Annotated in this window: 89 protein-coding genes and 2 pseudogenes (1 of these 91 running past the window's edge); 49 read left to right on the forward strand and 42 right to left on the reverse strand. The window is 71.1% G+C overall.

Going from position 1 to position 115,343, the window contains the following annotated elements; all coding sequences use genetic code 11:
- On the reverse strand, positions 1-119 hold a 119-nt coding region (locus PUR53_RS35095; protein WP_329910948.1), incomplete at its 3' end, for a TetR family transcriptional regulator.
- Between the two features lie 246 nt (positions 120-365).
- Here PUR53_RS35095 and PUR53_RS35100 point away from each other — a divergent pair.
- From PUR53_RS35100 to PUR53_RS35110, 3 genes are all read left to right on the forward strand, one after another.
- On the forward strand, positions 366-1,352 hold the full coding sequence (locus PUR53_RS35100) for an NAD(P)/FAD-dependent oxidoreductase (RefSeq protein ID WP_329910949.1): 987 nt from the start codon (positions 366-368) through the stop codon (positions 1,350-1,352).
- Positions 1,353-1,585: 233 nt separating this feature from the next.
- The gene (locus PUR53_RS35105; RefSeq protein WP_329910886.1) at positions 1,586-2,593 is read left to right on the forward strand and encodes an NAD(P)H-binding protein; all 1,008 of its coding nucleotides are present in this window, start codon (positions 1,586-1,588) and stop codon (positions 2,591-2,593) included.
- Between the two features lie 86 nt (positions 2,594-2,679).
- Positions 2,680-4,311, forward strand: coding sequence for an MFS transporter (locus tag PUR53_RS35110; protein ID WP_329910888.1), 1,632 nt, complete (start codon positions 2,680-2,682; stop codon positions 4,309-4,311).
- Between the two features lie 453 nt (positions 4,312-4,764).
- On the opposite strand, the gene PUR53_RS35115 is transcribed toward PUR53_RS35110, so the two are convergent.
- Positions 4,765-6,942: a sulfatase gene (locus tag PUR53_RS35115; RefSeq protein ID WP_329910889.1), complete on the reverse strand. Its 2,178-nt coding sequence runs from the start codon at positions 6,940-6,942 to the stop codon at positions 4,765-4,767.
- Positions 6,943-7,343: 401 nt separating this feature from the next.
- Here PUR53_RS35115 and PUR53_RS35120 point away from each other — a divergent pair, with 401 nt between their 5' ends.
- Positions 7,344-8,414 (forward strand): RNA-guided endonuclease InsQ/TnpB family protein, encoded by a 1,071-nt coding sequence (locus tag PUR53_RS35120; RefSeq protein ID WP_329910890.1) that lies wholly within the window; start codon positions 7,344-7,346, stop codon positions 8,412-8,414.
- 100 nt (positions 8,415-8,514) lie between these two features.
- Here PUR53_RS35120 and PUR53_RS35125 read toward each other — a convergent pair whose 3' ends face one another.
- From PUR53_RS35125 to PUR53_RS35165, 9 genes are all read right to left on the reverse strand, one after another.
- Complete coding sequence (locus tag PUR53_RS35125) at positions 8,515-9,555, reverse strand: LacI family DNA-binding transcriptional regulator (RefSeq protein WP_329895866.1); 1,041 nt, start codon at positions 9,553-9,555, stop codon at positions 8,515-8,517.
- Positions 9,556-9,804: 249 nt separating this feature from the next.
- Complete coding sequence (locus tag PUR53_RS35130) at positions 9,805-10,071, reverse strand: DUF4839 domain-containing protein (protein WP_329910891.1); 267 nt, start codon at positions 10,069-10,071, stop codon at positions 9,805-9,807.
- Between the two features lie 136 nt (positions 10,072-10,207).
- Positions 10,208-14,095, reverse strand: a complete 3,888-nt coding sequence (fxsT, locus tag PUR53_RS35135) for an FxSxx-COOH system tetratricopeptide repeat protein (RefSeq protein WP_329910892.1) — start codon at positions 14,093-14,095, stop codon at positions 10,208-10,210.
- Positions 14,096-14,120: 25 nt separating this feature from the next.
- Positions 14,121-14,432: a trypco2 family protein gene (locus tag PUR53_RS35140; protein WP_329910893.1), complete on the reverse strand. Its 312-nt coding sequence runs from the start codon at positions 14,430-14,432 to the stop codon at positions 14,121-14,123.
- 208 nt (positions 14,433-14,640) lie between these two features.
- Positions 14,641-16,296, reverse strand: coding sequence for a family 43 glycosylhydrolase (locus PUR53_RS35145; protein ID WP_329910950.1), 1,656 nt, complete (start codon positions 16,294-16,296; stop codon positions 14,641-14,643).
- A gap of 86 nt (positions 16,297-16,382) precedes the next feature.
- Positions 16,383-17,261, reverse strand: coding sequence for a carbohydrate ABC transporter permease (locus tag PUR53_RS35150; protein ID WP_329910951.1), 879 nt, complete (start codon positions 17,259-17,261; stop codon positions 16,383-16,385).
- 65 nt (positions 17,262-17,326) lie between these two features.
- Positions 17,327-18,211, reverse strand: coding sequence for a carbohydrate ABC transporter permease (locus PUR53_RS35155; RefSeq protein ID WP_329910894.1), 885 nt, complete (start codon positions 18,209-18,211; stop codon positions 17,327-17,329).
- 11 nt (positions 18,212-18,222) lie between these two features.
- Positions 18,223-19,563 carry an ABC transporter substrate-binding protein gene (locus tag PUR53_RS35160; RefSeq protein ID WP_329910895.1) on the reverse strand — a complete coding sequence of 447 codons (1,341 nt, stop codon included), beginning with the start codon at positions 19,561-19,563 and terminating at the stop codon, positions 18,223-18,225.
- Between the two features lie 345 nt (positions 19,564-19,908).
- Positions 19,909-20,922 carry a hydroxyacid dehydrogenase gene (locus tag PUR53_RS35165; RefSeq protein ID WP_329895869.1) on the reverse strand — a complete coding sequence of 338 codons (1,014 nt, stop codon included), beginning with the start codon at positions 20,920-20,922 and terminating at the stop codon, positions 19,909-19,911.
- Positions 20,923-21,568: 646 nt separating this feature from the next.
- Here PUR53_RS35165 and PUR53_RS35170 point away from each other — a divergent pair.
- The 7 genes from PUR53_RS35170 (at position 21,569) to PUR53_RS35200 (ending at position 33,240) form a co-directional block, all read left to right on the forward strand.
- Positions 21,569-22,918: an extracellular solute-binding protein gene (locus tag PUR53_RS35170; RefSeq protein WP_329910896.1), complete on the forward strand. Its 1,350-nt coding sequence runs from the start codon at positions 21,569-21,571 to the stop codon at positions 22,916-22,918.
- A gap of 101 nt (positions 22,919-23,019) precedes the next feature.
- Positions 23,020-23,925, forward strand: coding sequence for a carbohydrate ABC transporter permease (locus PUR53_RS35175; protein WP_329910952.1), 906 nt, complete (start codon positions 23,020-23,022; stop codon positions 23,923-23,925).
- Between the two features lie 182 nt (positions 23,926-24,107).
- Positions 24,108-24,926: a carbohydrate ABC transporter permease gene (locus PUR53_RS35180; protein WP_329895949.1), complete on the forward strand. Its 819-nt coding sequence runs from the start codon at positions 24,108-24,110 to the stop codon at positions 24,924-24,926.
- 67 nt (positions 24,927-24,993) lie between these two features.
- Positions 24,994-26,808, forward strand: a complete 1,815-nt coding sequence (locus PUR53_RS35185; protein WP_329910897.1) for a putative Ig domain-containing protein — start codon at positions 24,994-24,996, stop codon at positions 26,806-26,808.
- 17 nt (positions 26,809-26,825) lie between these two features.
- On the forward strand, positions 26,826-30,218 hold the full coding sequence (locus tag PUR53_RS35190) for an alginate lyase family protein (RefSeq protein WP_329910899.1): 3,393 nt from the start codon (positions 26,826-26,828) through the stop codon (positions 30,216-30,218).
- 52 nt (positions 30,219-30,270) lie between these two features.
- Positions 30,271-31,524 carry an alginate lyase family protein gene (locus PUR53_RS35195; RefSeq protein ID WP_329910901.1) on the forward strand — a complete coding sequence of 418 codons (1,254 nt, stop codon included), beginning with the start codon at positions 30,271-30,273 and terminating at the stop codon, positions 31,522-31,524.
- Between the two features lie 132 nt (positions 31,525-31,656).
- Positions 31,657-33,240, forward strand: coding sequence for a carboxylesterase/lipase family protein (locus tag PUR53_RS35200; RefSeq protein WP_329895874.1), 1,584 nt, complete (start codon positions 31,657-31,659; stop codon positions 33,238-33,240).
- A 19-nt stretch (positions 33,241-33,259) separates the two neighbouring features.
- Here PUR53_RS35200 and PUR53_RS35205 read toward each other — a convergent pair whose 3' ends face one another.
- Positions 33,260-34,015, reverse strand: a complete 756-nt coding sequence (locus tag PUR53_RS35205; RefSeq protein WP_329910903.1) for a GbsR/MarR family transcriptional regulator — start codon at positions 34,013-34,015, stop codon at positions 33,260-33,262.
- A 236-nt stretch (positions 34,016-34,251) separates the two neighbouring features.
- Between PUR53_RS35205 and PUR53_RS35210 the strand changes: the two genes are divergently transcribed.
- From PUR53_RS35210 to PUR53_RS35220, 3 genes are all read left to right on the forward strand, one after another.
- A complete protein-coding gene (locus tag PUR53_RS35210; protein ID WP_329895876.1) occupies positions 34,252-34,923 on the forward strand; it encodes a DUF4097 family beta strand repeat-containing protein in 672 nt (223 codons plus the stop codon).
- Positions 34,924-34,997: 74 nt separating this feature from the next.
- Positions 34,998-35,966, forward strand: a complete 969-nt coding sequence (locus tag PUR53_RS35215; protein WP_329910905.1) for an ATP-binding cassette domain-containing protein — start codon at positions 34,998-35,000, stop codon at positions 35,964-35,966.
- The gene (locus tag PUR53_RS35220) at positions 35,963-36,775 is read left to right on the forward strand and encodes an ABC transporter permease (RefSeq protein WP_329895878.1); all 813 of its coding nucleotides are present in this window, start codon (positions 35,963-35,965) and stop codon (positions 36,773-36,775) included. The genes PUR53_RS35215 and PUR53_RS35220 overlap by 4 nt, the downstream gene beginning before the upstream one ends.
- Before the next feature lie 52 nt (positions 36,776-36,827).
- On the opposite strand, the gene PUR53_RS35225 is transcribed toward PUR53_RS35220, so the two are convergent.
- Together PUR53_RS35225 and mmuM are read right to left on the reverse strand one after the other, a co-directional pair.
- Positions 36,828-37,883 carry a LacI family DNA-binding transcriptional regulator gene (locus tag PUR53_RS35225; protein WP_329895879.1) on the reverse strand — a complete coding sequence of 352 codons (1,056 nt, stop codon included), beginning with the start codon at positions 37,881-37,883 and terminating at the stop codon, positions 36,828-36,830.
- Between the two features lie 93 nt (positions 37,884-37,976).
- Positions 37,977-38,930 carry a homocysteine S-methyltransferase gene (gene mmuM / locus PUR53_RS35230; protein WP_329910906.1) on the reverse strand — a complete coding sequence of 318 codons (954 nt, stop codon included), beginning with the start codon at positions 38,928-38,930 and terminating at the stop codon, positions 37,977-37,979.
- A gap of 135 nt (positions 38,931-39,065) precedes the next feature.
- Between mmuM and PUR53_RS35235 the strand changes: the two genes are divergently transcribed.
- A complete protein-coding gene (locus tag PUR53_RS35235; RefSeq protein ID WP_329910907.1) occupies positions 39,066-40,460 on the forward strand; it encodes an amino acid permease in 1,395 nt (464 codons plus the stop codon).
- A 134-nt stretch (positions 40,461-40,594) separates the two neighbouring features.
- Here the strand turns inward: PUR53_RS35235 and PUR53_RS35240 are convergent, their stop codons facing one another.
- Positions 40,595-42,652, reverse strand: coding sequence for an autotransporter (locus tag PUR53_RS35240; RefSeq protein ID WP_443080402.1), 2,058 nt, complete (start codon positions 42,650-42,652; stop codon positions 40,595-40,597).
- 306 nt (positions 42,653-42,958) lie between these two features.
- Here PUR53_RS35240 and PUR53_RS35245 point away from each other — a divergent pair, with 306 nt between their 5' ends.
- Positions 42,959-44,032, forward strand: coding sequence for a glycoside hydrolase family 43 protein (locus PUR53_RS35245; RefSeq protein WP_329895883.1), 1,074 nt, complete (start codon positions 42,959-42,961; stop codon positions 44,030-44,032).
- 11 nt (positions 44,033-44,043) lie between these two features.
- Positions 44,044-45,456 carry an RICIN domain-containing protein gene (locus PUR53_RS35250; RefSeq protein WP_329910909.1) on the forward strand — a complete coding sequence of 471 codons (1,413 nt, stop codon included), beginning with the start codon at positions 44,044-44,046 and terminating at the stop codon, positions 45,454-45,456.
- A 7-nt stretch (positions 45,457-45,463) separates the two neighbouring features.
- Here PUR53_RS35250 and PUR53_RS35255 read toward each other — a convergent pair whose 3' ends face one another.
- The gene (locus tag PUR53_RS35255; protein ID WP_329910911.1) at positions 45,464-47,176 is read right to left on the reverse strand and encodes a rhamnogalacturonan lyase B N-terminal domain-containing protein; all 1,713 of its coding nucleotides are present in this window, start codon (positions 47,174-47,176) and stop codon (positions 45,464-45,466) included.
- A 193-nt stretch (positions 47,177-47,369) separates the two neighbouring features.
- On the opposite strand from PUR53_RS35255, the gene PUR53_RS35260 reads away from it, so the two are divergent.
- Both PUR53_RS35260 and PUR53_RS35265 read left to right on the forward strand, forming a co-directional pair.
- Positions 47,370-48,416 (forward strand): rhamnogalacturonan acetylesterase, encoded by a 1,047-nt coding sequence (locus PUR53_RS35260; RefSeq protein WP_329910913.1) that lies wholly within the window; start codon positions 47,370-47,372, stop codon positions 48,414-48,416.
- Positions 48,417-48,707: 291 nt separating this feature from the next.
- A complete protein-coding gene (locus PUR53_RS35265; RefSeq protein ID WP_329910915.1) occupies positions 48,708-50,465 on the forward strand; it encodes a DUF2264 domain-containing protein in 1,758 nt (585 codons plus the stop codon).
- Here the strand turns inward: PUR53_RS35265 and PUR53_RS35270 are convergent.
- From PUR53_RS35270 to PUR53_RS35285, 4 genes are all read right to left on the reverse strand, one after another.
- Positions 50,410-51,810 carry a hypothetical protein gene (locus PUR53_RS35270; RefSeq protein ID WP_329910917.1) on the reverse strand — a complete coding sequence of 467 codons (1,401 nt, stop codon included), beginning with the start codon at positions 51,808-51,810 and terminating at the stop codon, positions 50,410-50,412. The genes PUR53_RS35265 and PUR53_RS35270 overlap by 56 nt on opposite strands.
- A gap of 67 nt (positions 51,811-51,877) precedes the next feature.
- Positions 51,878-52,777, reverse strand: coding sequence for a helix-turn-helix transcriptional regulator (locus PUR53_RS35275; protein WP_329910918.1), 900 nt, complete (start codon positions 52,775-52,777; stop codon positions 51,878-51,880).
- Between the two features lie 162 nt (positions 52,778-52,939).
- On the reverse strand, positions 52,940-53,524 hold the full coding sequence (locus PUR53_RS35280) for a TetR/AcrR family transcriptional regulator (protein WP_329895890.1): 585 nt from the start codon (positions 53,522-53,524) through the stop codon (positions 52,940-52,942).
- 92 nt (positions 53,525-53,616) lie between these two features.
- Positions 53,617-54,936, reverse strand: a complete 1,320-nt coding sequence (locus PUR53_RS35285) for a jacalin-like lectin (RefSeq protein ID WP_329895950.1) — start codon at positions 54,934-54,936, stop codon at positions 53,617-53,619.
- Positions 54,937-55,203: 267 nt separating this feature from the next.
- Here PUR53_RS35285 and PUR53_RS35290 point away from each other — a divergent pair, with 267 nt between their 5' ends.
- Positions 55,204-56,937, forward strand: a complete 1,734-nt coding sequence (locus PUR53_RS35290) for a PHP domain-containing protein (RefSeq protein ID WP_329910919.1) — start codon at positions 55,204-55,206, stop codon at positions 56,935-56,937.
- 2 nt (positions 56,938-56,939) lie between these two features.
- Positions 56,940-57,452, forward strand: a complete 513-nt coding sequence (locus PUR53_RS35295) for a hypothetical protein (RefSeq protein ID WP_329895892.1) — start codon at positions 56,940-56,942, stop codon at positions 57,450-57,452.
- 70 nt (positions 57,453-57,522) lie between these two features.
- On the opposite strand, the gene PUR53_RS35300 is transcribed toward PUR53_RS35295, so the two are convergent.
- The 6 genes from PUR53_RS35300 to PUR53_RS35325 all read right to left on the reverse strand — a co-directional run bounded on the left by PUR53_RS35300 (position 57,523) and on the right by PUR53_RS35325 (position 66,504).
- The gene (locus PUR53_RS35300; RefSeq protein WP_329910920.1) at positions 57,523-60,423 is read right to left on the reverse strand and encodes a glycoside hydrolase family 2 TIM barrel-domain containing protein; all 2,901 of its coding nucleotides are present in this window, start codon (positions 60,421-60,423) and stop codon (positions 57,523-57,525) included.
- A 19-nt stretch (positions 60,424-60,442) separates the two neighbouring features.
- Positions 60,443-61,345 carry a carbohydrate ABC transporter permease gene (locus PUR53_RS35305; protein ID WP_329895894.1) on the reverse strand — a complete coding sequence of 301 codons (903 nt, stop codon included), beginning with the start codon at positions 61,343-61,345 and terminating at the stop codon, positions 60,443-60,445.
- Complete coding sequence (locus PUR53_RS35310; RefSeq protein ID WP_329895895.1) at positions 61,342-62,307, reverse strand: carbohydrate ABC transporter permease; 966 nt, start codon at positions 62,305-62,307, stop codon at positions 61,342-61,344. The genes PUR53_RS35305 and PUR53_RS35310 overlap by 4 nt, the downstream gene beginning before the upstream one ends.
- 23 nt (positions 62,308-62,330) lie before the next feature.
- Positions 62,331-63,590 carry an ABC transporter substrate-binding protein gene (locus PUR53_RS35315; RefSeq protein WP_329895896.1) on the reverse strand — a complete coding sequence of 420 codons (1,260 nt, stop codon included), beginning with the start codon at positions 63,588-63,590 and terminating at the stop codon, positions 62,331-62,333.
- Between the two features lie 248 nt (positions 63,591-63,838).
- Positions 63,839-65,134: an ROK family transcriptional regulator gene (locus PUR53_RS35320; protein ID WP_329895897.1), complete on the reverse strand. Its 1,296-nt coding sequence runs from the start codon at positions 65,132-65,134 to the stop codon at positions 63,839-63,841.
- A 122-nt stretch (positions 65,135-65,256) separates the two neighbouring features.
- Complete coding sequence (locus PUR53_RS35325; RefSeq protein ID WP_329895898.1) at positions 65,257-66,504, reverse strand: D-arabinono-1,4-lactone oxidase; 1,248 nt, start codon at positions 66,502-66,504, stop codon at positions 65,257-65,259.
- Positions 66,505-66,672: 168 nt separating this feature from the next.
- Between PUR53_RS35325 and PUR53_RS35330 the strand changes: the two genes are divergently transcribed.
- From PUR53_RS35330 to PUR53_RS35365, 8 genes are all read left to right on the forward strand, one after another.
- Positions 66,673-67,680, forward strand: a complete 1,008-nt coding sequence (locus tag PUR53_RS35330; RefSeq protein ID WP_329910921.1) for a hydroxyacid dehydrogenase — start codon at positions 66,673-66,675, stop codon at positions 67,678-67,680.
- Between the two features lie 183 nt (positions 67,681-67,863).
- Positions 67,864-68,235 (forward strand): hypothetical protein, encoded by a 372-nt coding sequence (locus tag PUR53_RS35335; RefSeq protein ID WP_319235017.1) that lies wholly within the window; start codon positions 67,864-67,866, stop codon positions 68,233-68,235.
- 200 nt (positions 68,236-68,435) lie between these two features.
- Positions 68,436-72,905, forward strand: coding sequence for a discoidin domain-containing protein (locus PUR53_RS35340; protein WP_329910923.1), 4,470 nt, complete (start codon positions 68,436-68,438; stop codon positions 72,903-72,905).
- A gap of 305 nt (positions 72,906-73,210) precedes the next feature.
- A complete protein-coding gene (locus tag PUR53_RS35345) occupies positions 73,211-74,536 on the forward strand; it encodes a radical SAM protein (RefSeq protein ID WP_329895901.1) in 1,326 nt (441 codons plus the stop codon).
- A gap of 215 nt (positions 74,537-74,751) precedes the next feature.
- Positions 74,752-76,290 carry a cellulose-binding domain-containing protein gene (locus PUR53_RS35350; RefSeq protein WP_329895902.1) on the forward strand — a complete coding sequence of 513 codons (1,539 nt, stop codon included), beginning with the start codon at positions 74,752-74,754 and terminating at the stop codon, positions 76,288-76,290.
- A 272-nt stretch (positions 76,291-76,562) separates the two neighbouring features.
- Positions 76,563-77,693: a ribosome small subunit-dependent GTPase A gene (rsgA, locus tag PUR53_RS35355; RefSeq protein ID WP_443080399.1), complete on the forward strand. Its 1,131-nt coding sequence runs from the start codon at positions 76,563-76,565 to the stop codon at positions 77,691-77,693.
- A 182-nt stretch (positions 77,694-77,875) separates the two neighbouring features.
- Positions 77,876-79,252, forward strand: a complete 1,377-nt coding sequence (locus PUR53_RS35360) for a DNA-3-methyladenine glycosylase 2 family protein (RefSeq protein ID WP_329910953.1) — start codon at positions 77,876-77,878, stop codon at positions 79,250-79,252.
- Positions 79,249-79,764 carry a methylated-DNA--[protein]-cysteine S-methyltransferase gene (locus PUR53_RS35365; protein ID WP_329895913.1) on the forward strand — a complete coding sequence of 172 codons (516 nt, stop codon included), beginning with the start codon at positions 79,249-79,251 and terminating at the stop codon, positions 79,762-79,764. The genes PUR53_RS35360 and PUR53_RS35365 overlap by 4 nt, the downstream gene beginning before the upstream one ends.
- A gap of 12 nt (positions 79,765-79,776) precedes the next feature.
- Here the strand turns inward: PUR53_RS35365 and PUR53_RS35370 are convergent, their stop codons facing one another.
- The gene (locus PUR53_RS35370) at positions 79,777-80,931 is read right to left on the reverse strand and encodes an FAD-dependent monooxygenase (RefSeq protein ID WP_329910925.1); all 1,155 of its coding nucleotides are present in this window, start codon (positions 80,929-80,931) and stop codon (positions 79,777-79,779) included.
- 124 nt (positions 80,932-81,055) lie between these two features.
- Between PUR53_RS35370 and PUR53_RS35375 the strand changes: the two genes are divergently transcribed.
- Positions 81,056-81,964, forward strand: a complete 909-nt coding sequence (locus tag PUR53_RS35375) for a TetR/AcrR family transcriptional regulator C-terminal domain-containing protein (RefSeq protein ID WP_329910926.1) — start codon at positions 81,056-81,058, stop codon at positions 81,962-81,964.
- A gap of 78 nt (positions 81,965-82,042) precedes the next feature.
- On the opposite strand, the gene PUR53_RS35380 is transcribed toward PUR53_RS35375, so the two are convergent.
- The 3 genes from PUR53_RS35380 to PUR53_RS48395 form a co-directional block, all read right to left on the reverse strand.
- Positions 82,043-82,525, reverse strand: coding sequence for a DUF456 domain-containing protein (locus PUR53_RS35380; RefSeq protein ID WP_329895916.1), 483 nt, complete (start codon positions 82,523-82,525; stop codon positions 82,043-82,045).
- A gap of 45 nt (positions 82,526-82,570) precedes the next feature.
- Positions 82,571-83,554: a helix-turn-helix domain-containing protein gene (locus PUR53_RS35385; protein WP_329895917.1), complete on the reverse strand. Its 984-nt coding sequence runs from the start codon at positions 83,552-83,554 to the stop codon at positions 82,571-82,573.
- Between the two features lie 481 nt (positions 83,555-84,035).
- Positions 84,036-84,209, reverse strand: coding sequence for a hypothetical protein (locus PUR53_RS48395; protein ID WP_443080400.1), 174 nt, complete (start codon positions 84,207-84,209; stop codon positions 84,036-84,038).
- A 763-nt stretch (positions 84,210-84,972) separates the two neighbouring features.
- On the opposite strand from PUR53_RS48395, the gene PUR53_RS48400 reads away from it, so the two are divergent.
- Entirely contained in the window at positions 84,973-86,163 is a 1,191-nt protein-coding gene (locus PUR53_RS48400; protein ID WP_443078067.1) for a protein phosphatase 2C domain-containing protein, read from the forward strand.
- 446 nt (positions 86,164-86,609) lie between these two features.
- Positions 86,610-87,089 (forward strand): ATP-binding protein, encoded by a 480-nt coding sequence (locus PUR53_RS35395; protein ID WP_329910954.1) that lies wholly within the window; start codon positions 86,610-86,612, stop codon positions 87,087-87,089.
- A gap of 89 nt (positions 87,090-87,178) precedes the next feature.
- Here PUR53_RS35395 and PUR53_RS35400 read toward each other — a convergent pair whose 3' ends face one another.
- Entirely contained in the window at positions 87,179-88,237 is a 1,059-nt protein-coding gene (locus tag PUR53_RS35400) for a DUF2637 domain-containing protein (protein WP_329895919.1), read from the reverse strand.
- Positions 88,238-88,575: 338 nt separating this feature from the next.
- A complete protein-coding gene (locus PUR53_RS35405) occupies positions 88,576-89,442 on the reverse strand; it encodes a (2Fe-2S)-binding protein (RefSeq protein ID WP_329895920.1) in 867 nt (288 codons plus the stop codon).
- Between the two features lie 198 nt (positions 89,443-89,640).
- On the opposite strand from PUR53_RS35405, the gene PUR53_RS35410 reads away from it, so the two are divergent.
- Positions 89,641-90,537, forward strand: coding sequence for a GntR family transcriptional regulator (locus PUR53_RS35410; RefSeq protein WP_443080401.1), 897 nt, complete (start codon positions 89,641-89,643; stop codon positions 90,535-90,537).
- Positions 90,538-90,750: 213 nt separating this feature from the next.
- On the opposite strand, the gene PUR53_RS35415 is transcribed toward PUR53_RS35410, so the two are convergent.
- Together PUR53_RS35415 and PUR53_RS35420 are read right to left on the reverse strand one after the other, a co-directional pair.
- Positions 90,751-91,527, reverse strand: coding sequence for a hypothetical protein (locus PUR53_RS35415; RefSeq protein ID WP_329910928.1), 777 nt, complete (start codon positions 91,525-91,527; stop codon positions 90,751-90,753).
- Between the two features lie 149 nt (positions 91,528-91,676).
- The gene (locus tag PUR53_RS35420; RefSeq protein WP_329895922.1) at positions 91,677-93,359 is read right to left on the reverse strand and encodes a PucR family transcriptional regulator; all 1,683 of its coding nucleotides are present in this window, start codon (positions 93,357-93,359) and stop codon (positions 91,677-91,679) included.
- 263 nt (positions 93,360-93,622) lie between these two features.
- Here PUR53_RS35420 and PUR53_RS35425 point away from each other — a divergent pair, with 263 nt between their 5' ends.
- From PUR53_RS35425 to PUR53_RS35450, 6 genes are all read left to right on the forward strand, one after another.
- Positions 93,623-94,513, forward strand: a complete 891-nt coding sequence (locus PUR53_RS35425; RefSeq protein WP_329895923.1) for an FAD binding domain-containing protein — start codon at positions 93,623-93,625, stop codon at positions 94,511-94,513.
- Positions 94,513-95,115 (forward strand): (2Fe-2S)-binding protein, encoded by a 603-nt coding sequence (locus PUR53_RS35430; RefSeq protein ID WP_329895924.1) that lies wholly within the window; start codon positions 94,513-94,515, stop codon positions 95,113-95,115. The genes PUR53_RS35425 and PUR53_RS35430 overlap by 1 nt, the downstream gene beginning before the upstream one ends.
- Positions 95,116-95,118: 3 nt before the next feature.
- The gene (locus PUR53_RS35435; RefSeq protein ID WP_329895925.1) at positions 95,119-97,506 is read left to right on the forward strand and encodes a xanthine dehydrogenase family protein molybdopterin-binding subunit; all 2,388 of its coding nucleotides are present in this window, start codon (positions 95,119-95,121) and stop codon (positions 97,504-97,506) included.
- Positions 97,507-97,822: 316 nt separating this feature from the next.
- Positions 97,823-99,268 carry an NCS2 family permease gene (locus PUR53_RS35440; protein WP_329910929.1) on the forward strand — a complete coding sequence of 482 codons (1,446 nt, stop codon included), beginning with the start codon at positions 97,823-97,825 and terminating at the stop codon, positions 99,266-99,268.
- A 51-nt stretch (positions 99,269-99,319) separates the two neighbouring features.
- The gene (locus tag PUR53_RS35445; RefSeq protein WP_329895927.1) at positions 99,320-100,474 is read left to right on the forward strand and encodes an XdhC/CoxI family protein; all 1,155 of its coding nucleotides are present in this window, start codon (positions 99,320-99,322) and stop codon (positions 100,472-100,474) included.
- A gap of 91 nt (positions 100,475-100,565) precedes the next feature.
- Positions 100,566-101,615 (forward strand): hypothetical protein, encoded by a 1,050-nt coding sequence (locus PUR53_RS35450; RefSeq protein WP_329910931.1) that lies wholly within the window; start codon positions 100,566-100,568, stop codon positions 101,613-101,615.
- A 10-nt stretch (positions 101,616-101,625) separates the two neighbouring features.
- On the opposite strand, the gene PUR53_RS35455 is transcribed toward PUR53_RS35450, so the two are convergent.
- From PUR53_RS35455 to PUR53_RS35470, 3 genes and pseudogenes are all read right to left on the reverse strand, one after another.
- Positions 101,626-102,276 carry a class I SAM-dependent DNA methyltransferase gene (locus PUR53_RS35455; RefSeq protein ID WP_329910933.1) on the reverse strand — a complete coding sequence of 217 codons (651 nt, stop codon included), beginning with the start codon at positions 102,274-102,276 and terminating at the stop codon, positions 101,626-101,628.
- A gap of 75 nt (positions 102,277-102,351) precedes the next feature.
- A complete protein-coding gene (locus PUR53_RS35460; protein ID WP_329910934.1) occupies positions 102,352-102,807 on the reverse strand; it encodes an SRPBCC family protein in 456 nt (151 codons plus the stop codon).
- Positions 102,808-103,639: 832 nt separating this feature from the next.
- A pseudogene (locus PUR53_RS35470) lies at positions 103,640-103,741 on the reverse strand (LLM class flavin-dependent oxidoreductase); the annotation flags it as partial.
- On the opposite strand from PUR53_RS35470, the gene PUR53_RS35475 reads away from it, so the two are divergent.
- A complete protein-coding gene (locus tag PUR53_RS35475) occupies positions 103,701-103,961 on the forward strand; it encodes a hypothetical protein (RefSeq protein WP_329910956.1) in 261 nt (86 codons plus the stop codon). The pseudogene PUR53_RS35470 and the gene PUR53_RS35475 sit on opposite strands and share 41 nt — an antisense overlap.
- A 2-nt stretch (positions 103,962-103,963) precedes the next feature.
- Here the strand turns inward: PUR53_RS35475 and PUR53_RS35480 are convergent, their stop codons facing one another.
- Positions 103,964-104,653, reverse strand: a complete 690-nt coding sequence (locus PUR53_RS35480; protein ID WP_329910935.1) for an alpha/beta fold hydrolase — start codon at positions 104,651-104,653, stop codon at positions 103,964-103,966.
- A 63-nt stretch (positions 104,654-104,716) separates the two neighbouring features.
- On the opposite strand from PUR53_RS35480, the gene PUR53_RS35485 reads away from it, so the two are divergent.
- Positions 104,717-105,091 carry a MerR family transcriptional regulator gene (locus tag PUR53_RS35485; RefSeq protein ID WP_329895932.1) on the forward strand — a complete coding sequence of 125 codons (375 nt, stop codon included), beginning with the start codon at positions 104,717-104,719 and terminating at the stop codon, positions 105,089-105,091.
- A gap of 6 nt (positions 105,092-105,097) precedes the next feature.
- Positions 105,098-106,010, forward strand: a pseudogene (locus PUR53_RS35490) (cytochrome P450); the annotation flags it as partial.
- Between the two features lie 46 nt (positions 106,011-106,056).
- Here the strand turns inward: PUR53_RS35490 and PUR53_RS35495 are convergent.
- The gene (locus tag PUR53_RS35495; RefSeq protein WP_329910937.1) at positions 106,057-107,406 is read right to left on the reverse strand and encodes a Gfo/Idh/MocA family protein; all 1,350 of its coding nucleotides are present in this window, start codon (positions 107,404-107,406) and stop codon (positions 106,057-106,059) included.
- A gap of 65 nt (positions 107,407-107,471) precedes the next feature.
- Between PUR53_RS35495 and PUR53_RS35500 the strand changes: the two genes are divergently transcribed.
- From PUR53_RS35500 to PUR53_RS35520, 5 genes are all read left to right on the forward strand, one after another.
- Complete coding sequence (locus PUR53_RS35500; protein ID WP_329895934.1) at positions 107,472-108,764, forward strand: ABC transporter substrate-binding protein; 1,293 nt, start codon at positions 107,472-107,474, stop codon at positions 108,762-108,764.
- Positions 108,761-109,702 (forward strand): carbohydrate ABC transporter permease, encoded by a 942-nt coding sequence (locus PUR53_RS35505; protein WP_329910938.1) that lies wholly within the window; start codon positions 108,761-108,763, stop codon positions 109,700-109,702. The genes PUR53_RS35500 and PUR53_RS35505 overlap by 4 nt, the downstream gene beginning before the upstream one ends.
- Complete coding sequence (locus PUR53_RS35510) at positions 109,699-110,571, forward strand: carbohydrate ABC transporter permease (protein ID WP_329910939.1); 873 nt, start codon at positions 109,699-109,701, stop codon at positions 110,569-110,571. Before PUR53_RS35505 ends, PUR53_RS35510 begins: the two co-directional genes overlap by 4 nt.
- 5 nt (positions 110,572-110,576) lie before the next feature.
- Positions 110,577-111,179, forward strand: a complete 603-nt coding sequence (locus PUR53_RS35515) for a hypothetical protein (protein WP_329910940.1) — start codon at positions 110,577-110,579, stop codon at positions 111,177-111,179.
- Positions 111,180-111,257: 78 nt separating this feature from the next.
- On the forward strand, positions 111,258-111,686 hold the full coding sequence (locus PUR53_RS35520; protein ID WP_329895938.1) for an ankyrin repeat domain-containing protein: 429 nt from the start codon (positions 111,258-111,260) through the stop codon (positions 111,684-111,686).
- Positions 111,687-111,689: 3 nt separating this feature from the next.
- Here PUR53_RS35520 and PUR53_RS35525 read toward each other — a convergent pair whose 3' ends face one another.
- Positions 111,690-112,064, reverse strand: coding sequence for a DoxX family protein (locus tag PUR53_RS35525; protein WP_329895939.1), 375 nt, complete (start codon positions 112,062-112,064; stop codon positions 111,690-111,692).
- Positions 112,065-112,202: 138 nt separating this feature from the next.
- On the opposite strand from PUR53_RS35525, the gene PUR53_RS35530 reads away from it, so the two are divergent.
- Positions 112,203-112,691, forward strand: coding sequence for a MarR family winged helix-turn-helix transcriptional regulator (locus tag PUR53_RS35530; RefSeq protein WP_329910941.1), 489 nt, complete (start codon positions 112,203-112,205; stop codon positions 112,689-112,691).
- Between the two features lie 15 nt (positions 112,692-112,706).
- On the opposite strand, the gene PUR53_RS35535 is transcribed toward PUR53_RS35530, so the two are convergent.
- A complete protein-coding gene (locus tag PUR53_RS35535) occupies positions 112,707-113,723 on the reverse strand; it encodes a LacI family DNA-binding transcriptional regulator (protein ID WP_329910943.1) in 1,017 nt (338 codons plus the stop codon).
- A gap of 111 nt (positions 113,724-113,834) precedes the next feature.
- On the opposite strand from PUR53_RS35535, the gene PUR53_RS35540 reads away from it, so the two are divergent.
- Positions 113,835-114,986: a Gfo/Idh/MocA family protein gene (locus tag PUR53_RS35540; RefSeq protein ID WP_329910944.1), complete on the forward strand. Its 1,152-nt coding sequence runs from the start codon at positions 113,835-113,837 to the stop codon at positions 114,984-114,986.
- A 43-nt stretch (positions 114,987-115,029) separates the two neighbouring features.
- Here the strand turns inward: PUR53_RS35540 and PUR53_RS35545 are convergent, their stop codons facing one another.
- On the reverse strand, positions 115,030-115,343 hold the 3' portion of the coding sequence (locus PUR53_RS35545) for a GntR family transcriptional regulator (RefSeq protein WP_329895943.1). It continues 457 nt past the right edge of the window; only the last 314 of its 771 coding nucleotides appear in the window; its start codon lies off the right edge, out of view — the gene reads right to left on this strand; the stop codon is at positions 115,030-115,032.

Raw genomic sequence — 115,343 nt, forward strand, 5'->3', positions numbered from 1 at the left:
CCCAGGCCGGTGGCGGCGCTGATGTCGTCGACGCTCGTGCCGTTGTAGCCCGAAGCGCGGAACTGCCGCTCCGCGGCATGCAGGACGTGGTCGCGGTCGAAGCTTCGTGGTCTCGCCATGCATCGAAGGTAAAGCCGACCCGCCGTAATTGACAACCCAGTACAGAACCATTTAGGTTTCGGACTGTTCAGTAAACAACGGTGCTGTACATCACGAACGTCCCAAGCAAATCGGGGCCGGACCCTCCACAACAGCCCAAGACGGCCGCCGACCACATCCTCGGCTTCCTGAGCGACTGCCCCCTCCCGCCACCCAGAACTCGAAGGGTCGACCGAACCATGACTGACAAGGAAAGGCAGGAGGCCATGACTGCGACGGCTCCTGCGTACGAGAGCGACGCGCTGGCCGAGGGGACCGTCGACGCGGTGGTGATCGGTGGGGGCGCCGCGGGGCTGAACGGTGCACTGATCCTCGCCCGCTCCCGCCGCTCGGTCGTCGTGATCGACAGCGGCTCCCCGCGCAACGCGCCCGCGGAGGCCGTGCATGGGCTGCTCGCCCTGGACGGCACCCCGCCGACCGAGATCCTTCGACGCGGCCGGGAGCAGGTGCGCCAGTACGGCGGACGCGTCATCCACGGCGAGGTGGTCTCGGCCGAGTCCGCCGCCCCGTCGGCGGACGGGGACCTGCGGTTCACCGTCACCCTGGCCGACGGCCGCAGCATCACCGCCCGCCGCATCCTGGTGGCCACCGGCCTGAAGGATGTGCTGCCACAGGTGCCCGGGCTCGCCGAGCACTGGGGACACAGTGTGGTGCACTGCCCGTACTGCCACGGCTGGGAGGTGCGCGACGAGCCCATCGGCATCCTCGCCACCGGCCCGGCCTCCATCAACCACGCGTATCTGTTCCGTCAACTGACCGAGGACCTGACCTACTTCACCCACGGCACCGACCTGGACGAGGACAGCCGCGCCCGCTTCGCCGCCCGCGGCATCCGCGTCATCGACACCCCGGTCGTCGAGGTCGTCAACGACGAGGACGGTGCCCTCACCGGCGTACGCCTGGCCGACGGCCAGATCGTGGCCCGCCGCGTCGTCGCGGTCGCCTCGCCGATGCAGGCCCGCACCCGGGGCCTGGAAGGTCTGGGCCTGCCGGTGCAGGACCTGCCGACGGGCCGCGGTTTCGCCTCCGGCATCGCCGGCGCCACCGAGGTGCCGGGTGTGTGGGTGGCCGGCAACGCCACCGATCTGGTCGCCCAGGTCGGGGCCTCCGCAGCGGCCGGCGCACTGGCCGGCGCCGACATCAACAGGATGCTGGCCACCGCGGACACCGACGCGGCCCTCCAGAGGCCCTGAGACCTCAGCCCGCCACCCACCCGCCTCACCTTCATCGGTGAGGAAACCGATCTGATTTCCCGTCTGGAAACTGATCAGTTTCCAGACGGTTCTCAGTCATGCCCGCAAGCAGGCAGCAGGAGCGTCGCGCCGAGGTCAACGCCACCCTTCGACTTCCTCACCCGCCTCGACGACTCCACATCCTCGGCTTCCTGAACGGCCGACCCACCCCCCACCAGACGGAGGACACACCAATGACGGAACGCAATCCCATTCTGATCACCGGCGCCGGCGGCCAAGTCGGTGGCGTGAGCAGCGTGATGGTCGACATGCTGCTCGAACAGGGCCACCCGGTGCGCGCGTTCGTGCGACGGGACGACGAACGCGCGCAGTCGCTGCGCGAGGCCGGGGCCGAGGTCTTCGTCGGCGATCTGCTCAAACTCGCGGACGTGGCCGCCGCGCTGAAGGGTGTCCGGCGCATCTACTTCAGCATGAGCGCGCAGCCGTACTACGCCGATGCCCTCACCGTGATGGCGGCGGCGGCGCGAGCCCAGGGCGACACCGAGGCCTTCGTGCACCTGTCCAACTACGAGCAGTCGTACATGACGCTCGAGAAGATGACCGCATCGGACGAGGAGCGGCGTTCCTGGCTCGGCGGACTGGTCACGGACTGGTCACCGCAGCAGCGGGCGCACTGGGTCTGCGAGAAGGTGCTGGACTGGTCCGGCATCCCGACCGTCAACGTGCGCGCGACCCTGTTCGCCGAGTCTCCCCACCTGACCTGGATGCAACTGGGCCCGCTGAGCAACGGTGTACTGCGCCTGCCCTACGGCGACCAGCGGCTCGCGCCCATCGCCGTTCACGACCTGGCAGAGGTGTGCGTGAAGATGCTGGTCGACCCCGCACCGCACATCTCGAAGTCCTACGCGCTCACCGGCCCGGAGCTGAAGGACATGTACGGGTTCGCTGAGGACTACGCCGCCGCGCTGGGACGCCAGGTCGTCTACGTCCCTGAGGAAGTGGAGGCCTGGAACGAGGCCTTCGTGGACGAGACCCTCCTGCAGGAGGCCCTGGGCGATCCGGGTGCGGCCCGGCACGTGGCGGCGCACCTGAGGATCCAGGCCAGGCTGATCGCCGGCGGGCGGTACGACGTCCTCTCCGACCAACTGGAAACCCTCCTCGGGCGCCCGCCGCGGACCATGCGGTGGTCGCTGCAGAACAACGCACGCCTGCGCGAACTGGCGGTTTCCCCGAGCCACTGAGCGCTCCGGAGCAATACATGACGCCATCCGATGGCCACCTTGAGTGATTCCGCTCGTCCGATCCGTCCCCCTCTCAGGAGCTACTGATGTCCTTCCTTGCACATACCCCCGTGGAGAAGATGACCGGGCCGTACGCGCGGCGCTGGTGGGCGCTGCTCGTGCTGTGCCTGAGCCTGCTGATCACGGTGATGGCGAACACGTCGCTGATCGTCGCCGCCCCCGACATGACCACCGACCTGGGCCTGAGCAGCAGTGATCTGCAGTGGGTCGTCGACAGCTACACCGTTCCGTACGCGGCGCTGATGCTGGTGCTGGGCGCGATCGGCGACAAGTACAGCCGGCGCGGCGCGCTGGTACTGGGCCTGCTGATCTTCGCCGCCGGTTCGGTGATGGGGAGCCTGGTCGACGAGACCTCGCTGGTCATCGCTGCCCGCGCGATCATGGGTATCGGTGCCGCGGTCGTGATGCCGGCCACGCTGTCCCTGGTGGTCGCGACCTTCCCCCGGAGCGAGCGGGCCAAGGCCATCACCGCCTGGGCCGCGACCTCCGGCGTGGCGGTAGCCGTCGGCCCGCTCGTCTCCGGCTGGCTGCTCGAGGACCACGCCTGGGGCTCGACCTTCCTGATCAACGTGCCGATCGCCCTCCTCGCCGTGCTCGGCGCGCTCACCCTGGTACCGCCGTCCAAGGCGCAGGGCATGGGCCGGATCGACTACGTCGGCGGTCTGCTGTCGATCGTCACCGTCGGCTCCCTGATCTACGCCGCCATCGAGGGCCCGCACTCCGGATGGGGCACCGGCCCCGTCACCGCCGCCGTGGTCGCCGGTGCCGGTCTGGCCGCCTTCGTCGCCTGGGAACTGCGGCACCCGCACCCGATGCTGGACGTCCGCAAGTTCGCGCTGCGACCCTTCAGCGGCTCGATGCTCGCGGTGATGTTCTTCTTCTTCGGTATGTTCGCCGTGATCTACTACGCGACGCAGTTCCTGCAGTTCGTCCTCGGCTACGGCGCCCTGGACACGGGTGTACGGCTGCTGCCGCTGGGCGGTGCGGTGTTCCTCGGGTCCGCGCTGACCGGGATACTCACCCCGAAGCTGGGGGTGAAGCCGATGGTCGTGACCGGCCTGGCCATCGGCACGGCGGGCATGTTCCTGCTCACCCAGATCGACAAGGGCTCTACGTACGGGGACTTCCTGGTGCCGATGATGATGCTGGGCCTCGCGCTCGGACTGGCCATCTCCCCGGCGACCGACACGATCATGGGCTCCTTCCCCGAGTCCGAGCTGGGCGTCGGCGGCGGTGTCAACGACACCGCGCTGGAGCTGGGCGGGGCGCTGGGCATCGCGGTGCTGGGCTCGCTGCTGGGCACGGCCTACCGGGACGAGCTGACCGACCTCGTGGGCAACCGGCTCCCGGGCGAGGCGATGGAGATCGCCAAGGACTCGGTCGGTGGTGGCCTGGCCGTCGCGGAGCGGGTCGCGCAGGATCCCTCCGTCGGTCCGCAGCAGGCCCAGGCTCTCGTGGACGCCGTCCACCAGGCCTTCGCCCACGGTGTCGCCCAGACCAGCCTCATCGGCGGCATCATCATGGCCGCCGGAACCCTGATCGTCCTCGCGGTCCTGCCGGGCCGGCGCGGGTTCGCCGAGAAGAACGCCGAGCCTGGGGCCGGGACGTCTGCGAGCGAGGCGGCGACTGTGCGGGAGCACACCGGGGCCACCCGCTAGATCGCCGACGGGGCGTCCACGGGATCGCCGGGGACGTGTCCGCCGGGTCGCCGGGCACCGCCTCCGCCGGATCGCCCGCCGGGTGCGTCGGGCAGGAGCCCGGCGGCGCGACGCGCAGGACGCGGGCGTGGTCCACGCTCCACGGCCACGCGGATCCTCTGCCGGAACACCTCACCGTCCTCGGCCTCCGGGCCGCCCCGGAGGAGAACCCCGGGGCGGCCCGGAGGCCAAGGGCCGTGAGGTGACAGCTGCGGTCGCCGCAGACGCCGCCCTGCGACCACGGTCATGCTCGAATCAGCACAGGAAAGCAGGGCATCTCCAGGGTGGTGGACACGCCGTCACTGCGCGCCCGGCCCTTCGAGAAGCAGCTGGGCCGGCAGGAGATGTTGGTCCCGGAGCTCGCACGGCGTTACACCGGGAAGTCGGCTTGCATGCGGTGCCTTTCCCGGGCGCTCAGGACGTACCGCCGGGCTGCTGCGGCCCGAACGCCGTCATGAAGCGGTCGCGGAACTTGTCCATCCGCCAGGTCGGCGTCGAGTCGGCGGGCTTGAGCCCGTCCGTCCAGCCCCAGTCGGAGATCTTCTCCAGCACCTCGGGGTCCTGCGCGACGATCGACACCGGAACGTCGTGGCTGGGGTTGTCGCCGGTGACCGTCTTGTTCGGCTGGTGGTCGCCGAGGAAGACCAGCACCGTGTCCTTCGAACCGTACTTCGCGACGAAGTCGACGATGCTGGTCACCGAGTACTGGATGGACTTGCGGTATTCGTCCCGGACGGCCAGCGGATCCTTCCAGACCTCCGTCGGGTCCTTGCCCTCGGCCTTCTGGAGGGAGTGGTAGACCGAGCCGTCACCGATCTCCTCCTCGGGGATCGTGCTCGGGATGGGCGCCCACGGGTTGTGGCTGGAGGTCAGGATGATCTCCGCCATCATCGGCTCCCGGTCCTTCCTGCCATGCTCCAGCTCCCGGAAGGCCTTCAGCGTGTACTGGTCGGGCATGGTGGACCAGCTGAACTTCGGCCCCTGGTAACCCAGCTGGTCGGAGTCGTAGATGTGGTCCAGCCCGAAGTACTTGCCCTCGGGCCAGGTCTTCTGGGTGCCCGGCACGATACCGACGGTGCGCCAGGCGCCGGTGCGGCGGAACGCCTCGGTGAGGGTGAGCCGGTCACTCGCGACGAGGTTGTTGTACCGCGACTGGTTCTTGATCCACAGGCCGGACAGGAACGTGGAGTGCCCGAGCCAGCTGCCGGCGCCCGTGATGGGGGAGCGCAGCCAGCCGCTCCGCGAGGCGAAGCCGGCGTCCTTCAGCTCCTGGGTCTTCTGCGTGAGGGTCTCACCGAGCGGTTCGCCCATCCGCGGGTCGTCGATCGCGGAACGGCCGTAGCTCTCGATGAACGTGATCAGTACGTCCTTGCCGCGCAGCCCCGTCAGGAGCTGGTCCGGCGGTACGTCGGCGAAGGCGTCCACCGCGGCCTGCTTGCGGAACGCCTCGCCGTCCTTCAGCCCCTCGCTGACCGCCTCGATCCGGTTCTCCACGAGGGTGGCCGCGCTGTGCGAGGCCACGGGTACGTCGGATATCTCCAGCGTCAGCGTCGAGCAGGTGATCCACGCGGTCCCCAGGACGAGGAGGGTCCGGCTCGCGGTGTGCCGGTTGCGCACCATCAGCCTGCTCAGCCGTACGACCGCGAGCGTCATCAGCACGGGCAGCGCCAGCGCGAGCGCGATCACACCGACGGTCGCGGCCTGGGCGGCCGCCCCACCGAGCGAGTCCTTCATGAACGACTGCGCGTCGTCCAGCAGGATCCAGTCCAGCACCAGGTCGAACGGGCGGTCCAGGGTCCAGTACGACCCCATGTCCAGTGCCTTGACGATCACCAGGAGACCGAGCACCACGCCGACCACCACGACCGCCACGCGGCGCGCCTTCGCGGGCAGCACCAGCAGCAGGCCCGCCACGAGGATGCCCTCCGCCGGAATCCGCAGGAACCGGCCGGGGTCCAGCTCCGTGATGTCGTTCGGCACGACGAGAGCGAACAGCACGAGCACGAGCGCCAGCCCGGTCCCGGCCCAGGCGACACCGCGAGCGGCCCGCGGGTGCCGCGAACGCCAGCCGGGGGAGGGGGAAGGGGAGGGGGATGCGGTGAGCTGCGGTTCGGGGTCGGGCCCGGACTCCGGCTTGGGGGCGGGCTCGGCCTGCGGCTCCCGCTCGGCCTTGGCTTCGGCCTGCGGCTCCGGCTCGGGATCGGGTGCGGGCTCGGAAGGGGGATCAGCATCGGGCTCCCTGCCCGACGGAGGTTCGGGAGCGGGCGCTTTGGCCCCCGGCTGCTCCTCGGACTTCTCCGGCTCCGGCTCGGTCTCGGCCGTTTCCGCCTCGGCCGTTCGTGCCTCGCGCGTTCCCTCGCCCGCTTTCTCCCGCTCGGTCTCCACGACCTGCTCGGTCTCCACGACCTGCTCGGTCTCCACGACCTGCTCGGTCTCCACGACCTGCTCGGTCTCCACGACCTGCTCGGTCTCCACGACCTGCTCGGTCTCTGCGGCCGCGTCCCGTTTCGGAGGGGCGGAGTCCTCCGGGGCCTTGTCGTCGTCCGGTGCCGGAGTCGGTCCCGGAAGCTGCGGAGAGCGTATGTGCGACAACCCGAAGGTCCTTCCGTGTGGAGCATGTGGAGCTCAGTGCTGGTGGTGCGGAGTGGGCCCAGGGCCGCGGGACCGCCGGGACACCCGGTAGGCCATCCCTATGCGTACGATCCCACGACGCCAACCGTTCACCTGTTTCTTGCGAGGAGGCCCCGGCGTTCACGCCGGGGGAGGAATCGCATCCGGCTGTCGTGACGCGGAGTGTCGCCGCATCCGGTTCAGGTGCGGAGCGCCCGTACCGCTGTCGGTATCGCTGAGGTGATGCGAAGGCGTGTGCCTGTCGTCGCTGGTCGGGGTGGTGGCTGCGGGATCGTGGGGTGCTTGTGCGGCTGTCGTACATATGGTCCTTTGCAGGGTTCGGGACGGCACGGTGTCCCGGCCGGGGAGCGTGAGGGGGCGAGATGGCGCAGGTGACGGCCGCTGCGGAGTCCGGGCATGCCCGGTACACGTACCGGCTGCGTGTGTCGTCCACTGCCCGTACCGCGCTGGCGGCGGAGTGGGACCGATGCCGTTGGGTGTGGAACGAATGCGTCGCCAAGTCCAGGGCCGTACACCTGCACAACAAGGCCACCGGCGAGAAGGCCACGTGCGGCCCGGCTCAGCTCGACAGGATGCTGACCGAGGCCCGCGCCCGTACGCCGTGGCTGCGCGAGGGCTCGTCGGTCGTCCAGCAGCAGAAGGACGGCCGGCTGCATCTGGCGGGCGGCATCGTCGTGACAGTGGTGTGGTCGCGGGACCTGCCCACCGAGCCGTCCTCGGTGCGCGTGTACCAGGACAGCCTCGGGCACTGGTATGCCTCGTTCGTCGTCCCCGCCCAGGTCCAGCCGTTGCCCCAGACCGGCCGTGTACTCGGCGTCGACTGGGGCGTGAAGGAGACCGCGACCACCACCTCCGACGCGCACGACCTGCCCCACGCCGGGCACGGCGGGAAGGCCCGGCCGAAGCTGACCCGGTACGACCGGATGATGGCCCGCCGCAGGCCGGAGAAGGGGAAGCCCGGGTCGAAGGGTTACCGCGAGGCGAAGGAACTGCGGGCGAAGGCGCACAAGAAGGTCGCCAGGCAGCGAGAGGACACCGCTCGCAAGTGGGCCAAGAAGGTGGTCCGCGACCACGACGCCATCGCCGTCGAGGACTTCCGCCCCAAGTTCCTGGCCAGGACGACCATGGCCCGCAAGGCCGCCGACGCCGCCATCGGCGCCACCAAGACCGCTCTGATCGAGATGGGCCGCAAGCACGGGCGGGACATCCGCCTCGTCCACCCCGCGTACACCACGATGGACTGCGCGCACTGCGATGCGAGAGCCAAGCACGCAATGCCGCTGGGTGAGCGCACCTACACCTGCACCGCGTGCGGAAACGTGTCCCCACGGGACAAGAACTCCGCCCGCGTCATGCTCGTCCGGGCAGGTCTCAACCCGGCTGGTGCTGATGGCGCAAGACCTCCTGGAGCGCTGCTCCAGGAGGCGGCCTGAGCCAGGAATCCCCTTCCCCTCAGGGAGGGGAGGGTTCAACCGAACTCAGGTCCTCCGCACACCCACTTCGCCGAACCCCGGCGCACCCGGCCCCACCGGCTCAGGCCGAGCGCAGCGCCCCCGTGCTGGCCCGCTCCACCAGCCGCGTCGACAACTCGGTGCGCGTGCCCTCCGGTTGGTCGCCCTCCATCATCCGCACCAGCAGCCGTAGCGCGGTCTGGGCCATCTCCGAGAGCGGCTGGCGGACGGTGGTCAGGCCGGGAGTCGCCCAGCGGGCCTCGGGCAGGTCGTCGAAACCGACCACACTGATGTCGTCAGGCACCCGCAGCCCCCGCTCGGCCAGCGCCTCGTAGACACCGAGGGCCATCTTGTCCGAGCAGACGAACACGGCGGTCGGCGGCTCGGGGAGGTCGAGCAGCTGGAGCATGCGGTGCCGGGCGGTGGCCTCCATGAAGTTGCCGTACCGGACGTACTCCGGCCGGTACGGGAGGCCCGCGGCCGTCAGCGCCGAGCGGTAGCCCGCGACCCGGGCGCTGCTGCACATCTTGCGCCGGTACCCGGCGATCACGGCGATCCGCTCGTGCCCCAGGGACACCAGATGGTCGGTGGCGGTCGTGCCGCCCTGCCAGTTGGCCGCACCCACGGAGACCACGCCGGGCGGCGGCTCCAGCACCGGGTCGATCAGCACGAAGGGGATGCGGTGCTGGGTGAGCCAGGAGTACTGGGCGGGGGACAGTTCGGCGAGGTTGAAGAGGACGCCCGCCGAGCCGCGGGCGGTCAGCTTGTCGAACCAGCCGCGTTCGGGCCGGGCGCCCCGGGTCCGGGTCAGGCCGGCCGAGACGACGACCTCCAGGCCGGCGTCGTGGGCGGCCTGTTCGACGCCGTGCAGTACGGCGCCGGACCAGGAGCTCTCCAGGGAGTGCACCACCAGGTCGACCATGCGCGGCGGCTTCGACGCCTCGAACCGGGGTCTGCGGACATAGCCGAGCCGGTCCAACGCCTCGGTGACCCGGCGCCTGGTCTCGGGGGCCACGTCCTCCCGGCCGTTGACCACCTTCGAGGCCGTGGGCACGGACACCCCGGCCTCGCGCGCCACCACCGCCAGCGTCGGCCCGGCCGTCGCGCTCCCGCCACGCACCATCGCGACTCCACCTCTCAGGGCCCGTCCCGAGGGCCGGTGAAATTTTCGAACAGCGCTCCGCACACGACCGGGTCCCGAGCCGCGTAGCAAGCGCTTCCTACGTTAAGCCCAACTCAACACGGCGGGAAGAAGCAGGGATTCAGAGGACCCCTTCAGCCAAAACTTTCGAAACCTCGAACAAGCGGGAAACCGGCCGAGGCCCCGCGTGCTCGTGCTGGGGGAGCGAGGCGACGCTGCTGCCCGTACCGCCTACCGGGTTTCCGTCGAGACCGGGGCGAGGTAGAAGAGGCACTGGGCCACGTTGAACTCGCCCACGTCGGCGACGAAGCGGAGCCTGTCGCCTGCGCCGACGGTGGCGGGGACCTCCTTGCCGGTCAGTCCCAGGTCGAGGACGCTGACGTCCTCGTACGTGAAGGCCGGGCCGACCGAATTGAAGGGCTGGACGAGCCGCCCGCGAGGGTGAGCCGACAGCGCACTTCGGACAGGGCATTTGCGGCACGTCCACAACCGCAGCACGCCGACGGCCGACGGACTGTGGCGGTCCGCGGCCCGCCCCGGGCTGGTCGGCTGGCGCCGGGGCAGGGCTCAAGTGTCCGCCGACGGCATCGGTCCTGGTCACTCGCTAGAGGAAGTATCCCTGAGCGAGCTGTCGTCAGGGCATCGGCCAAAGGGGGGCCCGCTCGAGGTAGGCACCGATCAGATTGCCTCGAACGGCCCGCGTCAGAGGGGCATTGACACCGTGGACCCGCTCACACCCCGCGTAGGCCGCCTCGTACATCGAAATGGCCTGGGGTAGGTTTCCTGTGATTTGGTACGCGCCGGCGAGATTGTTGAGGGTACACAGGGTGCTGGGGTGGTCGGTGCCCAGCTTGTCCACCTGACCGGCTAGCGCTGCTTCGTACTGGGGGATGGCCCTCACCGGATCCTTCGCGGCGTGGTAAGCGCAGGCGAGGTGGCTACGCGCGGTGAGTGTGTTGAGATGGTCGACACCCAGCACCCGCTCGTGATCAGCAAGCGTCGACTCGAAGCACCGAATCGCCCACGCAAGGTACCCCGCCGCCTGGTAGGCGCGGGCCGCATCGATGCGGGTGGAAAGCGTGCCGGGGTGGTCGACCCCGAGCACCCGCTTGCGATCGGCCAGCGTCTCCTCGAACAGAGGAATCGCCCGACCGAGATCCCCCGCCGTCAAGTAGGCACCGGCCAGGCTGCTGCGACTATTGAACGTGCGAGGGTGGTCGGCCCCCAGCACTCGCTTGCTGTCGGCCAGTGTCTCCTCGAACAACGGAATCGCCCGAGTCAGACTCCCAGCCGCCTGGTAGGCGTGAGCCAGGTTGTTGCGGGTGGAAAGCGTGTCGGGGTGGTCGAATCCCAGCACCCGCTCGCAGTCGGCGAGCGTGGCCACGTAGAGGGAGATCGAGCGGCCCCGATCCCCCGCAGAACCGCAGGCCTTGGCCAGATTGGCAACAGACGACAGCGTGGCAGGATGGTCGGCTCCCAGCACCCGCTTACGATCGGCCAGATTCGCCTCATGCAGGGGGACAGCCCGCCTCAGATCCCCCATCGAAGCGTAAGCGCAGGCGAGGAGCTCGCGGGAGTCCAAAGTGTGGGGGTGGTCGGTCCCCAGCACTCGCTCCCTGTCGGCCAGCGTCGTCTCCAACAAGGAAACCGCGTGGTCCAGATCGCCCAGGTCTTCGTACAAGCAGGCCAGGTTGTTGCGGGAAGACAGCGTGGCAGGGTGGTCGGCTCCCAGCACCCGCTCTTGATCAGCCAGCGTCGACTCGTGCAGCGGGACAGCACGCGCCAGATCCCCTGCCGCCCCATAGGCATAGGCCAGGTTGTTGCGGCTGGTGAGTGTGTCGGGGTGATCGGCGCCCAGCACACGGAGGCGTACGCCGAGTAGTTCCTCGTAGAGGGGGATCGCTTGGCCTAGGTCGCCTGCCGACTCGTACGCGCCCGCGAGACCGTCCCGAGCCGCAAGGGTGTCCGGGTGGTCGGCTCCCAGCACCCGCTCGGAATCGTCCGTCGTTGTCGCGTACAGCGAGATCGCCCGGCTGAGGTCTCCGCTCAACTCGCACGCGAAAGCGAACCTGCTGCGGACGCTCAGGGTTGCGGGGTGGTCCGTGCCAAGCGTCCGCTCCAGTTCTGCGAGAGTGGTCTCGTAGAGCGCAATTGCCTTCTCCAGATCCCCCGCGTCGCGAAGAGAGCCGGCAAGGTTGCTTCGAGCGATCAGGATGCGCTGCTGGTCGGCCCCCGGCACGCGCTCCTCCTCGGCGAGAGCCGCCTCAAACAGAGCAGTCGACCGGCCCAGTTTCCCTGCCCTCTGGCAGGCGGTCGCAAGGTTGTTGCGCGCTGCCATGGCTTCGGGACAGTGGGGGCCCAACACCCGCTGGATGTCGGCCAGAACCGCTTCCCCCAATTCTATCGCCCGGTCCAGGTCCCCGGTGTGCTCGTGCAAGCTGGCCTGGAGCAGGCGGGAGGCGAAGGTTTGGGGCTGGTCAGCTCCGCGAATGCGGGTCCCGGATTCCACCGAGCGTTCGGCGTGAATTCTCGCTGGGTCGATCAAGCCCTGGTTCAGCATGAACACGGCGGATTCATAGAGCATCCACTCTATGGCTGCGGTGTCCTGGGTGGGCTCGGTGGCGTCGGCGAGCGCCTGGATGTGCGGGAGGAGCGCACGCCAGCGCGGCCACCCCGCGATGTTGGCCTGGGGATCTTCAGGTAGGGCGTCAGTGAGGAGGACCGCGGCATCACGGCGGGCGGTCTCGATGGCGTCCGGTGCGCGGTGTGGATCGGGGTCGAGGTGGGCAAGTGTCCCGAACGCGGGATCCGGGGTGCGCGCAATGGTCTGCACCAGGCGATGGACTGCAAGGGTGTCGGACTCGAGGGTGATCATGCTGTAGGCGCCAAGGAGACCAAGGGCTCGTGTCAGACGGGCTGGATTGTCGGCGAGTCGGCTGAGCAGATCGCGGGGCAGCGGTCTGGGGGCGAACCATGCGACAACGCGCAGGATGCGTACTGTCAGAGGGTCCAGTTCGGCCAACGCGTCGAGGGTGACACGCCAAATGCGGGCCATGGTTCGTTCGGGCCGGGTGTGGTCCGCGGGGATGTCGACGGTGTAAGCAGTGCGCTCGTGCAGCAGGTCGCGGTACGCCTTGACAGACTGCTTGCTCTGCCGAATGAAGGCCCCTGCTTGCTCGAGGGCAAGGGGCAGGTGACCCAGTTCCTCGGCCAACAGACGGGCTTGGCCCTGGTTAGCCGGATCAGTCAGCCCGGTGAACCGGGTCAGAAGCTCGAGCGACGCGTCCTCAGCCAGGACAGGAAGGGCGAGCGGTTCAGTGGGCCAGTCTTCCGTGTAACGGCTGGTGATCAGGTGCCGCCCCGCGTGCCGGAGTTGTCCTGTCAGCGTGACGAGAGAGCTGGGGTGTTCCGCGTTGTCCAGGACCAGGAGCCACCCCGGGTGGGCCTGCAACCATCCCACCGCCCAGTCGGCCGCCTGTGGTGTGGTCAGGTCGCCGGTACGGCCACCACGCAGTCGGCCGGCCAGCGCGGCCAGGTCGGCGGTGATCAGGTCAGGGGTATCGGCGTGGATCCACCACACGAGCCGGTAGGTGTCCAGATGGGTGTGGGCGTAGTGCAGAGCGAGAGTGCTCTTGCCCACACCTCCCAGGCCGTGGACCGTCTGGGTGATCGCCTGGGAGTCACGGTTGAGGGCGGCTGCGAGCTCGTGCAGGGCCTCGGAGCGTCCCACGAAGAATCGGGAGGGCAGGTCGGGAAGATTGTTCAGCCCGGCCGGGGCTTCGACGGCGTAGGCGGACGCGGGAGCGTGCCCCACGAAGGACGTGACCTCCTGAAGAGTCAGAGCACCGCCCGTGGCCTTGATCGTCGTGGTGAAGCCCGGACGCGCGGCCAGTCCCGCCACGGGTACGGCTGTCAGCAGGGTGGCCGGGTAGTCCTGGGCCCGGTCTACGACAAGGATCCCCACCAGAGTGGCGCCGCAGAACAGAGCCGCACCCGAAGTTCCCGCCCACCGCGAGGCTGTGGAGCCACCGTGGGGGGTCGCGACCTGGTCCACATGCGCGTGGATCAAGCCGGACTTCAACCCGGTCAGAGCTTCGATGTGCCCGCGAATCTCCTTAGTGTCACGGCGGCCGTCTCTCGCCTCGGCCTGCGGAAAGCCCACTGCGACACAGTCCACCCGTCCACGGCCCTCACCGGGCGGCGCCAGGCGACCCCAGGTCACTGGCGGACAGTCGGGAGGCTGCCATCCCTCACCGGTGATCAGCAACAAGGCCGCGTCGCTTCCCGGATCTGCGGTCAGGTCGGGCGATTCGGCGGGCCACACGACCCTGGCCGCCACCCATGGCAGGTTTTCTGCCGAGCTCAGCCCCAGCCGGCGTATCTCCACCCGCGCATCGCCCCCGGCATCACTGCGCGACACGTTGTGGTGCGCCGTCAGCACCAGATGATCTGCAACCAGGTAACCCGTGCCGACCTTCTTCGAGGTCGGGTTCCACACCTCCACCACCCGCTGCAGGTGCATGCACTCTCCCAGGGGCCCAGGCCCGCTATTCGGGGCGCTCCTCGGAATCGGCGTTGATCTTCTGGTCGGCACCGTCCTGATCGACCGGCTGCAGAGTGATCTTCAACCGACTTGTCGTTCCGGCCACGTACCCGGCCTTCGCCTCCGCGCTCCATGGCAAGACCATCACCCTGGCGCGGGCCTCGCCGTCCTTCCGCACATCTACGGCGAACTCCATCTCCACCGGCCCAGTGCGGAAACCGACGCGATGACCCCGGCCATCGTCCATGGCTAGGTCTAACTCCGCACGTACGGCGCTGATCGCATCCGCCAGACCGGCCCACGGCTCCTGTGGCATGAGGAGTCCCCCCAACTACTCTGCAAAGGCGTGCGATCCGCCACTTCACCATACGAGAGAGCCACGCAAGACGCAGGGTGTTCGTCCATCACACGGGACTGACCCGACGAATCACAGGGAGAGCGCTCCAATTAGCTCTGCCTGCGTTCGGCAAAATCTTCGATGCGACACCCGCGGTGGAGTGCGGGGCGCGGCGCGCACCCCCGTATCAGCCGTCACCACTGCACTCCGCCCCGCACACCAACCGGAATCCGCTGAAGTCCGCCGTGAACTCCGCTGCGACCAGGTCCTGGACGTGGATGCCGGCCAGGGTGCCGGTGAAGCGGAGTTTGGAGCCGTAGTCGTCGGAGAGGTGGGTGAAGTCGAGGGGCGGGCCGATGGGGGTGCGCAGGCCCTCGCGGAGGTACCAGAAGCGGGCCTCCGCGTCGTCGATGCTCGCCCCCAGGGTGATCGGCCGGCCCGGCTCGACCTCGACGACGGCCACCTGCCGGGCACCGTCCTCGTCGCGCTCCAGCAGACTGAGCACCGTACGGCCCTCGCCCCGCCACTGCTGGCCGCGCTGCGGTTCCCCCTCGGGCTCGGCCCACGTCAGATCGAGGCTGAGGTACGACACGGTGTTGTACCGCAGGGTCAGCCCCGCGGCCTCGCCGAAGGTGCGCGGTTGGGCTTCCACGGTGACCTCCACCTCCGCCCGGTGCTCGGTGATCCGCTGCGCCAACAGGCTCTGGTCCCACAGCGACTCGGGACCGTGCCGACCCCGCAGCCGTATCCAGCCGGGGCGAGCGGCCGTGTCGACCCACGAGACATCCGCCTCGGCCCGCAGAGTGCTCCAGGGCCAGCCCGGCACACCGCCGGGAACGGCAGCGAAAGCCACAGCCGGAGCCGAAGCCGGAGCAGCAGTCTCACCCCCCGCCGGAGCAGCACCCCCACCCGCAGCCGGTACCTCCACCTCCACCTCCGGATGCCAACCCCCCTGCCGCAGTCGGGGCCAGCCCTCCGTGTCCCATGTCACCGCCTGGATCGCGGTCTCGCGGCCCAGGGGGCAGCGGATGCCGTGTTCGGTGTGGAGGGGGCGGGCGGTGAGGTGGCTGAGGAACCACTCGCCGGTCGGGGTCTGGACCAGTTCGGCGTGGCCGGCCTTCTGCAACGGCACCTTCGGGTCGTCCCGGGTCGTCAGCAGCGGCACGTCGTCGAGTTCGTACGGGCCGGTGAGGGCGCGGCTGCGCGCCACCCGCACGCCGTGCTCGACCCCGGTGCCGCCCTCGGCGAGGACCAGGTAGTGCCAGCCGTCGCGGATCAGGAGCTTGGGGCCCTCGATCAACCGGTCGTGCTGGAGCAGGAGATGGGTGTCGCCGACGGGGCGCAGGGTGGTGCGGTCCAGCTCCGTCAGGACGATCCCGGCGAACCGTTCGCCGCCGGGACGGTGGTCGCTCTGCATGTTGAGCAGCCAGAGCCGGCCCTCGTGATGGAACAGGGCGGGGTCGAAGCCATGGCTCGCGATCCGCCGCGGAGCGGTCCACTCGCCGTCCACCGCCGCGGCCGTGCTGACGTACGTGTCCAGGTCGAAGTAGCGCGTGCCGACCGACCGCACGATCGTGTAGACCACCCAGAAGCGGTCGCCGTCCCAGCTCAGTGAGGGCGCCCAGATGCCCGCCGAGTCGGGGACCCCGCGCAGCGAGTCGCCGGGCACCGCGCCGCGCACATGACCGGCGTACTCCCAGTGCGCCAGGTCCCTGGACCGGTGCAGGGGGATCGTCGGGAACCACTCGAACGAACTGGTCGCCACGTAGTACCACTCGCCGACCCTGATCAGGGAGGGGTCGGGCGCGAAGCCACGGATGACCGGATTGCGGGCCACGGTCACGCCCTCGGCCCGGTTCACGCCGGAGGTCACGGTCTCGGCCGGGTTCACGCCGGAGGTCACGGTCTCGGCCGGGTTCACGTCGGCGGTCACTTGAGCGCCCCCAGCGTGACGCCCGTGCGCCAGTAGCGGCGCATCGCGGTCATCATGATCGCCAGCGGGACGATGGACAGCAGCGCGCCCGTCAGGACGAGGCTGGTCACGTCGATGCCGGACTCGGCACGCTTGCCCGACCAGTTGTAGAGGCCGAGGTTGAGGGTCCAGTTCTCCTCGCCGCGCAGGACGGTGAGGGGCAGGAAGAAGGCGTTCCAGGTGTTGACGAAGGCCAGCAGGAAGACCGTCGCCCCGCCCGTGGTCATCATCCGCAGCACGATGCTGAAGAAGATCCGCAGCTCACCGGCGCCGTCGATCCGGGCCGCCTCCAGCAGTTCGAAGGGGATCGTCGCCTCGGTGTAGACCTTCGCCAGATACACGCTGAAGGGGTTGATGAGGCAGGGGATCAGCATCGCCCAGGGCGTGTCGACCAGGCCGATCTTCGAGAACATCAGATACAGCGGGAGCGTGAGCAGGGCGATGGGGATGAGGAAGGAGCCCACCACGGCCCCGAAGACCACGCCCCGGCCGGGGAAGTCGAAGCGGGCCAGGCCGTAACCGGTTGCCAGCGCGATGAACGTGCCGCCGAGGGAGCCGACACCCGCGTACAGGAACGAGTTGGCGGTCCAGCGCAGGAAGATGCCGCCCTCGTAGGTGAACAGCTGGTGCAGGTTGTCCCAGAGGTGCATGCCGGAGAACCACAGGCCGTTGCTCTGGTACAGCCCGACCTGGTCCTTCGTGGCGGCGACGATCAGCCACCACACGGGGAACAGGCTGTAGACGCTGGCCAGGATCAGGCCGAGCAGGATGAAGCGCTGGCCGCCGCGCCCGCGTGAGGCGGGGCCGGGGCCGGCGATCCGCCGTACGGGAGGCATGCCGGACTTCCCCGATTCGGCCGACTTCGCCGATGTGCTGGGGGAGTCGGTGGTGGTCGTGGCCATCAGTCGACCTCCTTCGAGGTCAGCCGGTAGAAGACGAGGGAGGCGGCGCCGAGGATCAGGGCGAGGAGCACCGACAGGGCGGCGGCGTACTGGTAGTTGCCCGAGTTGAACGCCTGGTTGTAGATGATCATGATGGGGGTGAAGCTGCCGTCGACGGTCTCGGGGGTGATGTTCCGGAACAGCGCCGGCTCGTTGAAGAGCTGCAGCATCTGGATGATCGACAGCAGACCGGTCAGGACCAACGCGGCCCGTACGAACGGGATCTTGATGCTCAGTGCGACCCGGATCTCGGAGGCGCCGTCGAGGCGGGCCGCCTCGAACAGCTCGCGGGGCACGCCCTGGAGCGCCGAGTAGATGATCACCATGTTGTAGCCGATGCCGTGCCAGGTGAGCAGATTGCCGATGGACGGCCACACCATCGAGGGCGCGAAGAAGTTCCAGTCGAACCCGAGGAAGTCGCCCATCGGGGTCAGCGGGCCCACGGCGGGGCTGTACAGATTGATCCACACGATCGCCGCGACCACGCCGGGGATCATGTACGGGACCAGCAGCACGATCCGGAACCGGTTCGCGGCCTTCGCGGTGAGCGCGTCCAGGAACAGCGCCAGGACCAGGCTGACCAGCAGCATGAACGGGATCTGCACGCAGGCGAACAGCACCACCCGCAGGATCGATCCCATGAACGCCGAGTCGGTCAGGCCCAGTTGGTAGTTGTCGAACCCGGTGAACTCCCGGGTCGCGCCACCGAGGCCCAGCCCGGACCGCTTCTCCTGGAACAGCGATTCGTAGACCGCGTACCCGATGGGCAGCAGATAGAGGAAGACGAATCCGAGCTGGAAGGGCACCGTGAACGCGGCACCCTTCCAGCGCTGGGAGCGAATCATCGAAAGATGCCTCAGCCCTTGACGTTGATGCCGCGTGACTTCAGGTCCTTGACCGTCCACTCCTGCATGTGGGCGAGCAGGTCGGTGACCTTCTGTTCCTTGCTGACGACCTTGCCCCACTCGCTCTGCAGCTCGGTGAACATGGCGGTCCAGTTGGGGCCGTAGACCCAGTCGGTGGTCACGGTGCCCAGGCTGTCCGTGACGATCTTCTCGGCCGGCGCGTAGTTGTCGCCGAGCAGCTTCTCGGAGATCGCCTCCGCGACGAACGAGTCGCTGTCGGCCAGACCCGGCATCACACCGCTACCGGTCTCCGGGCTCGCCATCGACTTCACCGCGCCGGGGTCCGTGGACAGCCAGAGCGCCGCCTCCGCAGCCTGCTTCTTGTGCTCGCACTGCTCGGTGACCAGGTTCATGCCACCGCTCTGGTTGGTGCCGGCCGGAGTCTTCGCGGCCTCCCCCTTGTACGTCGGCCACGGCGAGAGCGCCCACTTGCCGAAGGAGTCGGTGAAGTTCTGCACCATGCCGGCCATCTGCCAGGTGGAGATCTGCCGGGTGACCGTGCCGCCCTTGTCGTAGTTGCGCTGCACGGCCGCGTAGTCGGCGAAGGAGAGCTTGGAGTTGAGGTCGCCGTCGATGATCTGCTGGATCACGTCGGCCGCCTTCAGGCTGCCCTCGTCCTGGAAGTTCACCTTCCAGGAGTCGCCGTCGATGGCGTACCAGTGGGCGCCGGCCTGCATGGCCAGCACCTCCAGGGTGCTCGGGTCCTCACCCGCGTAGTTGGTGATGTGGATGCCGTGCTTCTTCAGGACCTTGCCGGCGGCTATGAAGTCGTCCCAGGTCGCGGGCGCCTTGAGGCCGTACTTCTCGAAGACGTCCGTGCGGTAGATCGTGAAGGCGGGCGCCGAGCTGGTGGGCACGCCGTAGACCTTGCCCTGCACCTGGACACCGGCCCACGCGCCGGGATTGAACTTGTCCGCGCTCGACCCGACGTACTCGGTGATGTCGGCGAGCGCGCCCTGCGACACCCAGGTCGTCACGTACTCGGCGGTGTTCTGCACCAGACAGGGGGCGTTGCCCGCCTTCACCGCGTTGCTGAGCTGCTTCTGCATGGTCAGCTGGTCGGTGACCTTGGTGTACTTGAGCTGGACGTCCTTGTGAGCGGCGTTGAACGACTTGACCAGGGTCTCCTGGCCGTTGGCCCAGCCCCAGAAGGGGAGGGTGACCGGGCCCGTGGCTCCGGAGGAACCGTCGTCGCCCGAGTCCGAACCGCCGCACGCGGCGAGCAGACCTGTCAGCGCCACGCTCGCGACGGCGATGCGGGCGAACCTTCTCCGGGGGCTGCTGGAGTTCATCGAACGGTCATCCTTCGAGACGTAGACGATCGCGGAAGGGGGAGCGAGGGGCGGCTCGGTGGGGCGACTGCGAGCGAGGCGGACCGTCAGCTCGGGTCTCGGACCCCTGCGGAACGTAGTAAACGGTTGCTGTGAAACGTAGGTCGCCTGATCGGCTCACGCAAGAGCGCGACGGCAAATTGTTACGCCGGATGGTCGCCGGGATTGCCGGGAACTGTCGGCCGGTGGTCGGCAGGTGACGGTGAGTACGCAGGTCAGAGGTGCGCCGACCGGTCTGCGGCCGCAGGGGAGGGGGCCATCGCGGGGCCTGTGAGGCGAAAACGTTTACGGACGCGAGGGCACGGGTCAGGCGACCCGGGCCAGATCCGTATGCCGTACCTCGTGGGCCGGCGGCAGGCCCGAAGCGAGGCGCTCCAACTCCTCGACGACCGTACGCCCGAGGCGCTCCAGCTCGTTGCCGAGGGAGCCCGCGATGTGCGGGGTGAGGAAGACATTGGGGAGGTGGTAGAGCGGGGAACCGACGGGCAGCGGCTCGGGTTCGGTCACGTCCAGGACCGCGCTGAGCCGACCGGAGAGCAACTCGTCGGTGAGCGCCTCGGGGTCGACCAGGGCGCCCCGGGAGGTGTTGATCAGGACACCGCCGTCCCGGATGAGCGCGAGTCTGCCGCGGTCGAGCATGCGGTACGTCTCGGGGATGTCGGGGGCGTGCAGGCTGACGATGTCGCTGGTCCGCAGCAGGTCGTCGAGGGCCATGGGCTGGGCGCCCAGCGCGGCGGCCCCGGCGGTGTCGACGTACGGGTCGTACAGCGAGACGGCGAAGTCGAACGGCCTCAGCAGTTCCAGGAGCCGGCGGCCGACGCGCGAGGCCCCGATGACCCCGACCCGGCGGCCGACGTTGCCGATGGCGGCGGTCTCGGCGGGGGAGGGGTAGGTGTGGGTCTGCCGGAAGCGTTCGCGCTGGTCGAAGGCGTCCTTTCCGGCCAGCAGGATCATCGCCAGGGTGTATTCGGCGACCGGCAGCGCGTTGCCGGCCACCGCGCTGGAGACGGTGACCCCGCGCTGCCAGAGGGCTTCGCCGACCAGCGCGCGGACCGAGCCGGCGGCATGCAGGACGGTACGCAGCCGGGGCGCCGCCGCCAGCACCTCCGCGTCGAGGTGCGGACAGCCCCAGCCCGTGATCAGCACCTCGGTGCCGGCCAGCGCGGAGGCGGCGACCGGATCCGTGAAGTCCCGCACCACGAACGCGGGATCGATCTCGACCACCTCCCGCAGCCGTGCCATGAGCGGGGGCGGGAAGAGCAGGGGCAGATGCACCGGATCCATGGCGAACACGGCTCGCGTCGACTGGGCGCTGGGCATGACTCTCCTGGAGAGCAGGGGGTGGACGCAGGGACGACCGCTGCGGGAACAGTTTCAGAAAACGTCTTCTACCGTAGATCCGGGTCCGAGGGACGGTCAATCGCCGCGATCGGGTGTCGTGTTTCGGCGCTCGCCCTAGGTCGTCTGCATACGCGCAGGTCGTGCGGCTGCGGCAGGGGGCGGGGGGTGGGCGGTTGGAAGATCTCCGCCGACTCCCAGGGGTGAGGGGCGTCTGCCGTGACGGAAGGGTGGGCTGATGTCCTGATCTGGCGTAATCGATTACCCCATAGGTCAGGTGGTCATGTGGCCGGCTGCCGTAACAGCCGAGGAGATACGGCTCCGGAAGTGGATCAGGATCTCGGCCGCACGACAACCGGTTCCAGCGGGGCGACGGAGTCCGAGCTCGTGACCCGACTCGCATGGTGACCGGAAACCGCAGCCGATTGGGCGCGTTCGCCCTGGTCGCACCGGGGTCTGCCTCCGCTCGGAGTGGTATCCGGCCATGTCCCGGGGGTTACGCGGAGTTTTCGAAAACTGGTCGAGCCTCTTGACGCGGTTTGCGGTCAGGAACAAGCTCTGCCCCGTCGGCCGGTAGAAACCGGTTGTTGTCCGAGGGGTGGTTACCGCTCGTGGAGGTGAGGTGCCCATGCATACCCAGGCCGGTGGTCCCCTGAGCCGCCGTCGATTCCTCGCCCTCTCGGCGGCCGGTGTCACGGTCGGCGGGGCGGCTCTGAACGGCTGTGCGCTCCCCGTGGCCGGTGGTGTCGGCGGCTCGGACGAGACCGTCACGCTGATGGTGAAGGCCGAGGACATCTCCCCGGAACTGATCAGGCAGGCCCGGCGTGACCTCGGCATCCGCATCGTCACGGTGAGGTACGACATCACCAAGCTGATCGCGATGCTGACCAGCGGGAACCCGCCCGATCTGGTGCGCGGCGTGGGCGCCGTGGACACGCCGTACTACGCGGCGCGTGACGTGGCCGAGGAACTGGACCCGTACTTCGCCGCGAGCACCGTGCTGAAGGCCGAGGACCTCGACCCCGTCAACGACCTGTGGCGCTACGACGGCCGCACCCAGGGCAAGGGGCCGCGCTACGGGATGGTGAAGGACTTCTCCCAGGACTCCATGTACTGGTACAACACCGCGCACTTCGACGAGGCGGGCATCGCGTACCCGCCCCCGTCCGAGCCGGTCACGTACGAGGAGTGGCTGGACCGGGCCGAGCGGCTCACCCGGCGGAGGAACGGTCAGACCATCGTCTTCGGCGGCAGCTACAACGGTCTCTACGAGGCCACCAACCTCTCGACCCTGACGGCGGCCGCCGGTGGCAGCCTCTTCGACGACGACCTTGCCCGGATCGACTTCACCACCCCGGAGGCCCGTAAGGCACTGGGCTGGTACATCGACTACTGCCGGACCAGAGTGGGCCCGAGCGCGATCCAGCCCGACCCCAACGCCTGGGACGGGCCCACCTACCAGGCGGGCCGCATGGCCATGAGCAACAGCGGCTACTGGCTCGGCGGGATGATCAACACCGACGAGAAGCTGGCGAAGGTCTCCCGGCTGGCCCCCGCCCCGGTCTTCGCGGGCGGCGCCCGGGTCAGCCCCTGCCAGGGCGGCACCGGTTTCTGGATGCCGAGGAAGGCACGGAACAAGGACGCCGCCTGGCGGGTCTTCGAGTGGTTCTTCGGCGAGGCACCGGCCAAGGCCCGCGCGGGCGGCGGCTGGGGCATCCCGAGCCTGAAGTCGCTGCGGCCGCTGATGCCGGCCGAACACGACCACCAGCGCCGGGTGCTGGCGGCACAGGAGGCTGAGCTGGAGCACTTCTCGGTGATCTCCTTCACCCCCTACATCACGGCGGAGGGCTTCAAGGCCCTCTTCAACCAGGTGGCACCGGCGGCGATGAAGGGCGAGATCTCCGTCGACACCCTCGCCGGGCGCCTCAACTCCACCATCAACGAACAGCTCGACCGCGGGAAGGAGCAGGTCGGATGAGGGCCGAGGGGACACCCTCCGCGGCGACGCGCGGGGCGACCGGTGTCCGGGTGGCACCGGCGGCGGCCGCCCGGCCGGTCGGAAAGCGGCCGCCCACCTCGATGTCCACCCGCAGGCACCGGGCGTTCTACATGTTCGCCTCGCCCTGGATCGTCGGCTTCGTGCTGCTCACGATCGTTCCGATGGCGTACGCGCTGTGGCTGAGCCTCACCACCTACGACGGGATCTCGCCGCACTGGCGGTTCATCGGGCTCGCCAACTACCGCGAGCTGTTCGCCGATCCGGTGACGTGGGACGCGCTCGGCCGTGCCGGGCTGTTCGCGCTGACCTCGGTGCCGCTGTCGATCGTCGCCGGACTCGGGCTCGCCGTCCTGATCAACCGGCCGCTCAGGGCACGGGCGCTGTTCCGCACCCTGCTCTATCTGCCGGCCGTCGTACCGCCGGTGGGCGCCGGCCTCGCCTTCAAGTCGCTGTTCGACCAGAACTCCGGCGCGGCCAACGGGGTGCTGAACATCTTCGGCATCGACGCCCTCGGCTGGCTCGCGGATCCGTACGCCCGCTACGTCCTGCTGATGACGGTGCTGTGGGCGGCGGGGAACGTCATGATCATCTCGCTGGCCGGGCTCCAGGACGTGCCCCGTGAACTCCACGAAGCGGCCCGGATCGACGGGGCGAGCGCCTGGCGGACCTTCCGCAGTGTCACCGTGCCGCTGCTGTCGCCGGTGCTGCTGTTCCAGACGGTGACCGGGGTGATCGCCTCGGTGCAGACCATCATGCCGCTGCTGCTGGCCGCCGAGCCCACCACGGGCGGCGTCACCGCGATCCCGCAGTCCAACTACATGTACATGATGCATGTGTTCGCCGAGTACTTCGCGCTCGGCCGCTACGGCTACGCCTCCGCGCTGCTGTGGGTGCTCTTCGTCCTGATCCTCGTCGTCACCGGTCTCATCTTCCGGTTCACGTCGGGCGTGGTGTTCTACAACGTCGATCCGGAGGCGAAGAAGTGACCGTCACCAGCGACACCGCCGGCACCTCCGACACTCCCGGCACTCCCGGCACTCCCGGTGCCCCCGGCGCCTCCGATTCCGCCCGCACCTCCGGTTCAGCCGTCGTGCGGGGTACCGCCGCCACCGGTCGGCCCCCTCGACCGTCCGGCTCCCCGGGCGGCTCCCCACCGGTCGCCGTACGGCTGCGTACCGGCCGGCTCGTTCTCTACACCGTGCTCGTCGTCGTCACCGGGCTGTTCCTCGGCCCCTTCGGCTGGCTGGTCCTCACCGGGCTGAAGACCTCCGCCGAGACGGCCGCGGCGCCGGTGCACTGGCTGCCCGCGGACTTCCAGTGGCACAACTTCGCCGACGCGTTCCACCTGATCGACTTCCTCGGCTACGCCCGCAACTCCCTGATCATCGCCTTCCTCTACGCCAGCCTGGTCACCCTGAGCTCGGCCTGGGTCGGCTACGGCTTCGCCCGTCTGGACGCACCCGGGAAGAAGACGCTGTTCGGCGTGCTGCTCGGCTCGATGATGCTGCCCCAGATGATCACGCTGCTGCCGACCTATCTGATCTTCGCCCGACTCGGCATGGTCGACACCTACTGGCCATGGGTGCTGTGGGGTCTCGCGGCGGCGCCGTATCTCGTCTTCCTCTTCCGGCAGTTCTTCGCCGGGCTGCCCCGGGAGCTGGAGGAGGCCGCGATCGTCGACGGCTGCGGCTACGCCACGATCTTCTGGCGGATCTTCCTGCCGCAGTCCTGGCCGGTGCTCTCCGCCAGCTTCGTGATCGCCTTCACCTGGACCTGGGGCGATTACATCGCCCCCCAGCTCCTGCTGTCCACGGACCGTTCCACCCTCGCGGTCGCCGTGATGTCCACCTACGTCACCTCCGCCGGCACGCCCGTCACTCACCTCCAGGCCGCCGCCTCGGTGATGTACGTCGTCCCCATCCTGCTGATCTTCCTCGTCGCCCAACGCGGCTTCATCGCCGGGACGTCCACCTCCGGACTGAAGTAGGTCCCGCCCCCGGCACCGCAGTCGCCCACCGAACCCCTCGACTCCCCTCGCACGCAAGGACGTTGTCATGAACGAAGCCCAGGGCCCGGGTCTGTCCCGACGCACCCTCCTCCAGACCGCCGGCGCCGCGGCCGCGGCGTACACCCTGCTCGGAACGGCCACCGGCACCGCGAGCGCGGACACAGGCACCGCGAGCGCGGCCGACGGAGCGAGAACCGACCGGCTGGTGGTGCACCCCGTCCCGACCGGGCTGCCCCTGAACACCAGCTTCTCCGTCAAGGCCCGCACACCGGGCGGCGAGTGGCAGCCGGTGCCCGTCATCCGGGCGCGCACCAAGACCATCAACGAGAAGACCGGCGCGGGCGTCGTCCGCAGTTCCTCGGTGGCGGGCCTCGACTTCCGCGGCACCGTGGAGGTCCAGGTCACCTCCTCCAAGGGCGCCATCCCCTCCGCACGGATCCGCCCCCTGTCGTACGACATCGCCCACGAGGTGAGCGGGGACACTGTCACCTTCAGCCTCACCGAGCCGCGCAACCTCTCCGTCGAACTCGGCGACGCCGACGGAGGCGCCTTCGACCTCTACGACAACCTCCAGCTCCACGCCAACCCGATCGAGAGGTGGCGGCCCGAGGAGGACGACCCGGACGTCATCTACTTCGGGCCCGGCATCCACACCGTCCCCGACAACGTGGTCAAGGTGCCCAGCGGCAAGACCGTGTACCTGGCGGGCGGCGCGGTCCTCAAGGCCCGCGTGGAGTTCAGCCATGTGGAGAACGCCCGGCTGCTCGGCCGGGGCATCATCTACGACTCGGACGCCGCCACGCTGGTCGCCTTCTCCAGGAACATCGAGATCGACGGCATCCTCGCCCTCAACCCGAAGACCGGCTACTCCTGCACCATCGGCCAGTCGCAGCAGGTCACCGTGCGCAACCTGCACTCCTACAGCTTCGGCCAGTGGGGCGACGGCATCGACGTCTTCAGCAGCGAGGACGTGCTCATCGAGGGCGTCTTCATGCGCAACAGCGACGACTGCATAGCCATCTACGCCCACCGCTGGGACTACTACGGCGACTGCCGCAACATCACCGTCCGGAACTCCACCCTCTGGGCCGATGTCGCCCACCCGGTCAACATCGGCACCCACGGCAACCCCGAGAAGCCCGAGACCATCGAGAACCTCGTCTTCAGCGACATCGACGTGCTCCAGCACCGCGAGCCGCAGGTCCTCTACCAGGGCTGTTTCGCCCTCAACCCCGGCGACAGCAACCTCATCCGGAACGTCCGCATCCAGGACGTCCGCGTGGAGGACTTCACCTGGGGCCAGTTGCTCAACATGCGGGTGATGGCCAACCGGTACAACGCCTCGCCGGGACGCGGCATCGAGGACGTGTACGTCCGCGATCTGACCTACGACGGCACCCACGCCTCCATGGCGATCCTGACCGGTTACGACGCGGACCGCCCGATCAAGAACCTGACCTTCCAGAACCTGTCGGTCAACGGGACGGTCGTCCACGACAAGATGAAGAAGCCCGGCTGGTATCTGACCACCGACATGGTGCCGATGTTCGCCAACGAGCACGTCCAGAACCTCCGCTTCCTGGACGCAGACACGGCGGCCGCCACGACCGCGCCGGAGATCACCAGCGCGGGCGAGGTCACGGCCACCGCCAAGCGGGTCCTCAACCACCTGGTCACGGCGAGCGGGCTGCCCACGTCCTTCGCCGCCGAGGGCCTGCCGAGGGGCCTGTCGTTCGACACCAGGACGGGTCTGATCTCCGGTGTCCCGTCCCGCCCCGGCTCCTGCACGGTCACCGTCTCGGCCACCAACAGCGCCGGTACGGCCACCCAGTCCATCGAGCTCACCGTGCGGCACCCGTAGGACCAGGAGAGACACTCGTGCTTCCCCTCAGCAGACGGTCGTTGCTCGGCGCGGCCGGCCTCACGGCCGCGGCCGGCACCGGAATCCTGTCCGCATCCGCATCCGCATCCGCATCCGCATCCGCATCCGCGTCCGCCACAGCCGCCTCCGCCTCCTCGGTCTCCGCCGCGGGCGCGCGCTCCGCCGGGGCGACCCGCACCTTCAGCCACCCGGGCCTCCTGCACAGCGCGGCCGATCTGGACCGGCTGCGGAGCGCGGTCGCCGCGAAGGAGTCACCGGTCCACGACGGCTACCTCGTCCTCGCGGCCCACGCCCGTTCCAAGGCGACGTACACCGCGCAGAACACGGGGCAGATCACCTCCTGGGGGCGCGGCCCCACCAACTTCATGAGCCAGGCCGTCGCCGACTCCGCCGCCGCCTACCAGAACGCGCTGATGTGGTGCGTGACGGGTGAGCGGGCCCACGCGGACAAGGCGCGGGACATCCTCGACGCCTGGTCGGCCTCCCTCACCATGATCACGGGTGCCGACGGTCCGCTCGGCGCCGGTCTGCAGGCGTTCAAGTTCGTCAACGCGGCCGAGCTGCTGCGGCACACCGGGTACGACGGCTGGGCGGAGGCGGACATCGCCCGCTGCGAGCGGTCGTTCCTCGATGTCTGGTACCCGGCGGTCTCCGGCTACATGCTCTACGCCAACGGCAACTGGGACCTGACGGCCATGCAGACCGTCCTGGCCATCGGCGTGTTCTGCGAGGAGCCCGTCCTGTTCGAGGACGCGCTGCGGTTCGCCGCGGCGGGCGCCGGCAACGGCAGTGTCCCCGGCCGGATCGTCACGGCCGCCGGGCAGGGCCAGGAGTCCGGCCGCGACCAGGGGCACGAGCAGCTCGCGGTCGGCCTGATGGGCGACGCGGCGCAGGTCGCCTGGAACCAGGGCGTGGACCTGTGGGGCTTCGACGGCAACCGGCTCCTGGCGAACGCCGAGTACGCCGCCCGCTACAACCTCGGCGGCGACGTCCCCTTCACCCCCGATCTGGACCGCACCGGCAAGTACATCAAGAAGACCGTCTCGGCCGTCGGCCGCGGCACCCTCCCCCCGATCCACGAGATGTACCTCGCCCACTACGCCGGGGTGCGCGGCCTCGACACCCCCGCGACGAAGGCGGCGGTCTTCCGGGGCACCGGGGGCGCCCGCGTCGTCGAAGGCAGCAACGACGATCTCCCGAGCTTCGGCACCTTCACCTACGCCGGAGCCACGGCGCCCGCGTCGACACCCGTGCCGGCGCCCCCGGCCGGGGTCACGGCGGTGGGCGGCCCCGGGGCCGTGACCGTGGCGTGGCTGCCGTCGGCCTGGGCCACCGGGTACACCGTCCGGCGCTCCACCCGCCCCGAGGGCCCGTACGAGGAGGTCGCCACCGGCCTCGACGAGCCGACGTACACCGACGGGGAGGTGCGCCGGGGACGGACGTACCACTACACCGTCGTCGCCTCCAACTCACGTGGTGACAGCGGAAGTTCGATGCCCGTAGCTGCTGCCGCCGGCCTGCCCGGTCCGTGGGACGACCGGGACCTGGGGGCGGTACGGGTCCCGGGTTCGGCCCTGTTCGACGGCGAGCGGTTCGTGCTCCGGGCGAGCGGTACGGCCGACACGTACCACCTGGCCCATCTGCCGCTGCGGGGCGACGGCACGGTCACCGCCCGGATCGTGTGGCCGCTCAGTTCCCAGTACTCCAAGATCGGCGTCACCCTCCGCGACGCCCTCGACGTGGACGCCGCGCACGCCTCGATGCTGATCCAGGGGCTGCCGTTGCACACCTGGAGCGGGGTGTGGACCGTCCGGAAGGCGGCGGGGGCCGATATTTCGGCGACCGGCAGCACGCCCGTGCCGCCCACCCAGCAGCAGGCGATCACCACGGCCGCCGCGTTCCCGATCTCCAGCCTGGGCGCGCTCCCGGAGTCGGCGACCCCCCTGGAGGCGCCGTACGTCGAGGGCGCCGGCGACGGTTACCGGCTGCGGGCGCCGTACTGGGTGCGGGTGATCCGCAAGGGCCGCCGCTGTACCGGGGCGATCTCCCCGGACGGCGTCCGGTGGACCGAAGTCGGCAGCGCCGAGGTCGACCTGGGGCGGACCGCGCACGCCGGACTGGTCCTCACGTCCTGTCTGGGCGTCGACGAGGAGTACGCCGACACCGGCACCGGCGCCTTCGACAACGTCACCGTCGTCTCCGCCACCGGGGGAGAGGTCTGGTCGGTGCCCCGCCCCGCCCGACAGGTCACCGACCTCAGGGCCGGCGCCGGCGCCGACGCGGTCGAGCTGACCTGGACCGACCCCGACCTCTCCGCCCGCTACCGGGTGCGGCGCGCCACCCGCCCCGACGGCACCTACCGGACGATCGCGACCGGCGTCGCCCCGGTCGGCTTCGGCGCCCGCCTCCGGTACACGGACGCCACCGGCACGCCCGGCACGACGTACCACTACGTCGTCACGAAGACCAACGAGGGCGGACCCGGCCCCCGCTCGGAGCCGGCCGCCGCGCGCATGCCGTCACCCGCCGTGCCACAACTCGCCGCCGCCGCCAAGGCGTTCGCCAACAGCGGCGCCTTCTTCCAGTACCTGATCCGTGCCTCGCACGCCCCCGCACGCTTCGGCGCGAGCGGACTCCCCGCGGGCCTGCGCGTCGACGAACGCACGGGTCTGATCTCCGGAACCCCCACCCGGACCGGCGAGTTCACCGTCACGACCACCGCGGGCAACGCGGCGGGCGAGGCGTCCGGCACCCTCACCCTGACCGTCGGCACACCGCCGCCCGCCCCCTGGACGTACGGCGATCTCGGCGACGTCGTCCTCGACGAGCGCGCCTTCGGGACCCTGGGCGTGGTCGCGGTCCGTACCCCCGGCAGTACGGCGTACGAGGAGGACGGGACCTTCGTCGTACGGGGCGCCGGTGTCGATCTGTCCGTCAACAACCAGGGGATGACCGGGCAGTTCGTGCGGCGACAGGTCACCGGCGACTGCGAGGTCACCGCCCGGCTGGACTCCCGCACCGGGGCCACCGCCGACCGGGTCGGGCTGGTGATGGCCAAGTCGCTGTCGCCGTTCGACCAGGCGGCCGGGGCGATCGTCAGCGGCGGCACGAGCGCCCAGCTGATGCTGCGGACGACCGTGGCCGGACGGTCGGCGTTCACGGGCGGAGCCACGGTCGCCGCCCCCTGCCTGCTGCGGCTGAGACGCGTCGGGACCGCGTTCTCCGCGGCGGTGTCCACAGACGGAGGTGTCACCTTCACCCCCCTCGCCGACGGAGAGATCCCCGGCTTCGGTGACGCCCCCTACCACGTGGGTCTGGTGGTCTGCTCCCGCGACCCCCTGGCCCACGTCACCGCGCGATTCAGCGAGGTGAGCATCACCCCCCTCTAGAGCCTGCGGGCCCTCGGGTCCGCGAGGCTCCTCCATGGAATGGAGACAAGGAATGAGCCGCACGTCCCCCCACACGAGCCCCGAAGGGCTCGCTCCCGAGCGCGAGTTGAGCCGCAGAGGTCTGCTGCGGACCGCCGGCGGTCTCACCGCCGCCCTCGCGCTGGGCGCCGCCTCCTCCGTCACGACGACGGCGGAGGCGGCCCCGGCCACCTTCACCCACCCCGGCATGCTGCACGCCTACGGCGAACTCAACCGCGCCAAGGTGCGGGTGGCCGCCGGCGACGACCCGTGGCTGTCCGGCTGGAACCGGCTGACCGCCAACGCCCACTCCGCCGCCACCTGGACGGCCCGGCCGCAGGCCACGATCATCCGCGGCGGCACCGGCGAGAACTACGGCATCCTCTACAACGACATCCACGCCGCCTACCAGAACGCGCTGCGCTGGAAGATCGCCGGCACCACCGCCCACGGCGACGCGGCCGTCCGCATCCTCAACGCCTGGTCGTCGACGCTCACCACCGTCACCGGCAACGCGGACCGGTTCCTGGCCGCCGGGATCTACGGCTACCAGTTCGCGAACGTCGCCGAGCTGATGCGCGGCTACGGCGGATTCGACCTGGAGCGGTTCAAGACGATGATGCTCAACGTCTTCTACCCGCTCAACAACCAGTTCCTGAACAACCACAACGACGCCTGCATCACCAACTACTGGGCCAACTGGGACCTGTGCACCATGAACTCGATCCTCGCGATCGGGATCCTGTGCGACGACGGCGCCAAGTACGACCAGGCCGTGAACTACTTCAAGAACGGCGCGGGCAACGGCGCGATCCGCAGGGCGGTGCCGTTCCTGTACGACAGCCAGGGCCTCGCCCAGTGGCAGGAGTCCGGCCGCGACCAGGGGCACACCATGATGGGCATGGGCCAGATGGGGGCCTTCTGCGAGATGGCCTGGTCCCAGGGCGAGGACCTCTACGGCTACGACAACAACCGGTTCATGAAGGCCGCCCAGTACGTCGCCAAGTACAACCTGGGCGAGGACGTGCCCTTCACCGCCTACACCTGGGGCACCGGGCAGAACTGCGCCCAGCAGACCCACACCGTGATCTCCTCCAGCGGCCGCGGCCAGGTCCGCCCCGTGTGGGACCTCCTCCACTACCACTACGCCAGGCGGCGGGGCCTGTCCGTCCCGTACATCACGCGAATGGCGGAGAGCGTGCGCCCGGAGGGCGGAGGCGGGGACTACGGCCCCAACAGCGGCGGCTACGACCAGCTGGGTTTCGGCACCCTGCTGTACGCCAGGTAGCCACCGCCCCCGAGCGGCCGCTGTCGCCCGAACGGCCGCTCGGGACCCGGCACGACCGGAATACCGCGAGGGGATGTGGTGCTCTGAGGTGGACGACGGTTCACGAGCGGGCGGCGTGAGGAGCTGGTGCGCATGACGGCAGACCGGCGGGACCCCGTGGTCAGGACCCCGTACGGGGACGTACGCGGCACGTACGAGGCCGTGGACGGCGGGGGTGCGCGGATCGCGGTGTTCCGGGGCGTCCCGTACGCGGCCCCTCCCTTCGGTCACCGACGGTTCCGCCCGCCCTCCCCGCCCGAGCCCTGGCCGGGGGTGCGTGACGCCGTCGCCTTCGGACCGACGCCTCCGAAACCGCCGTACTCGGAGGCGTTCGCCCGCTATCTGTCGGACCCCGTCGTCCCGGGCGACGACTGCCTCAACCTGAACGTGTGGACGCCGGAGCCGGGTCACGGGGCCCGGCTGCCGGTCCTGGTCTGGATCCACGGCGGCGCCCTCACCCGGGGCTCGTCGGCGGTCCCGGTCTACGACGGCGCCGCCTTCGCCCGTGACGGGGTGGTGCTGGTCTCCCTCAACTACCGCCTGGGCGTGGAGGGTTACGGCCTCTTCCCGGACGCCCCGCCCAACCTCGGGCTGCGTGACCAGCTGGCCGCGCTGGAGTGGGTGCGGGAGTCGATCGGGGCGTTCGGCGGTGATCCGGACCGGGTGACCCTGGCCGGCCAGTCGGCCGGCGCCATCAGCGTCGGCGCGCTGCTGGCCATGCCCCGCGCCCGGGGCCTGTTCCGCCGGGCCGTGCTGCAGAGCGGGCCGCCGGAGGCCCTGGACCGGGACAAGGTGCGCCGGATGGTCCGCCGGATGGCGAACCGGCTCAAGGTCCCGGCGACCGCCGAGGCCTTCGCCGCCGTCGACCGCTCCGCGCTCGCCGAGGCGCAGGCCGAGGTCGGCCGTCTCAGCAGCCCGGTGCTCGGCGGTCCCGCCTTCGGCATCGTCGTCGACGGCGACCTGCTGCCCACCGACCCGCTTCAGGCGCTGACCGAGCACGGCGCGGCCCCGGGGACCGACCTCCTCATGGGCTGGACCCGCGACGAGCACCGGCTCTGGCTCGTCCCCGGCGGCCTCCAGGAACGCGTCGACCGCCTCGGGACCGTCGCGCTGGCCGGCGCCCGCGCCCGCTGTCACTGCGGCCCCGAGGTCCCGCGCGCCTACCGGGAACTCCACCCGGACAAGGGCACCGCCGACCTGGTCGGCCAACTCGTCACCGACCACCTCCTGCGGGTCCCCCTGCACCGGGTGGCGGACGCCCGCGTCGACCAGGCCCGGTCCTGGGTCTACGAGTTCGCCTGGTCCTCGGGCGTTCCCGCCCTCGGCTCCTGCCACGCCCTCGAACTCGGCTTCGTCTTCGACACCGGCGACACGCCCGCCTCCGCCAAGCTCGCCGGCGAGCACGCGCCGCACGACCTCGCCACCGCCCTGCACAGCGCCTGGGTCGGCTTCGCCACGGAGGGCACACCCGGCTGGCCGGTCTGGGACCACACCCATCCGGTCCGCGTCTTCGACTCCCCGGACGCCGAGCCCGTCGTCCTCGGCCCCTACGACCCCGAACTCGCCCTCTGGGCCGCGGATGCGCGGCGACCGCGCAGGGTCCAGGGCGCCGGCACCTTCGTCACCTCGGGCGGAGGCCCCCTCCCGGCCCTGCGCCGCTTCCGCCGGAGCCCGTGAGGCCGGCCGCCGGGCCTGCCTACTCGCGGTCCGCGTCGGGTGCGGCGGTGCCGTCCGTGCGCGCCGGGGGTTTGGTGTGGAGGATCTCGCGGGCCTGCTCGGCGGCGCGGACGGTGTTCTCGCCGACGAAGTCGAGGAAGCGGGCGACGTTCTCCAGGCGGGCGGCGGCGGGAGTGCCGGTGCCGAGGACGCCGACGCCCTGGCGGGCGGTCTCGACGACCTGGGCGATGGCGCGGGCGCTGGCGATCATCGACTGGTACCAGACGTCGTCGTCGACGACATAGCGCTCCCGGCGGCGTTCGCCCTGCTCCCGGCGGACCATGCCCTGGCTGTCGAGGAACGCGATCGCCTTCGAGATGGACGCCGGGCTGACCTGGAGCCGGTGGGCCAGTTCGGAGGCGGTGAGGCTGCCGCTGTCGGTGAGGGTGAGGCAGGCCATCACCCGGGCCATCATCGTGGGCATGCCCGAGGCCATCATGACGTTGGTGAACGTCTCCTCGAACTCGCGTACCGCCTCGGCGTCGCGGCCGTGGGCCTGCTCGGGGGTCTGTGCCGCCCGGGGTGTGGTCCCGCGACGCCGGTGCGCGCGGCGCTCGGTGGCGCGATGGGCCAGGTCGGCGCGGTAGGCGGTGGGGCCGCCGTTGCGCAGCACCTCGCGCGTGATCGTCGAGGTCGGGCGTTCCAGGCGTCGGGCGATCTCCGCGTAGGCGAGGCCGTCGGCCAGCCCCAGCGCGATCTGCTGGCGTTCCTGCTGAGTGAGCCTGCCTCCCGGCATCGCTGTTCTCCTTCGTGCTCGGCGGAGCGCCCACTATAGCGTTCACGCCCCACCCATTGCAACGCAACACCCTCGGAATGTTGCGTTACTCTCCAGCCCGTTGCAATGATTTCTCGGCTTTCACCTGCATGTTTGTCGTTCCTTCGCAACGAGTATGTTGCTCGATCCTCGAACGCAACGTAGCTTTTCCGTTGTCGGAAACGAAACGCCGAACGCAGAGCCGAAGGAGACACACCATGCAGAAGTTCGACACCCCCGCCCCGATCTCCGCCGTCCTGAACATCCCCGCCGGGCGCGTGCGGTTCATCGCCGCCGACCGGGCCGACACCACCGTCGACGTCCGGCCCGCCGACGCCGCCAAGGGCCGGGACGTCCGGGCCGCCGAGCGGACCACGGTCGACTACAGCGACGGGGTCCTGCGGATCCAGGCCCCGGCGGCCAAGAGCGAGATCCTCGGCCAGTCCGGCAGCCTGGAGGTGACCGTCCAACTGCCCGCCGGCTCCCATGTCGAGGCCAAGGCGGCCGCCGCCGAGTTCCGCGGTGTCGGGCGGCTGGGTGATGTCGCCATCGACGGCGCGCACGGTCAGGTCAAGCTCGACGAGGTGGGCAGCGCCCGCCTGAACATCCTGGCCGGCGACGCACTGGTCGGCCGCCTGGACGGCCCCGCCGACATCACCAGCGGCAAGGGCGACCTGCGCATCACCGAGGCCGCCCGCGGCACGGTCACCCTGCACACCGGGTACGGCGAGATCTCCGTCGGCGCCGCCGCCGACGCCTCGGCCTCCCTGGACGCCGGCACCTCCCACGGCCGGATCCACAACTCCCTCAGGAACACCGGGGACGCCGACGCCCGGCTCGACATCCACGCGACCACCGGCTACGGCGACATCACCGCCCGCAGCCTCTGACCCCGCCCCGCCCCGCCTCTCACCCCCGCCCCCGCCCCTGACCTCTGACCTGCGGCTCTGAAGGAGCACCCATCATGACCACCCCGGCCATCGCGGCGAACGGGCTGCGCAAGTCCTACGGCGACAAGGTCGTGCTCGACGGAGTCGACCTGACCGTTCCCGAGGGAACGATCTTCTCCCTGCTCGGCCCGAACGGCGCCGGCAAGACCACCGTCGTCAAGATCCTCTCCACCCTCGTCCCGCCCGGCCCCGGCTCCGGCGGGATCCGGGTCGGCGGCCACGACCTCGCCGCCGACCCCCAGGCGGTCCGCGCCACGATCGGTGTCACCGGGCAGTTCTCCGCCGTCGACGGGCTCATCACCGGCGAGGAGAACATGCTCCTCATGGGGGACCTGCACCACCTGCCCCGGAGGGAGGGGCGGCGGGTCGCCGCCGAACTGCTGGAGCGCTTCGACCTCACCGAGGCCGCCGGGAAGCCCGCCTCCACCTACTCGGGCGGCATGAAGCGCCGACTCGACATCGCCATGACCCTGGTCGGCGGCCCGCGGATCATCTTCCTCGACGAGCCGACGACCGGCCTCGACCCGCGCAGCCGCCACAACATGTGGCAGATCATCCGGGAACTGGTCGCCGACGGCGTCACCGTCTTCCTCACCACCCAGTACCTGGAGGAGGCCGACGAACTCGCCGACCGCATCGCGGTGCTGAACGGCGGCCGGATCGCGGCCGAAGGCACCGCCGACGAGCTCAAGCGGCAGATTCCCGGCGGCCACGTCCGACTCCGCTTCACCGACCCGGCGGCCTACCGCTCGGCCGCCTCCGCGCTGCGCGAGGTCACCCGGGACGACGAGAGCCTCGCCCTGCACGTCCCCAGCGGCGGCACCCAGCGCGAACTGCGCGCCGTGCTCGACCAGTTGGACGCCGCCGGCATCGAGGCCGACGAACTCACCGTGCACACCCCCGACCTCGACGACGTGTTCTTCGCCCTGACCGGCACCGACGTCCCCGCCCAGCCGAACCAGTCCAAGGAGACCGTCCGATGAGCGCCCCCCTGGCCACCGCCCGCCCGAACCCCGTCGCCCTCGCGATCCGCGACTCGTCCACGATGCTGCGCCGCAACCTCCTGCACGCGCGCCGCTACCCCTCCCTCACGCTCAACCTGCTGCTGACCCCGATCATGCTGCTGTTGCTCTTCGTCTACATCTTCGGCGACGTGATGAGCACGGGCATCGGCGGCAGCGACCGCTCCGACTACATCGCCTACATCGTCCCCGGCATCCTGATGATGACCATCGGCGGCACCGTCGTCGGGACCGCGGTGTCGGTCGCCACCGACATGAACGAGGGCATCATCGCCCGCTTCCGCACGATGGCGATCCACCGCGGCTCCGTCCTCGTCGGGCACGTCGCCGGCAGCGTGCTGCAGTGCGTGGCCAGTGTGGTGCTCGTCGGCGCGGTGGGTGTCGCCATCGGCTTCCGGTCCGTCGACGCCTCGGTCCTGGAGTGGCTGGCGGCGTTCGGACTGCTCGCGCTGTTCTCGCTGGCGCTCACCTGGATCGCGGTCGGCATGGGTCTGTCCAGCCCGAACGCCGAGGCCGCCGCCAACAGCGCACAGCCGCTGGTCCTGCTGCCCCTCATCTCCAGCGCCTTCATCCCGGCCGACACGATGCCGGGCTGGTTCCAGCCGATCGCCGAGTACCAGCCCTTCACCCCCGCCATCGAGACCCTGCGCGGACTGCTCCTCGGCACCGAGATCGGCCACCAGGGCTGGCTCGCCGTCGCCTGGTCCCTGGCCCTCACGGTCCTCGGCTACTTCTGGTCGACCGCGAAGTACGACAACGAAGCGAAGTAGACAGCAAGTTCCCGCACCCCGCGCCCCTCCAGGGGCGCGGGGAACTGCGCGATCAGCCCCCACGCACCCCCACCGATGAGCGCACCACCACATGCGTCCCCAGCAACAAGTGCTCGCCCCCAGCGGAGCGCCCCCGCTCCAACGCCGTCCGCACCGCCAACCGCCCCAACTCCTCGTACGGCACCCGCACCGTCGTGAGCGGTGGACACAGATCACGCGCGAACGGGATGTCGTCGTAGCCCACGAGGGACACATCCCCCGGCACCGACACCCCCGCCTCGCGCAGCGCGGTCAGCGCCCCCGCCGCCACCATGTCGGTCGACGCCATCACCGCCGTGAAGTCGAGCCCCTCCGCCAGCGCCCGCCGCATCGACCGGTACCCGGAGTCCCGGGTGAAGTCGCCGGTGAGCCGCAGCGCGGGATCCGTCTCCACGCCCCGCGCCCGATGGGCCGCCAGATACCCCCGCTCACGCCCCTGCGCGGTCGTGTGCTCCGGCTTCCCGCCGAGGAACAGGATCCGCCGGTGCCCCTGGGACAGGACGTGCGCGCACAGGGCGTACGCGCCGCCCTCGTTGTCGTACTCGATGACGGTGACCGGCGCCCCGGGGTCCAGCGGCGGCCGCCCGCAGAGCACCAGCCGGGACCCGGCGGCCGCCAGCCCGTCGGCGATCCGCGCGGTGCGCGCCCGGTACTCGGGGGTGTCCGCGCCGCCGCCGACCAGGATGACGGCGGCGGCCCGCTGCGCCCGCATCGTCTCGATGAAGTCCGCCTCGTGCGCGGCGTCCCCGTCGGTGCTGCACACCAGGCAGAGGTGGCCGAGCCGGGTCGCCTCGCGCTCCACACCGTGCGCCATCAGCGCGAACGAGGGGCCGGTGATGTCGTCGAGGACGAAGCCGAGGGTGGGGGTGCCGGCCCCGGCGATCGCCTTGGCACGGGCGTCGGCGACGTAGTCCAGTTCGCGGACGGCCCGCAGCACCTGCGTGCGGGTCGTGGCGCTCACGGGGTAGACCCCGCCGAGGACCCGCGACACCGTGGCCGCCGAGACACCGGCCCGAGCGGCGACGTCCCGGATCGTGCTGCGGCCGCCGTCCGCGTTCTTCCTCGTCATGGCCCACCCCACCCAGCCTTTCGGCACCCTCTCGGTAACCGGTTTCCCCGGAGGGAGGCTAGCAGCGGGTGAACGGCGGACGCCCCGGGTCCGTCAGGCCAGGGACTTCGCGATGGCCGAGATCGCCTTGGGGCCCACCCGGCAGCACCCGCCGATCAGTCGGGCCCCGGCCGCCCGCCACCCCTCCACCTGCTCGGTGGTGAACGTCGACCGCCCGGTCCATGCCCGTGCCGACGCGTCCCAGGTCTCCCCGCTGTTGGGGTACACCACGACGGGCTTGCCGGTGACCCGCGCGGCCGTCTCGATCGCGCCGTCCACGTCGTCGGGCGAGCAGCAGTTCACGCCCACGGCCACGATCTCCTCGACGTCCGCGGCGAGCGCGAAGGCCTCCTCCAGCGGCTGCCCGGCACGAGTGCGGTCACCGGCGATCGTGTACGACAGCCAGGCGGGCACGTCCAGACCGCGGAGCGCCCGCAGCAGCGCCTCCGCCTCATCGGTGTCGGGGATCGTCTCCAGCGCGAGGACGTCGGGGTGGGTGGCGGCCAGGACCTCCAGCCGGGGCCGGTGGAACCGCTCCAACTCGGCCCCGCTCAGCCCGTACCGGCCCCGGTACTCGGAGCCGTCCGCCAGCATCGCCCCGTACGGGCCGACCGAGGCGGCCGTCAGCAGCGGGCGCGTGATGCCCCGCGCGGTGGCCTCGACCGCCGCGTCCACGGCCAACTCGACGCTCAGCGACATGAGTTCGGCCGCCCGCTCGCGCCCGATGCCGCGCTTCGCGAAGCCCTCGAAGGTGGCCTGGTAGCTGGAGGTGATCGCCACGCTCGCGCCCGCCTCGAAATAGGCGAGATGGGCCTCGGCGATCGCCTCCGGCCGCTCCGCGAGCAGCCGCGCCGACCACAGCTCGTCGCTCAGGTCGTGCCCGGCCGACTCCAACTGGTTGGACATACCGCCGTCGAGGACGAGGACATCGGCGGCGAGGGCCGCGGCGAAGGGGCCGACGCGAGGACCGGGGACGTGGGGGAAGCTGCCGGGTGCGTTGCTGGTCATGCCGACGACGGTAGTCCAGGTGCGGAGCCACACCCGAGTGTGTCCAGTACATGAACAGATTGACCACCATGTGGACCGCGGCGGTACGATCACGCCCTCCCCGTCCCCACCCCGCCCCATCCCCCGGGAACCGCGATGACCACGACCAGCACCCCCGAGACCACCGAGCCCGAACCGACCTCACCCGCCGGCGCGACCGCCTCGGGCCGCAAGTTCGGGCTCGCCGCCGCCACCGCCCTCGTCATGGGCAACATCATCGGCGGCGGCATCTTCACCCTCCCCGCCGCCGTCGCCCCCTACGGCACCGTCAGCCTGCTCGCGTTCGTCATCCTCTCCGTGGCCGCCGTCCTGCTGGCCCTGCTCTTCGGGAAACTGGCCCGGCGCAGCCCGGTCACCGGCGGCCTCTACGTCTACCCCCGCGACGCCTTCGGGCCCTTCGCGGGCTTCCTGTCGGCCTGGTCGTACTGGACGATGTGCTGGGTCAGCATCGCCGCGCTCGCCGTCGGTGTCGTCGGCTACGTCGACGTGCTGATACCCCTCGGCGACAGCAAGGTCGTCCTGGCGCTGGTGGCGCTGGCCGCCCTGTGGCTGCCCGCCGCCGCGAACTTCGCGGGCACCCGCTACGTGGGCGCCGTGCAGATCGTCTCCACCGTGCTGAAGTTCGTGCCGCTGCTGCTGGTCGCGACCGTCGGCCTGTTCTTCGTCGACACCGACAACTTCGGCCCGTTCAACGCCTCCGGTGAGAGCGCCCCGGGTGCGGTCGCCGCCGCGGCCGCGCTCCTGCTCTACAGCTTCCTGGGCGTGGAGTCGGCCGCCGTCAGCGCGGGCGAGGTCAAGGACCCCGAGCGCAACGTCGGCCGCGCCAGCGTCCTCGGCACCGTCGCCTCCGCCGTCGTCTACATCCTCGGCACGATCGCCGTGTTCGGCCTCGTCCCGCACGAGGAACTCGTCGAGTCCGGGGCGCCCTTCGCCGACGCCGTGAACTCGATGGCCGGCGGCAGCTGGGGCGGCACGGTGATCGCGCTGGTCGCCGTCGCCTCGATCGTGGGCTGTCTCAACGGCTGGGTCCTGCTCAGCGCCCAGATGCCGTACGCCGCCGCCCGCGACGGGCTCTTCCCGAAGCCGTTCGCCCGGATCGGCAAGGGCGGCGTCCCCGGCTTCGGTGTCCTCGCCACCGCCGTCCTCGGCACGCTGCTCATCGTCGTCAACTACGCGGACGACCCGGACACCGCGTTCCGTGTCCTCGTTCTCATCACCACGTTCACCGGCTGCGTCCCCTACCTGCTGTCCGCCGCCGCCCAGTTGTACTGGCTGGCCCGCGGCACCCGGGAGCGGGTCCGCCCCGCCGGTCTGGCCCGCGACCTGATCGTCGCCGCCCTCTCCTTCGCCTTCTCCTTCTGGCTGATCGCCGGCGCCGGCTACGCGGCCGTCTACCAGGGCGCCCTGTTCCTCTTCGCGGGCATCCCGGTGTACGTCTGGCTGCGGGGGCGGCAGGAGGGGGCCGAGGACGAGGCGGAGGCCACCGCCTAGGTTCGGCCTGCCGTTCCGCCGAAGGCAGCCGACGAGGGGGCGAGAGGCCCGGCGGACGGAGTCGGGCGGCCACCGACCCCCGTGCGGTGACCGCCCGACCCCTGGTGCGCCCCGGTGGGCGCGGTACCTCGCGCTCAGCCCGTGGCCGCGTGCCGCCCGCCCCCGCGCCGGTTGTTCCTGCGGCGCCTGGTGACCGGCACCAGCAGCCCGGAGAGGCAGCCGACGGCGAGTGCGTACGGCCACCAGCCGAAGCGGCCGTCGGCCGAGGCGCTCGCGTTCTGCGTACGGGGGTCCTGCGCGTCGGGGCCGGCGCCGGCGTCGGCGGCCTTCACGGACGGCGCCGGGTTCCCCTTCGTCTGGGTGAGGACGACGTCGTTGCCGTCGCCGCCCTTGTAGCCGATCCGGTACGTGGTGTCGGCCAGCTTCACCTTCGCGCCCTCCCGCAGCCCGGTGAACGTCCCGGTGGTGGCGCCCTTGCCGCGGTGGTCGATCACGGTGATCGTCTCGCCGGGCCCGCCGACGTCGGACAGGGCCGCGAAGTCCAGCCCACCGGCCAGCCGCACCGCCCCGCTCACCTTCAACGGCCGCTCCCGCAGCACCAGTTGCCCCTTGGCGGTCTGGGTGTAGCCGCCGGTCACGGTGAGGCCGGCGACGACCACACCCGCGTTGGTCACCGCCCCCTTCACCGTGCCCCTGCCGGACAGCGACCTGGTCACCTTCAGCCCGGAGCCGCCCACGTCGAGCGTCGCGCCGGGGGTGGTGAGCCGGACGGTCCTGCTGTGGGAGAGCGTCGCTCCCGAACGGAGTGCCAGGGTGCCCCGGGTGACGTTGGTCGCCCCCGTGTAGGTCACCGCCGTGCCCGTCAGGGTCGTGGTGGCCTTGCCCGACTGGGTGAGCGAGCCGCTGCCGCCGATCCGCGACAACGTCACCGGCTTCGCGACGTTGCGCACGATCAGCGAACCGTTGTTGACCACCTTGGACAGGTCGCCCTTGGTGTAGAGGCCGCCGTCGCCCCCGGCCCTGCCGCTGCCCAGCCGCAGCACCGCGCCCTTCTCGACCGTCGTCGAGCCGTTGTAGTACTGCACGGCGGCGAAGGTGACGTCGTTGCCCTTGGTCCCCGCGATGACGATGTCCCCGGCGCCGGGCGCGGAGAGCGTGTCGTGGAAGCGGCCGCCGCCGATGGGGGCGCCCAGGGTGACGGGCCCGTTGTAGTCGAACGTGAGCAGGGAACGGGACCGGGCCGCCAGCAGGTTGATGTAGACCGTCTCGGCCGTGCCCGGCATGAAGATCTTGTTCGTCGTCCCGTCGCCCCACTGGACGTTCGCGCCCTTGATGTTGGTGCCGCGCTTGTTGACGTTCTTGCGCGCGGGCGTCCAGTTCAGGGCGGGGTCGCTGAGCGAGGGGTCGGTGTCGCCGCCCCGGTCCGACCAGCTGTACTGCCCGGTGAGGATCACCTTGCTGCCGGGCCGCGACTGGACGTTGATGTCGCTGCCGTACTCGCGCTGGTAGAAGTCCATGCCCTGGGTGACGGTCTGTCCGAGCGGGGTGTCCACGGTCCAGGTGCCCTGGTTGAGGACCTTGCGCGCGTTCGGCAGCGCGGTCGCGAACTCCGGTCGTCCCGCGTTCACCTGGGTGCCGTTGTCGATGACCCCGGTGAAGGGGTGGGTGCCCGACAGGTCCCAGGTGGCCCAGAGGAACCTCGGCTGGGTGACCAGGCCGGAGCCGCTGATGGTGCCCAGGTTGTACGCGACGTCCTTCAGGGCGAGCCGCAGGGTGCCGTCGACGCGGATGTTGTTCTGGTTGAGCCGGAACGCCGGGGTGTCGTACGGGTAGTGGCCGATCACCCCGGTCGAGCCGCTGTTCCCGTACTGCAGGGTCGCGCCCTTCGCGACGGTCACGGCGGGCGGGTCCGGGCGGGTGACGGTGACGTACGGGTGGTTCCCGCCGAGGATCCGCACGCTCTGCCGTTGCCGGGACTTCGGCAGCGTGAAGTCGCTGTCCCTGGTGAGGACCAGCGTCCCGGTGCCCCGCACGGTGAGCGTGCCGGTGCCGCTGAACACACCGTCGTACGTGGTCGTGCCGGGCGGCACGGTCACCACCGTGTCCCCGGCGAGTGTGACGTTCCGCCCGGCCAGGACGTCGGCGGTCGCGTCGCGCGGGCCGGCGGCGGTCGCGGTCGGGGCGCCGAGCATCAGGGCGGTGACCGCCAGGGCTCCGGCGGCCGACGCTGTCTTGTGGATATGGGTGCGCACGTCATGGGGGACGGTCCGGGCGCCGCCGCGATAACAGAAATCTCCCGCGGGCCTCGGATCCGGACCTCGGACCGGGGCCTCGGACCCCGGTTCCGTTCCTGTGAGCCTGTGTTCATCTCGCGCGACCCGTTGACCTCCTCGTAACACGCCCTTACCTTTTCGGCGTTCGGAATGAAAGATCTTGTGCGATATGTCGAACATTTCTGTTTCCTTTTGTTCCCCCCTCCGAGAGGAAGCCACAGTCACATGGACCGCGACCACATCGTCCCCGAACCCCCGAACCGCCGTCTGCTCCTGAAGGGAGCCCTGGCCGCCGGCGCCCTCACGGCGATCCCCGCGACCGTCGCCCACGCGGCCGGTTCCCGGCCGCCGTACGTCAACCCGCTGGTCCGCAACCGCGCCGACCCGCACATCAACCGGCACACCGACGGCTTCTACTACTTCACGGCCACCGCGCCCGAGTACGACCGGATCATCCTGCGTAGGTCCCGCACGCTGCGCGGCCTGTCGACGGCCGCCGAGTCCGTGATCTGGCGCAAGCACGCCACGGGCGTGATGGGCGCGCACATCTGGGCGCCCGAGATCCACCGCATCGACGGCAAGTGGTACATCTACTTCGCCTCCGCGCCCGCCGAGGACATCTGGGCGATCCGTATCTGGGTCCTGGAGAACTCCCACCGCGACCCGTTCAAGGGCACCTGGGTCGAGCGCGGCCAGCTGAAGACGGCCTGGGAGACGTTCTCCCTGGACGCCACCACCTTCACCCACCGGGGCTCCCGCTATCTCGCGTGGGCACAGCACGAGCCCGGGATGAACAACAACACCGCGGTCTGGCTGTCGAGGATGGCCGACCCGCTGACCCTGACGGGTCCTCAAGTGCGGCTCACAACGCCTGAGTTGGACTGGGAGGTCATCGGCTTCAAGGTGAACGAGGGCCCGTCGGTCATCAAGCGCAACGGCCGCCTCTTCATGACGTACTCGGCGAGCGCGACCGACTTCAACTACTGCATGGGTCTGCTGACGATCGACGCGGACGCCGACCTCATGGACCCCGGCAACTGGTCGAAGTCCCCGACGCCGGTCTTCACCAGCAACGACACCACCAAGCAGTACGGGCCGGGCCACAACAGCTTCACCGTCGCCGAGGACGGCCGCACCGACGTCCTCGTCTACCACGCCCGCCAGTACAAGGACATCGTCGGAGACCCGCTCAACGACCCCAACCGGCACACGCGGATCCAGCGCCTCGGCTGGAAGCCCGACGGCACCCCCGACTTCGGCGTTCCCGTGGCCGACTCACCCACCCCGCACACTCGGTAAGGAGAGCTGAGATGAGACGTGCGTACGCGATGCTCCTCGCGCTCTGTCTGGCGCTGGCAGGCGCCCTCGTCACGGCCGGCCCCGCCGAGGCGGCGCCGCAGACCATCACCAACGGCACCCAGTTCACCGACAGCGGCGGCAACCCCCTGCACGCCCACGGCGGCGGCGTCCTCAAGGTCGGCACCTACTACTACTGGTTCGGCGAGAACCGCAACGCCGACAACACCTTCCGGTACGTCTCGGCCTACCGCTCCACGGACCTGAAGAACTGGGAGTTCCGCAACCACGTCCTGACCGAGGCCACCGACCCGGAACTGGCGACCGCCAACATCGAGCGCCCGAAGGTCATCTACAACGCGGCCACCGGCAAGTTCGTGATGTGGATGCACAAGGAGAACGGCGTCGACTACAGCGAGGCCCGCGCCGCCGTCGCCGTCTCCGACACCGTCGACGGGAACTACACCTGGCGGGGCAGCTTCCGCCCGCTGGGCCAGCACATGTCCCGTGACATCACCACGTTCGTGGACAGCGACGGCACCGGCTACATGATCTCGGCCGCCCGAGAGAACTACGACCTCCAGATCTACCGGCTCACCGCCGACTACACCGGCATCGCCGCCCTCGTCGCCGACCCCTGGCACGGCGGCCACCGCGAGGCCCCGGCCCTGTTCAAGCGGGGCAACGTCTACTTCATGCTGACCTCGGGCGCCACGGGCTGGAACCCCAACCAGCAGCAGTACGCCACCGCCACCAACATCGCGGGCCCCTGGACCGCCATGGCCAACGTCGGCGACTCCACGACCTTCGGCTCGCAGACCGCGTACGTCCTGCCGGTGCAGGGCACGTCGACCACCTCCTACCTCTACATGGGCGACCGCTGGGGCAACTCCCTCGGCGGCACGGTCAACGACTCCCGCTACGTCTGGCTGCCGCTGACCTTCCCGACCTCGACCACGATGTCCATGTCCTGGACCCCCGAGGTCACGATCGACACCGCCACGGGCACGATCAGCGGCGCCGGCGTCACGTACAACACGCTGATCGCCCGCCACTCCTCCAAGTGCGCCGACGTCACCAGCCAGTCGCAGTGGGCGGGCGCCCAGATCAAGCAGTACACCTGCAACAGCGGCAACAACCAGAAGTACTGGTTCAAGTCCGTCGGCGGCGGCTACTACCAGCTGATGACCCGGCACAGCTCCCTGTGCGTCCAGGAGAACGCCAACACGGTCACCCAGGAGAACTGCAACTCCTCCAACACCGCCCAGCAGTTCTCGCTCACCACCACCGGCTCCTACGTGAACGTCAAGTCCCGCGCGAGCGGCGAATGCCTGGACGTCAACGGCGCGTCCACCGCCGACGGTGCCGCGATCATCACGTACACGTGCAACAGCGGCACCAACCAGCAGTGGACGCGCGGGACATGACGGTAGATCAGCTCAGCAGGTCGATCGCGTCGATCGCCGTGCCCGCACTGAGGTAGGAGGTCGTCCCCGAACCGCTCACCACGTTGATCTTCAGCACGTTGTACTGACTCGTGTCCGTCAGCCAGGCGGACGCCGGGACGCTGTAGGTGAACGTGTGGTTGTTGCCCCGGTAGGACCCGTTGGTCAGGGACCGCGTGTTCGGCTGGGTGGGCGGCGAGGGGATGGCCGAGGTCCAGGTGTCGTTCACGACGACCTGCGGCCGGCCGTTGGCGTAGGCCGTCGTCACCCCGATGCGCAGGGTGTGGGCGGCGGCGGCCTGCGCGGCGGTCAGCCGGAAGTAGACGAGGAGACCGCTGTTCACGTCCTTCCAGAGGTAGCAGGGGAAGGCCGAGGTCTCGCTCCCGCTGCCGATCACCACGTTGCCGGTCCAGGCGGCGGCCCGCGTGTCCGACGGATGCGCGTACGTCATCAGGTCGGCGTTCTTGAACCCGCTCGGTGTGCCGTTCCAGTCGTTGATCCGCCAGATCGCGGACGCGTTCGACGGGTCGTTGGTGGACGGGATCGCGATCGAGTTCAGCGTCGTCGTCCCGCCCGCCGTGACGGTCACCGAGGTGGTGTACACCGCCAGCTCACCCTTGAAGACCGTGAGGGTGTACGTCCCCGGGAGCACCCCGCCGATCGAGAACCAGCCGTCCGATGCCCGTGCCGAACCCCAGTACTGCGCCGCAGAGTTGGCGATCCCCACCGTGTACGCGTACGCCGTGTTCCGCCCCGTGATGCCGACGCCCGCCACCCGGCCCCGGCCGCCCGCGGAGACGTATCCGGACAGGCCGAGCGAGTCCGCCCACGAGGTGGTCAGGGTGCCCGGGAACAGCGACGACGAGGGCGCCCCGCCGTCCGTGAACGCGATGACGTACGGGCCCTGGAGGCCGAACCGCTGCTCCTCGGTCTGGTTCTGGCCGTAGTACAGGATCTCGTAGAGGCCACCGCCGTCCGCGCTCTGGTGGCGCAGCAGGGAGCGGTAGAAGGGGCCGCCGGAGGCCTTCTCGTGGTTGCTGCGGACCACCCACAGGCCGACGCTCCCGCTCGTCCAGCCGACGTAGTTGTAGTCCATGACGCGGAGTCTGGAGAAGTGCTTCGAGCGGGTCTGGCCGTCGGACTTCCTGAACACGTCCGAGGCCTCGATGGTGGTGGGCGCGTAGGTGTAGGAGTCGGGCTCGTCGTTGAGGAACAGGCCCGCCTTCACCCGCAGGATGAAGCGGGTCGCGGAGACCGAGGTGTCGGCCTTGTTGGTCCACAGGTAGACGTTGTTCTCGCCGCTGCGGGCCGCGTAGTAGTGCCTCAGCGTGCCGTAGGTGACGGAGACGAGGATCGTCGAGCCGGACTGGCTGATGGTGACGGTGGAGGTGCCGAGGCCGGACTCGATGTGCGAGTTCATGCCGCCGTAGCCCTGGTACTCCACGCCCCGGTAGACCAGCGACGACAGGTCGCCGTTGCTCTTCCTGACCTTGAACACGAGGTTCGCGCCGGTGTCGATCACGTAGTTGGTGCCGTCGTCGGTGTAGCCGAACGTCGCGGCGCGGGCGGTGCCGGCCAGCGGACCGGCGAGCGCTGCGCCGGCGGCGGTGGCGGCGGTACCGACGACGAAGCCGCGTCGGCCGAGCGTTGTACGGCCCGGTGTCGTGCGGTCGGGCGTCGTGCGGTCGAGGGATCCGGACACGGGGGTGCCTCCTCGGAGGTGCGTGGGGGGAGTGCGGGTGATTCGGAAGGGTGACAGTTGAATCGTTTTCGCGAAAGGGCTTTCGCGATGGGGAAGTTGACAATCTTGTGAAAGTGCACCGACATCTAGAAAGCGCTTGCCAAACGATGTACCGTCCAGCCGCCGGGTCATGTCATCCCTCGGAGGAGCCGCAATGAGACGTTTCACCGTCGCCGCGCTGACGGCGGCCGCGACCCTGGGCACGGTCCTCGCGGCCGCACCGGCCGAGGCGCACCGGGGCCGCCCCGGCCTGGGCCTGGAGAACTGCGCCGCGAACGCCTGCCACTTCGACGTCCCGGCCGGCACGTACGACGTGACGGTCCGCCTCGGCGGTGCGGACCCGGCGAGCACGAAGATCACCGGCGAGGCGCGCCGCACGCTGCTCGCCGAAACGGCCACTGAGGCCGGGGACACCGTCTTCCGCAGCTTCACCGTGAACGTCCGCACCCCCGAGGGCGAGCCCACCGGCCCCGCCGGCACGCCCGGTCTCGACCTGGTCGTCGGCGGTTCGGCGCCCGCGCTGGCCGACATCCGGGTGACCCCCGCGAAGCGGGCCCGGCAGATCTTCCTCGTCGGCGACTCCACGGTCTGCGACCAGCCCGGCGATCCCTACTCCGGCTGGGGCCAGCAGCTGCCGCAGTACCTGCGGAAGGGCGTCTCGGTCGCCAACTACGCCGACTCCGGCGAGAGCACGGTGTCCTACCTGGCCGACTCCCGGCTGTGGGCCACCGTCCAGCCGCAGATCCGGCGGGGTGACCTGGTGCTGATCCAGCTGGCCCACAACGACAAGCAGACCGACGGGGCCACGTACCGGGCCAACCTGGAAACGCTGGTCGCGGGCGTCCGGGAGAAGGGCGGCAGGCCTGTGCTGGTCACCCCGATCGTCCGCCGCTGGTTCAACGCCGACGGCACGCTGAACAACGGCACGGCGCTGCTGGTGAACGGCCTGGGTGTCGACCATCCGGCGGTCACCCGTGAGGTCGCGGCGGCGGGGGGTGTGCCGCTGATCGACCTCACCGCCGGGACGAAGGCGCTGGTGGAGTCGTTGGGCACGGAGGGTTCGAAGGCGCTGTACCTCTACAACGAGAAGCGGGACAACACCCACACGTCCGTGCACGGAGCGACGGTCTACGCCGACCTCGTCCGTGACGCCCTCGTCGCCCAGGGGCTGGTGCCCGAGGGGCGGACGAGAGCGGAGTAGAACGCCTGGGGCGCCCCGACCGGAACCGGGGCGCCCCAGGTTTTCGCGGGGCGGGGGGGGTGCGTGTCGGGTGCGGCTCCGGTGAGGCTTCTCGCGCAGTTCCCCGCGCCCCTGAAAAGCAGGGGCTCCGCCCCATGCTTTTCCCCACCGCCCACCAACCCCTGTCCTTCCACCCCGCAGGGCCCGATCTTTTAGGGGCGCGGGGAACTGCGCGAGAAGCCCCACCGACCCGCACCCGACAACACACCCCAGCCGCCCCAGAAACTCACCCCGGTCAGAAAGCGCAGCGCCATGCACTCCCAGCCCCACGCCGACCACACCCTCAGCCCGTACACCGGCTACACCCGCGCCCACTGGGAGGCCGCGGCCGACACGTTGCTGGCCGCCGTGGAGCCGTACGCGACGGCCGACGGGGCCCTCTACCATCTGCCCGGCGACCGCCCCAGCTGGTCCGGCCGGCTCTCCGACGGCCTGGAGGGCTACGCCCGCACCCTCCTCCTCGCCGCCTTCCGCCGGGACGGCACCGCGCTGGCCCGCTACGCGGACGGCCTCGCCGCCGGCGTAGCGGGCGTCTGGCCGCGCATCGAGGACCGTAGCCAGCCCCTCGTCGAGGCCGCGTCGATCGCCTTCGCGCTGCGCGTGACAAGGAAGGAACTCTGGGACCGCCTCGACGACGGCGTCCGCCAGCGCGCAGCGGCCTGGCTCGGCGACGCGCTCACCGCCGAACCCTGGCCCTGCAACTGGGAGCTGTTCCCGGTGACCGTCGGCGGCTTCCTCGAAGAGATCGGGCACGAACCGGAGCTGTCCCGCCGCGTCGTCGAGCAGCGCCTCGACCGGATCGAGCAGTGGTACCTCGGCGACGGCTGGTACACCGACGGTGACGGCCGCAAGTTCGACTACTACAACGGCTGGGCCATGCACCTCTACCCGGTGCTGCACGCCTGGCTCGCCCAGGACGACCGCCTCCTCGCCCGTTACGGTGACCGCCTGGCGACCCATCTCGGCGACTACGCCCGCCTGTTCGGCGGCGACGGCGCCCCCCTCCACCAGGGCCGCTCCCTCACCTACCGCTTCGCAACGACCGTCCCGCTCTGGCTGGGCGCCCTCACCGGCCGTACACCGCTGTCGCCGGGGCAGACGCGGCGGCTGGCCTCGGGCGCGCTCAAGTACTTCCTCGACCGGGGCGCCGTCGACGACCGGGGCCTGCTGTCGCTGGGCTGGCACGGCCCGAACTCCGCCGTCCTGCAGGGCTATTCGGGGCCGGCCTCCCCGTACTGGGCCAGCAAGGGCTTCCTCGGCCTGCTCCTGCCGCCCGACCACGAGGTGTGGACGGCGACGGAGGAGCCGGGACCGGTGGAGCGCGAGGACGAGCTGCGCCCCGTCGGCCCGCCCAACTGGCTCCTGCAGTCCACCCGTTCGGACGGTCTGGTCCGCCTGCACAACCACGGCAGCGAGGACGTGCGCTACGACCCCTTCTACACCCGGCTCGCGTACTCCACCGTGACGGAGCCCGTGCCCCTGGCGGAGCCGACCGGGACGTACGACAACAGCGTGATCGTCGACGGCGACGCGAGCCGCGTCGACATCGAGCCGCTGGGTGTGGGGGAGGGGTGGGCCGCGTCCCGCCACGCGGTCGGCGACAGTGGTGTGCGGGTCACCAGCCTCGTCGTGGCCCGGGGCGCGGTCGAGGTCCGCGCCCACCTGGTGAGCGGCGCGGCGCCCGGCACCCCCGTGCGGATCACGGGGTGGGCGGCGGCGGAGGGCGTACGGGCCGAACTCGCGCCCGCGCACGGCCTGTCGGAGACGGACGGCCCCGGATGCGACGGCACGACGGCCGGGGACGCCACTCTCTTCGTCGCGCTCGCCCGTCTCACCGCCGACCCCGACCCCCTGCCGCTCACGGGACTGGTGTCCGTGGTGGTGGAGGGGGCGCACGACGTGGTCGTGACCTGGGCCGACGGGGAGCGGGCGGCGTTCCGGTTCGACCGCGGGGCTACGGCGTCAGACGGGCGATCCTCAGCGTCTTCGTGGTCGGTGACGCCCCGGTGAGGGCGGTCGTGTAGGACGGGGTGACGGGCGCGTACGCCCAGGTCAGCGTCCCGTCCTTGAGGACCGCGATGTCGCCGGAGATCCGGGCCTTCACGACCTTGTCGGCGCCCTGGAGCTTGCCGTTCCAGTCCACGAGCCGGAAGTGGGTGCCCGTGAAGGTGCCGGTGCAGGTGCCGCTCGCGCACTTGGCGTTCTTCAGCGTCTCGTAGGAGACGAGGAGCCGGTCCTTGCCGTACGGGGCGACACGCACGTTGACGTGCTCGGTGCCCTTGGCGGAGGTCAGGTAGACCGGCTTGCCCGAGGGGGTGTTCCGGTTCTTGAGGAAAGCGAGGGCGACCTGGTGCGTGCTCGTCCTCGGCTTGACCGTCCAGCCCCGCCCGCTCGCGTCGTCCGGGTTCTTCTTGGCGGAGGCCGCGCCGCGCGAGGCGAACGCGGTGGCGTACCGGCCGCTGGAGGACTTCACGAGGTCGCCGGTGCGGCCCGCGAAGGTGCCGCCGCAGTAACCGGCCCAGCACTGCTCGCGCTGGACGACGGGCGCGTTGTCGGGCGCGCCTATGCCGGTGGAGACGAAGAGCCCCGACCGCCAGTCGTCGAAGCAGAGGGAGGTGAAGTTCCCGCTGGTCTCGGCGCGCAGGGCTATGCCCTCGTTGTGGGAGCAGCCCCAACCCCAGCCGCCGCTCAGCTTCTTGCCGGTGGAGCCGACGTAGGCGAGCTTGTCGCCGAAGTGGCCGTCGGCGAAGCCGCCCGCGCCGTGCACGACGAAGTAGGCGCCGTACTTCTTGCCGTTCCAGGCGAGCTGGCCGTCGAGCAGCGGGGCCGTGTCGTCGGAGGACGCACCGGTGAGCTTGGTCCGCCAGGCCTGCTTGCCGTTCTTGTAGCGGACGAGCGCGGCTGCCGTCTCCTTCCACTTGTTGGTGTCGGCCACCCGGGTCAGCAGCGCGAACCCGTCGTTGTGCGCGACGAGCCCCCCGACCTCCTTCGTCCCCTTGACGACCGTGTCGGCACCGGAGCGCTTGCCGGCCGCCGTCAGCGGCGTGACATGGATGCCGTCCGAGGCGGGCCAGGCGACCCGCAGGGTGCCGTTCGGCGCGACCGCCGTCGCCGTCCGCGTCCACTCCCGGCTGTTGTTGTAGCCCGCCGAGAGGTAGGGGAACTTCGCCGACAGGCTCACGGTCGTGTTCGTGACGGTGAGATCACCGGCCGCCGAGGGCGCGGCCCCGGCGGTCGCGTACCAGGCCCCCGCCAGCACGGACGCGGCCACGAGCGACCCGATGACGGGCTTGCGCGCGAGGCGGCGGCGACGGTGTCTGGGCGGGGCGGAGGGGGAGGGTGTTGCAGGTGTCATGCCCTGAGGTCGCCGCCGAGGGACATGAGGTTGCCGTTCGAGAGCGAAATGCTTGAGACCTCAAGGGTCAGCGGGACTCCCCGTCGGACTCCGATGCCGTGGCGGGAACTTCCTGGCCGGCCGGGGCGGGTCGGTCGGCGACCCAGCTCAGCAGCATCTTGAGGGCCTCGGCGGTGGGTGAGCCGGGCTGTGGCAGGTAGGTGATCAGTGAGCGGTCGGGGCGGGCGGGCACGGTCAGCATGTGGTAGTCGAACTCGAGCGTGCCGACGACCGGGTGCACGACGCGGGTGACGCCCAGCCGCTTCTCCCGTACGTCGCCGGTCGCCCACAGCTGCCGAAACGGTTCGCTGCGGATGGCCAGCTCACCGACCAGCGCTGCCAGCTCGGCGTCGTCGGGCCGGCGCCCGGTCAGCAGCCGCAGCTGGGCGACCGTCTCCGCGGCCATCGCCTCCCAGTTCGCGTACCGGGCTCGGGCCTCGGGGTGCAGGAACAGCTGTCGTGCCGCGTTGCGGGGCTGCGACATGCCGCTCACGTCGAACACGGCCTCGGCCGCGGCGTTGGCCGCCACGATGTCGAGGCGGGCGCCGAGCAGCATGGCGGGCGCGTCCCCCATGGCGTCGAGCAGCCGGACCAGCGGCTCGTCGGGCACCGTTCGCGATGCCCGTCGCGTGGTTCTCGCCCCGGCGTCGGCTCGTCGCGGGCGGGCCAGGTTGCGCAGGTGCTCGGTCTCCACGTCGGAGAGGGCGAGCGCCTGTGCGACGGCGTCGAGGACCTGGTCGGAGACCTGCGCGGTACGCCCCTGCTCCAGGCGCTGGTAGTAGTCCGGGCTGACACCGGCGAGCAGGGCGACCTCCTCGCGTCGCAGCCCCGGCACCCGCCGCCGTGTGAGGCTGGGCGGCAGCCCCGCCTGTTCGGGCGTGATGCGCTCGCGCCGGGTCCGCAGGAACTCACCGATGGTCGTCTCCACCTCATCGACGGTACGCCGCCGTCGGCAGCCCTGCCTGGCCCTGCCGGACCCAGGTGACAGCGGACCTTCCTCGACGGCGAACCGGTCGTGACGCTCTAGCGTCGAACGGGCGGCCCAGGTCCGACAGAAGGAGAGGTGCGTCATGGCCGACCGAGCCTGGGACTACGCCCCCTCCGGGCTCTCCCCGGGCCAGTGCGTCAGTGCGACGTGCAGTGCCTCGACGGCCCTGGCCCACGACCGGTCCACGTCCCGTGCCGCGCCGAAGCCGCCGCCGGCCTCCAGGGCGCAGTAGCCGTGGAAGGTGCTGCGCAGCAGGCGTACGGCGTCGGTGAGGTCGGGTTCGTCGAGGCCGTAGGCGCGGAGCATGCCGTAGGTGATCTCGGCGGTGCGCCGGAAGGCGGGGGAGGCGGTGACGAGGTCCTGGTCGACGGGGAGCTGCGTGGCCGCGTACCGGCCGGGGTGATCGAGGGCGTACTCCCGGTAGGCCCCGGCGAAGGCGGCCAGCGCGTCCTTGCCCGCGCGCCCGGCCACGGCCTCGGCGATCTGGTCGATCATCTCGCCGCCCGCCAGCAGCGCGACCCGCGTCCGCAGGTCCTGGAGGTTCCTGACGTGGGAGTACAGACTCGCGTCCTTCACCCCGAAGTGCCGCGCCAGCGCGGACAGGGTGACCTTCTCGAACCCGATCTCGTCCGCGAGATCGGCCGCGGCCTCCACGACCCGGTCGACGGTGAGCCCGGCACGGGCCATGGAGACCACCTCTTCACCTCGGGGACCCAGAACGCCAAGGCTACCGCCCGGTGATCAAGGGCACGGAGGCCGTACGACCGCTGGAGCGCAGGTCAGCCGATCGGCGCGTACAGGACGCCCAGTTTGTCGATCTCGTCGCCCGAGCGGCCGGTGAAGCCCACGATCTGCCAGCCGGAGGGCGCCGTGAAGGTCTTCGTGTCCGAGGTGGCCGTACCGGAGGCGAGGGTGCGGCCCTTGTCCGTGCCGAAGGCGGCGGAGAAGATCCGGGTACGGCCGTCCTTCTGACCCTGCGTCAGCTTCACGGAGGTGAGGTGCTCGCCGGAGGCCAGGGTGAGCGAGGTCGCCGTGCCGCCGGTGCCGCCGTGGGCCAGCGTCGTACCGCCGTCGTGCGTGAGCGAGACCGCGTCGAGGCGGGAGCTGCCGCGCAGGGTCAGGGTGCGGGGCGAGACCGTCGAGGGCAGGTTGTCGGCGTCGGTGAACGCCGTGCCGTGCGGGCCGCCGAGGAAGTCGCTGGCCCGGAGGCGGGAGTTGAGGGTCCAGGAGAAGTCGACCGTGTGCGGGAAGTGGTCGGAGAGGTTGGCGCCCGCGGAGTCGAGGAACTTGGCCCAGTCGTTGTGGTAGCGGGTGGCGGTCAGGTTCACCACGTTGCTGTCGCGGAAGAAGACCTTGTCGACGACCTCGCAGTCGTTGGTCGGCGCGGTCGTCGGGCAGACCAGCGCGTCGGCGCCCAGGGCCGGGGCGACACCGCCCTTGATCAGCTGCACCCAGGGGTCCGTGAGCCCGTTGTCGGACACGAGCGAGCGGATGTTGTCGCCGGTGCGCGTGTAGCGGGTGTTGGTGTCCCCCATGACGATCACCGCGTTGCCCGCCGAGTTCGCCTGGATGAACTGCGAGAGCTGGGTGACGTTGGCCCGGCGGGCGGCGAGGGCCGCGTCGTCGGAGTCGGCGTTGGTGTGCACGTTGTAGAGGTCGACGTAGACGCCCTCGTCGAGCCGCACGCGGGCCAGCGAGAAGCCCTTCGGAGTGAGGCAGTTGGTGCCGGTGCAGTTGTTCCACTTCACCCGCTGGAAGTCCTCGAACGCGTAGTCCGACAGCGTGTTGAGGCCGTCACCGAAGGGCACTCCGCCACTCGTGGCGGTGCGGTAGGGGTGGTTGTCACCCGCGTACAGCGCCGCGTGGTAGTTGAAGTCCTCCTGCACGTTCACGATGTCGTACGCCCCGAGGCGCGGCGATATCAGCGGCGTGTTCTTCTCCGGGCTCCCGGAGCTCAGCCCCTCCGGGAGGCCGGCGACGTTGTACGTCAGCACGTTGAACGTGCCGCTCGTGGCGGCCGCGGCGGGCGTGGCACCGGTGGTGGCGAGGCCGGTGACGGCCAGCGCACCGGCGGCGAGGGCGCCGAGCAGTCGTCTCATGGGACGCGTCGGGCTCGTGGGACTCATGGGGCTCTCCGGGGGGCGGGGGGGGGTAGATGAGCGGTGCTCAGGTTCAACGCCAACCAGTGTGACGTGCAAGGTCAGTTGGGGAAACAGTGAGGGACGTGGCGATCCGCCGTATCCATGGCACCCGGTGGCCATGCCTTGATCGTTCGACGTTCATGTGCCGCCTCGATCCTCCACAGGCGGCGTGGTCGCGTCGCGAAGGCAGCCGCCGAAGGCAGCGGCATCCGGGAGGCGTTTCACATGGGGCACGGGCACGGGCACGCGCACGGTCATCACCATCACCATCACGACCACGACCACGACCACGGTCATGACCACGGAGACGCGGCGGCCCCGCTCCCCGCGGCCTTCGACGCCGCCGTGCCCGACGAGGAGCTGAGCCCCGAGCAGCGGTCGCGCCGCTCCCTGCTGCGCCGCGCGGGCCTGCTGGGCGCGGGTCTGACCGCCGCGAGCGTCCTGGGTCAGGCGGCGGCGACCGCCCCGGCGTACGCGTCCTCCGGCGGGCGGCGCAGCGGCGGTTTCCTGTGGCTGGCCGGTGACCACCACATCCACACGCAGTACAGCAGCGACGGCAAGTACCGGGTCGTCGACCAGGTCCGCCAGGGGGCCAAGCACGGCATGGACTGGCTGGTCATCACCGACCACGGCAGCGCGACACACGCCAGGATCGGTGTGGAGAAGGTCAACCCGGACATCAAGTCGGCCCGTGCCGCGCACGAGGACACGCTCGTCTTCCAGGGCCTGGAATGGAACATCCCGGGCGCCGAGCACGGCACGGTCTTCGTCCACCCGGGCCGCAACGAGGTCTCCGTCCTCAAGCAGTTCGAGACGGACTACGACGGCAGCGTGAAGGGCGCCTCCGACTCCACGCCCGCCAACGAGGCCCTCGCGGTCGCCGGTCTGGCCTTCCTCGGCGACCAGGTCCGCCGCCGCAAGGTCAAGGACGCCCTGATGCTCGCCAACCACCCGGCACGGCGCGGCGTCGACTCCCCGCACGAGATCCGCGGCTGGCGCGACGCGACCGGCACCGGCCGTCAGATAGCCGTCGGTTTCGAGGGCGCCCCCGGCCACCAGGCGGCCGGCCTCCCCGCACCGCTCGGCATGGCCCGGGCCCGGGGCATCTACGACAACAACCCCAGCGCCAACTCCTTCGCGGGCTACCCCCTGGAGAGCTACCGCACCTGGGGCGGCTTCGACTGGATGACCGCCACGGTCGGCGGCCTCTGGGACAGCCTCCTCGCCGAGGGCAAGCCCTGGTGGATCACCGCCAACTCGGACTCCCACCAGGTGTACGCGGACACCGCCGTACGGGGCGGCCCGGACAGCGACTTCACCGCCAACGGCAAGCACACCGACCCCGTCTACGGCGGAAAGATCGACATCACCCAGGGCGACTACTGGCCCGGCCAGTACAGCCGTACGCACGTCGGCGCCGACGGCTTCTCCTACGCCGCCGTCATGGACGGCATCCGCGCCGGCCGGATCTGGGTCGACCACGGGCAGCTCCTCAGCGGCCTCGACGTCCGGGTCTCCGGCGGCAGTCGCTGGGCCACCCTCGGCGGCGCCCTGCACGTCAAGAAGGGCACCAAGGTCACCCTGACCGTGGATGTGGCCCTGGCCGGCGGCCCCAACTGGGCGGGATTCGTCCCCAAGTTGGCCCGCGTGGACGTCATCCGGGGCGATGTGACCGGCACACCCGCCGACAAGGACACCTTCACCGCGCCGACCGCCAAGGTCGTGAAGTCGTACGAGGTGAACAAGTCCACCGGCACGGTCCGGCTCACCTACGAGCTCGGCAAGGTCGACCGCCCGCTCTACGTCCGGCTGCGGGGCAGCGACGGCAACCGCTCGGCCGTCGGCGGGCTGGGCGCGGCCGTCGACCCGGCGGGCCCCGCGATCGACGTCGTCGGTGACGCCGACCCGTGGCGCGACCTGTGGTTCTACTCCAACCCGGTCTGGGTCCTGCCCTCGTGACCGTGACGACGCATGCCCTCACCGTGGCCGCGGAGGTCAGGGATCTGCGCGCCGCCGATCATCTGCTCCACACGCTGGCGGCCGAACTCGACCTCCCCGAGGGCACGTTCGGCTGCACCCACCTGATACGGGGGGACCGGCCACGGGTCGCCCTGTCCCTCGCGGTGCCGTCCCGGCCGCTCCTGAGCACCGTCCAGGAGCGGCTGGCGGCCCGTGCCCACGAGGTGGCGCCCGGCACCCCGGACGCCATGGGCCGTGCCGTCATCTACCCCGGCGTCACGGCCCTGACCGGCACCCTGACGATCGCGGACGTCCTCGACCGCTCCGCGATCACCCGGGTGAACGTCCTCGGCTCACCGGCCCGGCCCGCCCCGGACACCCCCTTGATGACCCAGGACCACGTACGCCCGCACTGGCACGACGGCGAACTGGTCCTCACCACCATGCCCGCCGTCGGCGGCACCCTCGTCCCGTTCGAGGTCCCGGAACCGACACCGTGCTGCGCCGACCACTGACCGCGCCGGGCACACACCCGAGTACGTCCGGTACGAGGGTGTGTGCCCGGCACTTACGTCCACCGACGTGCTACGAGCCCGTCGTCGAGAACACGAACGAGAACTCCGTGGGCTTCGCCGTCAGGTGGTACTGGGGCAGGGGGCCCGGGCCGCAGGACTGGGAGCCGATGCCCATCTGGTCGTGGTCGAGGGTGACCCAGACCGTGTCGCCCGCCTGAAGGTCCGTCAGGTGGGCAGCGGCGTCCAGCTGTTCGGTGGTCCAGCGGCGGGCCGTGAACGAGAACTCCGGGTCGCCGTCGATGCGCAGTCCGCCCAGCTCCGCCCACCGCACGTCGGGACGGGTGCCGTTCTCCTGCGGGCGGAGGTACGGGGTCTGCAGGTCGTCGACCGTGGAGTGGTGACGGGTCACCATGGAGGCCGACTTGGTGTCGGGGTAGCCCTCGCCGGGGCCACCGCCGTACCAGGTCACCGCGTCCGCCGACGACAGGCCGAAGCGGATGCCCAGCCTCGGGAGCGGGACGGTCCAGTGTCCGTCCGGGGTGACCGACACGGTCAGCTTCAGCCGGGTGTCGTCGGCGGTCCACCGGTAGGTCGTGCGCAGACCGACCTCCCGGGCGGCAGGCGCCACCCGCGTCCGCACGGTCAGCGCGTCAGCGCCCAACTCCACCCCGTCCAGGCGGTGTTGGACCCGATGCAGGCCGAGGTCCCGCCACAGCCTGCTGTAGCAGGTGTTGCCGTTCCAGGCGCCCTCGTCGTTGTCGGTGGTCGCCCGCCACACGTCCAGGCGCAGCCCGGTCACGTCGACGCCGCCGATGGTCTTCAGCGCGCCCGTGCGGACGTCGAAGGAGGCCGGGCCGAGATAGATCAGCCTCTCGCTCGCCGTGGGGCCGTCACCGGCGCCCGCGGTCGGCAACGGCCGCTCCACCGCAGGGAGTTGGGCCCACGCCACCTGGTGGTCCTTCTTGCCCCACGCAGTGTCCTCGGCCAGCAGCGCCCGTACGGTCCACAGCGCCTCGCCCGCCGGTCCGCCGGTCGGCGGCTGCGGCAGCTTCACCTCGGCCGACTCGCCGGGCCGCAGGGCGGGCACGGAGAGGGCCCCGGCCTCGATCGTCTTCCCGTCCACCTCGTACGCCCACTCGAAGGCCAACGAGGACAGGTCCTGGAAGTCGTACGCGTTGCGCACCCGGACCGTCCCCGCCGAGCCGTCGCCGTCGATACGGACCGGCTCGATGACCTTCTTGAACTCGATCAGACCGGGCGACGGCGTCCGGTCCGGGAAGACGAGGCCGTCGCAGACGAAGTTGCCGTCGTGCAGCTCCTCGCCGAAGTCGCCGCCGTAGGCGTAGCCCAGCGTCGGGTGCTTGACGCCGTGGTCGATCCACTCCCAGATGAATCCGCCCTGAAGGCGCTCGTGCGCCTCGAAGATCCGCTGGTAGTCGGCGATCCCGCCGGGGCCGTTGCCCATGGCGTGCCCGTACTCGCACTGGATGAAGGGCAGTTGACGCCGTTTGTGGGTGCCGCCGTCCAGGCGCTCGCCGATCCGCTCGACCTCGGCGTGGTCGGCGTACATCCGGGAGTAGACGTCGGTGTCCCGGCAGTCCCAGTCGCCCTCGTAGTGCACCAGGCGCGAGCTGTCGCGGCCGTGGATCCACTCGGCCATGGCGGTCAGGCCCCGGCCGGTGCCGGCCTCGTTGCCGAGGGACCACATGACCACCGAGGGGTGGTTCTTGTCGCGCTCGACCATCCGTGCCGCGCGGTCCAGGAGGGCAGGCGTCCAGCGGTCGTCGTCGACGGGGTTGTCCCGCCAGTTCTGCTCGGTGAAGCCATGGGTCTCCAGGTCGCACTCGTCGATCACCCAGAGGCCGTACTCGTCGCAGAGATCGAGGAAGGCGGGGTGCGGCGGATAGTGCGAGGTGCGCACGGCGTTGAGGTTGTGCCGCTTCATCAGCAGCACGTCCTCGCGCATGGTCTCCAGGTCGAGGGAGCGGCCCTTCTCGGGGTGCCACTCGTGCCGGTTGACGCCCTTGAAGAGGATCGCCTTCCCGTTGACCTTGAGCAGACCGTCCTCCAGGACGACCGTACGGAAACCGATCCGCAGCGGGACGCGCTCGCCCGCCGTGACCAGCTCACCGTCGTACAACCGGGGCGTCTCGGCGGTCCACGGCTCCACCGGGACGGTCACCGGCTCACCGGTCGCGACATCGATGTCGAGGGCGGGCACCAGGACCCGGCCGTCGACGTCGGAGTCGACACGCAGGGTTCCGATGCCGCCCACGTGGTCGTAGGAGGCGTGCACGAAGAAGTCGGCGGCGCTGCCCGCCGGGCGGTGCAGCAGGGTGACGTCCCGGAAGATACCGGGCAGCCACCACTGGTCCTGGTCCTCCAGATAGGAGCCCGCGGACCACTGGTGGACCCGGACGGCGAGGACGTTCCCCGCCGGCTTCAGCAGATGCCCGACCGCGAACTCGTGCGGCAGCCGGGAGCCCTTGAACTCACCGATGTCCGTGCCGTTCAGCCACACCCGGGCGCACGACTCCACACCGTCGAAGCGGAGCACGGCGCCACCGTCCGAGGACCACCCGTCCGGCAGGTCGAAGTACCGCAGATGGTCACCGGTCGGGTTCTCCGACGGCACCCTCGGCGGGTCCACCGGGAACGGGTACAGGTGGTTGGTGTAGATCGGGGCCCCGTAGGCCCCGTGGCCCTGCATCACCCAGTGACCCGGGACGGCCACCCGGCCCCAGCCCCCGGCGTCGTACCCCTCGGCGGCGAACGAGTCGTCCTCCGCGTCGGCGGTCGGCGACAGCCGGAAGCTCCAGACGCCGTTCAGCGACAGGGTCCGGGCGTCGGAGGACGCGTACCAGGCGCGGGGCGGAAGGACCCCGCGGCCCGGCGACACGTCCTCGACGTAGCCGACGGACGGGGTGGCGGCGCCGGTCGTGGCGGTGGTGCCGGTGGTGCGGAAAGACATCGGTCTCCTTGCTTGTTCCCTAGCCCTTGATGCCAGTCTGCGCGATGCCCTGCACCAGCCAGCGCTGGAGGAAGAGGAAGACGAACACCAGGGGCAGGATGGAGATGGCCGTGGCCATGAAGATCAGGTGGAAGTTGACGGTCTGGCCGGTCATGTAGTTGGAGAGCGCGACCTGGACGGTCCACGCGCTCGGGTCCTGGCCGATGACCAGGGGCCACAGGAAGGAGTTCCATCCGCTGATGAACGTGATCGTCGCCATCGCGGCGAAGAAGTTCAGCGAGTTGGGTACGACGACCCGCCAGTACGCGCCCATGTAACCGAGCCCGTCCACCCGCGCCGCCTCCTCCAGCTCCTTGGGGAACCCCAGGAAGTACTGCCGGAACAGGAAGCAGGTGAAACCACTGAACAGTCCCGGAATGATGAGACCCCGGTAGGTGTCGATCCAGCCGAGCGACGACACGAGCACGAAGCTGGGTACGAAGGTCACGGCGGTCGGGACCATCAGGGTGCCGAGAACCGCGTAGAAGACCTTGTTGGCGTGCTTGTAGGGGATGCGGGCCAGGCCGTAGCCGGCGAGCGAGCAGACCAGCAGCGTGCCCACGGTGTGCAGGATGCCGACGACCGCCGAGTTCCACAGCGAGCGCGCGAAGTCGACCGAGGGGTCGTCGAACGGCTCGCTGATGTTGCCCCACTGGATGTCGGTGGGGAACCACTTCCATTCCTCGCCCGTGATCTCCGGGTCCGTCATGAAGGCGTTGCGGACGATCAGATAGAAGGGGATGAGGAAGAGGAGCGCGGCGAAGCCGGTGGCGAGGTACAGCCCGGTCGAGCCGATCACGCTGCCGGAGCGGACGCGGCGCGGCTTGGCCGATATGTCGACCGGGTCCACCCGGTCCGCCGGAGGTGTCGTGGTGGTGGTCACTTGGACTCCTCACCCCTTCCGAAGCCCATGAACTTGCCCTGGAGCAGCGTCACGAGGCAGATCAGTACGGTGAGGATCAGCGCGCCCGCGCTGCCCGCGCCGTAGTCCTGGCTCTCACCGAGGGCCTTGTAGTAGAGCTCGACCAGCGGCGGTCGGCCCCAGGTGGTCTTGTTCAGCAGGTTGAAGAACTCGTCGAACGCCTGGTAGGCGGCCACGAGCAGCAGCAGGATCACGGCGGTGGAGGTCGCCCGCAGCTGCGGCAGGGTGATGTGCCAGAAGGTCTGCCAGCCGGGCTTCGCGCCGTCGATCGCGGCGGCCTCGTACATCTCCTGCGGGATGTTCTGCAGGGCCGCGATGAAGAGGATCATGTAGAAGCCGGCCTGCAGCCACAGACGCACGGTCAGGATGACCAGCCAGTACCACGGCGGGTCGGGGCTGGCGAGCCACGCGGTGTTGTCGACGCCGAACAGGCCCAGGAAGGTGTTCGCGAGACCGAAGCGGACACCGTTGAAGATGGACATCTTCCACACCAGCGAGGCGGCGACGTAGCTGACCGCCGTCGGCAGGAAGAACACCGAGCGGAAGAACGCCCGCATGAACCGCAGCCGGTTCACCATCAGCGCCAGACCCAGCGAGGTGCCCCAGGTCAGCGGCACGATGAAGACGGCGAAGATCGAGAAGGTGACGAGGGACCTGATGAAGTCCTCGTCGGTCAGCATCGTCACGTAGTTGTCGAGGCCGATGAATTCGCTCGGCGTGACCGTGAAGCGGGCCTCGAAGAACGACAGGTAGAGGCTCCACAGGATCGGCAGATAGACGAAGATCGCCAGGCCGATCAGGAACGGCCCGGTGAAGAGCCAGAAGTTGAAGGTGGGGGAGCCCCGCAGCCCCCGCCGCGGCTTGGCCGGGGAGGCCAGAGCCGGGGCGGGGCTGGAGACGCCGTCCTTGGTGATGGTCGACATGTCGTGAGTACCTGTCCGCCGGCCTAGCCGAAGAGCTTCTTCAGTTCCTTGTTGACCTTCGCGTCGGCCTTGGTGAGTTCCTTGTCCGGGTCGCCGCCCTTGCGCACGGAGTTGGCGAGGACGTCCTCCAGCGCGGTGATGCTCGCCTGGGTCCAGCCGATGTTGTCGAAGTGGCCGAACTCGTTGAAGAGCTTCACGCCCTCAGCGGGCAGGCCGGACTTCAGCTTGTCGGCGGACTCGGCGATCGACGTGCGCGGCGGGATGTGGAAGCCGTAGGAGAGCGCCCAGTCCTCCTGGTAGTCCTTCTGGTCGATCCACAGCCACTTCACGTATTCCTTGGTCTCGTCGACGTTCTTGCCCTTGGCGTTGACGAACATCGACCAGCCGCCGTTGTAGACGGACTGCTTGCCGGCACTGCCGACCTTCGGGAACGGGAAGATGCCGAGGTCGTCGCCGAGCGCCTCCTGCATCTGCGGCATGGCCCACATGCCGCACCACTGCATGGCGGTCAGGCCCTGGTTGAGCGCGGAGGGGTCCCAGAAGTCGGTCGGGGCGTCGAGCAGCAGGTCACCGCTGGTGAACAGCTTGCGCAGCTGCCTGAAGCCGTCGACCACCGCGTCCGTGTGGTAGGCGATCTGGTTCTTCTCGTCCAGGTGCTGCGCGCCGGCCGACCAGATCAGCGGGTTGACCATCGAGTGCAGGGTGTTGCCGAGGTAGGCGCCCTTGACCTTGCTGGTGGTCAGCTTGGCGGCGGCTTCGGCCAGCTCCTCCAGCGTCTGCGGGACCTCGACACCGGCCTTCTCGAACATCGACTTGCGGTAGAAGAAGAACTGCGGGTCGTCGATCATCCGGATGCCGTAGATCTTGCCGTCGACCGTGTGCGACTGGATGTCGGCCTGGTTGAAGTCGTCCTTGACCGGGTCTATCAGGTCGGTCAGGTCCGCGACCTGGCCGCTCTCGATCATCTGCAGCTGCGGGTGGAACTCGAAGCAGTCGGGGGCCTTGTCCGTGAGCAGCGAGGCGAACAGCTTGCTCTCGAAGTTGGAGCCGGTGATCCACTGCGTGGTGACGTTGGTTTCCTTGTAGGCCTTCGCGTACTTCTTGATGGCCTGCTCGGTGCCCGCCTCGCCGTACGCGTGGAAGTACTGCGTGAGGCCGGCGCCGCCACCGCTGCTCCGGCCGGTGTTGCCGCCGCACGCGGCCAGTCCGCCTGCGGCGGCCAGACCCAGCGCGGCGCGCAGTGCGGTGCGTCGGTCGAAGTTCCTGTTGCTCAATGCCGACATGCTGACGTCCTTGTCTCGAGTACGGCTGCGGCTCTGCGCCCATGGCTCGGCGGCTCAGTGCCTGTTGGCTCAGTGGCTCAAAGAGGCTTGCGGTGCGGGACGTTAACCTTCGGCTAAGGCTTCGGCAAGGGGTTGGACGAAGTCTGTTCGAAGCGTTGTATTCGGTTCGGTGATCCGAACGTCCGTGCGGCGCAAAGGGGTTGGCGTGGAGGAGAGGGCCGCCGGGTCAGGGTCCGGCGGCCCTCGGCTCAGGGGTGTTCGCGCAGGCTGTCGCGCTCTTCGGACCGCCCTCGGCGGCGTACGGCGGGCCTGCCGCGCACCGGGGCGGCGCGCGTTCCCGGCTTCTGTCCCACGGACTGCAGCGCCCCTTCGAGCGCGAACGTCGCCGCGCCCAGGCAGGCCGGATCCGAGGGGATCTGGGAGAGCACGATCTCGGTGGCGGCCATCGGACGCGGCAGCGCGTGCCGGGCGACGGCCTCGCGCACCTCCGTGACCAGGGGCTCGCCCAGGGCGGCCGCGACCCAGCTGCTGAGCACGACCACCTCGGGATTGAACAGATTGACCAGGTCGGCGATCCCGGCGCCCAGATATCGGGCGGTGTCCCGCACCACCTTGACCGCCACCGGGTCGTGCCGGGCCGCGCCCCGCGCGAGGGCCGCGATGGTGGCCGTCTGGTCCTCGGGATGCAGCAGGGTGCTGCGCGGGCTCAGCTCCCGGAGGTTCAGCATGATCCCCGGGGCGCCCACGTACGTCTCCACGCAGCCGTGGTTGCCGCAGTGGCACAGCCGGCCGTCCAGCACGATCGTCGTGTGGCCCCACTCGCCGGCGCTGTTGCTCACCCCCCGGTGCAGCCCGCCGTCCAGGACGAGCCCGGCGCCCACACCGGTCCCGAGGGTGATCACCGCGGCGTCCCCGCGCCCGCGGGCGGCACCGAACCACAGCTCGGCCACCGCGACCGCGCGCAGCGGATTGTCCAGGTACAGCGGGTAGGCGATGTGCTCGGTCAGCAGGTCGAGCAACGGCACGTCGTGCCAGTCCCAGTTGGGCGCGTACTCCGAGATACCGGTGGCGCGGTCGACCTGCCCCGGCACACTCACCCCGACGCCGAGCACCCGCGCGCCCTCGGTGCCGGCCTGCGCGACGACGGAGCCGACGGCGGCGGCGACGTGCCCCACCATCTGCTCGGGCAGGCTTTCACCCGGGCGGACGTTCTCCTCGGCGCGGGCCAAAACGTTCAGCGCCAGGTCGAACAGCTCGACGTGGACGTACGTCTCCGCGATGTCGACGCCGATCAACGCGCCCCCCGACGCGTTGACGGCCACCAGTCCACGGGGGCGGCCGCCCGCCGAGTCCTCGAACCCGACCTCGGTGATCATGCGGAGGTCGAGCAGCTCGCCGACGAGCGTGGCGACCGTGGCCAGGCTCAGCCCGGTGGCCGCCGCCAGCTCCTGCCGGGAGGTGGGAGACTTGGCGATGATCTGGCGCAGCACCTCGTAGCGGTTCGCGGTGCGGATGTCGCGTGAGGTGCGCTTCACCGACGACATGATGCCCTCGATCCCTCCAGGCCGTGACGAGGCCTGTTGCCCCGGCGCGGTCGCCAAGGCTATGGCGCGGAGGGGCTTTCTACAAGGGGTTAGGAAAGGGGCTTTACGAAGTCCCCGACGCCTCAGCCGCCGAGCACCTGCCGTACGAAGGTGTTGCGGAACTTGCCCGCCGGGTCCAGGACTTCGGCCAGCGCCCGGAAATCACCCAGCCGGGGGTAGAGCGCCCCCAGGTCCGCCGCCGCGACCGTGAAGACCTTGCCCCAGTGCGGCCGGGCCTCGTACGGCGCCAGCACCTCCTCGACCCGCCGGACCACCGGCAGCACGGGCGCCGGGTCCGCGATCCAGGTGAAGTGGAGCGCGACCGTGTCCCGGCCGTGGGCGGGGCTCAGCCACTGCTCGTCGGCGGCGACCGTACGGACCTCACAGACCTGGAGCACCGGCGCGACGACATGCCGGACCCCGTCCAGGGCGTGCAGCGCCTCCAGGGCGGACGAGCGCGGCAGCAGATACTCCGACTGCAACTCGTCCCCGCTGCTCGGCGTGAACTCTGCCCGGAAGTGCGGCAGCCGCTCGTGCCAGGGACCGGGCACCCCGAACTGCTCGGTGCAGTTCACCGCGGGCATCCCCGGCACCGGATGCATCGCCTCGGTCGCGGGCGCCGCCCACGGGAAGTCCGCCTCGGCCCGGTCCACGCGCCGCTTGACCCACACCTGGTCGAAGCCGGAGTGCCGCCAGCGGGTGAAGAGGCTCACGCTGTACGCCGCCGCCGACACCGCGTCGAAGTCCAGCCCCGCCAGGGGGAGTTCACCGTAGACCCGCTGGCCGACCTCGAAGGCCGGCTCCAGGTCGAGGGTGAGCGCGGTGACCACGCCCAGCGCGCCGAGCGAGGTCACCGCCCCGCCGAAACGGTCGTCGCCACGCGAGATCGTCAGCGTCGTCCCGTCCGCCGTGACCAGTTCGACCTCGCGCACCGCCGCCGCGAGCGGACCGTTGCCGTCGCCCGAGCCGTGCGTACCGGTGGCCACCGAGCCCGCGACGGAGATGTGCGGCAACGAGGCCATGTTGTGCAGGGCGAGGCCGTGGGCGTGCACCGCGCGGGCCAGCTCCGCGTACCGGACACCGCCCCCGACCCGCACCGTACGGGCCGCCGTGTCCACCTCGATCTCCGGGGCCAGCCCGGTCAGGGACAGCAGCACACCCTCGGGGCCCGGCTCGGCGATCTCGTTGAACGAGTGGCCGCTGCCCAGCACCCGCACCCGCTCGCTGCCCGCGACCAGGGTCCGCAGCGCGTCGACGGAGTCCGGCCGGTGCAGCTCCCCGGCGGTGTACGTGATGTTCCCGGCCCAGTTGGTGATGGTCTCGGTCGTCATGCCTGGTGCCCTCCGCTGGCCGTAGCTGTGAAGGGCCATCCTCTCCGCCCGCTGCGCCAGCCGGTTCATTGACCTCCCCACGAGCGCCTGCCTACCGTAGATACCGCTTACTGTCCCCCCTGCCTCGCCCTTGTCTCCCTTGCTCCCGCCTAGCCGGAAGGTCCCTCCTTGCCCGAGCGTCCGCTCGCCCTGTTCGCCATGACCGCCGAGAACGTTCCGCGGGTCTTCCCGCCGGAGGTGCTGGCCCGTCTGCGGGAGACCCTGGACATCGACCCCGCCCTGATCGCGGAGGACTTCGCCGATCCCGAGGTCCGGGCGGCGCTGGCGAACGTCGAGGTGCTGGTCACCGGCTGGGGCTGCCCCCGCGTCGACGAGGCGGTCCTCGACGCGGCCCCCCGGCTGCGGGCGCTGCTGCACTCGGCGGGCTCGGTGAAGGGCTTCGTCACCCCGGCCGTCTGGGAACGCGGCATCACCGTCTCCACGGCGGCCGCCGCCAACGCCCTGCCCGTCGCCGAGTACACGCTCGCCATGATCCTGCTCGCCGGCAAGGACATCCTCGGCCGCCGCGAACGCCTGCGCGCGGAGCGCGTCTCGCCGGGCTGGGGGTTCGTCCCCGGCATCGGCAACCACGGCCGCCGCGTCGGCGTCATCGGCGCCTCCCGCATCGGCCGCCGCGTCATCGAACTGCTGCGCCCCTTCGACCTGCGGGTGAGCCTCACCGACCCCTACGTCGACGAGGCCGGGGCCGCCGCCCTCGGCGTCCCCCTGCTCCCGCTCGACGAGCTGCTGCGCACCTCGGACATCGTCACCGTGCACGCCCCCGACACCCCCGAGACACACCGCCTCATCGACCGCCGCGCCCTCTCCCTCATGCCCGACGGGGCCGCCCTGATCAACACCGCGCGCGGCGCCCTCGTCGACCACGACGCCCTCGTCGAGGAGCTGCGCGCAGGGCGTCTCTCGGCGATCCTCGACGTCACCGACCCCGAGCCGCTGCCCGCCGACTCCCCCCTCCTCGACCTCCCGAACGCCTTCGTCACCCCCCACCTCGCCGGCTCCCAGGGCAACGAGGTCGCCCGCCTCGGCCTCGCGGTCACGGAGGAGGCCGAACGGCTGGCCACCGGGGAGGAGTTGGCGTACGCACTCGACCGGGGGGCGCTGGAGCGGATGGCGTGAGCGTGTGGCCGGGGGCGCGCGGCGGTCGGTGGGTGGCGGCCGGCGGGGTGGCGGCCTGCTGGTGGTCACGGACGCTTCCACCAGCGGGTTTCGACCCTGGTCGAAAGGGGGTGCGACCGCGCCTCGCCAGTCGGCAGGCTTCGGTGCGGGACACGCACGTGCTGACAGGAGAGGAACACGCACATGAGGTTTCGATGGCTGGTCGCCACCGCCGGCCTGGCCGCCGCGCTCGGCACCACCCTCGCGGCGCCGTCCGCGTCCGCCGCGTCCGCCTGCTGGCGGCACGAGGACGGCATCAGGTGGTGGTGCAACAACGTCGCCGGCGCCCCGGTGTACGGCTCGGTGGGCAACAACCCGCTGTACCCGAACCCCAACCAGGTCGTCGGGACCATGAACACCAATCCGAGCTGGTTCTTCTGCAAGATGGACAACCAGGCCTGGGTGGGCGGGCCGCACCCGACCCGCTGGATCAAGACCGTCGCCGACAACGGCAAGGGCGGCTGGATGAAGGACACCGCCATCTACAGCGAGACGGACCCGCTGCGCGACTGCTGACCGGGCGGACACGCACCTGAGTCGGGTGAGTCGCGGAAAACAGACAACGGTTGTCGGCGTGATCACGCCGACAACCGTTGTCTGTTTTCCAGGGTGATCGAAAGTCTTTCTTCCGCACGACATCTTGTCGACCTCGACCGGAGCCCCCTACCTTCCGCAGAGAACGTTTACTGTCGTGTGCCCGGCCGGGAGGACTCCGCATGCCCATCTCCAGAAGATCCGTCCTGACCACGGCCGCGGCGGGCACGGGCACCCTCGCCCTCTCCGGCGGCTGGTCCCCGGCGGTCGCCGCCGAGGACGCGGCCGGCCGGCAGGCCGACGCGACGGCGGGCGGCGCCGGACGGCTGGACCTCGTCGACTTCGGCGACCCCGACTCCGAGGCGGCGCACGACTTCCACGGCCCGGACACCGAGGTCGTCGACGGCCACGCGGGGGACCGGGCACGGGTCGCGAGGCCCCTCGTCGCCCCCGGCATCAAGGGCGGCGACCTCCGCTTCACCGTCGCCGTCGACCCGGTCCACCAGAACCACCTCACCGTGAAGTTCTGGGGCGGCGACACCTCCACGTACAAGACGATCGCGTACATCAACGGCGAGCAGATCGGCTACCGCCGCTCCGGCGACTACGAGGCCCTGAACACCGGCACCAACCGGCCCCTGCCCGGCCGCTTCTTCTACGCGACGATCATGCTGCCGCTGGAGCACACCCGGGGCCGTACCCGGGCCGAGATCACCCTGCGCACCTACGACAGCGCGTTCTCCGGCAAGGTCACCGCGAACTCCCGCGGCTACTACCGCGCCTACACCCACACCGGCAGCCGGCTCGACCTCGGCGACGACCCCCGGACCGAGTTCACCCCGCCCACCGCCACGGTCGCCGCCCTCGACGACACGGCGAAGCAGGCGCTCGTCGACGGCTATGTCGCCGATCAGGTCAAGCTCTTCAACTCCCTTTCGGCAAAGGTGGATTCGGCCGCGACCGGCAAGCTGTCCATCGTCCGGTACGTCGAGGAACTGTTCTTCTACGCGGGCGCGCTGGCCCGTGCCTCCTGGTGTCCGGCGAAGACCCCGGCCGAGAAGAAGGCGGCGCTGCTGAGGGTCTTCAAGTGCGTGGACAACCACACCAAGGACTACTACGCAAACACCAAGCTCCTGGCCTGGGGCGGGCACCAGGGCGACTGGGGCGGCTACTACGGGGCCCTCGGCCAGGCGCTGTACCTGGTCGAGAACGTCATCGCCGACAACGATGTCCACGGTCGTGCGGCCTTCGAGGACTTCCTCGACGAGCCGTTCGTCACCGGCACCGAGGAAGGGCCCACCTCCCTCGCGGGCGTCGCCTGGGACGGCGGCCCCCTCACCCGCCGCGCCGCCTGGGAACGCGTCCTGAAGGCCAACTTCGACTACGCCCGCTCCCGGCTCTCCTACATCTACAACCAGGTGATGTACACGTACGAGGGCGCCTGGGAGGCCCACGAAGGCCTGCGGGTGATCGGGTCCTCGTACTACGAGGGCCGGGCACGCAGCCACCGCATCGTCGGCGAGGCCCTCGGCTGGGAGCCCTTCCTCGGCGAGGAGGTGCTGGTCGGACCGGACGGTCAGGACCTCGACCTCTTCCACTCCCTCTTCCAGCACGACACCACGGCCCGCTGGACCGACGACTACCTCGACTACGTCATCAAGGGCCTGGCCCGCTCCAAGCTCGACAAGGACGGCAACGTCGTACGCCGCCTCCCGCTCGGCACCCACTACACGACCATGACCGAGGCCGGCCACACCCGCGAGAACGGCTACGTCGCCAACTACGGCGAGGCCACCAACTACCTCCCCGAGTGGTTCCACCGCACCCGGGGACACGAGGGCGACGAGGAACTCAACGACAAAATACTGGAGTTGGCGCTCCGTAACCTGCACGCCCGCTCGCACGCCCGCATGACCGACCTCGACGACGACCTCAAGCGCACCATGCGCATGGAGATGGTCGTCGACGAGCGCAACACCAACTTTCCCGGTTTCCCCGGCTACGTCCTGCGCATCTCCGAGGGCAAGCTCCTCCACTACGTCTCCCTCGCCCATCACATGGCCGAGCACCCCGAGCGGTACGCGGGCGAGCAGTGGAGCCGCACCCGCCGGTACGCCCGGGAGGCGGTGGGCTTCGCCCAGCAGCAGATCGCCGACCACCAGTACTTCGCCAACTTCTCCGCCGTGCGGTCGAAGAACAAGTACGACCTCGAACTCGGCGAGACCTGGGGCTGGTTGAAGGCCCAGGAACCGACCGGCATCGTTCACCCGCACACCGACTTCGCGTACTACACCCCCGCCGAACTCACCGCGCTCGCGGTGCGCACCGCCGACTACGAGCGGTTCGCCTGGGTGGACGTGGACTGCATGTTCGTCTCCCTGCGCGACGGCGACACACATCTGTGGGGCCACCTCAACGAACGCCAGCGCGGCTTCGCCCGCAACGGCCGCCTGCACGTCCGCCACCCCGACCGCGACCACATCGTCCAGCTCCACACCGAGGGGCTCTTCCGGTACGAGGACTACTGGGCCCGCATGGACAACATCGACGTCGACTTCATGGAGGACCAACAGACGGGCGACTCCGCCGCCCTCCAGGCCCTCGCCGGCGAGATCGCCCCCCTCACCTTCCAGCCCGGCGTGGGGACGGTCCACCGCGAGAACTTCGAGGCCGACCACGCCTACTCGGGCTACCCCGACCTCCTCACCGCCCGCTACGGCCGCTACCTCTTCGTCCTCAACACGACGCGGAAGGCGTACGGGAACGAGCACACGTACCGGGTGGAGGTGCCGGGCGCGGGCGCGAGCGTCCTCGACCTGGTGAGCGGCCAGGAGCTGCCGGTGCGCGGCGGCCGGGTGAGCGTGCCGCCCAGGACGGGACTCGTACTGCGCCTGGAGTCGGAGGACATCGCCGAACTCCCGCCCTCCCACGTCGACTTCGTCCACACCCTGCCCGGCGATGCCTCCGTCCTGGTCACCTGGCAGACCACGGCGGGCGCCACGCACTACGAGGTACGCCGGGCGACCCGACGCCGGGGCCCGTACGAGCTGATCGGCACCGGGACGAAGGGCCGTCACCTCGTCGACAAGTCCGTACGACCGGGCGAGACCTACTTCTACACGGTCACGGCGGTGAACCCGGCGGGCCGCGGCCTGCCGTCGCACGCGATCGAGACGGAGCTGGAGCGGCCCGCCTCGCCCGGGGTGCGCCGGACCGGCTGGCGCGACGACGCCCTCCACCACGCCCGGAAGGGCAGCGCGATCGTGCGCGGCTCGACCGTCCGCGTCCTCGGCGCCCACGGCGACGGCCTCGGCGAGGGCGACGACTACCGGGTGCTGTCCCGCGACATCGAGGACGCACTGCACTTCGTGAACCGCCCGGTGGTGGGTAGCTTCACGCTCACGGCCCGGGTGGACGGCGCCCGGGGCCCCGCGACCGGTCTGATGCTCCGCGACCGGCTCACCGCCGACACCCGGCACGTGTACTTCGGCGCGGACGCCGACGGACGGCTCGTCCTGCACGACCGCACCCGCGACAGCCGCCACGACTGGCAGGACGACCTCCGCTCCCCGATCACCCGACGCCTCCCCGGCCGCCCCCTGGCCGCCACCCCGTACCTCCGGCTCGTCCGCGACCTCACCACCCACCGCGTGCACGCCCAGGTGTCCGGGGACGGCCGTACCTGGGTGACGGTCGGATCCCTGTTCTGCCCCTTCCCGTACGCGGTGCACGCGGGGGTCGTGGCCACGGGCGACGCGGCCTTCGCGGAGGTCGAGGTCGACGGCCTCGGGGACGCCCCGCTGCTGGTCGCCCTGGAGCGGGACGGCGACACCGTCACCGCCCGCTGGAGCAAGCCGGAGGACGCGCTCACGTTCACGCTGGAGCGTTCCGTGGACGGCGACACCTGGGACGCACTCGTGAAGGACACCCGGTCCCTCGCCCACGACGACAAGGGGCTTCGGCACGGCAGGCGCCACTACCGGGTCACGGCGGCCCTGGTGGGCGGCGGCAGCCGGGTCTCCGCGCCCGCCGTGGCCGTCGCCGAGACCTTCGCGGACGTCCTCGCGCGGGCGCGGGCGACCGACGGGGCCGGGTGGACGAAGAAGAGCCACGCGGCCTTCACCGCGGAGCTCGACCGGGTGGAGGGGGACACCGGGAAGGACGAGGACACCCGGATCGACGCGGTGTACGCGGCGTACGAGCTGCTCGTCTCCCGGGAGACGCTGCTGCGGCGCACCGAGGTCACCGCGTCGATGGTGAAGGCCTCGACCATCGCCTGGCCCGGCACCGGGACGCAGGCCGGCAACGGCTGGCGGGCCTTCGACGGCGACACCGCCACGTACACGGACACCCTCGCGGCCGACAGCTGGATCGACATCGACGCGGGCGGGACCCTGCGGATCGACAGACTCCGTGTCCTGCCGCGTGCCGGGTTCGCGGCACGGGCGACCGGCACGGTGCTGCGCGGCTCCACGGACGGCGGGGCGACCTGGACCGACCTGCACACGATCGGGGCGACGACCGACGGTGCGTGGTACGAGGCGACCCTCCCGACCACGGCGACGTACCCGCTGCTCCGCCTCCACGACACGCACAACGGGCGGTGCAATCTGACCGAGGTGGAGTTCTGGTACTACGCGGCGGAGGAGTGAGTCCGGGGGACGGGTGGTCGGGTGCGGGTCCGGTGGGGGCTGGTCGCGCAGTTCCCCGCGCCCCTTAAGGGCCTACGGCCCTTTCGGGCCGAAAAAGCAGGGGAGCAGCCCCGCTTTTTCAGGGGCGCGGGGAACTGCGCGAGAAGTCCCACCGAGCCGCACCCGCCAATGAGACCCGCACCCCCACCCCAGTAGGCACCACCCCCGAACAACCCCCCGCCCCCTCCCCCCGACCGCCGGAGGCATACCGTGGAGGACGCGCACGGGCAACCCCCACGCGACGTCGGGAGCGAGGAGACAACGGGATGGATGGCAGCCGCACCGCACTGGTGGAGGACCTGATGGAGAGGTTCCCCCACGTGCCACGGGAAGCCGTCTTCAAGGAGGACCTGCTCAGGGGCGGTGTGGCCTTCGACGCCTCCGCGCTGAGCGACAACGAGAAGGGCGAGGTCAAGCCGAAGTCGTACTTCATCTTCTCCTTCGACCACGGCACCCTCCCCGAGCTCGGTGAGGCCGCCCTGCGCCGCCCGCCGGAGGAGATCATCCTCACCGGCGGCCCGTACGACCTGCGGCGCACGGTCGTCTCCGTACGGGTCAACCCGTCCTCGCCCTACCGGGTGGCGTCCGACGAGGACGGCCTCCTCGGTCTGTACCTCGACGGCAAGCGCATCGCGGACGTAGGTGTCCCGCCCATGCCGGAGTACTACAAGCACACCCTCTCCAACGGAAAGTCCGTGATGGAGGTGGCCCCCACCATCCAGTGGGGCTACCTGATCTACCTCACCGTCTTCCGCGTCTGCCAGTACTTCGGCGCGAAGGAGGAGTGCCAGTACTGCGACATCAACCACAACTGGCGCCAGCACAAGGCGGCGGGCCGGCCGTACACGGGCGTGAAGGACGTCGACGAGGTCCTTGAGGCCTTGGAGATCATCGACCGGTACGACACGGCGAAGACGTCCACCGCGTACACGCTCACCGGCGGCGCCATCACCAAGACGGTCTCGGGCCGCGACGAGGCCGACTTCTACGGCCACTACGCCAAGGCCATCGAGGAGCGCTTCCCGGACCGCTGGATCGGCAAGGTCGTCGCGCAGGCGCTGCCGCTGGACGACGTCAAGCGCTTCCACGACTACGGCGTGAAGATCTACCACCCGAACTACGAGGTGTGGGACGAGTACCTCTTCAAGATGTACTGCCCGGGCAAGGAGCGCTATGTCGGCCGCGACGAGTGGCACAAGCGGATCCTGGACTCGGCGGGTGTCTTCGGCGCGCGCAATGTGATCCCCAACTTCGTGGCGGGCGTGGAGATGGCCGAGCCCTTCGGCTTCAAGACGGTCGACGAGGCGATCGCGTCGACCACCGAGGGCCTGCGGTTCTTCATGTCGCAGGGCATCACGCCCCGCTTCACCACCTGGTGCCCGGAGCCCACCACCCCCCTCGGCAAGGCCAACCCGCAGGGCGCGCCGCTGGAGTACCACATCCGGCTGCTGCAGGCCTACCGCGCCACGATGGAGGAGTTCGGGCTGTCGTCCCCGCCCGGATACGGCCCGCCCGGCCCCGGCAACGCCGTCTTCTCCGTCAGCTCCTTCATGGACAGCCTCCCGGCCGTCGAGGAGATTCCCGCCGGGTAACTCCTGTGGCGGTTGAGCCGATTGGGGTCGGCGTACGTACAACTCAACAGTGTGACCGCTGGTAACCGCATGAGAAGACGCAGCTTGTCAGTTGTGTGGGAAGCGTGAAAAGCTCTGGGGTACCGCAAGGTGGTCCCCCCAACTCCCTTGGATTTAAAGGGTAGTTGACTACTTTTGCACACTTCCCCCCTCGCTCTGTTGGATGCAGGAGACCCATGCCCGACCTGCCGAAGCCCCAGGACGCCGCCGAGGCCGCGCTGTTCTCGGAGTGCTGGGACGCGGTCCTGTCGTACGCCGACCTGTGCACGTCCGGTTCGGCCGCGGCGACCCAACTGGCCACCGAGGCCTTCACGAACGGCATGCACGAGGCACGCGCCCTGGAGTTCGAGGCGGGTCCCGAACGCGGTGCCGGACGGCGTGCCCAGCGCCTGCCTCGAATACCGTTCCTCCTGACCTGGGTCAGGACCAGCGCCGCCGCCTGGGAGACGGGTGGCCAGGGCCACCGGCTCGACCCCGAACTGCGCCTCTGGCTCAACTCGGACAAGGCCGCCCGGTACACCGGCCCGCCCCTGAACCGCCCGCTCGCCCTGCGTGCCCTGCGGGACATGCAGGAACCCGACGCGGCCCTGCTGTGGCTGGCCGAGGTCGAGTCGCTGCCGCTGGGCTCGGTGGCCCGCCGGCTCGGCCTCGACCCGGCGGTCGCCAGGACCGAACTCGACCAGGTGCGGGCGCTGTTCAGGGACCGCTGCCACCGCGGCCAGCTCGACGCGCCGCTGCACGCCGACTGCCGCACCTACGCCCGGCTGCTGGACGCGGTGACCCGCTCGCCCGGCACCGACACCCCCGACGACCTGTCCCGCCACCTCGCCACGTGTGTGCAGTGCGCCGAGGCCGCGGCCTGCCTCGGTCTGCACGGCGGCGGACTGCCCGCCGCACTCGCCAGCGGCGTGATCGGCTGGAGCGGCCTCGCCTATCTGGAACGCCGCCGCCGCGCGGCCGAGGCCGGACTGCTCCCCGGGCGCGCGGACTCCACCGGCACCGACCGGGGCTTCTCCCCGGGCAGGGAACCGAGGCCCCGGTTCAGCCGGAACGGGCTGCTCGCCGGAGCCGGCCTCGTCTCCGTCCTGGCGCTCGCCGTCTCCCTCATGCCGTTCGGCGACGACGAGCCGGTCGTGGAGGGCTCGTCCGCCGGGGAATCGGCGGTGGTGCAGCAGGACCCGAGGTTCCCGGTGACCGGGGCCCCGTCCGGCGGCGAATCGTCCGAGCTGCAGAGCACGTCGCGGCCGGAGGAGGCCGGTTCGGGCGACGAGGACGACGAGAGCGACAAGAAGGACAAGGGCAAGGGCGGCAACAGCAACGAGGAACCCCAGGGCGACGCCTCGACGCCCGCCCGCGTCACCCACCAGCCGGTCGACCCGGGCAAGTCGTCCGACGCCACCTGCCACGTCCGCTACCAGGTCGTCAACGAATGGCCCGGCGGCTTCCAGGGCGCCGTCACCGTCACCTCCACCAAGGCCCTCGACGGCTGGCACATCGCCTGGACCTACCCGGCGGACCAGCGCGTCACCCAGATGTGGGACGGCACCTTCGACCAGGAGGGCTCGAAGGTCGTCGCCACCTCCGCCGACTACAACAAGACCGTCGCGGCAGGCGGCACCTTCGGCGTGGGCTTCCTCGGCATCTGGGAGGGCTACGACAACCCCGTACCCGTGGACTTCACGCTCAACGGGAAGAAGTGCGACCGGGCGGACTGAGCGCGCGGCGCGGGGAGCGCCGCGCCAAATCGGTTGACGGGGGCCCTCGGGCCCCCGCTAGGGTGAGATCACCGAGCACGGCGGCCGTTCAGGCCGCCGTCGCCGACGACGACGAGTGAGACAGGAGGTGTCGACCGATGGCTGTCATTGCGATGGGCGCTGCCCGCATCCAGGAAACCATCCAGTCCACCTCCGTGGTCACCGGCTGACTTCTCTCTTCCTCCCACATCCGTGGACGCGGTGCCGGGGCCACCCCTGTGAAGGGTCACCCCTTGTCTCTCTCCTCTTTCTCTGGCTCGTCCTCTCTTCCGGGCTCGTCCCCGTTCTCCTCGCATCCCCTCGTGCCGTTCGGCTGGGACGACTCCTGGGCGGACGCCTTCGCCCCGTACACCGCCGAGGGCCTGCTCGCCGGGCGGGTCGTGCGGGTCGACCGCGGGCAGTGCGACGTCGTCACCGCCGACGGCCTGCTGCGGGCCGACACCGCGTTCGTCACCCCCCACGACCCCATGCGGGTCGTCTGCACGGGCGACTGGGTCGCCGTGGAACCCGCGGGCGACCCCCGCTACGTCCGCACGTACCTGCCCCGCCGCAGCGCCTTCGTCCGCTCCACCTCCTCCAAGCGCGCCGAGGGGCAGATCCTCGCCGCCAACGTCGACCACGCGGTCGTCGCGGTCTCGCTCGCCGTGGAACTCGACCTCGGCCGCGTCGAACGGTTCCTCGCGCTGGCCTGGGAGTCCGGGGCCCAGCCGGTGGTCGTGCTCTCCAAGGCCGACCTCGTGCCGGACGCCGCCACCCTGGGGTATCTCGTGCAGGACGTGGAGACCGTGGCGCCCGGCGTTCCCGTGCTGACGGTCAGCTCCACCACCGGCGAGGGCCTCGACGTCCTCGCCGCGGTGCTCGCCGGCGGCACCTCCGTCCTGCTCGGGCAGTCCGGCGCCGGCAAGTCGACCCTCGCCAACGCGCTGCTGGGCGACGACGTCATGGACGTGCAGGCCACCCGCGACGTGGACGGCAAGGGACGGCACACCACGACCACCCGCAACCTCCTTGCCCTGCCCGGCGGCGGAGTCCTCATCGACACACCCGGGCTGCGCGGCGTCGGCCTCTGGGACGCGGAGACCGGGGTCGGGCAGGTCTTCGCCGAGATCGAGGAACTGGCCGCGGACTGCCGCTTCCACGACTGCGCGCACGTCGCCGAGCCCGGTTGCGCGGTCCTCGGCGCGGTCGAGTCCGGCGAACTGCCCGAGCGGCGGCTCGACAGCTACCGCAAGCTGCTCCGCGAGAACCAGCGGATCGTCGCGAAGAGCGACGCGCGGCTGCGGGCGGAGATCCGGAAGGAGTGGAAGCGGCGGGGCGCGCAGGGGCGCGCGGCGATGGAGGCGAAGCGGGGTGGTTTGCGGTGAGTTCCCGGCGCGGGTGAGTGGGGGCTTGTCGCACAGTTCCCCGCGCCCCTGAGAGGCAGGGGCTGCGCCCCCTGCCTCTCAGGGGGCGCAGTCCCGTGTCCGAATACCGCCAGCCCGCCGCCTCCGCGTCGTCGACACTTGAGGACATGAAGGACGGCATGGAGGACGGCATCAAGGACGGCATGGGGGACGAGGACACCAGGTACGAGGCGGTGCGGAGCAGGGACGGCCGGTTCGACGGGGAGTTCTTCTTCGCCGTCGAGACGACCGGGATCTATTGCCGGCCGAGCTGCCCGGCGGTGACGCCGAAACGGGAGAACGTCCGCTTCTACGCCACCGCGGCCGCCGCCCAGGGCGACGGGTTCCGGGCCTGCCGGCGGTGCCGGCCCGACGCCGTGCCCGGCTCGGCCGAGTGGAACGTGCGCGCGGACTCCGTGGGCCGTGCCATGCGGCTCATCGGGGACGGGGTCGTCGACCGGGAGGGCGTCGCCGGGCTTGCGGTACGGCTCGGGTACAGCGCGCGCCAGGTCCAGCGGCAGCTCACCGCCGAGGTCGGCGCCGGACCCGTCGCCCTGGCCCGCGCCCAGCGCGCGCACACCGCCCGCGTCCTGCTGCGCACCACCGCTCTCCCGGTCACCGAGATCGCCTTCGCGTCCGGCTTCGCCAGCGTGCGCCAGTTCAACGACACGATCCGTGCGGTGTACGCCATGACACCGAGCGCTCTGCGCGCCGGCGCGCCCCGGCGGTCCGCCGGGGCGCGCACGGCCGGGATCCCGCTCCGGCTCGCGTATCGGGGCCCGTACCGGTCCACCGCCCTCTTCGACGTCCTGGCCGCCGAGGCCGTCACCGGCGTGGAGGAGGTCACCGGCGAACGCGGCCACCGCACCCACCGGCGCACCCTCCGCCTTCCGTACGGCACCGGAATCACCGAGGTCGACGAGCGACCCGGAGGCCGCCCCGCCGACCGCTGCGGCGGCTGGCTCGACGCCCGGCTCCACCTCACCGACCTCCGGGACCTCACCACCGCCGTGCAGCGGCTGCGGCGGCTGTTCGACCTGGACGCCGATCCGTACGCCGTGGACGAGCGCCTTGGTCAGGACCCCCGGCTCGCCCCGCTCGTCGCCGCCAGGCCGGGGCTGCGCTCGCCGGGCACGGCCGACCCGGAGGAGTTCGCCGTACGGGCGCTCGTCGGGCGCGCGGAGGCGGCGCGGCTCGTACAGGCGTACGGCAAGACGCTGGACGCCCCGCAGGGGACGCTCACGCACCTGTTCCCCGAACCCGCCGCGCTGGCCGACGCGGACGGCCCGCTCGGCACCCTCGCCACGGCCCTCGCCGACGGCACCTGCCGCCTCGACGTCGGCGCGGACCGGGACGCCACCGAGGCGGCCCTGCTCGCGCTGCCGGGTCTGGACGCCCGCACCGTCGCCGAGATCCGCACCCGCGCCCTCGGCGACCCGGACGTGGCACCCCCGGGCGAGACCGTGCCGGACGCCTGGCGGCCCTGGCGGTCGTACGCCCTTCGACATCTTCAGACACAGGATCAGGGAGTTCAGTCGTGAGCACCGAGCAGCGGACGTACTACACCGTCGTCGACAGCCCCGTCGGGCAACTCCTCCTCACCGCCGACGAGTTCGGCGCCCTCACCTCCCTCTCCGTGCCGGAGCAGAAGGGCGGCAGGGTCCCGCTGCCGGGCTGGCTGCGCGACCCGGCCCCCTTCCGGGCGGCCGAGGAACAGCTCGCCGCCTACTTCGCCGGTGAACTCACGGAATTCAGGCTGGAGTTGCGCGGCGAGGGCACCGACTTCCGGCGGCGGGTCTGGGCCGCGCTCGACGACGTCCCGTACGGCGCGACCATCACGTACGGCGCCGTCGCCGCCCGGATCGGCGCGCCGCGCGCCGCCGTCCGGGCCGTGGGCGGCGCGATCGGCGCGAACCCCCTCCTCATCGTCCGCCCCTGCCACCGGGTGATCGGCGCGGACGGCACCCTCACCGGATACGCCGGCGGCCTCGACCGCAAACGCCTCCTCCTCGGTCTGGAGGGCGTACTCCAGCCGACACGGCCGACGGTGTGAGAGCGCGGGCGGTCAGTACGAGGTGTCGTCGTAGTCGGGGAGGCGGACCACCTCCGGGCGGGTTCTCTCCGGGGCGTTCGCGGCGAGCATGTCCAGCACCTCCTGGGTGGGGGCGGGCAGGAAGAACCGCTCCGCGCCCGCACGTCCCACGGCCTGGTGCTCGGCGACGAGGGGCCGCATCGCGTTCTCGTAGGCCGGGAAGGCCGCCCGGTGGTCGCCGCGGGCCCGGGCCAGTTCACCGGCCAGGACGTAGGCGCCGATCAGCGCCTGCGACGTGCCGCGTCCCGAGGTGGGGGCCGCGCAGTAACCGGCGTCACCGAGCAGCGCGACCCGGTCGTCGACCCAGGTGTCCATCACCACCTGCGCGTTGACGTCGAACCAGAAGTCCTCGGCCGCCCGCATCTCCGTCAGCAGCCGTGGGATCTCCCACCCCTCCCCGGCGAAACGTTCGGCGACGATACGCCGCTGCTCGGCCATGTCGTGACGGCCGGGGGCGAGTTCCTCGGCGGCGAAGTGCAGAGCCGCCCGGGCCCGGCCCCGTACGTCGCCGGCGAATACGTTGGCCGCTTTGCCGGGGGAGACGTAGAGCTGCCCCGTGTGGTCCAGCCCCAGATGGTTCGGCAGGCTGAAGATCGCGGTGTGGATGCCCAGCGAACGCAGGAAGCGTTCCTCGGGTCCGAAGACCACTGCCCGGGTCCGCGAGTGCGGTCCGTCGGCGCCGACCAGCAGGTCGAAGCGGCGCGGCGGCCCGTTCTCGAAGGTGACGTCCACACCGTCGGCGTCCTGCTCCACCGAGCGGATCGAGTCGTCGAAGAGGTACTCCGCGCCCCGCGCGGCCGCGTGCAGCAGCCGGGTCAGTTCTCCCTTGGGAACCTCCAGGTCACCCGCGAAGACCGCGGCCGGCAGGGTGGCGTATCGCCGGCCCTCGGCGTCCACCATCGCCGCGTCGCCCATCGCGGTGTCCAGGGCCCGCACCGGCTCCAGCAGGCCCATCCGGTTCAGTACGTCGAGCGCCTCACCGCGGAAGTCCACGGCGTAGCCACCGTGCCGCACGTACGGGGCGCGTTCGACCAGGGTGGCGCGGAAGCCGTGGTGGTCCAGCCAGTGGGCGAGCGCCAGACCGGCGACACCGGCGCCGGAGATGAGAACCGTCTTGTTCGTCGTCATGAGTACAACGTACGAAGCTCGGGGCACGCACTGAAGTGCTCTTCAAGGGAAAGTGCACTAGTGCTATGAGGCCCGGGTGTACTAGTGCACTATGGTCCGACAGCCATGTGAGGAGAGGTCAGCCGTGTCCGAGGCCCCGTACGCGCGGATCGCGGGAGAACTGCGCCACCGCATCGCCACCGGAGAACTCGCTCCCGGCGACCGCGTGCCGTCCACCCGGGCGATCACCCAGCGGTGGGGCGTGGCCATGGCCACCGCCACCAAGGCGCTGGCCGCGCTACGGCAAGAGGGCCTGGTGAGAGCCGTCCCGGGGGTCGGTACCGTGGTCGCCGACACGGTCCCACGGGTACGACAGGGCAGGCCGCCCTCCGACGACCCGGCCGTCCGCGCCCGCGTCGTCCGGGCCGCCGTGACCCTCGCCGACGCCGAGGGAACGGCCGGTCTCACCATGCGCCGGGTCGCCGCGGAACTCGGCATGCCGACCATGTCGCTCTACCGGCACGTGGTGAACAAGGAACAGTTGATCGCCCTGATGGTGGACGCGGCCTTCGCGAGCGAGCCTCTGCCGGCGCGGCCCCCGGAGGACTGGCGGGCAGGCCTCGAACTGTCCGCGGCGATCCAGTGGCGCCTCTACCGGGCACATCCGTGGCTGGCCGCCTCCCTCAACCTCAGCCGACCCCTGCTCGTACCGCACGGCATGCGGCACATCGACTGGGCCCTGGCCGCCCTGGACGGCCTCGGGCTGGACGCCGACACGCGTATGCACGCGGCCGTCACCCTCTTCGGATACGTCCGGGGACAGGCGGTCGACACGGAACCCGAGGCACGAGCCACCCGGGCCAGCGGCATCACCGGGGAGCAGTGGATGCACGCCCAGCGCGACCGCATGACCGCCCTGTTGGCCCAGGGCCGTCTCCCCCATTTCGCCGACCTCGCGCCCGAGGCCGACCTCTCGCCCACCTCGCTGTACCGGTTCGGGCTGACCACCCTGCTCGACGGCCTCGCGGCCCGCGTCGACGCGACCACGCCGTAACCCTCGACCTCCGCCATCCGCCATCCGCTGTCCGCGATCCGCCCTCGTGCACCGGCGAGCATGGGTGGACGCGCCGGCTCAGCCGCCGAACACCACGCCCACCCACGCCCCCGTCACCAGCAGGCAGGCGAAGAGTTCCGCCAGGACGCTCGAACCGCCCGAGCGCATCGCCGTGCGCGTCGCCGCCTTCGCCGCGCCGGCGTGGCCCAGGCGGAGCCGTTCGGAGAGGTAGATACCGCCGACGAAGCCGGGGATCGCGCCGAGGACCGGGAGCAGCAGGAAACCGAGGAAGGCCCCGGCCCCGGCGTACACGCCCATGCGCGGGGTGGCACCGCTCTCCGCCAGGCGCCGGGGCGGCAGAGTCCAGCGGACCGCCCGGGACAGCAGCAGCACGAGGGTGGCGCCCACCAGCACCCACCAGGCGATGGGCCGCGGCTCCTCCAGCGCCCACCACATGACCCCGGCCCACACGAGCCAGGACCCCGGAACACCAGGCACCAGCACTCCGCACAGGCCGAGCAGCAGTACGACCCCGACCAGCAGGAGTTCCCACGCTCCCATCTGCCCAGGGTGCCGGACCGCGAGAGGGGGCGCAGGTCAGTGAGGTCAGTCCCGGGTCACCCAGGCCCGCTCGTACGCGTGCCAGCCCAGCTGCAGCCGGGTCGTCACCCCGGCGAGCTCCATCAGGCGCTTCACCCGGCGCTGTACGGTCCGCAGGCCCAGGTCCAGCTGCTTGGCGACGCTCGCGTCGGTCATGCCGGCCAGCAGCAGGGAGAGGATCTCCAGATCGGTGTCGTCGGGGGCGTCCGGGATGTCCTCCGTGACCCGGCCGGAGCTCAGGCGCAGCGGGAGGGCCTGCCGCCAGACCGACTCGAACAGGCCCGACAGCAGCTCCAGCAGCCCGCTCGCGTGGACGACCAGCGCGGCGGGCTCGGCGGTGTGCGTGGTGAGGGGGACCATGGCCAGCGTCCGGTCGGCGATGACGAGCTTCGTGGGCACCTCGTCCATGACCCGCACCCGCTCCTCCCGGCCCAGCGCGGCGGACAGCTCGGTGAGGCCGGCGTCCTCGTCCAGGACGGCCCGTTCGACCACCACGCGGTAACCGACGCCGCGACCGGTCGCCTGCTCCTCGGCGGGGTTGTTCTCCGGCCCGGAGACCGCGATGGGGGCGCCGGTGACCATGGCGCAGACCTCCTCGGTGGCGCCGAGCTGGAGCTGCAGGAAGCGCTGCGCTATCGCGGCCGAGCCGATCACCACCTCGACCAGGTCGTGCGCGGCGGGCTCGGCCGCGCTCGCCCGGTACTCCTCGGCGAGCAGCGCCGCCGTCAGTTCGGCCTTCTCCAGCTCGTGCCGCTGCTGGGTGAGCAGGGCGCCCAGGGCCACCCCGGGGGGTGCGGCGACCCAGCGGCCGGGGCGCGCGGAGGACTGGGCGGCGAGACCGTGCCGCTCCAGCCTGCGCAGCGCGCGCTCGGTGTCGTGCTCCCCGAGCGTGAGCCGGCGCGCCAGGTCCGGTACGTCGGCGGCGCCCACGGACACCAGGGCCCGGTACGCCGACTCGTGCGTCTCGTCGAGACCGATCGCTCCCAGCATCCGGCGACGCCGCCCCTCACTTGCCGCGCCTCCTCGGCGCACTTCCGCGTTGGCCCATCATCACCGCACCGCGTCTCCCACGGGCAGGCGGGGTCGCACAGCGGAATCCCAGATACATGCCGCACACTCGGGCCGACCGGCCCGCGCGCCCGCACCGCGCCCCGGTCGCTCCGGCGCCGCCGGGCGGTTTCTCTTGTGGGGGGTGGCACCGCTCGGCGGTCCCCGAGCGACGTACCAGGCGGCGCGCACGCCGGGCGCCCCGGCCTCGACGCCCTCACCTCCCATAATTCCCGATCCCCCGCATTTCCCTCATCTCCCGCCCTCCTCTCGACTCCCTTGCCTCGCACCGGAGTTCGGCATGTAGTCCGACACGCCGACGGGGCATCGGCTCCGCGGGCCGATTTTCCGGATGCCCCGTTTTCATACGGCTCCCGAAGTGGACAATTAGGGGCATGAGCCAGCAGGGGGAGAGGCCGACCGGTCACGAGGACGACTGGTGGCGGCAGTTGTACGACGACGCGAGCGGGGACACGGGCCCCTCGGTGGCGGCCGATTCCCTCGACGACCGCTTCGCCTCGGCGGCGAACACGGTGAGGGACGGGACCCCGAACACGACACCACCGGAGCCCCCGAGGCCACCGGGCGGGCCGCGCACGGCTCCGCACGATGCGGGCCACGCCTCGGGCACTCCGGGTGCCCTCTCGGACCGGGTGCCACCGCAGGGCTCGCCTGGGGCCTCCTCGGACCGGGTGCCGCCCCGGAGTTCACCGGACGACCCGGCCGGACGCGACGAGCAAGGGCACCAGGGCGACCAAGGTGCACGCCCGGCCGCCCCTCCCGACCCCGCGCCCGCACCGCCCGCTGTTCCGCCGCGTCCGCCGTCGAGCCCTGATCGCGTGTCGCCCGTCGATGCCGGTCCGGGCGCGGGGTCGGGCCCAGGTTCCGTGTCGCCCGGTGTTCCTCCGCGTCCGTGGTCCAGTCCGGATCCGGTCTCGCCTGTGGATGTCGGCCCCGGCAGGCCGTCCGGTGCGGGCGCCGGTGCCGACTCCGCACCGCCCGCTTTTCCTCCGCGCCCGTGGTCCAGCCCGGATCCGGTCGCGCCTGTCGATGTCGGCCCGGGCAGGCCGTCCGGTGCCGGTGCCGGTGCCGGTGCCGGTGCCGATTCCGCGCCGCCCGTTGTTCCTCCGCGGCCGCTGTCGAGTCCCGATGCCGGCACTTCCGTCGACGCCGACCCGCGTAGGTCGTCCCGCGGCGGTGCCGCCCCGTCCGGCGAGTCCGGGGCGCGGTCGCCCTTCGGGGCCGTCCCGCGTCAACCGGGCGGCTCCTCGGGTGCCCCGCCCGCCAGGGACCCCCGGCTCAGTGGGCTCACTCCGCAGCCCGCGCCGTGGGAGCCGCCGGGTGTTCAGCCGTCGGGGCCCGTGACGTTTCCGCCGGGGCCCACGCCGCCGGGGTTCCGCGCAGCCGCGCCCTGGCGCCGCACGCCCGCCCGGAGCCCCCACCGGGCGCAGACTCCCGTCCCCGCTCAGCCACCCTCCCCGGCCCCCCGGCCCGCCTCGGAGCCCTCCGACGCCCGGCCCGCCACCCAGCTCGACCTCCCCACCCTCCAGGCCGACGAGGTGTCGCTCGTCGACGAGAGCGGGCGGACGCGGGTCGAGTACGTCGGGTCCGGCCCGCCCACCTACGACGCGGAGCCGACCGCGCTGCCGCCGGCCGACCCCGAGGACCTGGGCGACCTGATGGCGGACACGGTGCTGGACGGCGCACGCTACGGGGCGTGCACGCTGCGCGCCGCGTCGCTGCGCGGGGACTCCGCGCGCTACCGGGGCGAGCCACGCCGCGACGCGCTCCTCACCGCCCGCTTCGGCCTCGGTGAACAGGCACTCGTCCTGGTGGCCATGGCGACCGGCGCCCGCGCCACCCCGGGCGCGCACCGCGCGGCGGCGGAGGCGTGCCGCTGGATCGGCCGGGCCGTGGGACTGAGCCATGTGCGGCTGGTGGAGGACATCCGGGCCGCCCGGCGCGGCGATCTGAAGTCGGGGCTGCACCGCCTCACCGACCGCAGCCTCGGCAAGCTCCGCGCCAGCGCCGTCGAACAGGGGCTCGACCCGGAGGAGTACACAGCGAGTCTGCGCTGTCTGCTGCTCCCGGCCGACCCCGGGTGCCGTACGCGGGTGTTCTTCGGGGTCGGCGCGGGAGGGCTGTTCCGGCTGCGGGGCGGCGAGTGGCAGGACATAGAGCCCCGCGTCGCCGACACGGCCGGTGCCCCGGTGGTCGGCTTCGGCTCGCTGCCGCACGAGACCCCCGACGGCGACCGCCTGACCATGGACCTCGGCATCACGACACCCCCGAGCCCGTACGAACCCGCTTCGGCCCCGCCCCGCGAACCCTTCCGGTTCCGCGCCTCCGTGGCCCGCGAGGACGACGTCCTGCTGCTGTGCACCGGCGGTCTGGCCGAACCGTTGCGCGGGGAGCCACCGCTCGCCGACCATCTGGCGGCCCGCTGGGGAGCCGCCGAACCGCCCGGCCTCGCCGCCTTCCTCGCCGACACCCAGGTCAGGGTCAAGGGGTACGCGGACGACCGTACGGCCGCCGCCGTGTGGGAGGCCTGACGGCGACCACCGTGCGGGCGGGAGGGGCGTCAATCAGCCGCACCGGGCCGTGAGTTGGCCGGTACCGGCGCGCGATTCCGGCCAATCAACATCATCGGGGCGAGTGCTCCGCCCGGCCCGGGGTACACGGCGCCCGTACGACCGTCGCGCCCCGTGGGCACACGTCCGGATCGGCAGCCCCGCATGGGCAGTTGAGGCCGGCGGCCGTGGCCGTTCAGGGCTGCCCGGAGCAGGGCAGGGCGTCGGGTTCGTAGGACTGTGCGGGGGTTTCACGAGAGGGGAAGCGCTCTCACAACGTACCGACAGCTGGCTTGACTCTGTGCGTTTGAAGGCGTACGGACGGTCGTTGACGATTCGACATGAGTGCCGCGATCCGGACGGGGGCATGGATCCCCGTGTACGTGTTCGAGCAGGAAGGAATCGTCATCGGCGCGTGGGCGGGGGTCATGAAGAGGCAGGCACGAGGGGGCGGTCCCACGGCGATCGGGGCCTCCTCGGCAGAGACGGAGGGGGCGGTCGGTGAAGCGGCGGACAAGGCCGGCGCCGACCAGCTGAGGCACAGACTCGGGCGGGCCGACCTGAGGGCGGTGCCCGAGGCCCGCAGGGCGCTGCGGGAGCTGTTGCGGCAATGGGGGCGCCCGGGAAGATCGGAGATAGCGGAGCTGCTGACGAGCGAGCTGGTCACCAACGCGATCATCCACACCGACCACGACGCGGTGCTGACCGCCACCGTCTCGCCCCGCGGACTGCACGTGGAGGTACGGGACTTCGTGGGACGCAGGCCCAGGCCGAGGGTGCAGCCGGCCGACGACAGCACGAACGGACGCGGTCTCCTCCTCGTTCAGTCCCTCGCCGACGCCTGGGGGGTACGGGCGCACGGCGTGGGCAAGGCGGTGTGGTTCGACCTCGACGGCGGTCTGACCTAGGGGGTGTTTCCCCTAGGGCCGCCGCGACGGACAACGGACAGGGGCGCGGCTCGCTGCCGCGCCCCTGTCCGATGTGTGGCTCGTACCGCTCAGCCGAACTGCTGCTCCAGGTCCTTGAGCTTGCGCTCCAGGGAGTCGAGCCGTGGCAGGGCCATGGTGTCGTCCTCCGCGGTGAGGTCGACCGTGATCGACTTGTCAGCGCCGTTGCGGACGGGCTGCAGGGAGGGACGCGTACGCACGGGCAGTTGCTCGGGCGTGGATATGGCGGAGTCCGAGGCCACCTGGGCCGCGGGCACGCGCTCCACGGTGGTGTCGACCTGGCGTCCGCCACCGCCACCGCCGCCGCCACGACCGGGCAGACCCCGGTGGCCCCGGCTGATCGCCTTGAGGTGGGCGCGCTCCAGACGCTCCTGCTCGCGCTTGCGCGAGCGGTTCTCCTCCTTCATCCGCTTGTCCTCGCGCACCTCGTCCACGGCCTCGTCCAGGCTGCGCACGCCCTCCAGGAGCATCAGCGACCAGGCCCTGTACGTCTCACGCGGGGCCCGCAGCCAGCGGACCACCCGGATCTGCGGCAACGGACGCGGCACGAGGCCCTGCTCGCGCAGCGCGGCCCGGCGGGTCTGCTTCAGAGCGCGGTCGAAGAGCACCGCGGCGGACAGGGACATGCCGGCGAAGAACTGCGGGGCGCCGTCGTGGCCGAGGCCCCTGGGCGCGTGCACCCAGTTGAACCAGGCCGCCGCACCGGCGAACGTCCACACGAGTATGCGGGAGCCGAGGGCCGCGTCACCGTGGCTGGCCTCGCGCACCGCGAGGACCGAGCAGAACATGGCGGCGCCGTCCAGGCCGAACGGGACCAGGTACTGCCACCCGTCGGTCAGGCCCAGGTTCTGCTCACCGAAGCCGACCAGGCCGCGGAAGGAGAGCGCGGCGGCGACCGCGGCACAGCAGAAGAGGAGGATGTAGGAGAAGGTGCCGTAGAGGGCCTCCTTGCGCCTGCGGCGCTCCTCGTTGCGTTCCCACGAATCCTCAGTCTTCGCGTGCTCCCCGGAGCGCTTGCCGCGCGCGAGCACCGCAACCGCCGCCAGCATGCCCAGGAGCAGTACGGCGCCCGGAAGCAGCCAGTTCAGCGATATGTCGGTCAATCTCATCAGGGGTCCCTTGCATTGGGATAGGGCGTAACGCCCGCCATAGTGGCCCAATCCTCGCGGCCCTCAGGGGGTTTCGGGGCAAGAGACCGCCAAAGAAGTGCAATGAGTGACGCCAGGCGGCATTCTGCTCGAACTACCGCGCGAGGGACGGGAGTTGAGTGCGAGTGAGATTACCCGTTCGAGTGGTTCCACGGAAAGTTCCTGCGACAAGTGAGGAATTTGTGAACCACCTGTAACCCAACGAGGCTCCCACCCGGAGTGGATCTTACGGCACATGCCGCGGGCGATCGCCGGGGGGTCGTCCGACGCCCGGGCGTCCCGACGACGATGAGGGGCCGTCAACCCGTGGCGGCGGCCGTGAGTTTGGAGATCCGCTCCGTCTCGCACGTGCGCGGGCAGGTGACGCAGGTGTCCTCCGGGGCCAGCGTGTAGAACATGCAGCAGCTCGCCCGGTCCCGGGTGGGCAGCGACTCGCCGCCGGGGCCGGTCAGTTCACGGAAGCCCGCCGTGCCCACGTACGGCCGGGTCGCGCCCGGGAGCAGCAGTTCCAGCTCGCGTCGGCAGCGCTCCTGCTCGTCGGGGCCCAGGAGTTCGGCGATGTACCAGATGCCCTCGACGATCTCGTCGGTCGCCATGCCCCACAGCGCGCGTCCGCGCCGCCGCATCCGCGGGCCGAAGCCGCCCAGCACCGGCTCTATGTGCTCGGCGAACGCGGCGCGGACCTCGGCCCGCAAAGCCTCCTCGTCCGCCACCACACGGGCACCGGGTTCGCCGGCCGCCGGATCGTCCGGCAGGCAGCTGAACGTTTCCCCACGCACCGCCAGCCGGCTCTGCTCGCGCTGGAACGCCACGTGCTCGGCGGGGAAGCGCGGCACCCGGCGCTGGAGGAACCAGGGGACCGTGAAGAGCAGACAGGCGTACCAGGAGTAGCGGTGCAGTCCGAAGGTCGCCACCACGTCCGGGCGGCCCTTCCGGCCGTGGTCCCGCAGTATCTGCGCCTCGTCCCACGCCAGGAACGCGTCGAGCTCGGCCCCCGCCGCCGCGAGCCCGGCCGCGGAGACCCACCCCTCACCATCGGGCAGGGGATCCGTGGGGGAGAGTTCTGTCACGCTCATCACTGGCAGGACCTCGGTGAGGCGCGCGTACGACGCCGCCACGGGCGACCTGCGTGAAGTGGGTGCCGGTGCCGGTGCTGTCCGGGGCATACGGAGACCGCCGTTTCGCCGTCGCTGCCAAGTAAGGCTTACCTTACCCGAGGTGGTCGAGGTTTGAACTGAGGGCATGTGCGCCTATGGTGCTTTACGACCGGTAACAACCCGAGTAGTGACCTAACCGCCCCCATGTACCCCGTCGGCCGCGCTACTCGACCCGTTCGACACTCGACTCGCCTCGGAGGAGGACCCGTGGAGCAGGCCGGACCGCGCCCGCGCGAGGCCACGGCCATGAGCGCGCCGGACCCCGCCACCGCGCGTCCGGCGTCTGCCTATCGCGTGCCCGCGCAGCCCGGGGTCGCGGACGTCGACCGGGAGCGGGGCATCGCGGCGGACGGCACCGCGGCCGCGCGCCGCGGCGACACCGGGTCCCCCGCCGACGCGGCCCGGGGTGAGCACACGCACAGCGAGGTCCCGATCCCGATCCCGCTGCCGCGTGCCCAGGGGCGTCCTGTCGTCCAGCGCGCCTCCGTGCGCGGGCAGATCCTCGACGCGCTGCGGGCCGCGCTCGCCGGTGGGGAGCTGACGCCGGGCGAGGTGTACTCGGCGCCCGCGCTGGGTGAGCGGTTCGGGGTCTCCGCGACGCCCGTCCGCGAGGCGATGCAGCAACTGGCCATCGAGGGCGCGGTCGAGGTCGTGCCCAACCGGGGCTTCCGAGTCGTACGACGGGGCGCCCGGGAACTGGCCGAGCTGGCGGAGGTACGGGCGCTGCTCCAGGTGCCGGTGATCATGAGGCTCGCGCGGACGCTGCCGGGGGGCCGCTGGGGCGAGCTGCGGCCCCTCGCCGACGAGACGGCGCGGGCGGCGTCCTCCGGGTGCCGTGCGACGTACGGGGAGGCGGACCGGGCCTTCCACCGGGGGGTGCTGGGGCTGTCCGGCAACGAGCAGCTGCTGCAGATCACGGACGACCTCCACCGGCGGACCCAACTGCCGTTGGGGGGCGGCCCGGTGGGTGCGTCCGGCAGCGGGGGCCGGGTGGAGCTGATGGCTGACGCCGCGGAGCACATCGCATTGTTGGACGCGTTGGTGGCGGGGGATCTGGAGGCGGCGTGCTGTCTGGTGGAGCGGCATTTCGGGGTGGGGGGCTGAGGGTTCGTCGGCGGGTGCGGGTGCGGGTGGTTCGTGGTTGCTCGCGCAGTTCCCCGCGCCCCTGAAAACCCAGGCCCTGCGGGCCTGAAAAGCACGGGGCGCAGCCCCTGCTTTTCAGGGGCGCGGGGAACTGCGCGACCAGCCCCCACGCACCCGCACCCGCCGAAGCACCCGCACCCCCGAGCCCTGAGGCGCCGTCAAGCCATCACGCCATCACGCCGTCGCCGCCGGCGGTGGGGCCAGCTGCCGCGCCAACCACGTCGGCACACCACCCAGCAGTCGGAACAACCGCCCCGCCTCCTCCCGCAGCCGCGACGCCTCCGGTTCGGACTCCGTCTCGGCGAGGGAGACGAGCGCCGGGGCGGTGCCCACCAGGTAGCCCAACTCCTCCCGGATGCGCAGGGATTCGGCGAAGCCGTGCCGCGCTTCGGCCAACTCGCCCTCCCGCAGCGCGAGCCCGGCGAGATGACGCCAGGTGAAGGACTGCAGGAGCAGGTCGTCATGGGCGGTGGCGCCGGCATGGGCCCGGCGGTAGGCGGCACGCGCGGCCTGCGGGGAACGGGCGAGGTTCTCGGCGATGAGGCCCCGGCGGAAGTCGAGCAGAGGCCGCCCGGCCGCGCCGGGCGCGATCAGCGCCGCCGCCCGGCCGAGCGCGGCCCGCGCCTCGTCGGAGCGGTCCCGCACCCCGAGCAGCGTGGCCGCGTACGCCAGTTGGCCGCGCTCGCAGGCCGCCGCGCCGCGCTCGTCGTCGGTGCGGGCCTGCGCCTCGGCGGTGCGCAGCGCGTCCTCGGCTTCCTCCCAGCCCTGCTCGGTGTAGAGACAGCGCTCGACGAGCAGCGCGGTGCGCTGGAGCGAGGCCTGTGGACCGTCGGGTTCGATCAGGGCGGCCGCGTCGACCCAGCAGGCGCGTGAGCGCAGCCGCCATACCGCGGTCTGGAGTGGATCGTCACCGGCTGTCGTTCCGTCACCAGACATGGCGGTATGCGCCACGTTGCCCTCCCCGAGCACGCCCTTGAGCTTTGAGTGGTGGCGGCATCTCAGCACGAATCCCGGGGCCCGGCCAAGGGGGTGGGTGAAGGAATTCACAAAGTCATGGGGTGCGGACGGCGCACTTGATCTTCGTCCACCACCCCCTGGGCTCAGCTCATGCGCAGGGCCAGGAAGAAGTCCAGCTTGTCCTCGAGCCGGGAGAGGTCCCGGCCCGTCAACTGTTCGATGCGGCCCACCCGGTACCGCAGCGTGTTGACGTGCAGATGGAGGCGGGCGGCGCAGCGCGTCCAGGAGCCGTCGCACTCCAGGAACGCCTCCAGGGTGGGGATCAGCTCGGCGCGGTGCCGACGGTCGTAGTCGCGCAGCGGGTCGAGGAGCCGGGCCGTGAAGGCGCGGCGCACGTCGTCGGGGACGAAGGGGAGCAGCAGGACGTGCGAGGCCAGCTCCTGGTGCCCGGCCGCGCACACCCGGCCGGAGCGGGCCGCCGCCACCCGTCGGGCGTGCCGGGCCTCCTCCAGAGCGCCGCGCAGCCCCTCGGCGGAGTGCACGGCCGCGCTGACGCCCAGGGTGAGCCGTCCGTCGTCGTCGAGGCCGGCGCTCAGCGGGCCGCGTACGGCCGTGAGGAGGGCGTCGGCGTGGATGCCGGACTCGGAGCCGTCGTGCTCGGAGGAGACCGCCGGGAGGGGGACCAGGGCGATGGCCTCCTCACCCGTGTGGGCGACGGCGATGCGGTCGGAGGGCTCGGGGCCGGTGGACAGGGGGTCGACGAGGATCTCCTCCAGGAGCGCCTGGGTGACCGGACCGCTGTCGACCTCGCCGCCCTCCCACTCGACCCGGGCCACGACGACCTGCCAGTGCGGTGCCGCCCCGAGGCCGGGCAGCAGCACCGGCGCGGCCACCCGCAGCCGGGCCGCGATCTCGGCCGGGGCCGCCCCCGCCTGCACCAGCTCCAGGACCTCCTGAGCGAGCCGGCGCCGTACCGTACGGGCCGCGTCGCGGCGGTCGCGCTCGACCGCGATCAGTTGGGTGACGCCGTGCAGCAGGTCGAGCCGTTCGGCGGGCCAGTCCCCGGCGTCGGCCTCGACCGCGAGGAGCCAGTCCGACAGCAGGGTGTCGCGCACGTCGCGGGCGGCGCCGCCGGAGTCCGTGCCCCGGCCCGCGCTGGTGATCGGGAACAGCGAGTACGTCGTGGTGCCGACGGCCACGCGGTGCGGCCCGCGCCGCCCGGTCCGCGTCGCCGCCAGGTGCTCGGCGGCCAGCTGTGCGCACAGCTCGGCGGGGAGGGCCGGTCCGGCGTCCTTGGGGCCCGCCACGAGCCGGCCGGCGGGGGAGAGCACCCAGGCGCGCAGGTCCAGGTCGGAGCCGAGCAGGTCCAGGACGACGTCCGGGCCGCCGCCCGCCGGGCCCGAGGTCATCATCCGGCGGTGCCGGTCCACCACGGCCGCCAGGTCCCCGGCGCGCTCGCCGGAGACCTGCCGTACGACGTGCTCGGTGATGGTCGCGAAGGCCACCGACTCGTTGACCGCGAAGAGCGGCAGCCGGTGGCGGGCGCAGGCCACGACGAGGTCCTCGGGGATGTCGCCCAGCTCGGCCTCCCCGGCGGCCAGCGCGGTGACCCCGGCGGCCACCAGGAGCCGTACGAAGGGCTCGGAGTCGGCGGCGTCGCGGCGCCAGGCGAGGCCCGTGAGGACCAGCTCGCCGCCGGAGAGGTAGCGGCTGGGGTCTCTGAGGTCGGTGGTCATCACACCGCGCACGGTGCGGTCCAGCTCGTCCCCGCCGCCGAGCAGCCGCAGACCCAGCGCGTCCGTGTCCAGCAGTGCGCGCAGGCGCATTCTCGTCGCCGCCGTTCCTGTGTCGAGAACAAGGATGTTTCCAGGGGAATACCAAGAGGTTGCAGAGGGCCTCCGTTCATACGAATCTACAAGATGCGGGCCCTGGCCAGCCAACTCCTTCATGTTTTCCGTGACTGACCGGGGCGCGGGAGGGCGTTGTGTACTGAGGTCCGGAACACATGAACAGCACATGAACGAGCCGGGCCCGCCGCACACGATCTGGCTTGAACAGAACGATCCGAGACGAAGAAGAGAGCCGGTCCATGGACTTCCTTCGCCCCGCCAGCTGGGAGGAGGCGCTCGCCGCGAAGGCCGAGCACCCCACCGCTGTGCCGATCGCCGGCGGCACCGACGTGATGGTCGAGATCAACTTCGACCACCGTCGGCCCGAGTACCTGCTCGACCTGAACCGCGTCGGCGAACTCTCCGAGTGGGAGGTCGGCGAGGAGACGGTCCGCCTCGGCGCGTCCGTGCCGTACACCCGGATCATGGAGAACCTCCGTACCGAGCTGCCCGGCCTCGCCCTGGCCTCGCACACGGTGGCCTCCCCGCAGATCCGCAACCGCGGCGGTGTCGGCGGCAACCTCGGCACCGCCTCCCCGGCCGGTGACGCCCACCCCGCCCTCCTCGCGGCGGGCGCCCAGGTCGAGGCCGAGTCCGTACGGGGCTCCCGGCTCATCCCCATCGACGACTTCTACACCGGCGTCAAGCGCAACGCCCTCGCGCCGGACGAGCTGATCCGCGCGGTGCACATCGACAAGGCCGACGGACCGCAGCAGTACTCGAAGGTCGGCACCCGCAACGCCATGGTCATCGCGGTCTGCGCCTTCGGACTGGCCCTGCACCCGTCCACGCGTACCGTCCGCACCGGCATCGGCTCGGCCGCGCCCACACCCGTCCGGGCCAAGGCCGCCGAGGAGTTCCTGAACGCGGCGCTCGACGAGGGCGGCTTCTGGGACAACGGCCGGATCATCACCCCGTCGGTCGCCAAGCAGTTCGCGGACCTGTGCGCCGGCGCCTGCAACCCGATCGACGACGTCCGCGGCACCGCGAGCTACCGCCGTCACGCGGTCGGCGTCATGGCCCGCCGCACGCTGATGTGGACCTGGGAGTCGTACCGCGGCACCGCCGCCCGCACGGAGGGAGTCGCGTAATGCGCGTCAGTTTCACGGTCAACGGCCGTCCGCAGGAAGCCGACGACGTGTGGGAGGGCGAGTCCCTGCTGTACGTGCTGCGGGAGCGGATGGGCCTGCCCGGCTCCAAGAACGCCTGTGAGCAGGGCGAGTGCGGCTCCTGCACGGTCCGCCTCGACGGCGTCCCGGTGTGTTCGTGTCTGGTGGCCGCCGGACAGGTGGAGGGCCGCGAGGTCGTCACGGTGGAGGGACTGGCGGACTTCGCCAAGCAGCGGGCCGAGCACGGCGGTTGCGCGTCCCGTGCCTGCGGTTCGCCCACGAAGGGCGGTACTTCGCTCGACGAGGCCCAGCGGTGGGCTGCCGGGGGCACCGACTCGCAGACCGGCGAGGGCGGAGAACTGTCCCCCATCCAGCAGGCGTTCATCGACGCCGGGGCCGTCCAATGCGGCTTCTGCACCCCGGGTCTGCTGGTCGCGGCCGACGAGATGCTGGAACGCACCCCGAACCCGAGCGACGCGGACATCCGCGAGGCGCTGTCGGGCAACCTGTGCCGCTGCACCGGCTACGAGACGATCATGGACGCGGTCCGGCTCGCGGCCGCCCGGCAGTCCGAAGGGGTCTGAACCATGGGAACCAACGGCCTGCCCACCACCCTCACCCAGGGCTCCCGCACCAAGGGCGGCATCGGCGAGTCCACCCTCCGCCCGGACGGCACCCTCAAGGTCACCGGCGAGTTCGCGTACTCCTCCGACATGTGGCACGAGGACATGCTCTGGGGCCAGATCCTGCGCTCCACGGTCGCCCACGCCGAGATCGTCTCCATCGACACCGCCGAGGCCCTCGCCACGCCCGGCGTGTACGCCGTGATGACGTACGACGACCTCCCGACCGACGTACGGAACTACGGCCTGGAGCTCCAGGACACCCCGGTCCTCGCCCACGGCAAGGTCCGCCACCACGGCGAGCCCGTCGCGATCGTCGCCGCCGACCACCCGGAGACCGCCCGCCGCGCCGCCGCCAAGATCAAGGTGGAGTACCGCGAACTGCCGGTCATCACCGACGAGGCCTCCGCGACCGCGCCGGACGCCGTCCTCGTCCACGAGGGCCGCGACGACCACCACTTCGCCCACGTCACGCACCCGAACATCGTGCACCGCCAGCCGATCATCCGCGGCGATGTGGCGGCGGCCCGCAAGCGCGCCGACGTGATCGTCGAGGGCGAGTACGTCTTCGGCATGCAGGACCAGGCCTTCCTCGGCCCCGAGTCCGGCCTCGCCGTCCCCGCCGAGGACGGCGGCGTCGACCTCTACATCGCCACCCAGTGGCTGCATGCCGACCTGCGCCAGATCGCCCCCGTGCTCGGCCTGCCCGAGGACAAGGTCCGGATGACGCTGGCCGGCGTCGGCGGTGCCTTCGGCGGTCGCGAGGACCTGTCGATGCAGATCCACGCCTGCCTGCTGGCCCTGCGCACGGGCAAGCCCGTCAAGATGGTCTTCAACCGCTTCGAGTCCTTCTTCGGCCATGTCCACCGTCACCCCGCGAAGCTCCACTACGAGCACGGTGCGACGAAGGACGGCAAGCTCACCCATCTCAAGGCCCGTATCGTCCTGGACGGCGGCGCCTACGCCTCCTCCTCCCCGGCCGTCGTCGGCAACGCCGCGTCGCTCGGCGCGGGCCCGTACGTCATCGAGGACGTCGACATCGAGGCCCTCGCCCTCTACACCAACAACCCGCCCTGCGGCGCGATGCGGGGCTTCGGCGCGGTCCAGGCGTGCTTCGCGTACGAGGCGCAGATGGACAAGCTGGCGGCGAAGCTCGGCATGGACCCGGTGGAGCTGCGGCAGATCAACGCCATGGAGCAGGGCACCCTGCTGCCCACCGGCCAGGCCGTCGACTCCCCGGCCCCGGTCGCCGAACTCCTGCGCCGCGTCAAGGCGATGCCCCTGCCGCCCGAGCAGCAGTGGCTCACGGCGGGCGAGGCGGCCGACGTACGACAGCTGCCGGGCGGCCTCTCCAACACCACGCACGGCGAGGGTGTCGTCCGGGGCGTCGGCTACGCGGTCGGCATCAAGAACGTCGGCTTCTCCGAGGGCTTCGACGACTACTCGACCGCCCGTGTCCGTATGGAGGTCGTCGGCGGCGAACCCGTCGCCACCGTCCACACGGCCATGGCGGAGGTCGGCCAGGGCGGCATCACCGTCCACGCGCAGATCGCCCGCACGGAGCTGGGCGTCGCCCAGGTGACCATCAACCCCGCGGACACGCAGGTGGGTTCGGCCGGCTCGACCTCCGCGTCCCGCCAGACGTACGTCACGGGCGGCGCCGTCAGGAACAGCTGCGAGCTGGTCCGCGAGAAGGTGCTGGAGCTGGGCCGCCGCAAGTTCGGCACGTACCACCCCGCCTGGGCCACGGCCGAGTTGCTGCTGGAGGGCGGCAAGGTCGTCACCGACGCGGGTGAGGTCCTGGCCGACCTGGTGGACGTCCTCGGGGACGAGGCCGTCGAGGTCGAGGCGGAGTGGCGGCACCGGCCCACCGAGCCGTTCGACCTGCGGACCGGCCAGGGCTTCGGACATGTCCAGTACTCCTTCGCCGCGCACCGGGCGGTCGTCGAGGTCGACACCGAGCTGGGCATGGTCAAGGTCGTCGAACTGGCCTGTGCGCAGGACGTCGGCAAGGCGCTCAACCCGCTGTCCGTGGTGGGCCAGATCCAAGGTGGTACGACCCAGGGGCTGGGCATCGCGGTGATGGAGGAGATCGTCGTCGACCCGAAGACCGCGAAGGTGCGCAATCCGTCCTTCACGGACTACCTCATCCCCACGATCCTCGACACGCCGACCATCCCCGTCGACGTGCTCGAACTCGCCGACGACCACGCGCCGTACGGGTTGCGTGGGGTGGGCGAGGCCCCGACCCTGTCATCGACTCCGGCCGTGCTCGCGGCGATTCGCTCCGCGACGGGGCTGGAGTTGAACAGGACGCCGGTACGGCCGGAACATCTGACCGGTACGGCGTAGTTTGGCCGCCGGGCGCCTATGAGCTCGGGTGGATCGGTTCGTGGGCGGGTGCGGGTGGTACGTGACTGCTCGCGCAGTTCCCCGCGCCCCTGAAAAGCAGGGGCTGCGCCCCATGCTTTTGGAGGCCCGCAGGGCCTGGGCTTTTAGGGGCGCGGGGAACTGCGCGAGAAGCCCCACGCACCCGCACCCGACAACGCACCCCCCCTCGCAATCCCCCGTTCGTCTCGGGCCGTCCCCCGGGTCGGGCACCTTCCCAAATCCCGCCGAAGCCCAGTGCAACGGCCGGGTGTCCCTGTGAACCTTGGGAGAACGCCCCATGACCCCACAGTCGCTGAAGCCGAGGACGGTCGCCGTAGGCGCCGTCGACCCGGCCGGCCGGCCCCGTCTCGACCGGTACTTCCACATCACCCACCGAGGATCCACCGTCGCCCGAGAGGTCCGCGGCGGCGTCACCACCTTCATGGCGATGGCGTACATCCTCCTGCTCAACCCGCTCATCCTCTCCGGCCCGGACGCCGCCGGCGCGACCCTCGGCCAGAAGGCGCTGATCACGGCGACCGCGCTCGCGGCGGCCGTCAGCACGCTCCTCATGGGCGTCGTCGGCCGGGTCCCGCTCGCGCTCGCCGCCGGCCTCTCCGTCTCCGGGGTCATCGCCTCGCAGGTCGCCCCGCAGATGACCTGGCCGCAGGCGATGGGCATGTGCGTGATGTACGGGGTGATCATCATGCTCCTTGTGGTCACCGGCCTCCGCGAGATGATCATGAACGCCATCCCGCTGGCCCTGAAGCACGCGATCACCATGGGGATCGGTCTGTTCGTCGCCCTGATCGGGTTCTACAAGGCCGGTTTCGTTCACCAGGGCAAGGCGACCCCGGTCAGCCTCGGCCCCGCCGGCGAACTCGCCGGCTGGCCCGTCCTCCTCTTCGCGGTCACTCTCCTCGCGATCTTCATGCTCCAGGCCCGGGGCGTCCCCGGCGCGATCCTGCTCGGCATCGTCGGCGGCACCGTCGTCGCCGTGCTCCTCAACGCCCTCGACGTCATCGACCCGAAGCAATGGGCGGGCGGCGCACCGGAGTTGCACGGCAGCGCGGTCTCGATGCCGGACTTCTCGCTCTTCGGCCAGGTCGAGTTCGGCGGCTGGGGCGACGTCGGCGCGATGACGGTCGGCATGATCGTCTTCACCCTCGTGCTGGCCGGGTTCTTCGACGCGATGGCCACCATCATCGGTGTGGGCACGGAGGCTGGGCTCGCCGACGACAGGGGCCGCATGCCGGGCCTGTCCAAGGCGCTGTTCATCGACGGCGCGGGCGGCGCGATCGGCGGGGTGGCCGGCGGCTCGGGTCAGACCGTGTTCGTGGAATCGGTCACGGGAGTCGGCGAGGGCGCCCGTACCGGCCTCTCCTCCGTCGTCACCGGACTGTTCTTCGCGGCCTGTCTGTTCTTCACCCCGCTCACGGCGATCGTGCCCGGCGAGGTCGCGGCCGCCGCGCTCGTCGTCATCGGCGCCATGATGATGACGAACGCCCGGCACGTCGACTGGTCCGACCGCGCCACCGCGATCCCGGTCTTCCTGACCGTCGTGATCATGCCGTTCACGTACTCCATCACCGCGGGCGTCGCCGCCGGCGTCGTCTCCTACGTCGCCATCAAGCTCGCGCAGGGCCGGGCACGGGAGATCGGCGCGTTCATGTGGGGCCTGACGGCGATCTTCGTCGTCTTCTTCGCCCTCAACCCCATCGAGAGCTGGATGGGCGTGCACTAGACGCCCCTCGCCGAGTACCGTCCGCGCAACCGCTGTTGAGGAGAACGAGAGATGCTGGACATCGCCGAAGAACTGCACCGGTGGGTCGAGCAGGGGCGTGACTTCGCCGTGGCCACCGTGGTGGCCGTCGGCGGCAGCGCGCCCCGCCGGCCGGGCGCCGCCCTCGCGGTGGACGCCGACGGCACGGCCATCGGCTCGGTCTCCGGCGGCTGCGTGGAGGGCGCGGTCTACGACCTGTGCCAACAGGCCCTGACCGACGGCGAAACGGTCCTCGAACGCTTCGGCTACAGCGACGAGGACGCCTTCGCCGTCGGCCTGACCTGCGGCGGAGTCATCGACATCCTCGTCACACCGGTGCGGGCCGGCGACCCCGTCCGCCCGGTGGCCGCCGCCGCGCTCTCCACCGCCGCGAGCGGGCGGGCGGCGGCCCTGGCCCGGATCGTCTCCGGCCCGGCCGAGCTGCGGGGCCGCGCCCTGCTGGTCGACCCCGACGGCTCGTACGACGGCGGCTACGGCGCCCACCCCGAGCTCGACCGTACGGTCGCCGCCGAGGCCCGCGCCTTCCTCGACGCCGGCCGCACGGGCACCCTGGAGATCGGCGAGCGGGGATCGCGGTGCGGAGCGCCCCTCACGGTGCTCGTCGAGTCGTCGGTCCCGCCGCCCCGGATGATCGTCTTCGGTGCGATCGACTTCGCGTCGGCGCTGGTCCGGGTCGGCAAGTTCCTCGGCCACCACGTCACCGTCTGCGACGCCCGACCCGTCTTCGCGACCCGCGAGCGCTTCCCGGAGGCGGACGAGATCGTCGTTGAGTGGCCCCACACGTACCTGGAGCGCACGTCCGTGGACGCCCGCACGGTCCTGTGCGTCCTCACGCACGACGCCAAGTTCGACGTCCCGCTCCTCCGGCTCGCCCTGCGGCTCCCCGTGGCCTACGTCGGTGCGATGGGCTCCCGCCGCACCCACCTCGACCGCAACCAACGCCTCCGCGAAGTCGGAGTCAGCGAGCTGGAGTTGGCCCGGCTCAGGTCCCCGATCGGGCTCGACCTCGGCGCACGCACCCCGGAGGAGACCGCGCTGTCGATCGCCGCCGAGATCGTCGCCGACCGGCGGGGCGGCAGCGGGGTCTCCCTGACCGGCGCACACACCCCGATTCACCACGACGCCCCACCCGCCCTCACGGAACTGCCGAGCCTGCGCGTCTCCTGACTCCGACCGCGCCGCCGACTTGACCCCCGGGGCGGCAGGGCCGACCGTTGCGATAGGACAACAGCAGTACGGGGGCGGACAGTTGAGCGCGATGAACGGTGGGGGGCGCCCGCACGGGGGCGGGGCCGAGGGGCAGGACGGACTCGCGACGGGCGCGGAGGCGGACGAGCGGGGGCGGGGCGCCACCACCGGGTCCGCCGCCGATGACGGCACGCCGTCGGGCGGCAGCGCAGCCGGGAACGCCGGCACCAGGACCTCCGGTGAAGCCGACAGCGGTGACGAGCCTCGCACCGCTGATGGCGATGTCGACGCGGGTGCCGGAGGCTCTGAGAGCGGAAGCTCGGATGGCGACGACGGCTCGGGTGATGGCGGCTCGGGTGGCAACGCCGACTCGCGTGACGCCGACTCGCGTGACGACGGCTCGGGTGGCGACGGCTCGGGTGGTGACGGCTCGGGTGGTGACGGCTCGGGTGGCAACGGCTCGGGTGGCAACGCCGACTCGCGTGACGACGGCTCGGGTGGCAACGCCGACGCGGCCGCCCCCGGAAGCGACGGCACCGCTGACGACCGCCGACTGTCGACCGTCTCGACGGCGATCCTGGGGCTCTTCCTCCTCGTCGACGTCGTCTTCGTCTGCGGAGCCCTCGTGACGCTCTGGCCGGCGGTGTTGGCGACGGTCGAGCCCGGGGCGGAGCCCACGGCCACCGCGCGGTGGTCGCCGTTCGGCCTGGGGGACTGGTCGCTCACCGCCGACACGGCGATGCTGCTGGCCGTGGTCGTGTGCAGCGCGCTCGGCAGCTTCGTCCACGCGGCCACGTCCTTCGCGACGTACGTCGGCAACCGGCGGCTGTACGCGAGCTGGCTGTGGTGGTACCTCCTGCGGGCCGGTATCGGCGTGGCTCTCGCGCTGCTCGTCTATCTCCTGCTGCGCGGCGGCCTGTTCGTCGGCAGCTCCGGCGCCGGTGCGACCAACCCGTACGGCTTCTCCGGTATCGCCGGGCTCTGCGGACTCTTCTCCAAGCAGGCCACCGACAAGCTTCGCGAGATCTGCGACACCCTCCTCAGCACCACGGGCGACGGCGACCGGGACCGCCGCGACGGCCTGTCCAGCACCCGCAACGGAGACCCGGGCCCGTCCTGACCCCCTGGTTTCACGCCGGCTTGCGCGCCAGCACGTACGCCTGTGGGGTGTTCGCCGTGGTGCCGGGCCCGTCCGCCTCCCGCACCAGCCGCGCCGACTCCACGAACCCGACGTCCTCCAGCAGCTCGGCGATCCGGTCCGGCGGGAAGCGGTGGACGTCGAGGTCGAGGGGGTGACCGTAGGCGTGCGTCAGGTGGACGGACTCGTCGCCCACCTTGTACGCCATCGCGAGGAGCCCACCGGGAGCGAGTACCCGATGGAACTCCCGGAACAGCGGCGGGAGTTCGGCGAGCGGGGTGTGCACCGTGGAGTACCAGGCGAGGGCGCCCGCCAGGCAACCGTCCTCGAAGTCGAGCGCGGTCATCGTGCCCACGTCGAACCGGAGTCGCGGGTGCGCCCAGCGGGCCACGGCGACCATCTGCGGCGAGAGGTCGATACCGCAGATGTCCAGCCCCAGCGAGGCCAGATGCCCGGTGATCCGCCCCGGCCCGCACCCCAGGTCCGCGACAGGTCCGCCCCCGGCTGCGAGCACCCGCTCGGCGAACACCCCGAGCATGGCCCGCTCGAACGGGCTCTTCGCCAGCTCGTCTCTCAGCAGCCTCTCGTAGTCGGTGGCGACCGTGTCGTAGGACTCCCGGGTGGTGTGTTGGCCTGTGCTCATGGTTCGGACAGTAGTCCGGGGGTCTGACAATGACGTGCGAACAGGGGTGGGGGAAAGGCCTGTTGGGGCGGAGGTTCAGCCCGGACGCCGGGCGTCGGTCGCGAGCAGCCCGTCCATCGCGCGTCCGAACATGACCCGCGCCAGCCCTCCCAGCGGCCGGTCGAAGAGCCCCGGCAGCCCTCGCACCCGCAGGTCCTCGCGCCAGACCGTACGGGAGCCGCCGTCACCGTACGGATGGACCTCGATCTCGGCCCAACCGGTGACGAACGAACCGCGCTTGACGAGTCGGCACTTTCCGGGAGCACCGGCGCCCGGTGGCTTCCAGACCGTGACCTCCATCCGGTCGTCGAAGGCGAGCGGCCCGACACCGCTGCGGGCCACGAACACCGTGCCCTCACCGGTCGGCGGAGGAGTGCGCACGGTGACGCGGGTCAGCGGCACGACGTCCGCGTGCCGGGGCCAGTCGGTCAGGAGCTGCCAGGCGCGGTCAGCGGGGAGCCGGGAGAGACGTTCCAGGAGGAAGAGAACCACGGGGCGAGGGTAAGGGAACAATTGCGTACGAGGCGGGTGGTGGGAGGCGTACGGGGGCGCGTGCCCAGGCGCCCCGAGGCCCGCCCCCGGCCGGAAGGTGCACTCGTGGATCCTGAACTGCACGACAGACTCGACGAGTTGCAGCTGGACTTCCTGGCTGGTGGCACGGGACGCCGACGTACGGGAGGTGCTGCGGCGCCCGGAGGACTTCTTCTTGGCCAACGCGCTGCGCCCCGACGTCATGCCCCCTCTGCAGCTGCAATGGCCAGAAGCCGTCTTCCTGGTCCGGGGAGGGCTAGGTGAACATCTCGCCGCCCAGCTCGCCGTCCCATCCACGAGTCGCGCATCCCGGCGGCCGGCAGGGCTGAGTCGTCCCAGAAGGGGTAACCGAGGCAAGGAAGGCACTCGCCGCTACCGAGGGGTGAAGACCGCATGCCACGCATGATGGAACGTATCAAGCAGTTCGCACGGAGCCCTCAGGGGCGTCGTGCGGCCGAGCAGGCGCGGCGGGCCGCTGCCGACCCCCGTCGCCGGCGCCAGGCCAAGAGCCTGCTGGGTAAACTCCGCGGCCGTCCCTGACGGACCGGACAGTTGGAGCACGAAGTCCAAGGACGGAGCCCTGTCTGACCGCTCGCGGAGAGGAATCGTTCGACCTCACGGATGCGCTGCTGTGTGCGGACGGGCCGGTGAGGGCGCCGGTGGACCTGACGTCGGTGGCTGGGCACCGGCGCGGGCACGGCGCAACACCCGTCCAGTAGATCGCGTGCGTGGGCGTGCGGGCCGCCCGGCTCCTGAAGTCGGCGCCGACGGCGGTGACCCCGTGTTCGTCCCAGCCGATCCCCACACCCAGGGTGATGCGTCCGCCGGACAGTCTGTGGAGGGTCGCGACCTGTTTGGCCACCACGAAAGGACTGCGCAGGGGCAGGACGAGCACGGAGGTGCCGACCCGGATCGGGCTGGTCGCGGCCCACCAGCCGGCCCATGGTCACCAGCGGTTCGAGGACCCCTCCGTACACCGGGCCGTACTCGTCGGGCGGCAGGATGTGGTCGGGGAGTCGTGCCGTGTCGTAGCCGAGGGCCTCGGCCTGCCGTGCCAGGTCGGCGAGTCGTCGCAGGTCGGCGCCCGCGGTCTCGTTCGGGACAACGACCTGTAGCTTCACTCGCCCTCACCGTCCTTCCCCTCCGAGAGAGAAAGCGAGTGGAGAAAGTCGAGCACCGGCTTCAGCCACTCTTCCGGCCGCTCGACCATGACCACGTGGTCGCTGTCGATCTCCGTGTACCGCGCGCCCCGGATCCCGGCCGCCAAGGTGCGGGAGCCCTCGGGCAGGACCATGCTGTCGGCGGTTGTCGCGACGACCAGCGTGGGGACGGCGACCTCGGCCAGGTCACCGGTGATGTCGAGGGTGGGGATCAGGTCGATGTGAGGGCGGAGTGCGGGAGGCTCCTCGGCCCGCCAGCTGGGGAGGAGGCCGAGTATGTGGCCGTCGGGCCGGGCGAACCCGGCGGTCAGCACGAGTGCGGTCACCCGCTCGGGATGGCGTACGGCGGCGCGCACCGCCACCAGCGTGCCGAGCGAGAAGCCGAGCACCGCGAACCGCCCGACGCCGCGCCGTACGGCGGAGTCGACGACAGCGTCCGTGAGCTCATCGAGGTCCAGTGGGCCGTCTGCGACCGGGGTCTCACCCGAGCCGGGGTAGTCCGGGGCGACGACGGTGTGGGCGGCGGCGAGAGCGGGCAGAACCGGCGCGAAGTTGCCTTCGATGCTGCCGGTGGCGCCATGGGCGAGCAGCAGTCCTGGTCCGGTTCCGGTGACGGTGGTGGCAAGGGCGGGGAATGAATCGCGCATGCCTCGTACGTTGACCCATCACACCGGTGTGAAGGTCAAGTCCAGGTGTGGCGAGGAGAATCGATGCTGATAGGCGAGCTGTCACGGCGGACCGGAGTCGCGGCCCGGCTGCTGCGCTACTACGAGGAGCAGCGCCTGCTGTGTCCCGACCGCGACAGCAGCGGATACCGCGTGTACGCGCCCGACGCCCCGTACATCGTCGCCCGCATCCGGGGCATGCTGGCGGCCGGGCTGACCACCGACGCCATTCGCGAGATGCTGCCGTGCGTCACCGACGCCGGGCCGGGGATCGAGCCCTGCCCGGAGGTACTGCGGACGATGACCGCGCACCTGGAGCGGATGGACGCAGACATCGCGGATCTGCGCCGCCGCCGGGCCGCGCTGGCCGCGTTCCGTGACGCGACCGAGGCGCGACAGGAGCAGGGGCGGGCTCGCTGAAGGGCATACGCCGCCGAACGGGCCGCCGCCCTGGTCGACGACTTCGTCAAGAACGGCGACGGCGGCCGCGTCGAGTTGATGTCCGTGTACGCGGGGCGGCTGCCCGGGGAGGTCATCGGGCGGCTCGTCGGGTTCGAGCCGGACGACGTACCGGCGTTGGTGCACGGCGGTCACCGGGCCGAGCAGTTGCTGTTCCGGCCCATGGCGGAGGCCGAGCAGATCGCGGCGGCCGAGGACGTGGTCGCCACGGCCCACCGGCTCGACGCGTTCGTGCGCGCCCGGCGCGCGGACCCGCGTGAGGACCTGGGCACCGAACTCATCACCTCCGTCGCCGGACCGGGCACCGGCGAGCTGACGATCGACCAGCGCCACCAGGTCGTCGCCCACCTCCAGAACCTGCTCATCGCCGGACACCTGACCACCACGGCCCTCATCGGGACCACCGTCCTGCACCTGCTGCGCGACCGCCGGCAGTGGGAACTGCTCTGCGCCGAACCGGAGCGCATCCCGGCCGCCGTCGAGGAGGCCGCCCGTTACGACACCGTGTTAGCAGGGCTTCCGCCGCGTCACCACCCGTCCGGTCACCCTCGCCTGGACCGAACTCCCCGCCTGGACACCGGTGTTCGTCGCGTTCGCCGGAGCCAACCGCGACGCCTCACGCCACCCGCGCCCCGACGACTTCGACATCACCCGCCCCGACGACTTCGACATCACCCGCCCCGCCGGCAGCCGTCACCTCTCCTTCGGCCTCGGCACCCACACCTGCCCCGGCTCACAACTCGCCCACGAACAACTCCGCCTGACCCTGGAGCAGTTGACCAGCCGCCTGCCGGGCCTGCGCCTGGCGGAGGGCCGATGGATCACCATGCGGCCGACGCTGATCCACCGCTCCCCGGAACACCTCGACCTCGTCCGGTGAGCCGCACAGAGTGACGCCGGGCGGTCGCGCGGAGACCGAGGGCGGCTCACACGTCCAGCAACTCCCGCGCCGCCACCGGCATCCCCGTCTCCAGCGACCGGTTCGCCGCCAGTCCCGTCACCAGTGACCGGGCCCCGTCCACCGCGTCGGCCGCCCGGCCCAGCGCGTCCGGTACGCGCTCCCCGAACAGGTCGGCCAGCATGCGGACGTCGCCACCGCCGTGCCCGCCCTCGTCCATCTCCACCTTCACCTCGCGAGGCGGCTCCCAGAAGCGCCGTACGAGCAGTTGGGTCCTGCCGGGTTCCTCGCCCGCCTCGGCGCCGTGCAGGACCGGGCTCGCGCCGGTGACCGGTACCTGGGGCCGCGTCCACGTCGACTCCTCCACCAGCAGCTCGACGCGCCCCTCGCTGCCGTTGAAGGCGATGCGGTAGCCCTCCCAGGGGGAGTAGGCGGTGAGGTGGTAGGTCAGGGTGGCGCCGGAGGCGTAGCGGACGAGGACCGCCATGTCGTCCTCGATGCTCACGCCGGGACCGAAGACGTTCTGGTCACGGTGGTAGCCGTCCTCCCGCTCGGCGTCCAGGTAGAGCGAGGTGAGGACGGGGGAGTCCCGCAGGCGCAGGGCGAAGGGGTCGGACTCGGCCGCCGGGGAGCCGTGGGCGCGGGTGTAGTCCCGGGCGATGCCCCGGCGGCGGCCTGCCTCGTCGCCGTAGAAGAAGAGGCCGCCCTGGGCGTAGACGGTCTCGGGGCGGGTGCCGAGCCACCAGTTGACCAGGTCGAAGTGGTGGGTCGACTTGTGGACGAGCAGCCCGCCGGAGTTCACCTTGTCGCGGTGCCAGCGGCGGAAGTAGTCGGCGCCGTGCCGCAGATCGAGCAGCCACTCGAAGTGCACCGAGCCGACCTCGCCGATCTCCCCGCCCGCGAGCAGTTGCCGTACGGCCGAATGCACCGGGTTGTAGCGGTAGTTGAAGGAGACGCGGACCTCGCGCCCGGTCCGCCGCCGGGCCTCCAGGATGCGGTGGGCGCGCTCGGCGGTGGTCGTCATCGGCTTCTCGGTGACGACGTCGCAGCCCGCCTCCAGGGCGCGGACGATGTAGTGGTCGTGGGTCCGGTCCACCGTGCACACCACGACCAGGTCGACCCGCTCGCGGCGCAGCATCTCCTCGAACTCGTCGGCCCCGTACGCCGGTACGGGCGCGCGGCCGGGGTGGTCGGCGGCGATCCAGGCGTTGTGGACGGCCATGCGGTGCGTGTTCAGGTCGCAGAGCCCGACCAGCTCCACCCGTTCCGCGAAGGATCCCGTCAGGGCCTCGGTGAACATCCGCGCCCGGGCACCGAGCCCCACCACGGCGGCGCGGCGGCGTTGTGGGGAGGTGGTGCAGGGGTCTTGTTGTGACATCCGGACCTTCCCTAGGGTCGCTACGGGGGGTGGAAGCGCTTTCTAGTGAAAGAGGTGACCCACTCATGCCCCGAATCAGGACGAGGGAGTCCTGGAAACCCCGTGCGGCGGCCGCCGCGCTGGCGCTCTGCGCGCTGCTCACCGGCTGCTCCGGAGCGGACGGGTCGGGCGGCGGCGGGCAGGTCGTCCTGCGCTACACCTGGTGGGGCAACCCCGACCGGGCCGCCAGAACCCAGGCGGCCGTCGAGCTCTTCGAGCAGAAGAACCCGGGGATCGACGTACAGACCTCCTTCGCCGGCTACGAGGCCTACAAGCAGAAACTCGCCACCCAGGCCGCCGGCGGCGACGCACCGGACGTGATGCAGCTCGACTACCGGATGATCGACCAGTACGCCTCCGGTGGTGTGCTCCTGGACCTCGCCGAGCAGCCACAGGCCCTGGACACCGCCGAGTTCGAGCCGGGACTGCTGGCCACCGGCAAGGTGGACGGCAAGCAGTACGCCGTACCGCAGGGGCGTGGCACCGAGACCATGGTCTACGACACCGAGAAGTGGAAGGCCGCCGGTCTCGAACCGCCCCGCGTGGGCTGGACCTGGAGCGAGTGGGCCGACGCCATGCGGAAGGTCGCGGAGGAGACGGGAGAGCCCGGCGGCACCGACCCCGGTCAGAGCGAGGACGCCTTCGAGATCTGGCTGCGCGGCCAGGGCAAGGCCCTCTACACCGAGGACAGGCAACTCGGCTTCGACGCCGATGACTTGACCCGCTGGTGGACCTTCACCGACGGGCTCCGCCGCGAGGGCGCCGTCTCGCCCGCCGAGCAGACGACCCAGCTCGACGGCACGGTCGAGAACACCCCGCTGGGCCGGGGCACGGCCGCCTCGGACGTCAACTGGGATGCGCCCGCGAGCGGTTATCTCGCGCTCGTCCCCACCGGGATCTCCCTCGCCCCGATGCCGGCGGGTGAGGACGGCACGCCCGGCCAGTACTTCAAGCCCTCCATGTTCATGGGCGTGGCCGCCGACTCCGGCCACCCGGAGGAGTCCGCCCGGCTCGTCGACTTCCTGCTCAACGACGACGAGGCCGCGAAGATCCTCGGCGCCACCCGGGGCATCCCCGTCAACGAGTCGATCCGTGCGGACATCGCGGCCGACCTCAAGGACTTCGACAGGACCATCTACGACTACCAGGCCACGGTCGAAGGAAAGCTCGACCCGCCGCCCCAGGCGCCCCCGTCGGGCGACAGCGCCCTGCAGACCACGTTCCAGCGCGACTACGACCAGGTGTCCTACGAGCGGATGTCCCCCCGCGAGGCCGCCGAGAACTACCTCACCGAGGCGAAGGCGGAGCTGAGGTCATGACCACCACACAACTGCCGACCACCGTACGCGGCAAGGGAGTCACCCAGCCGGACCGGTCCGCCCGGCGCCGCCGGCGCGAAGGCGCGGCCTGGGTGTTCCTCTCCCCCTGGGTGCTCGGGGCCTGCGTCCTCACCCTGCTCCCGATGGCCGTCTCGCTCTACCTCTCCTTCACCGACTACGACCTCTTCAACGCCCCCAGCTGGGTGGGCCTGCGCAACTACACCCAGATGTTCACCGAGGACCCGCGCTACTGGCGCTCCGTGGTGACGACCCTGATGTACGTCGTCATCGCCGTCCCGCTCCAACTGGCCCTCGCGCTCCTGGTCGCCCTGGCCCTGAAGAACATGAGGCGCGGCCGGGGCTTCTATCGCTCGGCCTTCTACGCCCCCTCCCTGCTCGGCGCCTCCATGTCCATCGCCCTGGTCTGGCGGGCGATCTTCAACGACGGCGGCACCGTCGACCACCTCCTCGGCACCGGCGGCTGGGTCAACCGCCCCGGCTGGGCGCTGCTCGCGGTGGCCCTGCTCACGGTGTGGCAGTTCGGCGCCCCGATGGTCATCTTCCTCGCCGGACTCCAGCAGATCCCGGGGGAGTTGTACGAGGCGGCCGAGGTGGACGGCGCGGGCGCCTGGCGCCGCTTCCTGTCGATCACGGTCCCGATGCTGTCGCCCGTGATCTTCTTCAACCTGGTCCTCCAGACCATCCAGGCCTTCCAGGTCTTCACCCCGGCCTTCGCGATCAGCGCGGGCAAGGGCGGCCCCGCCGACTCCACCCTCTTCTACACCCTCTACCTCTACGACCGGGGCTTCGTCGCCTCCCACATGGGCTACGCCTCCGCCATGGCCTGGGTCCTGCTGCTCGCCATCGGCGCGGTCACCGCGATCCTGTTCCGCACGTCCCGCTCCTGGGTCTTCTACGCCTCCGAGGGGGACCGATGACCACCAGCACACCCACAACTTCCGTAGTGCGCAAACCTGTTGCCTGGCGGCGGGTGGCCCTGCACGCCGGCTGCCTGGCCGCGCTCCTCGTCATGCTGTACCCGCTGGCCTGGCTCCTCGCGACCTCCGTGAAGCCCGCGGACGAGGTCATCGCCAGCCTCGACCTGCTGCCGAGCCGACTGGAGTGGTCCAACTACGAGACCGCGCTCGACGGCGTCAACGACGTGTCGGTGGGCCGGCTGCTCGGCAACTCCCTGCTGATCGCCGGCGGCGCGGTCGTCGGCAACGTCCTCTCCTGCTCCCTGGCGGCCTACGCCTTCGCCCGGCTGCGCTTCCGCTTCCGGGGACCGCTGTTCGCCTTCATGATCGCGACGATCATGCTGCCGCACCACGCCGTGCTGATCCCGCAGTACATCATCTTCAACCAGCTCGGCATGGTGAACACCTACTGGCCGCTGATCCTGCCGAAGTTCCTCGCCACGGAGGCCTTCTTCGTCTTCCTCATCGTGCAGTTCATGCGCGGACTGCCGAGGGAACTGGAGGAGGCGGCGCGCATCGACGGCTGCGGACCGTTCCGGAGCTTCTACTCGGTGATCCTGCCGCTCACCCGGCCCGCCCTGATCACCACCGCGATCTTCACCTTCATCTGGACCTGGAACGACTTCTTCACCCAGTTGATCTATCTCTTCTCGCCCGAGAAGTTCACCCTGACCCTGGCCCTCAGGTCCTTCGTGGACGCGTCGAGCACCTCGGCGTTCGGCCCGATGTTTGCCATGTCCGTCATCGCCCTCCTCCCGATCGTGCTGTTCTTCCTCGCCTTCCAGCGGTTCCTGGTGGAGGGCATGGCCAACTCCGGGATCAAGGGGTGAGCGCGATGCGGACCGACCGGGAGCCGGGCGAGATCTTCGGCCCGCGCATGACGCTGTTCGCCGATGTGCTGAGCGTCGGTGTCGCCGTTGCGGTGGTGAGCCTTCCGCTGGTCACCGTGCCCGCCGCGCTCTCCACGGCCTGCGCGGTCCTGCGGGGCGTACGGGAGGGCCGCCCGGTCACGGCCGCCCGGTTCCTCGGGGTGCTGCGCCGGCGACTGCGACCCGGCGACCTGGCCGCCGGGCTCCTGGCCCTCACCGGACTGGCCCTCGCCCTGGTCGATCTGGCGCTCGCCGGTGCCGGACTCCCCGGCGGCCGGGCCTTCGCCCTCCTCGCCGCCGCCGTCGGCACCTGTGCCGCCGTGATCGGGCTGCGCGCCTGCGCCCGCCCCGAGTCGGTCGAGGACTGGCCGGCGGCGGTGCGGGGAGCGGCCCGGGACGCGGTGCGCGATCCGGGCGGCAGCGCCCTGGTCGTCCTCGCCGTGGCGACGGCGGCGGCGAGCGCCTGGATGCTGCTGCCCCTCGTGTTCCTCGTACCGGGGCTGCTGGCGCTGGCGCTCACGGCCGTCGACGTACGCGGAAAAGAGGTCGCCGTGCGGGAGGGCGTGTGATGGGCTGATCTCCGCATCACAGGCTGACGCGCATGACGGGCCGGTGCCTCGGACGTCCTGCCAAGGGGGAGCACGCGGGTGAACAGACGGCGGCGGAAGAAACTGTCGCACCACCTGGTGTGGGCGGCGACGTTCGGCGACACGGCCCGGGTCGACTCCCTGCTGCGCGCCGGAGCCCCCGCCGAGACGACGGACGCCGAGGGCACGACGCCCCTGTACGCGGCGGCCGTGCACGGCGCCGCCGACACGGTCCGCCGGCTGCTCGCGGCCGGGGCCGCGCCCGACACCGAGAGCGGGCACGGCTCTGAGGGCACCCCGCTGTGCGGCGCCGCGTGCTGGGGGCACACGGAAGCGGTGCGCGCACTCCTCGCCCACGGCGCCGACCCCGACCTGCGCGAGGACCATGGCACGGGCCGCTCCCCGCTCGAGTGGGCGGCCGCCGGGCCCTACCCCGAGACGACGGCCCTCCTGCTCGCGGCGGGAGCCGGGCCCGCCGAAGGGGGGTAGGGCTCAGAACGCGTACGGTCCGAACCGGCCCCAGGCCACCACGGCCGCCAGGATCAGCACCACCAGACCCGGTGCCGACTCCTTGGTCTCGCCGCGCCGGAGGTGGAAGACGACCGCGCCGAGCATCGTGACGGCCAGGCCGGTCGCCGCGAGCGGCACGAACACCGTGGCTATGTCGAGGACGGCCGGAAGGATCAGCCCGATGGCGCCCAGGCCCTCCAGCGCGCCGATGGTCTTGACCATGCCCGGCGAGAACGAGTCCACCCACGTCATCCCCGAGGCCGACAGCTTCTCCTTGGACTGGGCGGTCTTCATCAGGCCGGCGGCGAGGAAGCCGGCCGCGAGCAGGCTCGCGATGATCCAGAGGGTGACGTTCATGGCGGGCTTCTTCCCGTGCAGGGGGTGAGTGTGACTTGAACATTCAAGAGATGCGAGGGTTCAACGTAGAGTCGATCGACTTGAAGCGTCAAGTCATCGCGTGCTTGATCCGTGGAGGCTGCACGTAGAGTGGGCGCCATGGAGACACCGCAGCAGTCGCCCTGGCTGACCGACGAGGAGATGGAGACCTGGCACGCGCTGGCGGGCGTGATGGTCAGACTGCCGAGCGCGCTGGACGCGGAACTGCAGCGGGACGCGGGCGTCAGCCACGTCGAGTACGTGGTGATGGCGATGCTGTCGCAGACCGAGGGGCGCACCCTGCGGATGAGCGACCTGGCTGGATACGTCGGTTCGTCGCTGTCCCGGCTCTCCCACCTCGTGAAGCGGCTGGAGAAGAGCGACTGGGTGCGCCGCGAGCCTGACCCCTCCGACGGGCGCTACACCCTGGCCGTCCTCACGGACGCCGGACACGCCAAGGTCGTCGAGAGCGCGCCGGGCCACGCCGACGCCGTACGCCGCTATGTGTTCGACGCGCTCACCAAGGCCCAGCAGCGGCAGCTGCGGGACATCGGGCGGCGCATCTGGCAGAGCGTCGCGCCCGACGACCACTGCCTGCCGCCGAGCTGACGGCCCGCCACACCCTCAGGGCCCGCCCGGCGGGCCGGTGGTGCCCCGGACCTCCAGCGTCGGCGTGGTCAGGACGACCCTGGCGGGGCGGGCCGGGTCGGCGATGCGGTCCAGCAGGCACTGCGCGGCGGTGCGGCCCACGTCGTGGCTGGCGTTGTCCACGGTGGTGAGCCAGAGGTGGCGCAGCCGGGAGACATAGGTGTTGTCGTAGCCGACGAGGGACAGGTCGCGCGGCACCCTCAGCCCCAGTTCCTCGGCGGCGGACAGGGCGCCCACACAGGCCATGTCGTTGAACGCCACCACGGCGGTGGGGCGTTCGGGCAGGTTCAGCAGTCGGACCGTGGCCCGGTAGCCGCCCTCCTCCGTCAGGTCGCCCCGTTCGACGGCCGCCAGAGCGCCCAGCCCGTGCTCGCGCATCACCGTCTCGAAGCTGCGGCGGCGCAGCGCCCCGACCACACCGTCCCCCGCGATGTGCGCGATGCGCCGGTGCCCGAGGCCGATGAGGTGCTCGGTGGCGAGACGGGCGCCGAGCTGGTCGTCGCCGGCGACGACGTCCACCTGGGGGAGCGTGGGCTCGCGGGCGCCCGCCACCACGGTCGGGACGAGCCCGGCCGCCGTGCGCAGCGCCTCGGAGGGCGGCAGGGTGCCGACCGCGATCAGCCCGTCGACGCGCAGCTCGGTGAAGGTGCGGGTGAGGTCCTCGCCGAGCCGCCGGTTGAGGTGGCCGTCGGCCAGCAGCATGCGCAGACCGTTGTCGTGCAGCCGGGAGTTGAGCCCGTCGAGCAGCTCGACGAACCAGGGGTTGCGCATGTCGTTGAGGAGGACCCCGACCGTACGGGTCCGGCGCTCGCTGAGGCTGCGCGCGGCGGCGTTCGGCCGGTACCCCAGCTCGTCCACGGCGGCCAGCACCGCCTGCCGTTTCTCCTCGCGGACCTGCGCCGAGCCGCGCAGCACCAGCGAGACCAGGGACTTGGACACACCGGCCCGCTCGGCGACGTCGCGGATCGTCGGGGTCGGGGGTCCGGGTCTCATGGCCTGGACCGTTCCACAGCGGTGCGACCGTGTCAAAGGGCTTGACAGTGCGGGTGCATGACCGCAGTGTGAGCGGCAGACGATTTTGGAACGGTCCAATGAAGGGCAGTCATGGTGAGTGGGCTCGGTGTCGCCGTCGTGGGATTCGGCTGGATGGGACGGGTGCACACCCAGGCGTACGCGCGGGTGACCCACCACTTTCCGCAGCTCGCCCTGCGGCCCGACTTGGTCACCGTCGTCGAGGACGTGCCCGGCCGCGCCGAGGAGGCGGCCCGGCAGTTCGGGTTCGCCGCCACCGCCCGGGACTGGCGCGACGTGATCGCCGACCCGCGCGTCCAGGCGGTCAGCATCACCGCGCCGAACTTCCTGCACCGGGAGATCGGCGTCGCCATGGCCGAGGCCGGCAAGCACATCTGGATCGAGAAGCCGGTCGGGCTCACCGCCGCCGACGCCCGCGCCGTCGCCGACGCGGTCGACAAGGCCGGCGTCCAGGGCACCGTCGGCTTCAACTACCGCAACGCGCCCGCCGTGGAGGCCGCCCGCGAACTGATCGCCGCCGGTGAGATCGGCACGGTCACCCATGTCCGCATCCGCCTCTTCAGCGACTACGCCGCCCACCCCGAGGGAGCCCTGACCTGGCGGTACGAGCGGCAGCGCGGCGGCAGCGGGGTCCTCGGCGACCTCGCCTCGCACGGGGTGGACCTGGCCCGTTTCCTGCTCGGCGACATCGCCTCCCTCACCGCCGACACCGCGATCTTCGTCCCCGAGCGGGCCCGGCCGTCCGGCGCCACCGCCGGTCACACCCGTGCCTCCGGCGGCGAACTCGGCCCCGTCGAGAACGAGGACTACGTCAACTGCCTGCTCCGCTTCGCCTCCGGCGCCCGTGGCGTCCTGGAGGCCTGCCGCGTCTCCGTCGGCGAGCAGAACAACTACGGCTTCGAGATCCACGGGACCGGGGGCGCGCTCTTCTGGGACTTCCGCCGCATGGGTGAACTGGGCGTCAGCAAGGGCGACGCCTACCAGGACCAGTCCGTCCACACCGTCTACGTCGGCCCCGGCCACGGCACGTACTCCGCCTTCCAGCCGGGCTCCGCCAACGCCATGGGCTACGACGACCTCAAGGTGATCGAGGCGTACCACTTCCTGACCTCCATCGCCGAGGGCACCCCGCACGGCACCACCCTCGCCGACGCCGTGCACAGCGCCACCGCGCTGGACGCGATGAGCCGCTCGGCCGAGTCCGGGGCGTGGGTGGACCTCTGAGCCCCTGGCGGCCGGGCGGCTCCGAACTCCCGCCGCCCGGAGGTCAGTTGCGGACGAGCAGCTGGAAGTCGAAGGAGTAGCGCGAGGCCCGGTAGACATGGGTGCCGTACTCGACCGCGCGCCCGGTGTCGTCGAACGCCGTGCGCTGCATGGTGAGCAGCGCGGCGCCCTCCGGCTCGCCGAGGCGGTCGGCCTCCTCGGGCGTGGCGATACGGGCGCCGACGCTCTGGTGGGCGCTGTGCAGGGTGATGCCGGCGTTGCGCATCATCCGGTACAGGCCCGTCGACTCCAGGCGCTCGGTGTCCAGGTCCAGCAGCCCGGCCGGGACGAAGTTGGAGAGGAACGCCACCGGCTGCC

Source organism: Streptomyces sp. SP18BB07, assembly GCF_036322545.1.
In the GTDB taxonomy this organism is placed as follows: domain Bacteria; phylum Actinomycetota; class Actinomycetes; order Streptomycetales; family Streptomycetaceae; genus Streptomyces; species Streptomyces deccanensis.

Coding starts and splice junctions, on each gene's coding strand:
- PUR53_RS35100 (WP_329910949.1), top strand. CDS start 366: ATGACTGCGACGGCTCCTGCGTACGAGAGCGACGCGCTGGCCGAGGGG.
- PUR53_RS35105 (WP_329910886.1), top strand. CDS start 1,586: ATGACGGAACGCAATCCCATTCTGATCACCGGCGCCGGCGGCCAAGTC.
- PUR53_RS35110 (WP_329910888.1), top strand. CDS start 2,680: ATGTCCTTCCTTGCACATACCCCCGTGGAGAAGATGACCGGGCCGTAC.
- PUR53_RS35120 (WP_329910890.1), top strand. CDS start 7,344: ATGGCGCAGGTGACGGCCGCTGCGGAGTCCGGGCATGCCCGGTACACG.
- PUR53_RS35125 (WP_329895866.1), bottom strand. CDS start 9,555: ATGGTGCGTGGCGGGAGCGCGACGGCCGGGCCGACGCTGGCGGTGGTG.
- fxsT (WP_329910892.1), bottom strand. CDS start 14,095: ATGCACCTGCAGCGGGTGGTGGAGGTGTGGAACCCGACCTCGAAGAAG.
- PUR53_RS35140 (WP_329910893.1), bottom strand. CDS start 14,432: ATGCCACAGGAGCCGTGGGCCGGTCTGGCGGATGCGATCAGCGCCGTA.
- PUR53_RS35150 (WP_329910951.1), bottom strand. CDS start 17,261: ATGCCTCCCGTACGGCGGATCGCCGGCCCCGGCCCCGCCTCACGCGGG.
- PUR53_RS35155 (WP_329910894.1), bottom strand. CDS start 18,211: ATGATTCGCTCCCAGCGCTGGAAGGGTGCCGCGTTCACGGTGCCCTTC.
- PUR53_RS35160 (WP_329910895.1), bottom strand. CDS start 19,563: ATGAACTCCAGCAGCCCCCGGAGAAGGTTCGCCCGCATCGCCGTCGCG.
- PUR53_RS35165 (WP_329895869.1), bottom strand. CDS start 20,922: ATGCCCAGCGCCCAGTCGACGCGAGCCGTGTTCGCCATGGATCCGGTG.
- PUR53_RS35170 (WP_329910896.1), top strand. CDS start 21,569: ATGCATACCCAGGCCGGTGGTCCCCTGAGCCGCCGTCGATTCCTCGCC.
- PUR53_RS35175 (WP_329910952.1), top strand. CDS start 23,020: ATGTCCACCCGCAGGCACCGGGCGTTCTACATGTTCGCCTCGCCCTGG.
- PUR53_RS35185 (WP_329910897.1), top strand. CDS start 24,994: ATGAACGAAGCCCAGGGCCCGGGTCTGTCCCGACGCACCCTCCTCCAG.
- PUR53_RS35195 (WP_329910901.1), top strand. CDS start 30,271: ATGAGCCGCACGTCCCCCCACACGAGCCCCGAAGGGCTCGCTCCCGAG.
- PUR53_RS35200 (WP_329895874.1), top strand. CDS start 31,657: ATGACGGCAGACCGGCGGGACCCCGTGGTCAGGACCCCGTACGGGGAC.
- PUR53_RS35205 (WP_329910903.1), bottom strand. CDS start 34,015: ATGCCGGGAGGCAGGCTCACTCAGCAGGAACGCCAGCAGATCGCGCTG.
- PUR53_RS35210 (WP_329895876.1), top strand. CDS start 34,252: ATGCAGAAGTTCGACACCCCCGCCCCGATCTCCGCCGTCCTGAACATC.
- PUR53_RS35215 (WP_329910905.1), top strand. CDS start 34,998: ATGACCACCCCGGCCATCGCGGCGAACGGGCTGCGCAAGTCCTACGGC.
- PUR53_RS35220 (WP_329895878.1), top strand. CDS start 35,963: ATGAGCGCCCCCCTGGCCACCGCCCGCCCGAACCCCGTCGCCCTCGCG.
- PUR53_RS35225 (WP_329895879.1), bottom strand. CDS start 37,883: ATGACGAGGAAGAACGCGGACGGCGGCCGCAGCACGATCCGGGACGTC.
- mmuM (WP_329910906.1), bottom strand. CDS start 38,930: ATGACCAGCAACGCACCCGGCAGCTTCCCCCACGTCCCCGGTCCTCGC.
- PUR53_RS35235 (WP_329910907.1), top strand. CDS start 39,066: ATGACCACGACCAGCACCCCCGAGACCACCGAGCCCGAACCGACCTCA.
- PUR53_RS35240 (WP_443080402.1), bottom strand. CDS start 42,652: ATGCTCGGCGCCCCGACCGCGACCGCCGCCGGCCCGCGCGACGCGACC.
- PUR53_RS35245 (WP_329895883.1), top strand. CDS start 42,959: ATGGACCGCGACCACATCGTCCCCGAACCCCCGAACCGCCGTCTGCTC.
- PUR53_RS35250 (WP_329910909.1), top strand. CDS start 44,044: ATGAGACGTGCGTACGCGATGCTCCTCGCGCTCTGTCTGGCGCTGGCA.
- PUR53_RS35260 (WP_329910913.1), top strand. CDS start 47,370: ATGAGACGTTTCACCGTCGCCGCGCTGACGGCGGCCGCGACCCTGGGC.
- PUR53_RS35265 (WP_329910915.1), top strand. CDS start 48,708: ATGCACTCCCAGCCCCACGCCGACCACACCCTCAGCCCGTACACCGGC.
- PUR53_RS35270 (WP_329910917.1), bottom strand. CDS start 51,810: ATGACACCTGCAACACCCTCCCCCTCCGCCCCGCCCAGACACCGTCGC.
- PUR53_RS35280 (WP_329895890.1), bottom strand. CDS start 53,524: ATGGCCCGTGCCGGGCTCACCGTCGACCGGGTCGTGGAGGCCGCGGCC.
- PUR53_RS35285 (WP_329895950.1), bottom strand. CDS start 54,936: ATGAGACGACTGCTCGGCGCCCTCGCCGCCGGTGCGCTGGCCGTCACC.
- PUR53_RS35290 (WP_329910919.1), top strand. CDS start 55,204: ATGGGGCACGGGCACGGGCACGCGCACGGTCATCACCATCACCATCAC.
- PUR53_RS35300 (WP_329910920.1), bottom strand. CDS start 60,423: ATGTCTTTCCGCACCACCGGCACCACCGCCACGACCGGCGCCGCCACC.
- PUR53_RS35310 (WP_329895895.1), bottom strand. CDS start 62,307: ATGTCGACCATCACCAAGGACGGCGTCTCCAGCCCCGCCCCGGCTCTG.
- PUR53_RS35315 (WP_329895896.1), bottom strand. CDS start 63,590: ATGTCGGCATTGAGCAACAGGAACTTCGACCGACGCACCGCACTGCGC.
- PUR53_RS35320 (WP_329895897.1), bottom strand. CDS start 65,134: ATGTCGTCGGTGAAGCGCACCTCACGCGACATCCGCACCGCGAACCGC.
- PUR53_RS35325 (WP_329895898.1), bottom strand. CDS start 66,504: ATGACGACCGAGACCATCACCAACTGGGCCGGGAACATCACGTACACC.
- PUR53_RS35335 (WP_319235017.1), top strand. CDS start 67,864: ATGAGGTTTCGATGGCTGGTCGCCACCGCCGGCCTGGCCGCCGCGCTC.
- PUR53_RS35340 (WP_329910923.1), top strand. CDS start 68,436: ATGCCCATCTCCAGAAGATCCGTCCTGACCACGGCCGCGGCGGGCACG.
- PUR53_RS35345 (WP_329895901.1), top strand. CDS start 73,211: ATGGATGGCAGCCGCACCGCACTGGTGGAGGACCTGATGGAGAGGTTC.
- PUR53_RS35350 (WP_329895902.1), top strand. CDS start 74,752: ATGCCCGACCTGCCGAAGCCCCAGGACGCCGCCGAGGCCGCGCTGTTC.
- PUR53_RS35360 (WP_329910953.1), top strand. CDS start 77,876: ATGGGGGACGAGGACACCAGGTACGAGGCGGTGCGGAGCAGGGACGGC.
- PUR53_RS35370 (WP_329910925.1), bottom strand. CDS start 80,931: ATGACGACGAACAAGACGGTTCTCATCTCCGGCGCCGGTGTCGCCGGT.
- PUR53_RS35380 (WP_329895916.1), bottom strand. CDS start 82,525: ATGGGAGCGTGGGAACTCCTGCTGGTCGGGGTCGTACTGCTGCTCGGC.
- PUR53_RS35385 (WP_329895917.1), bottom strand. CDS start 83,554: ATGCTGGGAGCGATCGGTCTCGACGAGACGCACGAGTCGGCGTACCGG.
- PUR53_RS35395 (WP_329910954.1), top strand. CDS start 86,610: ATGAAGAGGCAGGCACGAGGGGGCGGTCCCACGGCGATCGGGGCCTCC.
- PUR53_RS35400 (WP_329895919.1), bottom strand. CDS start 88,237: ATGAGATTGACCGACATATCGCTGAACTGGCTGCTTCCGGGCGCCGTA.
- PUR53_RS35405 (WP_329895920.1), bottom strand. CDS start 89,442: ATGCCCCGGACAGCACCGGCACCGGCACCCACTTCACGCAGGTCGCCC.
- PUR53_RS35420 (WP_329895922.1), bottom strand. CDS start 93,359: ATGCGCCTGCGCGCACTGCTGGACACGGACGCGCTGGGTCTGCGGCTG.
- PUR53_RS35425 (WP_329895923.1), top strand. CDS start 93,623: ATGGACTTCCTTCGCCCCGCCAGCTGGGAGGAGGCGCTCGCCGCGAAG.
- PUR53_RS35430 (WP_329895924.1), top strand. CDS start 94,513: ATGCGCGTCAGTTTCACGGTCAACGGCCGTCCGCAGGAAGCCGACGAC.
- PUR53_RS35435 (WP_329895925.1), top strand. CDS start 95,119: ATGGGAACCAACGGCCTGCCCACCACCCTCACCCAGGGCTCCCGCACC.
- PUR53_RS35440 (WP_329910929.1), top strand. CDS start 97,823: ATGACCCCACAGTCGCTGAAGCCGAGGACGGTCGCCGTAGGCGCCGTC.
- PUR53_RS35445 (WP_329895927.1), top strand. CDS start 99,320: ATGCTGGACATCGCCGAAGAACTGCACCGGTGGGTCGAGCAGGGGCGT.
- PUR53_RS35450 (WP_329910931.1), top strand. CDS start 100,566: ATGAACGGTGGGGGGCGCCCGCACGGGGGCGGGGCCGAGGGGCAGGAC.
- PUR53_RS35455 (WP_329910933.1), bottom strand. CDS start 102,276: ATGAGCACAGGCCAACACACCACCCGGGAGTCCTACGACACGGTCGCC.
- PUR53_RS35480 (WP_329910935.1), bottom strand. CDS start 104,653: ATGCGCGATTCATTCCCCGCCCTTGCCACCACCGTCACCGGAACCGGA.
- PUR53_RS35485 (WP_329895932.1), top strand. CDS start 104,717: ATGCTGATAGGCGAGCTGTCACGGCGGACCGGAGTCGCGGCCCGGCTG.
- PUR53_RS35495 (WP_329910937.1), bottom strand. CDS start 107,406: ATGTCACAACAAGACCCCTGCACCACCTCCCCACAACGCCGCCGCGCC.
- PUR53_RS35500 (WP_329895934.1), top strand. CDS start 107,472: ATGCCCCGAATCAGGACGAGGGAGTCCTGGAAACCCCGTGCGGCGGCC.
- PUR53_RS35505 (WP_329910938.1), top strand. CDS start 108,761: ATGACCACCACACAACTGCCGACCACCGTACGCGGCAAGGGAGTCACC.
- PUR53_RS35510 (WP_329910939.1), top strand. CDS start 109,699: ATGACCACCAGCACACCCACAACTTCCGTAGTGCGCAAACCTGTTGCC.
- PUR53_RS35515 (WP_329910940.1), top strand. CDS start 110,577: ATGCGGACCGACCGGGAGCCGGGCGAGATCTTCGGCCCGCGCATGACG.
- PUR53_RS35525 (WP_329895939.1), bottom strand. CDS start 112,064: ATGAACGTCACCCTCTGGATCATCGCGAGCCTGCTCGCGGCCGGCTTC.
- PUR53_RS35530 (WP_329910941.1), top strand. CDS start 112,203: ATGGAGACACCGCAGCAGTCGCCCTGGCTGACCGACGAGGAGATGGAG.
- PUR53_RS35535 (WP_329910943.1), bottom strand. CDS start 113,723: ATGAGACCCGGACCCCCGACCCCGACGATCCGCGACGTCGCCGAGCGG.
- PUR53_RS35540 (WP_329910944.1), top strand. CDS start 113,835: ATGGTGAGTGGGCTCGGTGTCGCCGTCGTGGGATTCGGCTGGATGGGA.